This is a genomic window from Mesorhizobium sp. NPDC059054 (genome assembly GCF_042739215.1).
Classification (GTDB): Bacteria; Pseudomonadota; Alphaproteobacteria; order Rhizobiales; family Rhizobiaceae; genus Mesorhizobium.
This window is the reverse complement of the sequence record NZ_JBHYHV010000008.1, coordinates 1-115,343: the sequence shown is the minus strand read 5'-3', so window position 1 is coordinate 115,343 and position 115,343 is coordinate 1. Positions and strand designations below refer to the sequence as shown.

Genomic DNA, 115,343 nt, shown 5'->3' with positions numbered 1-115,343 from the left:
CCTCGCCTGTCTCAGGATCGATGATCTCCGGATAGAAATGATCCTCCCACACATGCAGGCCGTCCTTGGTCTCGACGCATTCATTGGCGACGCCAGGACCGATGACTTCCGACAGGCCGTAGATGTCGACGGCATGCATGTCGAAGTCGTTCTGGATCTCCTCACGCATGGCGTTGGTCCAGGGTTCGGCGCCGAAGATGCCGACCGCCAGCGACGAGGAACGCGGGTCGATGCCGATCCGCCGGTATTCATCCAGAATCGACAGCATATAGGATGGCGTCACCATGATGATGCGCGGCTTGAAATCCTCGATCAGCGACACCTGGCGCTCGGTAATGCCACCGGAGATCGGCACCACCGTACAGCCGAGCTTTTCAGCGCCGTAGTGGGCGCCGAGGCCGCCGGTGAACAAGCCATAGCCATAGGCGACATGGCAGATGTCGCCAGGTCTGCCGCCCGACGCCCGGATCGAGCGCGCGACACAGGTTGCCCACATGTCGATATCGTTCTTGGTGTAACCGACGACGGTCGGCTTACCCGTCGTTCCGGATGAAGCATGGACACGTGCCAGCTTTTCGCGCGGCACCGCGAACATGCCGAACGGATAGGTGTCGCGCAGGTCCTTTTTGACGGTGAACGGGAATTTCGACAGGTCCGACAGCTGCCTCAGATCGTCGGGATGGACGCCGGCCGCATCGAACTTCGCCTTGTAGTGCGGCGAGTTGCGGTAGGCATGGTCGAGCGTTGCCTTCAACCGCTTCAGCTGTAGTGCTGCAATCTCGTCGCGCGAAGCAATCTCGATCGGATCCAGATCACCCGGGCGCGGAGACAGGTCTTCCATTCAATCCTCCCAGATTGTGCGGCAATTCGATGCTGGAGCGCCCTTTGCGCATCCAAAATGAACGCGCGGCGCTCTATGCCGGCAGATGTGTTCCCTTGACTGTACGCGAGTGACCGCGGAATTCCGCGACCCGCTCGCCTTTCTGGTTGGTCACCGCGATATCGTAGATGCCGTTGCGGCCGGCGCGCGAAACCTCGCGGGCACGTGCTGTCAACCGGTCACCGAGGAACGCCGGCGCGACGAAGCTGACGGAGCAATGCTGCGCCACCGCGCGCTGATTGTAGCTGTTGCAAGCGAAGGCAAAGGCCGAGTCCGCCAAGGTGAACATGTAGCCGCCATGGCAGGTGTTGTGGCCATTGGTCATGAGATCGGTCACGGTGAAGGAAATCGTCGCCTCACCTGGCCCGATATGCTCCAATTCCATGCCGAGATGTTGCGAAGCGCGATCGTCCCGCCACATCGCTTCGGCCGAGGCAATCGCGACGGCCTGCGGATCGCTCATATTGATCGTCATTTGCCTTTGAACTCCGGCGCACGCTTCTCCAGAAACGCCGCGACGCCTTCGGCGTAGTCGGCACTGCGGCCCGCCTTGCGCTGCAAGTCCCGTTCGAGGTCGAGCTGCTGGTCAAGCGTGTTGGCGGCACTGGCATGGATAGCCTGCTTGGCCAGGCCGATGCCAAAGGTTGCGCCCGCCGCCAGACGCTTCGCCAACGCGCTTGCCTCAGGCATGAGCTGGTCGTCGTCGACCGCCTTCCAAATCAAACCCCAGTCGGCGGCGGTTTGCGCCGGCAAGGGTTCTGCGGTCAGCACCAGAGCCTTGGCGCGCGCTTCACCGAGAAGGCGCGGCAAGGTCCAGGTGCCGCCTGAATCGGGGATCAGGCCGATCTTCGAGAAAGCCTGGATGAACTTGGCGGACTTGGCGGCAAGCACGATATCGCAGGCCAGCGCAATGTTGGCGCCGGCACCGGCAGCAACACCGTTGACCGCACAGATGACAGGTTTATCCAAAGACCGGATGAGGCGCAGCAGCGGATTGTAGAAGGTCTCGATGGTGTGACCGAGATCGGGCGCCTCGATGGCGTTGCGCGGGTCGCGATCGCCGAGATCCTGGCCGGCGCAGAAGGCGCGGCCGGCGCCGGTCAGCAGAACCGCGCGGATCGCTGCGTCATCATGTGCCCGCTCAAAGGCTGCGCGCAGGGCCTTGTGCAGTTCCGGATTGAAGGAGTTCAGCTTGTCTGGACGGTTGAGCGTCAGCGTCATGACGCCGTCGGCTACCGTTACCAACAGCGTATCGGATTGCGTCACGTCATCTCCTCCGGTCCCGCCAGCTCCTCCTTGGCGAAGGCTTGACAGTTGCATAATCCGACCGGTCGGTCAATAATAAACTGACATTCTGGACCGCGGCTTCGATGCCGTCGAGAGCTCAGGCCAACGAACAACTGGTTCCCTCCGCCGATCCTCAAACATTCGCGATAATCATCACCGCAACGCGGAACCACCAAGCCTTCTAGCAGTTGAATATAGACGAAGCGGTCTATCAGCTTTGCGGACCCAGAGGCGCGAATTGCCATGACTGAACATCAGGCGGACGTCTTCGATCTTTTTTCGGAGATCTATAAGAGTGCGGCGCAAGAGGAAATCAGCATCCAGCAATATCTGCTTGCCTGCCGCGAAGACAAATCCATGTATGCCACCGCCCCGGAACGCATGGTCGAGGCGATCGGTGAGCCAAATCTCATAGACACCAGCAAGGACGAACGGCTCGGGCGGATTTTCTCAAACCGCACCGTCAAGGTGTATCCATCCTTCGCTGACTTCTACGGCATGGAAGACACGATCGAGCGGATAGCAGGCTATTTCCGTTATGCTTCCCAAGGCCTCGAGGAACGCAAGCAGGTCCTCTATCTTCTGGGTCCCGTCGGCGGCGGCAAATCCTCGCTCGCCGAGCGGCTGAAAAAACTGATGGAGCAACGTCCGATCTATACGCTGAAGGTCGGCAACGAAATCAGCCCGATCTTCGAGTCGCCCCTTGGACTTTTCCAGCCCGACCGCATGGGAGATTTGCTGGAGGATAAATACGGGATCGCCCGGCGCAGGCTCAACGGCCTGATCTCACCCTGGGCCGCCAAGCGTCTCGATGAAATGTCCGGTGACATCTCCAAGTTCAGCGTCGTCAAGCTGATGCCGTCGAGACTGCGGCAGATCGCCATTGCCAAGACCGAGCCCGGTGACGAGAACAACCAGGACGTCTCGGCCCTGGTCGGCAAGGTCGACATCAGACAGCTCGAAAACTTCAGCCAATCGGATCCGGATGCCTATTCCTACAGCGGTGGGCTGAACCGCACCACGCAAGGCCTGCTGGAATTCGTCGAGATGTTCAAGGCACCCATCAAGGTCCTGCATCCGCTGCTGACGGCGACCCAGGAGGGCAGCTACAACGGCACGGAGAATTTCGGGGCTTTCCCTTATCAGGGCATCATCGTGGCCCATTCCAACGAGTCGGAGTGGCAGCAGTTCAAGACCAACAGGAACAACGAAGCCTTCCTCGACCGCATTCTGGTGGTCAAGGTGCCTTACTGCCTGAGGGTCACCGAGGAGAGGCAGATCTATGAAAAGCTGCTGCGCGAGAGCGAACTGGCCAGCAGCCCCTGCGCTCCGGAAGTGCTCGATATACTGAGCCGTTTTTCGGTCTCGACCCGGCTCGCCGAGCACGACAATTCCCCTCTCTACACAAAGATGCGCATCTATGACGGGGAAAATCTGAAGGAGATCGACCCGAGAGCGAAATCCGTCCAGGAGTATCGTGATACTGCGGGCGTCGACGAAGGCATGAACGGCGTCTCCACACGCTTCGCCTTCAAGATCCTGTCGCAAACCTTCAATTACGACACCAAGGAAGTGGCGGCCGATCCCGTCCATCTCATGTACATCCTGGAAGAGGCGATCAAGCGGGAGCAGTTCCCGAAGGAGACCGAGGCGTCCTATCTGGAATTCATCAAGTCGGAACTCGCCGCGCGTTACGCGGAATTCATCGGCCACGAAATCCAGAAGGCCTATCTGGAATCCTACAGCGAGTACGGCCAGAACCTGTTCGACCGCTATATCGCCTATGCCGATGCCTGGATCGAAGACCAGGACTACAAGGACCCCGACACCGGCCAGATCCTCGATCGGGAGGTTCTGGACAACGAGCTGTCGCAGGTCGAGAAACCGGCCGGCATCGCCAACCCCAAGGATTTCCGCAACGAGGTGGTGAAGTTCACGCTGCGTGCGCGGGCCCGCAACAACGGCCGCAATCCGTCGTGGACCAGTTATGAGAAGCTGCGTGAAGTGATCGAGAAGCGCATGTTCGGCCAGGTCGAGGATCTCCTGCCGGTCATTAGCTTCGGATCGAAGCAGGATAGCGTTACCGAAAAGCGTCACAACGAGTTCGTGCAGCGGATGGTGGAACGCGGCTACACCCAACGGCAGGTACGCCGGCTGGTCGATTGGTACATGCGGGTCAACAAGGCCGGTTAAGAGCCGGGATGGTTCCATGCCGATCTTCATCGATCGTCGACTGAACCCGAAGGACAGGAGCCTCGCCAATCGCCAGCGCTTCTTGAAACGGGCGCGCGAGGAGCTGAAGCAGAACGTTCGCGACGAAATCCGAAGCCGTCGGATCGCCGAGGTCGATGCCGAGCATACCCTGCCGATACCAAAGAAGGGCACCGGCGAGCCGAACTTCGATGACGCGAAGAACAGCGGTCGCCGCGAGCGCATCCTGGTCGGCAACAAGCAGTTCGCCGTGGGGGATTTGATCCCCAAGCGAGGCCAGGGTGGCTTCGGATCGTCGACGCCGGGTGACACCGCTTCGGAAGACGATTTTCGCTTCGTGCTTTCGCGCGAGGAGTTTCTCGATCTTTTCTTCGAAGACCTCGAACTGCCTGACCTCGTCAAGCTGAGCCTCAAGGAAATCGTCGCATTCAAGCCGCGCCGCGCCGGTTTCACCCAAAGCGGCGCCCCGACCAACATCAATGTCGGGCGCACGATGCGAAACAGCTACGGCCGTCGTATCGCCCTCAAACGCCCCAAGCGCGGAGACATTGAGGCGATCGAACAGGAACTCGCATTTCTGCAGGTTCAGCCATCCAGCGAGGCAATCCTCCAGCGCATCGTGGCCTTGAATGAAGAGCTCGAGCGACTGGAGCGGCGCCGCAGAAAGATTGCCTATGTCGATCCGGTCGATATCCGCTTCAATCGCTTCGAACCGCAGCCTCTGCCCAATGCCAATGCCGTCATGTTCTGCCTGATGGACGTGTCCGGTTCCATGGGAGAGCGTGAGAAGGACCTCGCCAAGCGTTTCTTTGTGCTGCTGCACCTGTTCCTGCAGCGTCGCTACAAACGCACCGAAATCGTCTTCATCCGCCATACCCACGAAGCACATGAAGTGGACGAGGAAACCTTCTTCTACTCCACGCAAAGCGGCGGCACGGTCGTCTCCACGGCGCTCGAAGAGATGCATCACATCATCGCCAAGCGCTATCCGGTGAGCGAGTGGAACATCTATGCGGCGCAGGCTTCGGATGGCGACAACTTCTTTTCCGATTCCGAGCGATGCATTGCTCTGCTCGATGGCGAGTTGATGCGCCTGTGCCAGTATTTCGCCTATATCGAGATCATCGATGAACGCGAAAGCGAGATTTTCGGCGCGACCGAAAATGGAACATCGCTGTGGCAGGCCTACAGCAAGGTCGCCGGCCGCTGGCCGAATTTCCAGATGAGCCGGATCGCCAAGGCAGCCAACATATATCCGGTTTTCCGGAAGCTCTTCACCAAACAGCCGACGATCGGCAAAAGTACCTAGAGCGGAATGCGATCAAGATGAACCGTTACTCCGCTCTATCTCTTTGTTTTATCGCATGATCTTTGTCCGAAAAGTCTGTCAACTTTTCGGGATCATGCTCTAGGAGGTACCATGCCAGCGAGCAAGGCGCGCCTACTCTTTTCCGGTTCCGACTGGGATTTCAGGAAACTGTCGCAGGTTTACGAAGCGATCGAGGAAATCGCCGTCGAGGAACTTCAACTCGATGTCTATCCAACTCAATTGGAGATCATTTCGTCCGAACAGATGCTCGACGCCTACGCATCGGTCGGTATGCCGCTGATGTATCGTCATTGGTCGTTCGGCAAGCATTTCCTCTATCAGGAGTTGCTCTACCGCAAAGGCGGCCGTGGACTGGCCTATGAGCTGGTCATCAATTCCAACCCCTGCATCGTCTATCTCATGGAAGAAAACACGATGGCCCTGCAGGCCCTGGTCACAGCGCATGCCGCTCTCGGCCACAATCATTTCTTCAAGAACAATCATCTGTTCCGCCAGTGGACCGACGCGGCGATGATCCTCAGCTACCTGGACTTTGCGAAGGACTATATTGCTCGCTGCGAAGAGCGTCACGGTCTTGCCGCCGTCGAGGAGATCCTGGATGCAGCGCACGCATTGAAGGAGCAGGGCGTATTCCGCTATCAGCGGCCGCCCAAACTGTCGTCGGAGCAGCAACGCAAGGGACTGCGCGAACGGCTGGAATACGAAGAACGGTCCTACAACGACCTATGGCGTACACTACCGGCGTCGCGGGGAAGCAGCGAAGACCAAAATCAGGCCGAGCGGAAAAAGAACCTCAATCTGCCGGAAGAGAACCTGCTCTATTTCCTGGAAAAGAACAGTCCGACCCTGGAACCCTGGCAGCGCGAGATCATCCGCATCGTGCGGGTCATCGCGCAGTATTTCTACCCGCAGCGGCAAACCCAGGTGATGAACGAAGGCTGCGCCACTTTCGTCCACTATACGCTGATGAACATGCTGTTCGATCGCGGCCGCATCAGCGAGGGCGCCCTGCTCGAAATGCTAAGCAATCACTCGAACGTTGTCTTCCAGCCAGGCTTCGACGATCCCCGTTTTTCCGGCATCAACCCCTATGCGCTCGGGCTGGACATGATGCAGGATATCAAGCGCATCGCGACAGAGCCGACGGAAGAGGATCGCGACTGGTTCCCAGATATCGCCGGTAGTGGCGATTGGCGAAGAATATTGCTCGAAGCCTGGGCCGACCACCGCGACGAGTCCTTCATCCGCCAGTATCTCAGCCCTGCCCTGATCCGAAAATGGCGGTTGTTCCTGTTGGTCGACGGCGCTGACGAACCTCACTACAAGGTGGCCTCGATCCACAACGAACGTGGCTACGAGAAAATACGTTCCGTCCTGGCGCATAGCTACGAGGTCGGTGCAAACAGACCGGACATACAGGTCGTGGATGTCGATCTGCTCGGCGACCGCCACCTGCGGCTGCAGCACGAGGTGAGGAACGGCGTCCTTCTGGAAGACAAAAGCCGCGACGACACGCTGCGTCATATCAGAAGGCTTTGGGGTTACGAGGTCAGCTTGGCGTCCGTGGATGCCGAAACCGGAGCGACGATTGCCGATCGCGCAACCAGCCAGATCGCAGAATGAGCCTCGAAAACCAGCGCTGAATGGACCGCTCTTTCTCGTTAAGCCTCTCGCCACAAGGCCCTGGCCAGCCGTCCCTCACCATTTCATCCCGATTTTTGCGGTTCCTGCGATGTTGTGGACGTTTCGGGAGACCTCGCCCTGGAGCGTTGCCGCGGCGAAGAAGCCGTTGGCGGTTGTGTATTGGACACCGACGTCGATGAGTGCGCTGTAGCGGTCCGGATTGGCCCCTTCGATGCTGAAGCTGGTGCCAGGCAGGGCCTGGAAGCCGGCGACGAAGCCGATTGCGTCGCCGCCATTGATGGCAAGGGCGGCACGGCCCGAGAGCGTCAGCGTTGCATCGTTGTCGAGGCCGATGCCGTGATCCAGCCTGGCGCCGAGCTCGGTGCGGGTGACGGTCGTGGTGTTGCCCTTGTAGGTCAGCCCGAAGCTGCCGGCGCCGGTCTCGGAGTAGCCCGGCATCCGGTAGGCGATGGCCTGGAAGGCGGCATAGGGGGTGAGCGTCGCCAGCGATGTCTCGATGTCGTAGCCGGCCTCGATGCGTCCGGAGAAGGCATGGGCGTTGAAATCGCCCGACAGCACAGTGCCGAGCACGGTGCGGCTGGTCTCGGCATCGTAGAAGCTGTAGGCGGCCGCAGCGGCGACATAGGCGTTGCCGAACTCCTGCCGGCCAAAGGCACCGGCATTGAAGAAGCGCGCGCTGCCGCTGCCGAGCTTGTCGGCAAGATGGAAGTCCGACGAGCCGCCGCCCAGCGCGATGCCGAGCGTGGCGTCGTCCCATTTGCGGGCAATACCGCCGGCCAGTCCAAATGTCTTCAGGTCGGTGTCATGGGAGCCGGCAGCACTGTCGCCACCGATCTCGGAGGTACCGCCATAGGTGGCACCCCAGCTGCGCCAGCGGCTGTCGAAGACCTTTGCGACAGGACCGGCCAGACGATCGGACTTGGCGCCGAGGGCAGCCAAGGCTTTGTCACCGTCTCCTGCTGTCTTCTCGTCGGCAAAGGCAGCCACTGTGCTGCTGGAGGAAGTGCCCTGCCCGCCACGATCCGCCATCGCCTCACCCGACAGCAGGCTCAGGAACTGATCGGTACCCTGGATGCCGGAGCTGATCGCACCGGCCGTCGGCTCGCCGGAGACCAGCGAGAGGCCGGCGCTGTCGAGCGCACCGAACTCCGTCTGGATGCCGCCCTTGGCATCGAAATAGCCGACGATGGCATTAGCCACGGAGCGCTGGTTGCGGTTGAGCGGATCGAAGACCGGCCTGCCGCCAGGATTGCCCGGCTCACGCATGTCGAGATCGAGCGCCAGATAGGCATTGTTGCCGTCATAGGCGAGCTTGTGCGTGAAGCCGGTCGGGGCAGTGCCGGTCAAGCCGGCGAAGGTGGTGCCGCCCAGTCCGCCCTGTGCATTGAGGATGGTGTAGGTCTTCTGGATATAGGTGGCCGCCGCATAGCTGGTGGCGACGGTGCCGCCGGAGAGATTGGCGGTTCCTGTCACATTGGTACGGTCGGCGGAAGCCGGGTCGAGCTCGATCGCATAGGTCGAGCCGGCACCCATCACCAGATTGCCGGCGACGTTGACGGTGCCGATCGAATTGCCCGGAGCCAGCGTGCCGCCATTCATCACCGTCACCGAAGCCAATGTGCCGGTACCGCCGAGCGTGCCGCCTGTTTCGACGGTGATACCCGACGAAGAGGCGATCGAGCCGTTGACCGACAGCGTGCCCTGCTTGACGAAGGTCTGGCCGGTATAGGTGCTGGTTCCCGACAGCATCAGCTTGCCGGAGCCGGACTTGGTGAAGGTGCCGCCGCCGGAGAGAGCGCCGGAGAAGGTCGAGTTGCTGGTCTCGTCGACGGTGAGATTGCCACTTCCCATTGCGACGTCGCCGGCCCCCGACAGCGTGCCGATGACCTGGTCGAGGCTGCCGAGATCAAGCTTGGCGCCGCCCGCCACCGACACCGCGCTGCGAGCCGAGAAGGCATGGGCGACACTGGCGCTCAACGTGCCTTGCGCAACCGTGGTAGCGCCGCTGTAGTCGTTGTGGCCCGACAGCGTCAGGGTTCCCGCCCCCGCCTTGGTCAGGCCGCCGGCACCGGTGATGTCGGCAGCGACGCCTGCCGCGAAGCCATTGCTGTCGAAGGTGCCGCCGCCTGCCTGGAGCGTGACCGCGCGGGTTGCCGCGACATCGAAGGCTGCGTCATAGCGCAGCGCGCCGCCATCGAAGGTGAGCGCGCCGGCGGCATCGCCGAGATTGCCGTCGCTCGAAGCGGCGATCGTGCCCTTGTTGAAGAAGGTGCCGCCCGAATAGCTGTTGGTGCCCGCAAGCACCACCACGCCAGTGCCGTTCTGCGCGACCTGGCCGTGGCTGCCTGCCCTGTCCGAGATGACGCCGAGGAAGGTGTAGGTGTCCGAGCGGTTGAAGGCGAGCGTGCCGCCAAGCTGCACATCGCCCAGGATCGAGCCTGTGGTGCCGCCATTGCCGATCTGCAAGGTGCCGGCTTCAACCACGGTGCCGTCGCCATAGGTGTTGTCATTGGTCAGGATCAGCGTGCCGGCGCCGGCCTTGTGCAGGGTGCCGGGATCGGAGGCATCGGCAATCACGCCGGCAATGGTCATGGTGTGGCCGTTGGTATCGACCGTGCCATAGCTCGGGCTGACCTCGAAACGGTTGGCGAAGGAAAGACCATCCGCGCCCGCCTGGAACAGGCCGGCATCGTTCAACAACACATGGCCACTACCGACCGCATGATCGTTGGTCACGATGAGTTTGGTGCTGCCGGGGGCTCCGAAATACCCCACGGTGGTACCACCGGTGTAGGTGTTGACACCGGTCAAGGTCAGCGTGCCGCCACTCAGCGTGAGCGAACCGCCGGTCGAAGTGTTGAAGCAGTCGGTACCTGTCGCCCCGCAATCGCTGATGATGCCGGAGAAGGTGCCATCCGCATTCACGATGCCGAGGTTCCTGTCGCCGAGATAGACCTGGCCGCTGCCGGTCAGCGCTTTGATCCCCGGCCCGGATCCGGTACTCTGCGCGGAAATGTCGAAGACGCCATTCGCGATGACACCGCTGGAGGCAAACAAGCTGCCATCGCCCGAGAGCTGCAAGGTGCCCCCCTGCTCGATCGTCGTCGAGCCGGTGAACATGTTGACGCCCGAGAACATCTGGGTCGCGCCATTGGCGATCACCACGCTGCCACCGGTGCCGCCGCCGATACCGCCGTCGCGGATCGAGCCGCCGAACAGGGAACCGTCGGTGATGGTGAGGGTCTTCGAACCGAGCGCCACGATGCCATTGCCGGTTGCACTGAACAGGCCGGCGATGCGCGCGCCCGCGGTCGTCTGCGAAATGTCGAGAACCCCGTTGGATACAAAGCCGACATAGGCAGAGCTTGCGATCGATCCGCTCCCCTTCAGCGCCAGCGTGGCACCGGCGTCGATCTGCGTGGCATTGGTGTAGGTGCTGACGCCCGACAATGTCTGCGTGCCGCCGGCGATCTCCACTCCGCCGCTACCCTTGATGAGGCCGGCGAATTCTGTCGAACCGTTGGTTATGACCAATCCCTTGCTGCCGAGCTCGACCGTTCCGATGGAAGTGCCGGCAAGGCTGGTGATCGCTGCGAACGGCAGCGACCGCCCGGAAATGTCGAATGTGCCGTTTTCAATGGCGACGACGCTCGACATACCGATGTTGCCCAGCCCCGACAGCGCCAGCGTGCCGCCCTTGATGGTCGTGGCGCCGGTATAGGTGTTGGCGCCCGAGAGGATCAGCGTGCCGCTGCCGAACTTGTCGAGCCCGATGCCCGCGCCCCCCGTCAGCGCCGAGGCGATCTCGGCTATGGCTCCGCCGTTGACGGTGACAAAGCTCGCCGCGGTGTTGTTCTCGCTGTCACCGCTCAGCGTCAGATCATCGCCTTCGATCTTGTAGCCGTCGCTCGCGAACTGGATGCCTTCGAAATCGACAGGTCCGCTGACTTTCACCAGTCCACCCGTACCCGCAAACACCGCGACAGAACCACGCCATTGATCGTTGAAATCGGCGCTGCCGGGAGCGCCGGTCCAGTTGGTTCCAGCGGCGCTCCACATCCCGGCACCGCCATTGACGATGCCGTTGCCGATGGCGTCGGCACCATCCCAGAACTGGACGATCTGATCGCCATTCTGGATGAACAGGTTCACCTGATGCGGGATAGCGGTCTGGACGCTGGCGTTGATCGGCACGCTCGCATAGTTGCCGGAGACTGTGCCGTCGACATCGAAGAGCCTGTAATAGCCCGACACTGCGCCGGGCGTCAGCAACGTGCCGCCGAGCACAAGATTGCCAGTGACGTAGACGAGGTCATTGGCGGGACCGCCGACAACCCCCGGCGCACCCAGTTCGAAGAGACTGGTCGACGTCGAGCCCAGGACCAGATTGCCGTCGACTGTCAGCTTGCCAGGGCTGCTGCCGGCTGACAGCGTGCCGTTGATGACGGTGCTGCCAAGCGTGCCGTTGCCACCAATCGTTGCACCCGCGTCGACGGTAACACTCGACGACGAAGCAATCGAGCCGTTCACGAGCAACTTGCCGCCACTCACCGTCGTGGCGCCGCTGTAACCGCTGTTGCCGGAAAGCGTCAGCGTCCCGCTGCCGGTCGTGGTCAACCCGCCGGTGCCTGTGATGCCCTGTGAGATCGACGTGGCGAAGCCATTGGTGTCAATTGTACCGCCACCCCCGTTGAAGATGATCTGACGCGTGGCGGCGAGATCGAACGACGCGCCCAGTTTGAGCGCGCCGCCGTCGAAGGTCAGGACGCCGGAGGCATCGCCCAGATTGACGTCCCTCGTCGCCTGCACGGCGCCTCCCAGCAGCGAGGTGCCACCGGTATATGTGTTGTTGCCGGAAAGCGTCAGGACACCGGTGCCGGTCTTGACCAGCGAACCGCCGGTGCCCGTGGGGCCGTCCGCGATCGTACCGCTGACCTCGGTCGACTGATCGTTGGACCCAACCGTCAGCTTCTTGGATCCGAGATAATATGTACCGGCTCCTTCGATCGAACCGACAGTCGTCCCGGCCGAGGTCAGGTCTTTGATATGAAAACTGCCGCCAGCCTTGTTGATAAAGCGTGCAGAACCACCGCTGCTGGTGTCCTGGAATTTGACCGAGCCGCCCGAGTTGATCGTAATGGCCGCGCTTTCCGCCGTGCTGTCACCCGCAAAAACAATGACACCGTCGTTCTCGACCGTCGCGCTGCCAGCCGTGCTGCGGTCGTTGAAATTCATGGCCGACATGTTGCTGATGCGGGCATGGTCAGCCGAACTGTCGCCGTTGAAATTGATCGACTGAAGATTGGAGATCTCGGCGCTTGCCGCCTTGCTGCTGTCGTGGAAGTTGAGAACGCCGCTGCCGTTGTTGATGTTGGCACTACCGCCGGTGGCCGTATCGTGGAAATTCACCGTGCCGGCATTGATCTGGATGGTGCTGCCGCTGCCGCCGGCATTTGCGGCAGCGCGGAAATTGGTGGTGCCGCTGTTGGTGATGGACAGGGCGCTGGCCGCGTCGATGTTGACGATGTCGAAGGTGCCGCTCGCGGCTACCTCGACGGAACCCATGATCTTGCCCGCAACGCCGCCGCCGCCAATCGTGCCGAGCTGCAGCGTGCCGGCATTGACCGCCGTGCCACCGCGATGGCTGCTGGTTCCGGTCAGCGTCAACGTACCGGTGCCGATTTTGCTTAGAGCCAGAGTAGGAAAGCCCGCACCGCCATCCTGGAACGTTCCGTTGAAAACGGTCGAGCTGTCGTCGCGACCGACCGTCAATGTCGCGTCGGAACTGCCGGTATTGGTGACAAGCCCGTCACCGGTCAGCGAGTTGATCTCCTGATCGAACCCGCCGAGATCGATGGTCGCGCCGCCGGCAACAGAGAACGCGCCAATCGACGAAAATGCGTTGGTCGCGCCGCCTTGCAGCGTGCCGCCGGAAACCGCCGTCCGCCCGGCATAGGTGCTGGTGCCCGAAAGCTTCAGCGTGCCATTGCCGAGCTTGACCAGCGAACCGCCGGTACCGCCGATAGTCCCGCTGACCTCGGTCGAGAGGCCGTTCGAACCGACGGTCAACTCGTTGTCGCCTAGCAGATAGGAGCCACCGCCAGCGATCGAGCCGGCGCTGAGCTTCTTGTCGCCGTTGGCGCCAGTCGAACCGGAGAAATCGACGGTGCCGGCAACGTTGTTGATCTCGGCATTGCCGGCATTGCTGTTGAAGAGGAACGCAACATTGGAATTGTTGGTGATTTTGGCACTGCCGGCCGTCGCAGTGGAGCGGAATGTCAGGCTGCCGTTGTTCGTGATCTCGGCGGAGCCCGCCTGGCTCGCATCATAAAAAGTCAGATCCTGATCGTTGGTTATGTCGGCATTGCCCGCAGAGCTGTTTCCATAGAAGGCCAGCGTGCCGCCGTTGGTGATGTGCGCAGCGTCCGCGGAACTGAAATTATCGAAGTTCAGGAAACCACCGTTGTTGTTGGTGATTGCGGCGTTGCCCGCCAGACTGTTCTGATAGAACAGAAGCGTGTTGTTGTTGGTGATGTTGCTTGCGCCGGCCTTGCTGCCGTCGTGAAACTCGACAAAGAAGTTGTTGGTGATCCTGGCGCTGGCGGCGCTGCTGGTGTCGTAGAAATACAGCTCGCCCGTATTCGTGATCGTGGCGCTGCCTGCAGTGGTGTTGTTGTAGAAATTCGTGGTGGCTTTGTTCGTGATGCCTGTGATGGCCGTCGTGTCGGCATTGGTCAGGTTGAATGTGCCACTGTTTACGGTCACCGCCCCACGGATGGAGCCAGCAGTGCCGCTGGTGCCCAGTTGCAGCCCACCGCCACCGCTCACGGTGGTTCCACCGGTGTAGGTGTTGTTGCCGGTGAGAATGACCATGCCGGAAGGACCGGTCTTGACCAGGCCGGCGCTGCCCGCCAGCGTCGCGCCAATCGTGCCCGCCCCCAAGAGGTTGAGATTGTTGGCGGCTTCGATGATACCGGTGCCCGAGATAGTGCCGCCGTTGAAGGTGAGTGTCCCCAGGCTGAGCTTCCGGCCGGCATCGATGGTCAACGTCGCGGTGTCGGAGTTTGTAAACGTGGCCACATTGAACATATCGCCGCCGGTCAGCGACACCTGGCCGTTGCCCAGGTTGTTGATGTTGCTCACCTGCACGTCGACATCGCCGCCGAGAACCTTGATCTGACCGCGATTGTTGACGCTATAGCCAACTCCAGGAGAGAGTGTCGCCGTACCGCCCGGGCCGTTGAAATTGATCGTGCCAGTGGCATTGTTGTTGATGTCGCCATTATCCATCACGACGCCGTCGGTAGCGACATTGATGACGGAATCGTTGTTCAGCGTGTTGCCCGTGCCGAAGAGCCTCGCACCGACGCCGAGCGTGATCCCTCCCGCATTCGCGATCGTCCCGGCCGACAGCATGCTGCCGGCGCCGATCGTTACAGTGCCGAAATTGTTGAGACTGGTGAACCCGGTCGCATCGCCAGCGGCATCGCTCACCGTGAGTGTGGCGCCACCATTCACCTGAAGGACGTTCGAGTATATGCCGGAAACGGTCGTCGTGCCCGCGGCAAGCTCGATCTTGCCGATATTGCTGCCGGCAAGCGCCTGGATGCTGTTCGTCCCGCCGGTGATGGCGATGGCGGAAGTGAGGTTTCCGGTAAGGCCGCCGGCGCCGCCACGCGCGCCGCCCAAAATGGTCCCGCTGTTGATGATCGTCAGGTTCTGGCCGATGATTCCGTAGCCGCCGGCCTGAGGGCGATAGGGCTGGAAGTTCTGGAAATCCGTGCCGCCACCACCTCCTTGGATCGTACCGGAATTGTTGATCGTCAGGCCATTGGTGGCGGTTGCAGTAATGCCGTTGCCGCCCAGCCCTCCCGCGCCATTGCCAGAGGGATCGGCAAATGGGTTGCTGATACCGGGACCGACCACGGATGCCCCACCACCGCCATTGCCGCCGGTTACGGTGCCAGTATTGGTCAGACTGCTCCCCGTCGTGACAATGATGCCGGACCCGCCACCGCCACCACCGCCGCCGCCAGCATAGTTCCAGGATTGTGAATAGTTCGCGGCGCCGGAACCACCGTTGCCGCCGTTACCTCCCTTGATCGTAGCGCTATTGACAATATCAGTCGTCAGCCTGAGACCGGCGCCACCCGCACCGCCACCGCCGCCGCCCGCGCCTAAGCTATATCCCGCTCCCCCGCCGCCGCCGCCGTCCGAGCCACCTCCTGAACCGCCACGATTGCCAGAACCGCCCGTTGCGCCGCCACCGCCACCAGAGCCCGTCGCGCCGCTGCCGTCCCCGGCATTGCCGGCGGCTCCGCCGCCGCCCGGAGTGGAATAGTTCGGCGCTCCTCCACCGTTTGAGCCATTCTGACCAATACTGTCCGGCCATGCCGGTCCCGCGGCGGCGATCAGCGCCAACGGCGCCACTGAGGCAGTCAACAATGCCATACGCATGACAGCCGACCGCAGCGCAGCGCGGTTGGCTTGCGTCAGGTTCTTCTTCCCAGAAATCACGAAAATGCTCCGCATGCTTTGATGTCGGCGGTGGAATTGGAGAGGGGCGGCCGACGCGTCACGCGAGGCAGATGCACCCGAAAAAAGTCAGGCGCGGCAACTGCGGGATATCTGCCGAAGCGGCGTGCAAATCGCGGCTCCAAGCGGTCAACGCCGCCTTCAAAATCCTTGATTTCAAAGTAAGTTCCCCGCACAAGCAGCCCTGCCCTGAAACGGCATCCCGAGCATTTCATCTCATTGAAGGTGCGGAGCCGTCCTGAAGCGGCGTCGAAGACTTTCTGAAGATTTTCTGATATTTGAACGATACGCGGCACTGCTACGGAAGGTGGGGGGGAAGTGCTCCGGTTCGCCGGCTTTGAGCTCGATCAGCGACGTGCGGAGTTGCGGGATGCCGATGGCAGCCCGGTACGGCTGCGTCCGAAAACCTTCGACATGCTGTATCTCTTCGCCGCCAATGCTGGACGGATCGTCAGCAAGCAGGAACTGATGGAGGCAATCTGGCCGAACATCCATGTCGGCGAGGACAGCCTGTTCCAGTGCATCCGCGAAATACGGACAGCGCTCGGTGACGAAGAACGCAGCCTGATCAAGGTCGTCTCCGGGCGTGGCTACATGTTCGATGCCGAAGTGACGGGCGCGCCTGCCGATCTTGTTGTTCAAACGGAGTCTGTATCGACCGCGACAAAGGAGGAGCGGACAACTGCCCCGTCAGCGGAAATGCACGCAGCGCCAGCGGCACGACAGCAATCCTTCCGTGGCTTGCGCGGCTGGGCTGCTATCGTCATGAGTTTCTGCGCGATCCTCGGCTTGGCGGCCGCGGCGCCGGGGATCGCGCCAAACTTGATTTTCTCGCGCAAGCCGCCCGTGGTCATGGTGATGCCGATCGCCGCCGCAAACAGCGATGCGCAATCGGCGTCGATGGCGGGAAACGTGACCGAGCGCCTGAGCGATGGCCTGGCCAGGATCGACACGATCCGCGTGGTCACGTCACGAACAAAACCGGCGACGGCATTGCTGGCCGGTGTGTCAGCCTCCGTCGTCGATGCCGATTTCCTGGTGAATGGCGAGCTGCAGCGAAGCCCCAATGCCTGGACATTGGAAGCGCGCATGACCGACACCGCGACCGGCGAGGTAAAATGGACGACGTCGGTTTCGGTCGGCACAGACGAAATCGAGACGTCCGTTCAGCAATCCAGGCTCGCCGCCGGCCTCGGTCATGAGCTCGCGCTGCGTATCAACGCATCGCTTTATCCCGATGCCAGGGGAATCGCACTTAATTCACCCGCCGACAACGCCAAGGTTGTCGTCGAGCAGGCCGTCGCCTCGATCAACCAGACGACGCGCGAGCGCTTTGCCACGGCACAGGTGATGCTGGAGAATGCGCTGACCGAAGAACCGGACAATGTCGACCTGCAAGTCACGCTCGCAGCGTTGCAGACGCGCGGCATCCAGATGGTCTGGTATGGCCCGGTCGAAATGACTGCGTCGGAAACACGGGCAAGGTCTTTGCTGGAACGCGCGCTGCACGCAAAGCCGCGCTACTTGCCTGGCCTGGAAGCCTATTGCCGTTTCCTGACCGCAACCAACAATTTCGTCGAAAGCCTGGTGGCCTGCGCACGTGTGCTGAACCTCGATCCCTGGAACGGCGGTGCGCTCTACCAGCTTGGCCTCACGCAGCTTCAGCTCGGCCGCACCGAGGATGCACTTGCAACGTTCAAGCAGGCAGATGGCTTCGACACCCCTGCCGTCTCCCGCTGGACCTGGAAGATCGGCATCGGCTGGGCCTATCTCATGCTCGGCCGCAATGACGAGGCGGTGGAATGGATCAAAAAATCCATCGCCATTACGCCTGCCTCGGGGCGCCCCTACCTGTTGCTGGCCGCAGCGCTTCAACGCGCCGGCCACCCGGATGAGGCAAAGGCCGCGCTGGCCAAAGGGATGGCACTGCGCCCAAATTCAACCGCGCTGAACGTGCGGCCACCAGACCGCAACGCCAGCCCGGCCTTTGTCGAAGCGAGCTTGGGCATCGTCCAGACGATGGTCGATGTAGGGCTGCCGCGAAACTAAAGGCCCTCCAGAAATCATTGAGCACGGAGCCACAATGGGGACTCCGCGCTCATCCTGATCGGCCTGCCTTAAAAACTCCCTCTCACGCCAACACCGAAGGTGCGTGGCATGGTCATGCTCGCCTCGACGCCACCGATGCCGCGGTTCTGCTGCATGTAGGTCGGCGCGCGTTCGTCGAAGATGTTCTTGACGTAGCCATAGACCTGCAGGTGCTCGTTGAAGTCGTAGCTCGCACGGGCATCCGCGATCGTATAGGGCTCGATCAGATAACTCGGCGTGTTGGCCGTATCGGAATAATACCTGTCCATGTGGCGGACCTCGCCGGAGAGGTTGAACTTCTCCGTCACGTCCCAGCTGGCGCCGAAGCTCAGCATATAGCCGGGCGACTTGGCGAACTCGTTGCCTTCGTAGCTGACATTGCTGGCGATCCTGTCGATGCGCGTGCGCAGCAAACCTACGCTTGCCTTGAGCGTCAGATTGTCGAGTATCAGGTAATCCGCTCCGACCTCCAGCCCATAGGCATGGGCCTTTTCGGCGTTGATCGTGTAGGACTGCGCAACGCCGGAGGAGATGACGACCGGTATCGTGTACTGGGCGTTCTTGAAATCCATGTAGAACAGATTGCCATTGAGTGTCAGCGTGTCGTCCAGCAGGCTGGCGCGCGTGAACAGCTCATAATTCCAGAGTGTTTCTTCCTCGAAAGGCATCCACTTTCGTGCGTTGAGGTTCAGCGATACGCCGCCCGGATTGTAGCCACGGTTCACCATCGCACCCACGGTGAGGTCAGGCGTCACCGCATAGGCCAACGAGACTTTCGGCAACACCGCGCTGAAGGTGGTGTCGAAATCGACCGGCTGCGGCGCAAAGACCGATTTGCCCTCGCGCTGGATATGATCCTGCTGATAGCGCAGGCCGCCGGTCAGCGTCCAAAAATCGGTCAGCCGGTAGCTCGCCTCGGTGAAAAGGCCGAGATTCTGCTTGGTGTCGTCGAAGGTCGACAAACCGCTGAGATAGAGCACCTCGTCGCTCTTGGTGTGGGCGTAATAGACGCCCGCCACTCCGCTCAAGGCATCGCCCTGCTCGCCGAAGGTCACGCGCGCTTCGTTGGAGGCGTTCTTCTGCTCGACATCGGCATCGCCATTGTTGACGAGCCCGGTGGTTCGGTGAACGGACGATGCCGAATACTGTGCCTGGTTGAAGAATTTGAAGCCGTTGCCGACGTCATAGCTGATGTCGAAAATGCCGGTGTTGGTGTCCTGCTTCCAGGTCGGCATCGTTGTGGTGATGTGTTCGAGGTTCTCGAACGGCATCGACGCAGCTTCCTGCGACGGACGGTTCGACCCATTGTGCGAATAGGTGAATTTCGCTTCCAGGCCGGGGATTTCGGCCGGTTGCCACAACAGCTTGAAGCGGGCATTCAGCGCCTCGAAATCCTGGTCGGTGTCGCCGTGCTGGAATTTGGTGCTGATGTAGTCGATGAAGGTGTCACGGCCGGAATAGTCCACCGCAAGGCGCGCCGCGAGTTCGTTGTCGACGATCGGACCGGACAGCATGAACGAGGCGCGCTTGGAATTGTAGCTGCCGATCTCCGCCTGATAGGCGGCCTCGGGCGTGAAGGTCGGATCCTTGGTGTTGACGATGATCGCGCCGGCGATGGCGTTGGCGCCTTGCGAGGTTGTCTGCGGTCCACGGAATACCTCGATGCTGTCCACATCCCAGGCCGACGCCGCACCGAAATAGAACTCGTTGTAGTTCAGGTAGTGGCCGTCGAGATTGATGGTGGCGCGCGGTACCGTGCCACCCCAGAACGATCCCTGGCCGGTGAGCGGACCCTGCGTGTCCTGTCCACGGATGATCGGCGTGCTGACAGTGTCGGTGAAGACGACATTGGGCACGTCCTGGACCACCTCGGACACGGAAGAATCGCCGGTCTTTTCCTTCGCAATCTGCTTGCCGGTGATGACCGTGACAGACGAGGCCGTGTCCTTGAGGCTGCGTGCGATCTTCTCGCCGGTGATGACGATGCGCTCGAGCAAGGTAGCGCTTTCTGCCGCAGCCGGCGGTTTTTCCTTAGCCGAAGCGGCGGTCGCCGCGAACACCGACAGGATCGAAAGCGCACTGACGCCAAGCTTTAGTGGCGTAATAAGATGAGATGGCATGAAGTCCCCGATCGCCCAGACAAGAAACGCTGGCTAGGAACGGACCGTGGCTCGCGGAAGAATTCCACAATGCATAGCGCATTCCGCATGTCAACATGAGACCGGGCGTCTGAGATGAACCTCGCTGAAACTGTCGCAGGGAAAAAGAGCCCATGAGGAAACCGGGGCAACGGCAAGCCGGAGCGATTGATCGCAGACCCGAAGCACCGTAACGTCACCTCGTCCGTTAGCCGAAACACAGTCGCCGATCTTTATCCTCGCCACTGTCAGCCTTGATCTTGTCCGCATGATTGCCCCAGCCCCCAGGCCCTTGCCGGTCGCCACGGAACAGAACGCGTGAAACCAGACAGGTCCGACGACGAGGAAATCAGCAGCGGCAAACGCTCCACGACCATCCAGTCGGTGTCCATCGCAGCACGCTTCCTGGATATTCTCGCGAGAGCCGACGGCCCACTGGCGCTTGGCGAAGTCGCCCGGCAGGGGCGGACAGGCACCTCGACGGCGCATCGCTACATGCAAAGCCTTGTCCGCGAACGGCTGGTTGCCCAGGACCCGATGACCGGCCGCTACGATCTGGGGCCGGCCGCGCTCAGCATCGGCATCGGCGCGTTGCGGCGCATCGAGCCCATCGAAGTCGCGGCACGCCTGATGAAGACGCTGTCGTCGGAAATCGCGGCCAGCTGCGGCGTCGCGATCTGGACCGATCAGGGACCGACCATCATCCGCTGGTACCGCAGCTCGGATTTCTCGATCAGCACGGTTTCGCTCGGCGATGTCCTGCCGCTTGACAACACCGCCTGCGGCCTGGTGTTCCAGGCCTATCTGCCGCGCGAGACGGTCGCCGCGGCGCGCAAGCGACAACCCGCAACGTTCAGGGGCAGCCCGCCCTCGAAAGAGACGCTCGATGCAGCACGCCAGGCCGCCGGCGTCGAACTCAACGAGCATCTGTTCTCTCTGCTGACCGGCAAGGCAGCACCGGTGTTCAACGCGCAGAACGAGATCGCCTGCGTCGTCACCACCGTCTCCTTCGTCAAGACGGCCGAAGCCACCGGGCACTGGAGCGCTCTGCGCGCCATGGCCACACAGGCCTCGCTCGAATCCGGGGCTTCTCCGCATCGCGGGTGAACAACACCTCACCGGATGCCCAGGTGCCCCCGCAATGTGGAGCTTTCATACTCACCGCGGAACAGGCCGCGCCGCACCAGTTCGGGAACCAGTTCTTCGAAGAAAAGCTTGAGCGAACCCACCGAACCGCCGGGGAGCGCGATGAAGCCGTCGAGTGCACCCGCCTCGAAGCGCTCGACGATGTCGTTCAGGACATCGTCGACTGTGCCGACGGAAACCCAGTGCGCGGAGCCGACGACTTCAGGCCGTGCCAGCACCTCCTCGACAGTCGGGCTGTTCGCAGCAATGAAGCGGCGCAGCAGTTCGGCATGGGTTCGGCTGCGGACGGGATGGTCGGAAGCAGGCAGAAGATCAGGGCTGACGCGGCTGCCCGGGGCAAGCGCGCCGACATCCAGTCCAAGCACGCTCTTCAACGCTTCCACGCGGCGCTCGCGTGTCAGATGTGCGTGCGCGCGTTCGTGCAGTTTCCAGGCTTCCTCGCGCGTCCTGGCAAGGAAGAAATAGAGCCCGGGCAAGACGCGGACGGCATTCGCCGGGCGTCCTTGCCGTTCTGCCCTGTTGCGCAGATCCGCGCGCAGTTCGATGCCGTCGCCGATGTCCGGCATGGCGGCAAAGGTCGCATCCGCGACCGACGCTGCGAAGCTGCGGCCGATTTCGGACGCGCCGGCCTGAAACAACGGCGGCGGGCCGGCCTCATGCCCCGGAACATTGAGAGGTCCCTTCACATGGAAGAACTCGCCGGCATGGTCGATCGTCCGGACCGATGCCGACGACGAAACGCCGGGGTAGCTTGCCCATAGCTGCCGCACGAGATCAGTGAACTCCGCGGCCCTGCGATAGCGGACTTCCGGCGAAGGCATCGGCTCGTTGCCGAAATTCTCGGCACCCTCAATCGAGGTCACGATGTTCCAGCCGGCCCTGCCTTTGCTGATCCAGTGCAGGGACTGGGTCTGGCGGGCAACGACATAGGGCGGATTGAAGGTGGTCGAGGCCGTCGTGACGAGCCCGATCTTCTCGGTCTCCCGCGCGATCGCGGCCAGCATCATCGTCGGGTCGAGCCCGACATGGGTAGGCGAATGCGCCACCATGGCCTGGTTCATGACGAGATAATCCGGCCTGAAGACGAAATCGAGCTTTGCTCTTTCGGCCGCCTGGGCGAGCTCGACATAATACTCGACCGGTCCCATGCCCGCCGAGAGCGCCTCATCCGGATGCGGACGCTGTCCCTTGAGCCAGGTGGGCGTCAGGCTCAATCCGATGTGCAGTTTCCTGTGCGTGGTCATGCCGATTGTTTTCTGCTGTCTGGACCATGGATTGCGGGAACCGGCCGTCCTTTAGGGATGACCAGCGGGGTTGCCGAGACCGGATCGGCGATGATGACCGAAGGCAGGCCGAAAACCGCCTCGACCAGTTGCTCGGTGACGATCTCGACAGCCCTGCCTTCGGCGACGATCGCACCATGCTTCATGGCGATCAGATGGGATGCATAGCGGCAGGCATGGTTGAGATCGTGCAGGACGGCGACGACGGTGTGGCCCTGGTGGTGGAGGTCGGCCAAGAGGTCGAGCAATTCGATCTGGTGCGCGATGTCGAGGAAGGTGGTTGGTTCGTCGAGCAGCAGGATGGGCGTTTGCTGCGCCAGCACCATGGCGATCCACGCCCGCTGCCGCTGACCGCCCGAAAGCTCATCCATCAATCGATCGGACAGATCCGTCATGTGTGTGGCTTCCAGAGCGGCGGCCACGGCTTTTTCATCAGCCTTCGACCATTGCCTGAGGAAGGATTGGTGAGGATAGCGCCCCCGCGCGACCAGGTCCGCGACGGTGATCGCATCGGGAGCGACGGAGCTTTGCGGCAACAGGCCAAGGCGGCGGGCCACTTCCTTCGCCGGAAGCTCGCCGATGCACCTGCCGTCGAGAACCACGCGACCGGCCGAAGGCGGCAGCAGTCGCGACAGCGCACGCAAAAGCGTGGATTTGCCGCAAGCGTTCGGCCCGATGATGACGGTGAAGGACCCATCGGGAATCGCCACCGACAACCCAGTCGAAATCAAACGCTTGTCGTAGCGAAGCGTCACGCCATCGGCATGCAGACGATGCGCCATATTGCCCTTCCTGCCTGACCGTGGCCCTGTGAGAACTGCGACCTCGATATCGCATTACGGAATGCATATTGCATTGCGGGATACAATGCCTATTGTGGAATAAACAAGTCAAGTTTAACACCCCGTGCGATGACGCAAGGTCGCACCACGGCTTCCCTTCAATCCCGACCCGATCCTCAACGATGATGCCGATCCAGAAATTCGTCCTTTCCCTGCTGGCCGTCGCGGCAATCGCGACGATGCCGGACCGCGCGCTTGCGCAGGAGCAGGACTGGCCGAGGACGATCGCGCAGACAGGCGGCACGCTGACGTTGAAATCGAAACCCCAGCGGATCATCTCGACCACGCCCAGCGTCACCGGCATCCTGTTGGCCATCGGTGCGCCGGTGATCGCCACGGCCGCGACGACACCCACGATCCTGACTGACAAAAAGGGCTTCTTCTCGCAATGGGCTGCGGCGGCCGACGAACGCAGCGTCGAAGTCCTCTACCCCAACCTCAACTTCGACATCGAAGCCGTCATCGGACAAAACCCGGATCTGCTGATCGCCTCGGCAACAGGCGCCGACAGCGTGGTACAGCACAGGGCCGAACTTGCCGCGCAAGGCGTCCCGACGATGGTCGTCAACTATTCCAACCGGAGCTGGCAGGAGATCGCCGTCGAACTCGGCAAGGCCACCGGCCTTGAAGCGAAAGCAGGCGATGCCATCAAGCGGTTCGACGACTATGCCGCGCAGGCAGCAGTCTCGATGACACGCCCGAAAGGAAAGGTCAGCATCGTCGGATACAATATCGGCGGCAGTTATTCGATCGGCCGGCCTGAAAGCCCGCAGGCCAGATTGCTGACGGCACTCGGCTTCGACGTGGTGGGACTGCCCAAGGACATCGAAGGCGATGTGACGCGACGCTCGGACTTCGACTTCATATCGCGCGAGAACCTTTCCGCGGCCATCACAGGAGACACCGTCTTCCTGCTGCGCGGCACCGACAAGGATGTCGATGCCTTCGTCGCCGATCCCATGCTCGCCAATCTGCCCGCCATCGCGAACAGGAAGGTCTACGCACTTGGACCGACATCATTCCGCATCGACTATTATTCCGGGCGCCAGATGATCGATGCGGTCGCCGGGCACTTCCGATAATCATGGATCGTGGGGAACAGCGGGAAGTCGAGAGGCCGTCTCGGCTTGTTCAACGGCGAAAGCGCCTCTGGGGTCTCGCCGGTGCGGTCCTGACGCTCGCGGTTGTCAGCCTGCTCAGCCTGGCCGTCGGCTCGCGACCGGTTCCATTCGCCGAGCTGCTGGATACGTTCCGAGCCTATGATCCTCTCGATGACCGGCATCTCGTCATCTGGGAATTGCGGGTGCCACGCACCATCGTGGCGATCCTTGCCGGACTGGCGCTGGGGATCGCCGGAGCCGTCATGCAGGCGATCACCCGAAACCCGCTCGCGGAGCCCGGATTGCTCGGCATCAATGCGGGCGCGGCGACGGCCGTGATCATCGGGATCGCGGCATTCCATCTCACGGCGATGATCCAGTATGTCTGGTTCGCTTTTGTCGGTGCGGGCTTGGCGGGGATTGCCGTTTTCATCCTTGGGCAGGCCCACGAAACAGGCACCAATCCGGTCCGCCTCGTGCTTGCCGGTGCCGGCCTTTCCGTGATGCTGGGTTCGCTGACCGGCATCATCATGCTCAACGCACCGCCGGAGGTGGTCGACGATTTCCGCCACTGGTGGGCTGGCTCCATCGAAGGACGCAGTTTCGATGTCGCTGGCATACTTGCCATCGCGGTCACTGTCGGACTTGCGGTCGCCTTGTTCATCTCGAGGGACCTGAACGCCGTGGCGCTCGGCCGTGATCTTGGCGAAGCGTTGGGCGTCAGACTAGGCAGAACGTGGGTGCTTGCCTGCCTGACCGTCATGCTCCTGGCGGGTGCGGCGACCGCGGCCACCGGACCGATCGGTTTCGTGGGACTTGTCGCGCCCCATGCCGCCCGACTCGCCACCGGTCCCGACTATCGCTGGCTACTGCCCTTCTCGGCGCTGTTCGCTGCGATCCTGCTGTTGTGCGCCGATATCGCCGGGCGCGTTGTCGTCGCCCCTGCGGAGGTCGCGGCGGGCATCGTCGCCCTGCTTGTCGGTGGGCCGTTCTTCGTCGCCGTGGTTCGCAGATACCGATTGGCAAGACTATGAGACCGTCCAGTTCCTTCATTGGTCTCCGGATCGGCGGCCTCTCTCTGCGCCTGCGTGGACGCTCTGTCGCGGTCTGCATCGCACTCGCGCTGACTGGCCTCGCGCTCGGCATCCTGCTGCTCGGAACCGGAACACTGCATCTAACGCCATCCGAAGTGGTCGGCAGCCTGTTCGGGGCAGGCAGCAATCCGACTGCTGAGCGCATCGTCATGCGTATTCGGTTGCCGCGCATGGTAACGGCGATGCTGGTCGGTGCCTCGCTCGGCATGGCCGGCGCGATCTTCCAGTCGCTTTCGCGCAATGCCCTCGGCTCCCCCGACATCATCGGCTTCACCACCGGTGCCGCGACAGGTGCCCTGCTGCAGATCGTGCTCTTCGATGCGGGTCCGCTCGCCGTATCTGTTGCGGCGTTCGCATCCTGCATCGCGACAGCCGTCGCGGTACTTCTGCTATCGATGAAGAACGGTGCAACCGGCGGCTATCGGCTCGTTCTGGTCGGTGTCGGCGTCGGCGCGATCCTGTCCGGCATCAACACCATCCTGCTGGTCAAAGGCGGTCTCGATCAGGCTGCGGCCGCCCAGCTCTGGCTGGCCGGTTCGCTCAACACGCGGACATGGGCGCATGTGATACCGGCGGCAATAGGCTTCGCGGCGCTTGTTCCCGTCATCGTCCTCAATGCCCGCCGGACGACGTTGCTGGAAATGGGCGACGACACGGCAAGCCAGCTCGGCGTCACGCCGGAGCGGACACGGCTGACCATGGTCATGGCGGCCGTCAGCCTGACCGCAATTGCGACCGCTGCCGCCGGCCCGATCGCCTTCGTCGCCCTGGCAGGACCACAGCTTGCCAGGCGCCTGACCTCTTCACCCGACGTGCCATTGGTGAGTGGGGCATTGATGGGGACAGTGCTGCTTCTGCTCGCCGATCTGATCAGCCAACGCGCGCCTCTCCAGGTCAACATGCCTGTCGGCCTCACCACGGGTATGCTGGGCGGTGTCTACCTGCTCTGGTTGCTGACGCGAAAAAGAACGGTCTAGACCGACCCGCGCTCGACCACGGCCACCACCGACACACAATCCCCCGCCTTGACCAGGCCGGGGAAATGCCGGGCCGTCAGCAGGCCGGAAATCTTCGCTCTGATCTCCTGCGGCGCCTGCCCGGTGCGGCCGGTCGAATGGATGCGCGCGACAACGGCGCCGGCATCGATCGGCTCACCGAGATCGACCATCGTCTCGATCATGCCATCCTCCTCGGCAAAGCAGAAGCAGTCGCCGGACGGCATGTCGAGCCAGCGCGTCGGGGACTTCTCGACCGCACCGGCCACGATGCCCTCGTGTCGCAGTACATTCAGGATGCCGCGCCTGGCGATGCGCACCGTTTCGGCCCGCGAGGTGCCGCCGCCGCCGAGCTCGGTGGTGACGAAGACCTTGCCCATCTCCTCGGCCGCAGTGTCGTACATGCCGACCGCATCGATCTCGAGCATCTTCATCGAAAAGGGCGCGGAGAAAGCCTCGACGGCTGCGAAGGCACGCGCCTCCTGCGCTTTGTCCGGCAGGATATGGGCGGCGCAGAACGGCACGAAATCCAGCGTCCGCCCGCCGGAATGGAAGTCGAAGACGACATCTGCGCGCGGCAGCAGTTCACGCTGGAAGTAATCCGCGATCTTCTCCGTGACCGTACCGTCGGGACGGCCAGGAAAGCTGCGGTTCATGTTGCCCTTGTCGACGGGCGAGGTCCGCGTGCCGGCCCGGAAGGCAGGATAGTTCATCGCCGGCACGATGATCACCGTGCCGGAGACTTCCTTCGGGTCGAGCGTGCGGGCGAGTTCGTAGAGCGCCAAGGGCCCCTCATACTCGTCGCCATGATTGCCGCCGGTGAGCAACGCCGTCGGGCCGTTGCCGTTCTTCACCACGCAGATCGGGATCATCACCGAGCCCCAGGCGGAGTCGTCACGGCTGTAAGGCAGGCGCAGGAAGCCGTGCTGGACACCTCCACGATCGAAATCGACCGTGGGAGAAATAGGAGAAGGCCGCGACATCGTCAGTCCTTCACCACCAGCTTGCGCGGCACATTGGCCAGGCATTCGACCCCGGTCTCGGTGATCAGGATCGATTCCGTGATCTCCAATCCCATCGTCTCCAGCCACAGGCCGGTCATGAAATGGAATGTCATGCCGGGCTTGAGCTCGGTGCGGTCGCCGGGGCGCAGGCTCATGGTGCGTTCGCCCCAGTCCGGCGGATAGGAGATGCCGATCGGATAGCCGGTGCGGTTGTCCTTGACGATGCCGTACTTCTTCAAGACAGCGAAGAAGGCATTGGCGATATCCTCGCAGGTGTTGCCAGGCCTCGCTGCCGCCAGGCCGGCCTCCATGCCTTCGAGCGTCGCCTTTTCGGCGTCCAGGAAGGCCTGTGTCGGCTTGCCGAGGAAGACGGTGCGCGAAAGCGGGCAATGGTAGCGGTGGTAGCAGCCTGCAATCTCGAAGAAGGTGCCCTCGCCCACCTTCATCGGCTTGTCGTCCCAGGTGAGGTGCGGCGCCGACGCATCCTCGCCCGACGGCAGCAGCGGCACGATCGCCGGATAATCGCCGCCGAAGCCATCCGTGCCACGGATGCCGGCATCGTAGATTTCGGCAACGAGATCGCATTTGCGCATGCCGACTTCCATTTTGTCGACGATGCGCTGGTGCATCGCTTCCACGATTCGGGCGGCCTTGCGCATGTAGTCGATCTCGGTCGCGCTCTTGACCGCGCGCTGCCAGTTGACCAGCGCGGTGGCATCGACGAAGCGGGCGTTGGGCAAGTGCTGCTGCAGCGACGCGAAGGCCTTGGCCGAGAACCAGTAATTGTCCATCTCGACGCCGATCCGCTTGCCATCCCAGCCGCGCTTGGCAAGCAGTTCGGCGAGATAGTCCATCGGGTGGCGCTCGGTCGACTGCACATAGTGGTCGGCATAGCCGATGATGTTGTCGTGGTTCAGATAGGCGGTACGCTTGGCGCCGTTGGCATCCTGGCCGCGCCCGTACCAGATCGGCTCGCCATGCGGCGGCACGATCACCGCCTGATGCACGTAGAAGGACCAGCCGTCATAGCCCGTCAGCCAGGCCATGTTGGAAGGGTCCGAGCAGATCAGCACATCGACACCCTTGGCTTCCATGGCCGCGCGTGTCTTTGCGAGGCGCTGCGCATACTCCTCGCGCGAAAACTTCAAGTTGGGCTGCATTCTTCCAGTTTCCTCGTTTTGACCCCTTACAGGGCCATCAGCTTTCAAAGATTGTTCCCGCATCCGCCGCCCTCGCCCGGTCCCGCGCGAGCGTGGCGATGGCGGTATCCTGCACACCCGTGCCGGTGAGATCGGCAAGCGTGATGTCGGCCGCGGTGCGGCGGCCATGCCTGCGTCCGGCGATGATCTGGCCGAGTTCGGCGACCTCGGCATCGGCCGCCATCAGACCGGCGTCGATGGCGTGGTGCAGTTCGCCGAGCCGGCGTGTCTGCCGGGCGCTGTCGGCGACATAGAGATCGGCCATGCGGATCACCGCCGGCGCGATCTCGTTCTTGTGCTCGGCGTCGGAACCCATGGCGGTGATATGCTGCCCCGCCGAGACAAAGCCTGCATGGATCAGCGGCTCGGTCGCCGGTGTCGTCGTCACGATCACATCCGCCCCGGCTGCCGCTTCCGCCGCATCGGGCTCGGCGCGCACGTCGATGCCCAGCCTCTCGCGCAATTCGCCGGCAGCCGCCTCCGCCTTTGCGGCATCGCGGGCCCAGATGCGGGCTTCGGTGATCGGCCGCACCAGCTTCAGCGCCTCGAGCTGCAGTTTCGCCTGCATGCCTGCGCCGAAGATGGTAGCTCTTGCGGCATCCGGCCGGGCAAGATGTTTTGCCGCCACAGCACCGGCGGCGGCGGTGCGGATATCGGTGAGATAGCCGTTGTCGATCAGAAGCGCCTCGGTGACACCGGTCGTTGCCGACAAAAGCACCATCAGCCCGTTGGTGCTCGGCAGGCCGAGCGTGGGGTTGTCGAAGAAACCGGGACTGATCTTGATGGCGAAGGCGTCGATGCCGGGCACATAGGCCGTCTTCACATCGACCTCGCCGCGATGCTCGGGAATGTCGAGCCTGAGGATCGGCGGCATCGCCACCTTCTCCGTGGCGAGGGCGCGGAAGGCGTTTTCCACGCAGGCCACGACTTCGAGGTCGAGTTTGACGAGACGGCGCAGGTCCGTCTCGGTGAGGATGGTCATCGGCCTCATGCCGCCAGCTCCTCTTTCCCACAGACGATGTCGCGATGCCGGCCCATGTCGATGTTGCGACCGGAGAGCACCAGCACGACCGGGCCATGCGATTTGATCTTGCCGGCCAGCAGCGCTGCGATGCCGACCGCACCTGCACCTTCGACGATCTCGCGTTCCTGGCTGTAGCCATGGATAATGCCGGCGGCGATCTCCGCTTCGGACAGCAGCACGACATCGTCGAGCAGATCGCGGCACATCGAAAAGGTCAGCCGGTTGTCCAGGCCGATGCCGCCGCCGAGCGAGTCCGCCAGGGTCGGCACTTCCTCGACCTGCACCGGCCGTCCGGCATCGAGGCTGGCCTTCATGGCCGCACCGCGCTGCATCGAAATGCCGATGATCCTCGTGTCCGGCTTGGCGCCTTTCACCGCCGCGGCGATGCCTGCTGCCAACCCACCGCCGGACAGCGGCACCAGCACGGTCGCGACGTCGGCAACGTCGCTCACGATCTCGAGCCCGAGCGTGCCCTGCCCGGCGATCACCGCCGGATGGTCGAAGGGCGGCACCATGACCAGCCCCTCTTCGGCCACCAGCCGATCGACTTCGACCTGGGCATCGTCCTGGCTGTTGCCGACGATGCGGATCTCGGCACCGAGACGCCGGATCTCCTCGACCTTGTTGGCCGGCACCAGCTTCGACATGCAGATGACGGCGCGCATGCCTTCCAGCTTCGCCGCAAAGCTGAGCGCGCGGCCGTGATTGCCGGTCGAAGCGGCGACGACGCCGCGTTTCCTGTCTTCGGCGCCGAGCCACGCGATCGCATTGGAAGCGCCGCGCAGCTTGAAACTACCAGTCGTCTGGCGATGCTCGAGCTTGAGATGCACCGGGACGCCGAAGCGCTCCGATAAGCTGGCCGAAACCACGACCGGCGTCGCGGCGACCTTGCCCACGATATGATCGCGCGCGGCGAGGATGTGCTGGAAGGTGACTGCATCCATGGCTGTCAGCCGCGCGGCAAGGGGCTGGTCATCAGCCGGCCCCATTCGGGATGGGGGGTATCGTCGCCACAGAGCCTGAGGCAATTCCAGGCGCTCGCCTGGTTGGACGTGACGACGGGCCGACCGATGGCCTCTTCGATCGCGACGGCCGCGAGTGCCGAGCGCAGCGCCGTGCACGACACGAACAGTGCTTCCGCATCGGCATGCATGGCCTGGCGCGCCAGCTCGACCAGCGTCGAAGGCGCGATACGCGCCATCTCGCGATCATCGTCGAAGCCGAGGCAGGTGAAGGACGCGATGTTGAAACCGTGACGGACGAAATAATCCGCCATCGGCTGGCTGGTCTCGACTGTGTAGGGCGTGAGCACACTGATGGTCTTGGCGCCCACTGTCCTCAGTCCCCGCATGGCCGCCATCGGTGGCGTCACCACGGCCACGCCGGGCTTGGCGGCTTGTATCGCAGCCTCGATCTCGACATCGCCGATAACGACCGAGGCAGAGGTGCAGGAATAGCAGATGGCGTCGAGCTTCTCGTCCGGCAGGATAAGATCGGCGGCCTCGGTCAAGGCCGGCTGCATCTTGCGCAGGTTTTCCGGCGTGGTCGGGTTGGCGTAGGCGACGCGCGCGACATAGACGCCGATGCGCTCGCTCGCCACCATGCGCCGATAGTCCGGCTCGGTGGTGTGATCGGTCGCCAGGATGATCAGGCCGACGCGCTTTTCCAGCGGACGCGGGTCGAGCGCCGGACGGTCCGGATGCAGGTGGATATCGGGTGCCATGGTTATCTCTCCACCTTGCCGTAGCGCCGTTCCAGCCATCGCAGCAGCACCACCGAGAACAGGCTGATCACCAGGAAGAAGGCGCCAACCAGCGTCATCGGCTCGACATAGCGGTAGTAGGTGTTGGCGACGCTTTTGGCCTGGTTCATCAGTTCCAGCACGGTGATGGCCGAAAGCAGCGGCGTTTCCTTGAACATGGCGATGAAATAGTTGGCCAGCGCTGGGATCATCGGAGGGATCGCCTGCGGCAGGATGATGTGCATCCAGGTCTGGCGGCCGTTGAGGTTGCAGGCCTTGGCCGCTTCCCATTGCCCACGCGGCACGTTGTCGATGCCGGCGCGATAGACCTCGGCCGCATAGGTGCCGTAGTGCAGGCCAAGCCCGATGACGCCCGCCGTCAGCGGCGGCAGCAGCAGACCGAAATCCGGCAGCACGTAGAAGATGAAGTAGAGCTGGACCAGGAGCGGCGTGCCGCGGATGAATTCGGCGAGGAAGCCGACCGTGCGCGAGACGATCCGGTTCTCCGAGCGCCGCAGAAGCGCAATGGCAAGCCCGAGCGCCGCCGCCAGCGCGGAGCCCAGAATGGTCGCCAGGATGGTGATCTTCACGCCCTCGAGGAGGGTCGGCATGATCTCGCGGACGAAGGCCCAATCCCATTCCATCAGACGCGCACTCCGTCGAGACCGCGCGACAGGCGGCGTTCCAGGCGGCGTGTGCCCCAGGAAATCAGCAACGCCAGCACGAAATAGATGATGAGGATGGTGGCGAACGGCACCAGCGTGTTGCCGGTCTGGGCACGGACCACCTGCGCCTGGAAGGTCAGGTCGGCCAGCGAGATCAGCGACACCACCGAAGTGGCCTTGAGCAGCTCGATGGCGTTGTTGCAGAAGGTCGGCAGCATGACCAGGAAGGCCTGCGGCAGGATGACATGGCGCATGCCTTGCCAACGGCCGAGATTGAGCGCCGTGCAGGCCTCATATTGTTCCTTGCCGATGGACTGCACGGCACCGCGCACGACCTCGGCCGCATAGGCGCCGACATTGAGGCCGAGCGCGAGCACACCGGCCTGCAGCGGCGTGAGTTCGAACCCGAGAATGGGCAGGACGAAATAGGCCCAGAACAGCTGGACGAAGATCGAGGTCCCGCGAAAGAACTCGATATAGACCGTGGCCAGCGTCCGAACCGCAAAGAAGCGCGACAACCGGCCGAGCCCGGCCAGGAACGCCATGATGAGCGCCAGCACCGACCCCATCAGCGTCAGCTTGATGGTGACCAGCGCTCCTTGCAAAATCAGGTCGAGATATCCGGACCAGGCGGTCATAGCGTCTTCCGGTTGATGAAAACGGGATCACTGCGCTCTTCTCCCCGTTCACGGGGAGAAGATGCCGGCAGGCAGATGAGGGGCAGCATGAACTTCTCAAAACGGACGCAGCTCCTCATACGGCCCTTCGGGCCACCTTCTCCCCGTGAACGGGGAGAAGGAAGGATGCCAAGTCTCACTTCGCCGCGCAGAGCTTGTCGCGCGTCGTCGACAGTGCTGCCTTGGCCGAGAAGCCGTAGGGCTCGACGATCTTGGCGAACTCGCCGGACTTCTTCATCTTCGCCAGCTCGACGTCGAAGGCATCGCGCAGTGCGGTATCCTTCTTGTTGAAGGCGGCACCATCGCAATAGACGGGCGCGCCCTGCACCGGCGCGATGACCTCGAGGTTCGGATCGTTGGCCTTCTTCATCAAGTCGTTGATGGAAAGCACCGGCAGCGAATAGGCGTCGATGCGGCCGTCCTGCAGCATCTTGATGCCGCTCTGGCCATCCGGCACCACGATGACACGGTCGCGCGGCACGCCGGCGTTCAGCGCCAGCTTCTCCTCGGTGCCGCCGCCCGGCGCGCCGATGGTGGCGGCGGTGTCCTTGGCGACATCCTCGTAGCTCTTGAAGCCCTTGGGATTGCCCTTCTTCACCAGCATGGCCTCGGCGTCGCACAGCACCGGCTCGGAATAGGCGACGGCGGCGCAACGCTCGGGCTTCATGAACAGGCCTGCGGTCACCACATCGAAGCGCCCGGCCTGCAGGCCCGGGATCATCGCGCCATATTCGGAGATCGAAGCGGCGACGTCGGCCACGCCGAGGCGCTTGAATATCTCCCGCGCGACGTCGGGAGCGGCGCCCGAAACCTTGCCGTCTGCAGCGACCGCCGTGTAGGGCGGCTCATTGGCGATCGCCAGGCGAGCAAAACCCTGGCTCTTCAGTTGTTCAAGCTTGCTGTCGTCGGCACGGCTGCCGACGGTCGTGGCGGCCAAAATACCCAGCGCGAAACCGGCGACGGCTACCGTTGTTGTAAATGTTCTCATTGTTCCCAGCTCCATGTTTTTCGGTTTTTGTTGGTGGTCGTGATGCCGCCTGCGCGGCAATCGGTCGCTTCCGCCTGCGGTCAGACGCGATGTCCTGCCGCGATGATCTTCTTCAGGAAGTTCTGTGTGCGCTCCTGCTTGGGATGACGGAAAATGTCGTCGGGCTTGCCCTCTTCCACGATCTTGCCGCGATCGAAGAACAGCACCCGGTCTGCGAAGTCATGGGCAAAACCCATCTCGTGCGTGACCAGCAGCATGGTCATGTCTGTCTCGGCAGCGAGCTTGCGCATGACGTTCAGCACTTCGCCGACCAGTTCCGGATCGAGCGCGGAGGTCACCTCGTCGAAGAGCATGATCTTGGGCGACAGGGCGAGCGCGCGGGCGATCGCCACGCGCTGCTTCTGGCCGCCCGAAAGCTGCGCGGGCATTGCCTTGGCCTTGTCGGCAAGGCCCACCATGTCGAGCAGTTCCATCGCCCGCTTCTCGGCGGCGGCGCGTGGCGTGCCCTTGGTCAGCATCGGCGCAAGGGTGATGTTGTCGAGCACGCATTTGTGCGGAAACAGGTTGAAGAGCTGGAAGACCATGCCGATCTTCTGGCGCATCCTGGCGAGATGCCGTTCGCTCGCCGGCACCAGGGAGCCCTCGCGCTCCATGTGGTAGAGCTGTTCGCCGTCGACCTCGATGTGGCCGCCATCGATGCGCTCGAGCGTCATCAGGATGCGCAGGATCGTGGTCTTGCCGGATCCCGACGGGCCGATGAGCGCCAGCTTCTCGCCGGGCATGACCTGCATCGACAGTCCGTCCAGCACCTTGAAGGCACCGAAGCTCTTCGAAATCGCGTCGACCTTGATGATGGGCGCGGCCAATCGTCTATCCCCGTGTTGGAGAACTCTTGTCGCTAGAGCGTTTCCGTTTTTCACGGAAACGTGGAAACGCTCCAACTTTGTTCTTCCGCAATTCCGGACGCCAAACCGCTGCGCACTTTTGCTGGAATTGCTCTAACGATGGGGAAGCAACAAAATCATGTCAATTACCAAAATAATCTCATGACAATTTTTCCAATTCTGCCCGGATTTCAGGCAAAACGACTAAATCGCCAGCAGGAGATGCTCGGGATCGCCGAGCAGCAGGCGCGTGACGACGCCGAGGCCGGTTCGCAGTTCGCTCTCGGTGGTCGACCCGATCGAGATGCGCACGGCCGGATGCCATGGGGCTTCGGAAATACGGAACGATGCGCCGGGCGCGATCGCCACGCCCTGCAGCCGCGCCTGCGCCACAAACCCCTCTTCCGCACGATCCTCCGGAAGCGGCAGCCACAGGTGCAGCCCGTCGTTATGAGCATGAAACGTCACCCCGGCCAGCGTCTCCGCCGCGATGTCATGGCGCCGGCGCACGGCGGCGCGTTGCCAGCGCACCAGTTCCATGGCGGTGCCGTCCGCCACCCATTTGCTGGCGATCTCGGCCACCATCGGCGTCGCCATCCAGTTCGACACCAGATGCCGGTTGGCCACCGCCGCCACATAGCGGTCGGGTGCGGCAAGGTAGCCGATGCGCAGGCCGGGCACGGTGATCTTGGAGAACGAGGTGACGTAGAGCGTGCGTTCCGGTGCGAAATAGGCGACCGGCGGCGGACGATCCTCCAGCAACGGCCCCAGCACATCGTTTTCGATGATGGCGATGTCGTGCTTGCGCGCCACTTCGGCGATCTGCGAGCGCCGGATGCCGCCCATCAAGGTCGCGGTGGGGTTGATCACCGAAGGCTGCACGAAGACGGCGCGGATGTCGGAAAGCTGGCAGGCCTGATCCAACGCCTCGGGCACGATGCCATGATCGTCGATCGGCAGGCCTTCCAGATGGAAGCCGAGATAACGCGCCAGCGGCACCAGCGTGTGATGGCCGATGGCCTCGGTCACCACTGTGGAGCCGGGCGGCGCCACGCTCATCAGCGCCACCGTCATGCCGGCGGTCGCCCCATTGGTGAGGGTGATGTTCTGCGGCGAAGCCTCCAGACCGCACAGCTTCAGCCATTCCGCCGCCACCGCGCGATGGCGAGGGAACACCATATTCGGCCGGAACGACAGTGCCGAACTCGCGGGCAGCGTCTCGGCCAGCCAGCCGAGCGCCTGCTTCAGCTTCTCCAGATGCATCGGTTCGCAGACAGGCTTCAGGATCGACAGGTCGATCACCTCGCCCGGCCGCTCCGGCAGATAGGGCGGGTCCGGCTCCCGGCGCTGCGTCTGCACGAAACTGCCGCGGCCGATTTCCCCCGCGATGAGCCCACGCCGGATCAACTCCTCATAGGCACGGCTGACCGTCTGCACCGACAGTTTCAGTTCGTCCGCCAGCGCCCGATGCGTCGGCAGCCGCTCGCCATTTGCCAGCCGGCCATCGTGGATGGCGCGCGCGAACTGGTCGGCCAGCGATAGATAGGCAGGACGGCGGATCAATGCCGGATCGGGACGCCACAATGTCATGACTTCATTAGAGATCGAAATCAGTGCAATTGACAATCGGAATCATGCGCCTGCATGGTGTTGGCGACAGGAAAAGCAACGAATATGACCGGACTGAAACTCGACGCGATCGATCTGAAGATCCTCGACGCCATCCAGCGCGACGGGCGCATCACCAAGCTGGCGCTCGCCGAGCAGGTGGGATTGTCGCCGACGCCCTGCTGGATGCGGCTGGCGAAACTGGAAAAGGCCGGCATCGTCTCGGGCTATCACGCCCGGATCGCCATGCGCGCCATCGCCCCCATCGCCACGGTGCTGATGGAAGTGACGCTGGGCGCGCACAGGCAGGCCGATTTCGAGCGCTTCGAGCGCGCCATCCGCGACATTCCCGAGATCGTCGCCTGCTGGTCGGTGGGTGGCGGCGTCGACTACCTGCTCAAGGTGATGACCTCCGACATCGATGCCTACCAGCGTCTGGTCGATGCACTGCTGGAGCGTGAACTCGGCATCGACCGCTACTTCACCTACATCGTCATCAAGACGGTGAAAGACGAGGCCGTGCTGCCACTACCGGAGCTGCTTGCAGGCAACTAGTGGCGGCAACCTGACGCTTGGTACCCGGAGCAGACCACTGCTCTGGGTGTGGAAGTCCACTATTCAGCGTCCTATGCAGCGAGCTCATCATCCGTAGGGGGCTCGAACATCTCGGACCATTTCAACATCATCTCATCAGAGACGCGGAATGTGTCGGCCGCATTCCGAGCGGCGAGCCGGCTTAAAATCTCTTCCATCCTTGTCGGCAGGTAATGGACGACAGTGCTGGCCCCCAATTGCGCGGCACGCCTGCGAAAGTCGTCGCGCTCGAACCTGGACCAGAAACCAAAGTCCAAAATAACATCAACACCTTGCGTGAGAATACGCTCGGCCAGCTCCCAAAGCAGCGCTTCTATCGTATCATGCCTCATGTCGTGCTGGGGATGCTCGATGTCCTGACCGAAAAGGCGAAGATGCCATTCATCCGGCGTTAGCCGAATGGCCGGCAATGCCTCTTCCATCTCTTTCGCTCGCGTCGTCTTGCCGGAGCCCGGCAGTCCAACCATCAGATGCAGCGTGGCCAAAAGAACATCCTTCCGCTTTGGTGGCCACGACTTTGTACCGAGTTCTGGGATGGGTCGACCCCTACCGTTCCTCGCGGGCCGAATGTCCAACCAATCATATTCCGAATTCATGACCTGAGCCGCCGTCGAAACTCTCTCTTCCGCCGCGCCTGAAGAGAGAGTTTCTCTGCCAGCCGCATGCGGAATGGTCTTTCTCTCGCATCAGCGCCCCTAGACTGAAGGCATCCAAGATGGAGACCTCGCCATGTCCGCCCATGCCCATTTCGCCCGCCAGCAGCGCCATGAAGCGCTTGACGGCCTGACCGACCGGCGGCTCTATCGCGAACATGCCTATGTCGACGGCCATTGGACCGCGAGCGATGTCGCCGCCGGCTTCGAGGTGACCGATCCCGCCACCGGCGCAAGCCTCGCCTGGGTGGCCGCACTCGATGCCGCTCAGACAGGCAAGGCGGTCGACGCGGCAGCACGTGCCCTGTCCGGCTGGAAAGCGCTGCTGCCGCAGCAGCGTTCGGCCATCCTGCGCAAATGGTTCGAGCTCATCGTCGCAGCCAAGGCGGATCTCGCTCTGCTGATGACGCTCGAGCAGGGCAAACCGCTGCAGGAATCGCTGGGCGAGATCGACTATGCGGCCTCTTTCGTCGAATGGTACGCCGAGGAAGCGAAGCGGCTGAACGTGGAGACCGTCACCAGCCACCTGCCGGGCGCCGAAATGGCTGTCCGTCGCGAGGCGCTCGGCGTCGTCGGGGTGGTGACGCCGTGGAACTTCCCCTCGGCCATGCTGACGCGCAAGGCCGCTGCCGCACTTGCCGCCGGCTGTACCATCGTTGCCCATCCCTCCTCCGAGACGCCGCTTTCAGCACTGGCTCTGGCCGAACTCGGCGAGCGCGCCGGCCTGCCGGCCGGCGTCTTCAACGTCATCACCGGCGATGCCGCCACCATTGTCGGGCAGATGTGCGCCGATGCACGCGTCCGAGCCATGAGCTTCACAGGCTCGACCGAGATCGGCCGGCTGATCGCCGCGCAGTGCGCACCGACGATGAAACGTTTGATCATGGAACTGGGTGGACATGCGCCGCTGATCGTCTTTGCCGATGCCGATCTCGACAAGGCGGTGAAGATCGCCGTCGACGCCAAGTTCGCTACCTCGGGACAGGACTGTCTCGCCGCCAACCGCATCTATGTCGAACGGCCGCTCTACGACCGTTTCTGCGCGGCCTTCACCGAAAAGGTCTCGGCGCTGAAAGTGGGCGGCGGTCTTGCCGCGGACAGCGACATCGGACCGCTGATGCACGAACGGGCGGTGAAGAAAGTCGACGAACAGGTGAAGGATGCCACCGCCAAGGGTGCGCGCCTGCTCTGCGGCGGCGAACGGCATTCGGCCGGCCCGCTGTTCTACCAGCCGACCGTGCTGGCCGACCTCTCCGACGACGCGCTGATCATGCGCGAGGAAACATTCGGCCCGGTGGCGGCGATCACGCCCTTCGATGCCGAAGACGAAGTCGTCGCCCGCGCCAATGCCTCCGAATACGGCCTCGTCGCCTATGCCGTCACCGAGAACGGCGCGCGCCAGCGCCGCGTGGCGAGCGCACTGGAATACGGCATGGTGGCCGTTAACCGGGTCAAGATCACCGGCGCCCCGATCCCCTTCGGCGGCATCAAACAATCAGGTCTCGGGCGCGAAGGCTCGCGCCACGGCCTGGAAGCCTTCACCGACCTCAAATACATCTGCTTCGATCTGGCGTAAGCCGGCGGCTGAGACGAAAAGGAGAAAAACATGCTGCAGCAATCCAACGAACTCACCGCCTGGGATCGCGACCACTTCTTCCACCCCTCGACCCATATGGGCATGCATGCGCGTGGCGAGATGCCGAACCGCGTCATGGCCGGCGGCGAAGGCGTGACCGTGTGGGATACGACCGGCAAGAAGAGCCTGGATGCCTTTGCCGGGCTCTACTGCGTCAATGTCGGCTACGGCCGCCAGAAGATCGCCGATGCGATCGCCGAGCAGGCCAAGAGCCTTGCCTACTACCATGCCTATGTCGGGCACGGCACCGAGACCTCGATCCGGCTCTCCAAGATGATCATCGACCGCGCGCCGCAAGGCATGTCGCGCGTCTATTTCGGCCTGTCCGGCTCCGATGCCAACGAAACCAACATCAAGCTGATCTGGTACTACAACAACGTCCGCGGCAAGCCGGAGAAGAAGAAGATCATCTCGCGCTGGCGCGGCTATCACGGCTCGGGCGTGATGACCGGTTCGCTGACCGGCCTTGCCGGCTTCCACAACGCTTTCGACCTGCCGCGCGCGCCGATCCTGCACACGGAAGCGCCTTACTATTATCGCCGCGCCGACCGTTCGCAGTCCGAGGAGCAGTTCTCGCAATATTGCGCCGATCAGCTCGAAGCGCTGATCCTGGCGCAAGGCCCGGAAACGATCGCTGCCTTCATCGGCGAGCCGGTGCTGGGCACCGGCGGCATCGTGCCGCCGCCCGCCGGCTACTGGCAGAAGATCCAGGCGGTGCTTGCCAAATATGACATCCTGCTGGTGGCCGACGAGGTGGTGACCGGCTTCGGGCGACTGGGCTCGATGTTCGGCTCCGACCATTACGGCATGAAGCCCGATCTCATCACCATCGCCAAGGGACTGACCTCGGCCTATGCGCCGCTCTCCGGCGTCATCGTGCGCGACACGATGTGGAAGGTGCTGGTGGAGGGCTCCGACAAGCTTGGCCCGATCGGCCATGGCTGGACCTATTCGTCCCATCCGATCTGCGCCGCTGCCGGCGTCGCCAATCTGGAGCTCATCGACGAGATGGATCTGGTGAAGAATGCCGGCGAAACCGGCGCCTATCTCAACCAGCAACTGAGCAAGGCGCTCGGCGACCACAAGAATGTGGGCGAGGTGCGCGGCGAAGGCATGCTGGCGGCGGTGGAATTCGTCAAGGATCGTGACGGGCGCGTCTTCTTCGACGCGTCCGAAAAGATCGGCCCGCAGGTGTCCGCAGCTCTGCTGGAACGCGGCGTCATCGCCCGTGCGATGCCACAGGGCGACATCCTTGGTTTCGCGCCGCCGCTCTGCCTGACCAGGCAGGAAGCCGATACCATCGTCGAGAAAACCGCGGATGCGGTGAAAAGCGTCTTTTCCAAGGTCTGAGAAGCATGAATGCGCCAATAAAGAATACGATGACAAAACCCTTGCCCGACACCATGGCCGCCGTGCTGCTGACTGGCCATGGCGGGCTCGAGAAGCTCGTCTACCGCACCGATGCCCGAGTGCCGAAACCTGCCGCCGGTGAAGTGCTGGTCAAGGTGACGGCATGCGGCATGAACAACACCGACGTGTGGGTGCGCCAAGGCGCCTACGGCACGGAAGAAGATGCGGCAGCCGTTTCGACCTGGCGCCGCCAGGGCAACACACTGACCTTTCCGCGCATTCAGGGCACCGACACGGTCGGCGCGATCGTTGCCGTGGGCGAAGGCGTGTCACCCAGACGGCTCGGCGAACGGGTGATGGTGGATTTCTCCATCTACAACCGCGACGACGATTCATTGGCCGACATCGACTACATGGGCCATGGCCGCGATGGCGGTTACGCCGAATACCAGGTGCTGCCGGCTGAAAACGCGCATGTGGTGGACACCGAACTCACCGACATCGAACTGGCGACCTTCTGCTGCGCCTACCTGACCGGCGAGCAGATGCTGGAACGGGCCGGGCTGAAAGCAGGCGAACGCGTGCTGGTCACCGGCGCTTCGGGCGGTGTCGGCTCGGGCATCGTGCAACTGGCCCGCGCGCGCGGCGCCATCCCCTATGCCGTGGTCGGCAAGGGCAAGGAGCAGGCGCTGCTCGATATCGGCGCGGAAAAGGTCATCACGCGCGGCGTCGTCGATCTACCCAAGGCAGTAGCCGAGGCAACCGATGGCCAGCCGATCGACGTGGTCGCCGACCTCGTCGGCGGACCTGCCTTCAACGACCTGCTGCGCATCCTGCGCCCCGAAGGCCGCTATACCACGGCCGGCGCTATCGCTGGGCCGGTGGTGCAGCTCGATCTCAGGACCATGTATCTGAAGCAGCTTCAGCTGCATGGTTCCTCGCAAGGCACGCGCGCCGATTTCCGCCGCATCGTGCGTTACATCGAGGAAAAGAAGATCAAGCCGCTGGTCGGCGGTGTCTACCGGCTCTCGGATTTCCACAAGGCCCAGACCGACTTCATGGCCAAGGACTTCGTCGGCAAGCTCGTGGTTGTGCCTGATGCGATGTGGACTGAGTAAACCGGGACATCGGCAACGGCATCACCTGGTCCAGGTGATGCCGACCAGGGGATAATCGGGCCGGCGCCCTCAGCCCTTGACGGCACCGGCGGTCAACCCGGCGACGATCTTGCGCTGGAAGAACAGCACCAGGACGATCAAAGGCAAGGTGACCGTGACCGACGCGGCCATGATCGGACCGAACGGATATTCATAACGCGAGTTGCCGGCCAGCAGGCCGATCGCCACAGGCACCGTGCGGCTTCCTTCGGTCAGGGTGAAGGTCAGCGCGAACAGGAACTCATTCCAGGCCAGGATGAAAGCCAGCAGGCCTGTGCTGACGAGCGCCGGTCCCATCAACGGCAGAAGAATGCTGGTGAGGATGCGCCAATGCGAACATCCGTCCATGATCGCCGCCTCTTCCAGCTCGCGCGGGAACTCGCGGATGAAGCTGGTCAGCACCCAGGTGGTGAATGGCAGCGTGAAGATGAGGTAGGCGAAGACCAGCGACCAGACGCGGTTGTAGAGGCCGAACCAGCGGATCAGTTCGAACATGCCAGACAGCACCACCACCTGCGGGAAGATCGAGATCATCAGCACGGTCAAAAGCAGCGAACGCCGCTCCGGGAAATTGAGGCGGCCGAGCGCATAGGCAGCAAGCGTGCCCAGGCCTAGTGACAGTGCGGTGGTCGAGATGGCGACGCAGAGCGAATTGAAGATCGAGGTGGCGAAATTGGCGTCGCGGAACAGTTCCTTGTAGTGCCTGAAATCCAGCGCCGGCAGCAGCACCGAATTGTAGAGCTCCGCACCCTGCTTGGTCGAGGAAACGATCGCCCAATAGTAGGGGAAAAGCACATAGAACAGGACGAGTGCCGTCACGCAGCCAAGCGCGACCCGGCGCACGCGGCGCATGGCCCTGTAGTAAGCGCCCGAGCGCCGTTTCACACGCGTGCTCATCGCTCCGTCGCTCCCGATCGATCAAGCCGCAGCGCGCCGACGATGAAGATCGCCACAAAGGCAATCAGCAGGAAGACCATGGTCGAGGCAGCCGAGCCGATGCCGAGCTCCTGGTTGTTGATCAGGCGATCACGCGCATAGATCGACATCGTCATGGCGTTCACGTTGGCGCCGGCCAGCACGTAGGCAAGGTCGAACATACGCAACGCATCGAGCACGCGAAACAGCACCGCGACGCCGATGGTCGGCGCGAGCAGCGGCAAGGTGATCGACCACAAACGTTTCCACCACGGAATGCCATCGACCTCGGCGGCCTCGAAGATCTCCTCGGGCAGGATCTGCAGGCCGGCGAGGATCAGCAGCACCATAAACGGCGTGGTCATCCAGACGTCGATGAAGATGACGACGCCAAGCAGCAGGGAACCATTCGCGACCCAGGCGACGCCGTGATCGGCAAGCCCCAGCCCGACGATCGCGCGATTGACCACGCCGAACTGGTCGTTGAGCATCCATTCCCAGATCTTGGTGGAAACGACCACCGGCATCGCCCATGGCACCAGGATAGCCGCGCGCACCAATCCGCGTCCGGGGATGGCTCCATGCACCAGAAGCGCGATCGCCAGTCCGAGAACGGTCTCGATGGCGACGGAGATCGCAGTGAAGATTGCCGTGTTGCGAACCGCCCGCCACCAGACAGGGTCGCCAGCGACCTCGACGAAATTATCGAAGCCGACCAGAACGTGGTTGGCGCTGTCGTCGAGGTAGGCATCGGTGAGGGAAAAATAGAGAGTGCGCGCCAGCGGCCAGCCCGCCACCAGGATGAGGACGACGATCAGCGGCGCGACGAACAGCAGCCCCGAAAGATGCTCACGCCGTTCGAGCCTCGTCTTCACGCCCGGCCTCCATTGGCTGCGGCGGAGCGCTCATGGCTCAGCGAATGATCGAGCCGGCGGCCATCCTTGTCGAAGAGGAAGAGATCCTCGAAGCGCCAGTCCAGGCCGATCGATGTGCCGGTCGCGACCTTGCCCAGCGCATTCGACAGCCTCACCGACCAGGCGACATCGGGCGCAATGCGCACATAGGCGAGATGTTCGTGACCGAGGTCTTCCAGCCGCTCCAGCGTGCCGGTGACCTTGCCCTGCCCCTGCGTGGCGATCGACACAGCTTCGGGCCGGATGCCGATTTCCGCGGGCATCCCAGGCCCGGACAGCGTGACATCGAGCGACAGGTTTCCCGGTCCCTGCACGCTGCAATCGGTACCGGAGGCGCTTGCCGAGACGGCCATGAAGTTCATGCGCGGGCTGCCGATGAAACCGGCGACGAAACGGTTCTGCGGCGCATGATAAAGCTGTTGCGGCGTGCCGATCTGCTCGATGCGCCCCTTGTTCAGGACGACGATGCGATCGGCCAGCGTCATCGCCTCGACCTGGTCGTGGGTGACATAGATCATCGTCGCCGCCAGATTGGCATGCAACTTGGCGATCTCCATGCGCATCTCCATGCGCAGGTCGGAATCGAGGTTGGACAGCGGTTCGTCGAACAGGAACACTTCCGGCTGGCGCACCAGGGCGCGACCGATCGCGACCCGCTGGCGCTGCCCACCGGAGAGTTCGCGCGGGCGCCGCGCCAACAGATGGTCGATCTTCAGCGTTGCCGCGACTTCGGCCACCTTGGCGTCGATCTCCTGCCGCGACAGCCCGAGCGTCTCCAGCGCGAAGCCGATGTTGCGTGCGATCGTCATGTGCGGATAGAGCGCGTAGCTCTGGAAGACGAAGGCTATGCCGCGTTTCGAAGCCGGAATATCCGTCACCACCTCACCGTCGATGACGACGTCGCCTGCGCCAACCGGCACCAGCCCGGCAATCAGGCGCAGCAAGGTCGACTTGCCACAACCCGACGGACCGACGAAGACGACCAGTTCACCGTCGGCGATCTCAAGATTGACGTCGGTGATGACCGGAACGTGACCAAACGACTTGGACACTGACCGCAGGGCAACTGATGCCATGGCATCCTCTGGCTAGAGCATGATCCAGAACCGAAGGTCAGCGCAGTAAAAAGTTGCAGACTTTTTCGGACAAGATCATGCGTCAAAAAAGAGCTGGAAAGGCAAGCGGATAGTTCCGGCGCCAGACGACGCCGGAACCAGTCATGGGAGTTAACGGCTTTCCTTCAGCTTCTCCAGCCGGCCGGCAAGATCGGTCAGCGTCTTGTCGGCATCGGCGCCGTCAGCCAGGATCTCGTGGACGGCACGATAGAAGGCCTGTGAGACGCGGTTGTAGCTCGACCCGGTATAGCCTGACGGACGCGCCACCGAACCATCGAAGGCCGCCTGCGCGTCGGCGAGGAACGGCAGTTTCGCCAGAACATCCTTGTCGCTGTAGAGCGATTTCTGCGTCGGGTTGTAAGCGCCTTCGATGGCCCGCATCTTCTGCACCTCGGGTCCGACGAGGTAGCGCAGGAGCTCGGTCGCAAGTTCGGGTTTGGCCGTATATTTCGAGATGCCGAGATACATCGGACCAAGGCAACCGCTCGACTTCTGGCCATCGGCGCCGACGGGCAGAGCCATCATGCCGACCTTGCCGGCAACCTTGGAGCCGTCGGCCTGCGAGGTTCCCCAGACATAGGGCCAATTGCGGTGGAAGACCGCATTGCCGGCCTCGAACACCGCGCGCGAGGTTTCCTCGTCATAGCCGAGTACACCTTCCGGGCTGATCGTCTTGACCCAGCCCTTGGCGCGCGTCAGCGCCTTGGCGGCCGCCGGATTGTTGATCGAAACCTTGCCATCCGGCTCGATGATGGTGCCACCACCGCCGGAAGCGATCCATTCGATGGCGTCGCAGGTCAGGCCTTCATAGCTCTTGCCCTGCCAGGTGAAACCCCAGAGATCCGGACTGCCGGCGGCGCGCTCCTTGTCCTGGATGAACTTGGCCGTTTCGGTCAGCTCATCCCAGGTCTTCGGCGGCTGTTTGCCGTATTTCTCGAGCAGGTCCTTGCGATAGTACATCAGCCCGGTATCCATGTACCAGGGAAGCGCCACCAGCCGACCGTCCTGTGTCGTGGCGGCATCGATGGTCGACTGGAAATGCTGCGCCACTTCCTCGGCCGGAACCAGCGGCTTGAGGTCCAGCATGTTGCGCTGGAGCATGCCGATCCAGATCACGTCGATGAACAGCACGTCGGCATCGGTGGACTGGGCCGCCAGAAGCTGCTGGTAGATCGGGATGGCATCATCCAGAAGCGCCGGCATCTTGGTGATCTTGACGTCGTTGCCGGTCTTTTCCTTGAAGCCGGCAGCCGCCTTGGCGCAAAGCTCATATTCGCTGGCACCGCAGAACATGGAGACGCTGTCCGCCCAGGCGGGCATCGCCGTTGCGGAAAAAAGCATGGCCGCGCCGAGCGCGATGGATCTCATCATCATTGTCTTTGTTCCCTCTGTTGCTTCGGATGATGTCGGTGAAATGGCTATCGCGCGTGTTTCTCCTTCCCGTCTTGAGAGACATGCGCGAGCAGATCGGCTTCGCGCGGCAAGGCGCGACCGCCATAGTCGGTGGTGGACAGCGAACCGCAGACAACGGCGTAGCGGAGCGCCTCCTCGAACGGCGCGCCACGCAGCACGCCATAGATCAGGCCGGCATTGAAAGAATCGCCGGCCCCGGTGGTGTCGACGACCTCGACCTTCGGAGCGGGAACCGCATAGCGGCGCCCGTCATGGATTGCGATGGCGCCGTTCGCACCACACTTGATCACCACGGTGCGAACGTAGCGCGCCAGAATTTCAAGTGCGGCCTCGGCATCCGCTGTTCCCGTAAACTGGACTGCTTCCGTCTCGTTGGGCACGAACATGTCCAGCGCCTGCAGGACATCGACAACGCCTTCGGCTTCGATGCCGAAATCGAGGTGCTGGCATTCGCCGCAGACGAGCACGCCGGCCCGGCGCGCGCCGTTGATGAGGGCAAGCCGTTCGGGGCTCCTGGCAAAACCTTGCAGCATCAGCACAAGCGGCTGCACTGCTTCAACGTCCTCAACCGTCGGATCGCGATCATGCTCATCGACATAGCTGATGAAGCCGCGGTCATGCTGAAAGGAGAAAGCGGCACTGACCCGGCGCAAGGGACCGTCATGCCTTTGGAACAGTCCTTCATCGATGCCTTCGCGCCGTACCTCGTCCAGCACCATGCGGCTGAAGATGTCGGTGCCGAAACCGCACCACCAGCCGGCCTTCAACCCGAGCCGCGTCAGTGCCAGCGCCGTCGTGTAACTGGCGCCCGGCAGGTCGTCGAAGCTCTTCGCCCAGATGTCCGTTCCCAGGCTTGGCAGTGTGGGCAGATCGGTGAAGATCAGGTCGTAGTAGTATTCCCCCACAACCATGACGTCATAACGATTGGCCGGCGCGGGTCCGTTCATCAGCGCCACTCGCCGACATAGGCTGCATGCGCCTTGAGATATTCATCCACCAGAGGCTCGGCACGCGAATAGGACAGCACGAGCGGATGCGCCACCAGCGCCTCCACCGCGACATCGCGGCGCCGTTCACGGATGGCCGCAACCGCCAGCCGTTCGTAATGCTTGACGTTCTGGACAAGCTGGGACTGCGCTTCAGGCATCGCACCGATCCTGGTCGGGCGCACGCCGTCCTTGTCGATGACGCAGCTGACCTCCACCACGTCGTCCGCGCGCAGGCCGTCGATGGCATCGCCGTTTCGGATGTTGAGCCCGCTGTAGCAAGGCACGCCGGTCTGCAAGGCGTCGACGAGATTGAGCGCGACGCCTGCATAACCTTCACCTTCGTGACCGGTCGACTCCTCCGGCAGGCCGGAGGTCTGATCGGCTTCCTCCATGCTCGGTGCATCGCCGCGAGCATAATGCATGTAGGTTGCGTTGCGCCGCTGCTCATAGGCGAAATAGGCCGACAGCGCCTCGTCGGCGTTCCGCGTGACGCCGATCTCCTTCAGCCGGGCCATCAGGGAGCGGTTGAGATCGCGCACTTCCTCGCCGCGCGTCCGCTTGTCGTTCTGCACGGCGGCAACCGCCTTTTCCGCATAATAGTAGTAGTAGAGATATTCGTTGATCCACAGGCGATGCCGGCGCACGACCGATGGCGCGAACATGCGCTGCGAGGTCGAGGCCAGGAAGGCGTCGTCGTCGAGCAGATCCTGCAGGACTTCCTTGCCGTTCACATAGGCCGCCCGCGTGAACGACAGATGGTTCAGGCCAAAGACCTCGGTACGGACATCGTTCTGCGGCACCTGGAAGCGGGATGCGACTGCTTCCTGCGCGCCGTTGGCGCCGTCGCAGATGCCGATGACGCGATCGAAACCGGCATCCTGCAGCGCCTGCGTGACGAGGCCAGCCGGATTGGTGAAGTTGAACAGCCAGGCATTGGGACTGACCCTGCGCAATTGCTTGGCATAATCGAGGATGACGGGAATGCTGCGCAGCGCCATGGCGAAGCCACCGGGGCCGGTCGTCTCCTGTCCGAGCACGCCGTGGGCGAGCGCGATCCGTTCGTCCTTGATCCGGCCTTCCTCGTCGCCGGGACGGACGGTGGTGACGACATAGGACGCACCGTCGAGTGCCCGCTCGGCGTCCGAAGCCGTCGATATGCGCACCCGTGACTGCATGCGCACGGCGAGTTCCGAACTCAGCGCGCCGAAGGTTTCCAGCTTGTCGGAATTGATGTCGTGCAGACAGATTTCCGTCAGCCCGCTTTTCTGGGCACGCCGCAAAGCCGACCCCACGAACAATGGCGCGCGAACGCCTCCGCCACCGATCAAAGTCAGCTTCATCTGTTCCTCATGCAATGCCGTGACAAGGTCATTAGAACTGGATATAACCAGTGATGTCAACGAACATTTGTTGCTTGGATGCAGTTCCGCGTGTCAGAAGATTTTCCGATGCCATCGACCGGTTTTCGCGGTACAGGCATCCGCCCAACCGGAGATCATCGTTGAAGGACGCTCGTCCCACCCAGCCGCTCGACCGCAACGATCCGGCGCCGCTTTACATGCAGGTTCGGCGGCACATCCTGAACCTGATCGAGAACGGACGGCAGCCGCTCAATTCCAAACTGTCCTCGGAACGCGAGCTGGTCGAACTGCTCGGCGTGAGCCGGATCACCGTGCGCCAGGCGCTGAAGGACCTCGAGCATGACGGCTATGTCGCCAGCCATCCCGGCAAGGGCTTCTACGTCACCGGCGGCAAGGCCAAGCCTTTCGAACTCGATCTCCTGAAGAGCTTCACATCGACGGCGATCACCACGAACCGCAAGCCAGGCAGTCGCCTGATCGAAGGCTGGGTCGGCAAGGCCAACCGTGAAATCACCCGGCCGCTGTTCCTGCCCGACGGCGCCGATGTCGTTTATCTCAGACGCCTGCGTTTCCTGGACGATGTACCGGTGACGGTGCAGGAAGACTGGCTGTCGCCAGCCCTCGCCCCCGGCCTGCTCGACCTCGACTGGTCGAGCGGCAACCGCTCGCTCTATGGCGAGCTGCGCGAACGTTATTCGGTCGTGCCGGTGCGCGGGGAGACGATCGTCAGCGCGCGGCTTTTGACCAGTGAAGAGGTAGTACTGCTGCAGGTCGACGCGCCCGCGGCCGCCCTGGTCATCGACCAGATCGCCTATGACAACGACAACCGGCCGGTTAATCTCTCGGTTTCGGTGACACTACATCCACAAGTGCTGTCGCAGGCTTGAGGCGATCTTGCCCCAACATCACCTGCGACGATGATCCGGGAACGCGGCCGCTTCCGGTGCATTGGCCCAGCTCTGCAGGGTCTGGCCACCATCGATCAGCCAGTCCACTCCGGTGATGTGGCGCGCTTCGTCGGCGGCGAGGAACGCGACAGCGGCGGCAACGTCTTCCGGCTGCCCGATGCGGCGCAGCGGAATGCGGTCGGCGAAACGCTGGATGCCTGAAAGATAACCGGCCCTATCGGCTGCGGGCACGCCCAGCGTCGTCTCGATGACCCCGGGGCAGATCGCATTGACCCGGATGCCATAGGGCGCGGCGTCGAGGGCTGCGACGCGCGTCAGGCCGACCACGCCATGCTTGGTTGACGCATAGCCGGCGCCTCCGGAAAGAACGTCCCAACCGGCCATGGAAGACCCCATGTTGACAATCGCTCCCTCGGTGCCCGCCGAGATCATCGAGCGGAGCGAAGCCTGAAGCACGATGAACATGCTGCGCAGGTTGATGCGCACGATGGCATCCCAATCCTCGATCGGCAGTTCGTGGACGGGAGCGACCTTGCCAGAGATACCGGCATTGTTGAACACGACGTCGAGACGGCCAAAAGCCTCTACGGTTTTCGCAACCGCTTCACCGGCTGCAGTCTCGTCCGAAACGTCGGCGGCGATCGCGATCGCCTTGTCTCCGATGGTGGCCGCTATAGCCTTGGCCCGCTGTTCGTCGATGTCGACGATCGCCACGCGGGCGCCTTCCTTTGCGAAACGCAGCGCCGTTGCGCTGCCGATCGCTCCGCCACCTCCGGTAACCAACGCGACCTTGCCTTCGAAACGCTGCATCGTGGACTCCTCAATTCTCGTAGTCGCGCCAGGAATAGCGTGGCGCGAACCCCAGTGTGGCGCGGGCATGCCCATTGTCGATGACGGAGGTGAAGCCCGGCAGAGCCGGCGAAACCGGCGTGGTGGGGAATGCCCTGGCGACAAGTGTTTCGGTCGGCTCTTCCGAATAGGTGTCGGCGGCACTCAGGAACGTGCGCAGGTGCCCGTCTCCCTTCCAGCCCAAAGCCTGCACGAAGGCATCGGCGGCGTCACGCGCGTCAAGATAGCTCCACAGATCCCTCGCAGACTCCTGGAGGCTACGGCGCGGCACGACGGTTTCGAAGAAAGCCTGCGGCGTCTGGATCCACGGCATGCGCAGGCTGACCGCTGAAAACGCACCACGCCGCACAGCCGCCTCGACAATCTCCTCGCCCAGCCATTTCGACAGGCCGTAGGCATCCTGCGCCCCGATCGGATGGTTTTCGTCGATCGGAAGATAGGCCGGAGCCGGAAGGATATCGGCGAACGGATATCCCAGGACACTGAAGGAGGAAGCGTAGATGAAGCGCTTCACCCCGTTCAGTGCCGCCGCCTCAGTGACGTTATAGGCCAAGGCCATGTTGGTTGCGAAAACTTCGGAAGGCGCCTTTCCCGTCGGACGCGGAATGGCGGCGATATGCGCGACGGCATCGCATTCCCGGATCAGTTGCAGCGCGATGCCGAGATCGGTCAGGTCGGCGCCGACATGGACCCAGCCATGATCGGTCTTCGGCGCGATGGCATCGATGCCAAGAACCTCATGGCCGGCCGCAACGAAGGCAGCCGCCACGTGATGGCCAAGGAGCCCGCTGGATCCGGTAACGGTGATCTTCATGCGATGGCCCTCCTCAACGCGTCATAGAACTGCACAAATATCATTGATGGTCAAACAATCGGAGACCTCAATCCGAACGCGTTGTCAATGCCCTTTGCGCAACTCCCGGAAAGCTTCAAAATCCGATAAACGTCGGGTCGCACTGCGCTGATCCGGGCTTGCACCAGAATTAAAGACGCAAGGATTGACTTGGAAAGCGTAGCGGTTTTTTGTATGACCACCAACAATCGGCAGCGCCGGGGAGGATTGGGCATGGCATTGGATAGTTTCTCGTCGCATCGGCAAGAAGGTGGAGTGACGCTCGATCCGGACCGGGCCGCAGTCGTTGTTGTCGACATGGTCAATGACTTCTGCAAACCGGGCGGGGCCATGGTGCTGCCCGGCAGCGAAACCCTGTTTGCACCGCAGTTGCGCCTCATTGAAACGGCCCGCGCGATCGGCGCGCCGGTGATCTGGGTGCATGACGCACATCGCCCCGGCCTGCGCCGGGACCGCGAATTCCTCAAGCGTTCGCCGCATTGTATCGAAGGCACCTGGGGGGTCGACATCGTCGATGAACTCGGCGCCCGGCCAAATGAGATCCACCTCATAAAGCGCCGTTTCTCGGCCTTCTTCCAGACGGATCTCGACCTGACGCTCAAGGACATGCTGGTCGACCAACTGATCGTCTTCGGCGTCGTCACCAATATCTGCGTGCGCTCTACCGTTCATGATGCGTTTTTCAACGGCTATCAGGTCGTCGTGCCGGCCGACTGCTGTGCTGCGACCGGGCCGCGCGAGCAGGAAAGCACGCTTTACGACATTTCGACTCACTTCGGAGTCGTCAGCGATTCCGAAGCTGTCGTTCGGGCGCTCACCGAAGGCGCTTTTGTGGAAAACGCGACCATCGCGGCCTGACACCGGCAACTGCCGGCGTCGGGCGTCCAGCAAGAAGGTAAGGCAGTTCGTGACGATCCTCGACAACAACGCCGAAAAATCCAGTCCATCCAAAGGCGACAAGATCAGTCGGGAAGAAGCGGTGATCCGCTACGCCGAGACCGGCTATGATCTGGACGCGCATCCCGCTCATGTGGTGCGCCGGGCGCACCAGCGTGCAACACTCTGCTTCCAGCAGATCATGGCGGGCGAAGACCTGTCGCCGACGCAGTTCGCTGCCCTGGCCACCATTCTCAAGCACGGCGAAGTCTCGCAGAACCAGCTCGGCCGCATGACGGCAATAGATCCGTCAACGATAAGCCTCGTGGTTCGCAAGTTGCTCAAGCAGGGGCTGATCAGGCGCAGTCCTTCCAAGACGGATCAGCGCCTGGCGATCATCACGCTCACCGATGAAGGGATCCGCTATACACTCGAACGGTTGGAGCGAAGCGTCGAAGTCGGGAGGCGCCTGCTCTCGCCCCTTTCGGCTCCCGAACAGATCACGCTTCTGAGGCTGCTGCTGCGCATCAGCGAGGACGAAAGCCTCGAAGGCAAATGATCCTCTGACCTGACGCCGACCACTCAATTCCGCAGCAATGAGCCGCCGGCTCCGACGGCGGATGCCGTTGCTCGCGCCCGCAACAAGAAACAAGCAGACAGGAGGCCCTTTCATGGCGCATGACCCGCAAAGCAACGCCACTCAAAGCGGCAGAACACTCATCCGCAACATCGGCCTCATGCTCAGCGGGGATATCGGGCAACCGGTGCTGAGCGCAAACGCAATTCTTGTCGAAGACGGATTGATAGCCGGCATCGGGACGGCCGAGGAACTTGGTGCCGGCGGCAACGCGACCGTCATCGACGCGAATGGTTGCGTCGTCACGCCCGGCCTGATCGACAATCACGTCCATCCGGCGGCGGGCGATTGGACCCCGCGCCAGAACCAGATCGGATGGATCGATTCGACCCTGCATGGTGGCGTCACCACGATCATATCCGCCGGCGAGGCCCATTATCCCGGCCGGCCGAAGGACATTGTGGGCGTGAAGGCACTGGGCATCGCCTCGCAGCGCGCCTTTGCGAATTTCAGGCCAGGCGGCATGAAGATCATCGCCGGCGCGCCCGTGCTCGAGCCAGGCATGACGGAAGCCGATTTCAGGGAACTGGCCGACGCCGGCGTGACGTTGATCGGAGAGGTCGGGCTCGGCGGCGTGAAGGATGGCCCCACCGGCCGCCAGATGATCGCCTGGGCACGCAAGTACGGCATGACCTCGATGACTCACACCGGCGGCCCCTCCATCCCCGGTTCCGGCCGTATTGGCGCCGACGTCGTCATTGAAGTGGATGCCGACGTGATCGCTCACGTCAACGGGGGGCCGACCGCATTGCCGGACGACGAGATCCGCCGCATTTGCGAAGAGAGCCCACGTGCCTTGGAAATCGTGCACAACGGCAATTTGCGCACCGGCCTGTTCGTCCTCGACCTCGCCAGGAAACGCGATGAACTTGGTCGTGTCGTCCTCGGCACCGACGGACCGGCCGGTTCGGGGGTACAACCGCTCGGCATCCTGCGCACCATCTGCCATCTTGCTTCGCTGGGCGATGTGCCGACCGAAACGGTATTCTGCTTCGCGACCGGCAACACCGCGCGGATGCGCAATCTTCGGGACCGTGGCCTGATCGAGACCGGTCGAGCCGCCGACCTCGTCTTCATGGATCAGGCCGCGGGCGGCATCGGTGAGGGTTTCCTGGAAAGCCTGGCGCTCGGCAATCTGCCCGGCATCGGCATGATCATGATCGATGGCGTCGTGCGCACGGCGCGCAGCCGCAATACCCCACCCGCGATCCGGGTACCGGAAATGATCGCGTAAGGCGCGATAAGAAAAAGGCGGCCTGGCGGCCGCCTTTTTAGTTTGTCAGTTCACGCCGTCTTCGCCGACGATCTTGTCTTTGCTCAGTCCGCCGACGCGCGGCAAAGGTCGGCCGGAATCGGTAACGGCAATGGCCACCACGATTTCATCGTCTCGTGGCGCATCCGGCACGCGTACTTCCATGCCGTCGAAATGGCTGCGCACCTTGGCCGCGTCCTTGTGGCCCAGCGGGATGTCGAGCGGCATGCCCATGCCGCCGCGCTTCTTGGATGACGGAATGAGGGCGGCGCCCCTGCCAAGCACCTGTCGAAAGGGCGCACCGAGCTTCGGATGCAGGATCGCCGCCGCATGTTCCAGCTCGCCCTCTGCCCCAACGGCTGCGGCCTTGCCAAAACTTTCGATCTCATCGCCGGCAATGCCCAACGCGGCCACTGCCCGGCGCGGCAAAATGTCTCCCAGCGCTTCACCAACGGCGATCAATTCGGAGAGATCGTCGACATACCGGCCGGCGTAAGGATTGTGGATGACCGCGATGGCGGCAGCACGCCTTGTCGGAGGATCGACCGGTCTGGCGCCCTCGGCGCGGACCTCCTCCACGACCGTGATGATCCGGCGGATTCGTGCGCTCATCGCAGGCCGTCCTCGCCCTTGATATCTTGTGCCTGCAGGCCGCCGGCACGCGCGTGTACGCGGGCTCCGGTGGTCATGGCCAGCACCAGAACCATCTCATTGTTTCGCGGAGCGTCGCTGATGCCAGCCTCGATGGCGTCGAAGTGGCTGCGCACATAAGAAGCGTTGATGTGGGTGATCGGGATGTCGATGCGAGCACCGGGCCCACCAACCTTTTTGCTGGAGGGAACAATCGCCTTCGCGCCGCCAAGCAATTCGCGCATCGCGTAGCCGCCGGGGTTGTGCCAGAGCGCACCATGCTCGAGTTCGCCGCCACCGCCAACGACGGCACCCTTGCCATAGCCTTCCACTGCCGAGGCATCGCCACCGAGTGCGTCGACAAGCTTCCGCGCCATCTCCAGCCCCAAGGGTTTCAGATCCTCCATGAAAGGCTGGATGTCCTCGACATAGCGGCCCGCATAAGGATTCGCGATGACCGCAAGCACAACGCCCCGCTTTACCGGATCGCGACGCGCCGGCCCTCCCTCGTGAAATATCTCCTCGACCTGCACGACCATTTTCCTGACGACCACATCTGGCATCGCTGTCCCGATCTCCCGGCTGAAACTTGTTAGAGTATCAACAATTATTGTTCCGCGATCTTTGTCAACCCACGTGACAGAAAGCACCCCTTCTCCGAAGCATGGCAACGATTTCGAGCGCATTCTCGCTGATTGACAGTTCGTCTGACCGCCCATAAAGTCATATGACCACCAACAAGTTTTGGATATCGAAAACCGAACCCGAAGCTTTGAAGGCGGGAGCTTTAATGGGGAGTGAGATGAAAAGCGTATTCCAAAAGTGCCTGATCGCCGGTGTGGCCCTGGCGACCTCGCTTGGCTCGGCCGCCGCCGCCAACGGCAAGGTGTCCGTCGCGGCGATCTCCGGATATTTCGCGCAAGGCTTCGGCGTCTCGATCGTCAACGGTCTCAACAAGGCCAAGGACGAGTTCGGTGTCGACCTCAAACTCGTCGACACCGGCAACCGCGCGCTCGACTATGAGGAGCAGTTCGCCAATCTGGCAAAAGGCGGCCAGTACGATCTGATCTTCGTGATGGGCTGGGAACTGGTCGACGCGCTTCAGAAGGCCAGTGCCGCCTATCCGGACCAGCGCTTTGTCTTCATCGACGGCGTGCTCGACAGCGACAAAATGATCTATGCCAACTTCGCCGAGGAACAGGGTTCCTTCGTCGCAGGGGCGCTTGCAGGCATGATCGAGAACAAGGGCAGCGCCTTCGACAAGATCGGCGATGGCAAGTCCATCGGCTTTGTCGGCGGCCGCGACATCCCGGTCATCCGCAACTTCCTCGGCGGCTATGAGCAGGGCTCGAAATATGCCGCGCCCGACGTGAAGGTGAACTCCGTCTTCGCCGGCACATTCGACGACCCGGCCAAGGGCAGCGAACTGGCGCAGGCGCTCTACGGGCAAGGCACCGACATCGTCTACAACGTCGCCGGCCCGACCGGCGAAGGCGTGATGCAGGCAAGTGCTGCCGTCGACAAATATTCCATCGGCGTTGACGTCGACATGTGCGCCTCGGCGCCGGGCAATGTCCTTGCCTCCATGCTCAAGCGCGGCGATATCGCTGTCTACAGCCTGATCAAGGATGAGGTCGAAGGCCGCAAGGTCACGGCAGGCACCCGTACGTTCGATCTCGCTTCCGGTGGCGTCGAGGTGAAGATCTGCGACGATATCGCACCGTCGATCCCAGCCGACGTGACCGCCAAGCTCGATGAGATCAAGAAGGGCATCGCCGACGGCTCGATCAAGGTCGAGCGTCACAAGTGACGCACTCGGTTTCCGGAGCCGTCCTCGGCGGCTTCCGGAGCGATCTTTTCCCGAAAATCAGGTAGAAATCGATCGGCCCCGCCTCGGGGCTGATCGGCGCAACTTGCGAGGCTCTCGTGTCGGACACGTCGCCAGCCAGAACACAAGAAACGACATCATCGGCCGAAAACGCCGTTGAATTGATCGACATCACCAAGCGCTTCGGTGCTTTCGTTGCCAATGAAAGCGTCGATCTGCGCGTCAAGCGCGGCGAGATCCACGCCATCATCGGCGAAAACGGTGCCGGCAAGACGACGCTGATGAACATCCTGTTCGGGCTGTTGCAGCCCGATGAAGGCAGGATCGTGCTCAACGGCAAGGAGACCGTTGTCACCGATCCCGCCACCGCGATCGATGCCGGCCTCGGCATGGTCCATCAACATTTCAAGCTGGTGCCCTCGCTGTCGGTCGCCGACAACGTCTTCCTCGGCATGGAGATCCGCCGCAACGGCCTGATCGACCACGCAGCCCAGGTTGAGAAGACACGCGAGCTGTCCGAACGCTTCGGGCTCAAGGTCGAACCGCAGGAGCGGGTGTCGCTGCTGTCGGTCGGCATCGAACAGCGCATAGAAATCCTGAAGGTCCTGGCGCGCGGCGCACGCACGATCATCCTCGACGAACCTACGGCCGTCCTGACCCCACAGGAGAGCCGCGAGCTGTTTCAGACGCTGCGCGGTTTCGTCGCCGACGGCATGACCGTCATCTTCATCTCCCACCATCTCGAGGAGGTGATGGAGGTCTCCGATACGGTCACGGTCCTGCGTCACGGCAAGCACGTCGCCACGCGCCCGACAGCCGAACTCACCAAGGACGATCTGGTGCGGATGATGGTCGGGCGCGACGTTTCCTTCGACCGGCGCCAACGCACCAAGACCTCCGGCGAGGTCGTGCTCGACGTCAACAACCTGTGGGCGCGCGACGAACGCCGTCTGCCGGCGCTGCGTGACGCAAGCTTCACCGTGCGAGCCGGCGAGATCGTCGGCATCGCCGGCGTTGCCGGCAATGGTCAGACGGAGCTCGCAGAAGTGCTCGCCGGCTTACGGCCGGCAAGTCATGGATCAGCCATGCTGAAAGGGCGCGATCTCACGGCATTGACGCCGGCTGCCATTCGCCAGGCCGGGCTCGCTCACGTTCCGGGCGATCGCATGGTGCGCGGGGTCGACGGCAGCGCTTCGATCTCGTCGAACCTTCTGATGGGCCGTCAGTTCAAAGCTCCATGGAGCCGCAACGGTGTCCTCGACTGGAAGGGGGTTGCGAAACAGGCCGTCGAGATGATCAAGCGCTTCGATATCCGGGCGCGTGGTCCCGAGGATACGGTCAAGCGGCTGTCGGGCGGCAATATCCAGAAAGTGGTGCTCGCCCGCGAATTCACCAATGACGCGGACTTCCTTCTCATCGATCAACCGACGCGCGGAGTCGACATCGGTGCGCAGGAATCCATCCATGACGAGATCATGCGCCAGCGTGCCGCCGGCCGCGCCGTGCTCGTCATTTCGGTGCAACTCGACGAGCTGCTCACCCTGGCCGATCGCATCCTGGTGATGTTCAACGGCCGGATCATGGGCGAGGTCGAGGGCGATAGCGCCGACAGCGAAAGGATCGGCATGATGATGGCAGGCTTGAACGCCAACTCTGCAGCAAGCGAGGTGGCGGCATGAGTGACAGGTTGCGTGCATTCTATGGGCAGATCATCGCCCTGGCGATCGCCCTTGCCCTGGGTGCCCTGATCATCGTGCTGATCGACGAAAGCCCCATCAATGTCTTCATGACACTGGTCAGGGGCGCGTTCGGCGACCAGTCCAAGATCGCAGGTACGCTGCTGCAGACGACGCCGATCCTTATCTGCGGCATCGCTGCCTGCATCGGCCTGCGCGGCGGCATGTTCAATGTCGGCATCGAGGGTCAGCTCTTCCTCGGCGGCTTCGCCGCCGCCTGGGTCGGCTTTGCCTTGCCGCTGCCGGCCGGCCTGCATGTCGTGGTCGGCATGGTGGCTGCCGTGCTTGCCGGTGCCGCCTGGGTAGCCATCCCGGCCTATTTCCGCGCCCGTTACAACACCAACGAGGTCGTTTCGACGATCCTGTCGAACTATGTCGCGGTGCTGCTCACCTCCTACTTCACGATCTTCCTGTTCAAACGGCCGGGAGGCTGGTCCGAGACACCGCCAATCCTGCCGACGGCATACCTGCCGGAGCTGTTTTCCTTCTCCCGCCTCAACTGGGGGCTGGTCATCGGTCTGGCGCTGGCGCTCTTCGTCGCCTGGTTCTTCCGTCAGACGGCCAAGGGCTATTCCATCTCGATGGTCGGCTCGGCGCCGAAATTCGCCGAATATGGCGGTATCGACGTCAAGCGCCAGGGCTTCCTCGTGCTGCTCGCTTCAGGTGCCGTGGGCGGACTTGCGGGCGGTGTCGAGACACTCGGTGTCCACCACCGTTTCATGGAGGGTTTCGCGCCCGGCTTCGGCTTCGATGGGTTGATCGCCGCCCTGCTCGCCAACGGTTCTCCGATCGTCACCATCTTCACGGCACTGTTTTTCGGCGCGCTGCGCAACGGCTCGCTGTTGCTCGAGACCGACACCAGCGCATCGCGCGAGATCATCACCGTGATCCAGGCGTTGATCATCCTCAGCGTTTCGGCCCAGGTCCTGATGAAGCGCCGCGGCGACAGCACCGCAGGAGAGCGTCGATGGAAGTTCTAGACAAGCTCCTCAACGTCGCCCTGCTGGTTGCAACGCTGCGCACCACCGCGCCGATCCTGCTCGTCGCATTGGGTGGCTCCTTCACCACCAAGGCCGGCATCTTCAACATCGGCCTCGAAGGCCAGATGCTGGTCGGCGCCTTCTTCGCGGTACTCGGGTCGATCTGGTCCGGGTCGGCACTGATCGGCGTTGCCTGCGGCGTCGCTGCCGCACTCGTCTTCGCCCTCGCCTTCGCTGTGCTGGTGGTCTCTTTCCGCGCCAACGAGGTGGTGGTCGGTCTGGCGCTCAACATCCTCGCCGGCGGCATGACGATTTCGCTGATGAAGGCGATCTTCGGCACCCGCGGCTCGATCGTCGGCCAGAAGATCGTCGGACTGCCGAAGGTTCAAATACCGGGTGCCCGCGATCTGCTTGGTTCCTGGGCGCCGCTCGTCTCGGGCTACACGCCCATGGTCTATGTCGCCTTCATCGCCGTCCCGCTTCTGGTGCTGTTCTACAAGCGCACCAGGCTCGGCCTCTATATCCGCGTCGTCGGCGAAAAGCCGGAGGCTGCCGAGGCTCTCGGCATCTCGATCACCCGCGTTCGCTATACGGCCTCGCTGTTGTGCGGCCTGCTCGCCGGCCTTGCCGGCGCGCATCTGTCGCTCGGCTACATCACCATGTTCACCGAGAATATGTCGTCCGGCCGTGGCTTCATGGCCGTCGCCATCCTGATCTTCTCGGCCGGCGATCCACTCAAGGTGCTGGCGGGTTGCCTGCTGTTCGGTTTCGCGGACGCGTTTTCATTGCGTCTGCAGACCTTCGGCTTCCCGTCCTACCTCATCCTGGCGGTGCCGTATCTGGTCGCATTGGTGGCGTTGTTCGCCCTGTCCTACCGCAGCCGGCCCAGGATCATCCGTGAAACCCTGGAGAGCATGAAGAAAATGCTCTCCGTCGAGACCAAGCCGGCTGAAACCGGCAACAACCACCCACGCTGAAGGATCGCATCAAGACAATGGAACGCATAATCCTCGACGTCGATTCCGCCGGCGACGATATTCTTGCCGTGCTCTTCGCCGCCGCAAATCCCGACGTGAAACTTGAGGCGGTGACGACCGTTACCGGTGCTGCCGGTCCCATCGAGCAGGTCACCAATGTGGTGCTCAACACGCTCTCGCTCGCGGGTCGTGACGATGTTCCTGTTCATGCGGGTGCCTGGCGGCCGATCGTCGGTCATTCAAAGGCCGACATGGAAGCGCCGGTGCATTTCGAAAAGACGCTCACGGCACGCTTCGGCGACCGGCTGAAGAAGTTCAACCCGCCTGCGCCGAAGCCAAAGCGCGCTGCAACACCCGGCCACGCCGTCGATTTCATCATCAAGACCGTGATGGCAAACCCCGGCGAGATCACGCTTGTCACCACCGGCCCGTTGACCAACGCTGCCATGGCGTTGCTGCAGGAGCCACGACTTGCGCAGGCGCTCAAGCGCCTCCTGGTGCTTGGTGGTACCTTCACGACGCCCGGCAACATCACGCCGGTAACCGAATACAACATCTGGGCCGATCCCGAGGCATCGCGCATCGTGCTCAACGCCGAGGTCGACAAGATCCTGGTGCCGCTCGACATTTGCGAGGACAACCGTGTCGCCACCTCCATGCTGACGCGCGACGACATCGCTGACATGCAGGCGACCGCAAAGGACAATCCCGTCCTCGACATGATCGCCGACGTGTTCCCGATCTACATCGATATCTGGCGCGAGTTCTTCGGGCTTGTCGGCTTCCCGCTCGATGACGTCATCACCGTCGCATTGGCTTTCGACCCAGGCCTTGCCACGCTCACCGATCCACTCTTCGTGGACGTCCTGATCGACGGGCACGTCTCGCGCGGCCAGACAGTCGCCTATCGCGGCTTCCAGATCCTGCCCGGTGGCGGCCCCAAGACCACGCGCATCGGCACCGATCTCGACGGACGCCGCTTCCTCGAAATGTTCAAGAAAACCATCGCGCGCTACGAGCGGGCGGCCTGATGAGTGCAATGATGAAGCCCACCCCTATTCTTTTCGACTGCGATCCCGGCCACGACGATGCCATCGCGCTGGTCATGGCGCACCGCTCGCCGGCCATCGAACTGCTCGGCGTCACCACCACCTGCGGCAATGCCGAACTGGAGAAGACGACGACCAACGCCCTGCGCATCCTGGAATATATCGGGGCCGGCGACGTGCCGGTCGCGGCCGGCTGCCATCGCCCGCTGGCGCGTCCCCTGGTGCTGGGAACCGCGGACGGCCCAAGCGGCCTCGAAGGTTCGCCCTACCTGCCGCAGGCGACCATCAAGCCGGTAGACCAGCATGCGGTCGACTTCCTGGCCGACAAGCTGATGGCTTCGCCAGAACCGTTGCTTGTCGTGGCGACAGGCCCTCTCTGCAACATCGGCCTGATGATCCTCAAGCACCCCCATGTGTTGCCCAAGATCAAGGAATTGATCTGGATGGGAGGCGTGTTCTACCGCAAGAGCGAGATCATAACGCCGACGGAATTCAACGCCTTCTGCGATCCGGAGGCGCTGAAGATCGTGCTCGATTCCGGTGTCCCGATCACCATGGTCGGCCTTGACGTCACCATGCAGGTGCTGATCGAAGAGCCGCAATATGCCGAGCTTGCCACCATCGATACGCCGCTGGGAAAACTCGTCAACGACTGGCTGCTGTTCTACGAGAAGCTGCATCGCAACTCGATGGGCGTCGGCGGCGCCATGCATGATCCGCTGGCATTGGCGCTGGCGATCGATCCGACCCTGGTCAAGACGCGCCCTGCTCACATTGCGGTGGATCTTCAGGGTAGCCACACATTCGGAGCGACTGTCGCCGACTTCTGGAGTGAGCGTGGCGAGAAGGACAATGCGCGCATTGCCTACGAAGTCGACGCCGACCGCTTTTTCAAGCTGATGTTCGACCTGCTGAGGGACTAGCAACTGCAAAAGGTGAGCGCTGAGCGCTCACCTTTTCAATTTTGGCTGCCATGCTCGACTGCGGCCACGCAGAGGCTGAGCACTATATCGCTCGGTCAGCCATGCGCGACGCTGCTAGTGCATTTTGTAGCCAAGTGGGATCACTTGGCGTTACAAAAATGCGGCGAAAACAAAACTTAGAGCGTTTCCGCGTTTCCGTGAAAAACGGAAACGCTTTAGTGCCGAACCATGCCCGCGTCGACGTTGATCGTCTGGCCGGTTATCCAGCGCGCATCGTCCGAGGCAAGGAACGACACGACGTCGGCGATATGCTCGGGCTGACCCTTGCCTTTCATGGCCTGCAGCATCTCGACGAAACCGAACGCCTCGTTGTGCGGGCTCGCCTTGACGCCGTCGCTTTCGATCAGGCCCGGCGTCACCGCATTGGCGGTGATGTTGTATTTGCCGAGCTCCGTCGCCAGCGCGCGGGTGAAACCGATGACGCCGCCCTTGGCCGCGACATAGGCCGCCATATTGGGCGTGCCGGCGAAGAAGGTGTTGGAGGCGATGCTGATCACGCGCCCGGCCTTGTCTGCCGCCCGCATCTGGTCGGTCGCCGCGCGGCTGACGATGAAGGTACCGGTCAGGTTGACGTCGATGATCTTGCGCCAGTGGTCGAGGTCGACATCGTCCCAGGCGATGAAGGGCACGATGCTGGCGTTGTTGACCAGGATGTCAATGCCGCCGGACAGCGCCTGGATTTCGGCAAACAGCGCCTTCACCGATGCCGGATCTGAGATGTCGGCGGCGATCGCCTTTGCCTTTCCGCCGATCGCGGCGGCGGCGGCCTTAGCGCCCTCGGCGTTGATGTCGCTGACGACAACAGTCGCGCCGTCAGCGGCCAGACGCGCCGCGATGGCCTTGCCGATGCCTTGTGCGGCACCCGTCACCAGGGCCGTCTTTCCCGCAAGCCGTTCAGTCATGAAATTTCTCCCTTATGCCCATTCTTGTGGTCTGTGTTCAGGCGTCGGCGTCGATGACGGCCAGCGCCGCGTCGATGCCTTTGCCGATTGCCAGCTTCTGGCCGGCCGCGTTCATGGCGCCGCCGAGTGCCGTCAGCGCCGCGATGGCGTAGATCGGCTGCGCGGTCGGGCCCATGTGGCCGACGCGCGTCAGCCGGCCCAGCGTTTCGCCGCGCCCCGACGAGAACACCACGCCGTAGCGGGCACGCGCTGCCTGTCGCAGCGCCTTCTCGTCGATGCCTTCAGGCGTGCGCACGGCTGTGGTGGTCGGCGACGCGATCGCCTCGCTAGCCGCCCAGATCGACAGGCCCATCGCGGCGACGCCGGCACGCATGGCCTTTGCCGTCAGCGCATGGCGCGCCCACACCGCTTCCGGTCCCTCGTCGAGATAGAGGTCGAGTGCAGCATCAAGACCGTTGATCTCGGCGACCGACGGCGTGAACGGAAACGGCTGCTCGCACGACCAGGCGTTCTCCCAGTCGACGATGCTCAGCATCGAGGCACGCGGTGCCGCCTGGTTGGCCTTCATCTTTGCCCAGCCGCGCTTGCTGACGCCCATCAGCGTCAGGCCGGGAGGCGCTCCCAGGCACTTGTTCGGGCCGGTGACATAGATGTCGGCCTTGCAGTCTTCCGGATGCGTCTTCATGCCGCCGAAGGACGAAACGGCATCGACGATCAGATAGGCGCCATGCGCCGACACCAGCGCACCGATGGCATCGATCGGGTTGATGGTGCCCGAAGGCGTGTCGTGATGGCAGACCGACACGACGGTGATCTCCGGATGCTTTTTCAGCATGCCGGCAACCGCCTGCGGGTCGATCGCCTCGTTGTAGGGCACTTCGATCTCGAGCAGGTTGGGCGAATAGCGTTTCGCCCAATAGCCGAAGCCCTTGCCGTAGACGCCGGAGGCAAGGTTCAGCACCACGTCGTCGGGCGTGATCAGCGACGCTGCCGCTGCTTCCAGGCCGAGGACCGGCTCGCCGTGCAGGATGACCGGCTTGTTCGACAGCCGCATCGCCTTCTGCGCCTTGCCGACCACTTTCTCGTAGAAGAGCTGGAACGCCGGGTCGTAGTCGTAGAGCACCGTGCGGCCAAGGCCGCGCAGCACCTTTGCATAAGCGTCCACCGGCCCCGCGGTCAGCGTGATCACCGGATCGGCATGTTCGAGATAGCGCATTGTCTTGTCTCCGGATTGGGGCAATTCCAGCAAAAGTGCGCAGCGGTTTTGCGTCCGGAATTGCGTAAAACAAAAGTTAGAGCGTTTCCGCGTTTCCGCGAAAAACGGAAACGCTCTGATGGCGCTCAGCCGTAGAACTGCGTGCCGGTCCTGTAGGTTTTGAAGTTGTCCATGTCGTGCGAGTACATCAGCTCCGCACCATGGTCCTGCGCCAGCTTCTGCACCTTGCGCATCGAATTGACGCCGGCGACCGGGTCGATGTGGAAGGCTGCCTGGCACAGCGTCTCCAGGCTCTTCTGGGTGTAGGCGGCGTCGATCGTGAACATGATCGGCTTGCGCTTGGGAAACTCAACGAGAAGGCTGTAGTGGCCGATCGAATGGCCGGGCGTCGAGATCAGCTTGACGCCCTTGGCGAGTTCGACGTCGCCGTCGATCCCTTCGAAGGTCGAGTTGGCGCGCGTAGTGCCTTCCAGGAGTTGCGCGGTGGCGCCGCGTGCTTCCGCCGCTTCCGCCGAGAAGCTCAGGTCCGAATAGCCGAGATGTTCGAAGGGCTGCGGATTGCAGGCCTGCGGCACCTCCGTGCGGTGACAGATCTTCTTGGCATGCGGGAAATATTTATTGCCGCCGCAATGGTCGAAATGGAAATGCGAATTGACGACGACGTCGATGTCCTTCGGCTCCAGCCCAAGCAGCGCCAGCGCGCCCGGAATGGTCTGGTGCTTTTCCTGGATCGGCTTTTCGAATGGCAGCACCTTCATGACGTGGTCGTAGTCAAAGCCTGTGTCGATAAGGAAGCGGCCCTCGGCATGTTCGATCAGGATCGAATAGACCGGAAAGCGGACTTCGCCGCCCGGGCCGCGGTTCCAGAACACATGATAACCGTCGAGGACGAGCGAGCCGCCGTCGAGCAGGTAGACCTTGGTATCCGACATTCTTGCCTCCTGTGTTGGCGCGGCTCCCATCCGCGCATCCGTTGTCGTCAGCGCGCGCCGCGCTCATAGGGAATTCCGAGTGCCGCCGGCAGGCTCGCCCGCCGCCCGAACAGTACCAGCATGATCATCACCGCCAGGAACGGCAGCATCTGGATGACGTCGGTCGGTATGTTGATGCCCGCCACCTGCATGGCCGTTGTCAGCGACAGGCAAACGCCGAATAAAAGGGCGCCGAACAGCACCCAGACCGGCCGGCCGCGCGCCAGCATGGCCAGCACGATGCCGAGGAAGCCGGCGCCGTTGGTGATGAAGGGGATGAACAGGCCTGCCCCGACATTGGCGAGATAGGCGCCGCCGAGCCCTGCCAGCGCGCCGGTCGACAGCACGGCGATGGTGCGCGTCCTGATGACGTCGATGCCGGCGACATCGAGTGCGGCCGGCTTGTCGCCTGCAGCCTGCAGGTTGAGGCCGAGTTGTGTGCGGCGGTAGAGGTAGCCCATGGCAAACACCAGGGCGACGGCCAGGTAGACGATCAGGTGATGTTTGAAAAAGGCCGGCCCGATCACCGGAATGTCCGCCAACGTCGGAATTACGGTGGGATTCGGAGCCGGCAAACGAGGATAGCTGCGCGAGAACTGGAAGTGATGCAGCAGCGCCGTCAGGCCTTCCAGGCCGAGCGTCAACGCAATGCCGATGACGATCTGGTTCAGGCCGATACGCACGCACAAGAGCGCCATGACCAGCGCCACCGCCACGCCACCGGCGGCACCGGTGAGGAAACCCAGCCACAGCGAACCGGAATAGAAGGCGCCGACGAAGCCGAGATAGGCGCCGGCCAGCATCATGCCTTCGATGCCGATGTTGAGCACGCCTGCCTTTTCCGACATCTGCTCGCCAAGCCCCGCGAGCAGCAGCGGGATAGCCGCGGTGACCGCGCCGAACAGCAGCGCGCTGAGAAAGACTTCGCTGAACAGCCCGGTCATGCGTCAGGCCTTTCTCGACTGGTTGTAGCGGTGGTCGACATATTCGGCGAGCGCGAGCACGATCAGCACGATCGAGACCAGCACCAGCGTGAAATGATTGGGAACGCCGAGTCGCCGCGCCGCGCTTTCGCCGCCGATCGACAGCACCGAAAGCAGGAACACGAAGCCGATGGCCGCAAAACCGTTCATGCGGGCGAGGAACACCGCCGGGATGACCGCCAGCCCGTAGGCGGGGTTCCAGTCGGCGCGGACATTGCCTTGCACGCCGATGATGTCGACAGCGCCGGCAAGCCCCGCCAGCCCGGCTGAAATGGCGAAGACGGCGATGGTCAGGCCAGGTACGCCGAGCCCGGCGTGAACCGCTGCCCGCGGATTTGCGCCGACGACCCTCAGCTTCAGTCCGAAAGCCGTCCGCGTCATCACCAGATGCACGATGACGATCGCAGCCAGGCCGAACAGCAGGCCGCTGGTGATGGTGGTGTCGAACAGGCGCGGCAGCCGGTCCTCCACCGGCAGGGTGCGGGTCTGCGGCACGGTCGTGCCGGGGTCGCGGAACAAAAGCTTGACCAGCACATTGGCGAGCGAGGTGCCGAGGAACGTCATCATCAGCGTGGTGATGATCTCGTTGACGCCTTGATAGGCGCGCAGCAGTGCCGGCACCAGGGACCAGGCCATCGCGACGAGCGTGGCGACGACGAAGGCGCAGAACAGTGCCAGCCAGGCCGGCATGACCTCGACGAAGAACGGCGCGCTGGCCGCTGCCGTCACCGCCCCAAGCAGGAACTGGCCGTCGCCGCCGAGGTTCCACATGCCGGCGCGAAAGGCCACGATCAGGCCGGCGGCAAGGAACAGGAGCGGCGCCATGCGGGTCAGCGTCTGCTGGATGCCGAGCGGCGAGAACAGGCCCTTCTCCAGTACATAGCCGTAATAGGCGAGCGGATCGACGCCGACGGCGAGCAGGATGCAGCCGGCAATGACGAGGGCGACAAGGATCGGGCCAAGCGTCATCAAGAGCCGGCGCAGCACGTCGCGGCGCGTGCCGACGCTGCTGGTGGCATCGAGTGCGGTGGCGCCGGCGGTGGGGGCAGTGTCGATGCTCATGCGGCTAGTCCGATCATCAGGCGGCCGACCCGGGTGCGGGCATCGTCGGCATTGTCGACGGTGCCGACCAGCGACCCGTTGGCCATGACGGCGATGCGGTTGCACATGCTGAGCAGCTCCTCGAGGTCGGTCGAGATCAGCAGCACCGCGAGGCCGCGTTGGGCAGCGTCACGAATGCGCTGGCGCGAGGCCAGCGTGTTGGCGAGATCGAGCCCATAGGTAGGCTTGTTGAAGATCACCACCTTCGCGCCCTCGGCCAGTTCGCGCGCCAGAAGCACCTTCTGGATGTTGCCGCCCGAAAGCCGCGCGACGGGCGTCTTCAGGCTCGGCGTGCGCACGTCGTATTCACGCGCCAGCTCACCAGCGCGCCTGTCGATCTCGGCGCGCTGCTCGACGCCATTGCGCCAGAACGGCGCCGCGCCGACCTGCTTGAGGAAGAAGTTGATCGAGACCGGGAAAGTACCGACCGTGCCCTCGCCCAACCTGTCGTCGGTCAGGTAGCGAAGGCCACGCCGGCTGCGCTCTCCGACGCTCAGCGTCTCGATGGCAGTTCCCTCCAGCCGCACCGAACCGCCGGTCGCCGTGCGCTGACCGGCCAGTGCCTCCGCCAGCTGCTTCTGGCCGTTGCCGTCGATGCCGGCGATGCCGAGGATCTCGCCCGGACGGATGTCGAAGGAGATCGACGACAGGCCGGGCGCATTGTCGGTCGAAGCCACCTCCAGATCGGCAACCTGAAGCAGCGGAGCGGCCTCAGTGTGGACCGAGGCAACGGAACGATCGGCCGCTTCCGGGTCGTCCTTCTGCTTGCCGAACATCAGTTCCACGATTTCGGAGATGATCTCCTGTTCGCCGAGCGCACGAAAACGCTCCGGCGGGATCTCGCCGACCTTGCGGCCGAGCTTCAGCACCGAGATGCGGTCGCCGAAGGCGGCGGCCTCTTTGAGCTTGTGGGTGATGAAGACGATCGCCAGTCCCTGTTCGACGAGGCGGCGCATCAGCGCGCCAAGCTCCTCGATGCCTTGCGGCGTCAGCATCGAGGTGGATTCGTCGAGGATCAGCAGCCTGCTGTTGCGCACCATGGCGCGCACGATCTCGACCTGCTGCTGTTCGCCGAGCGAAAGCTCCGAAACCCTGGCATTGAGCTTGACCACGATGCCGAGGCTCCTGCTGATCTCGGCGACACGCGCCTCGAGCTCCTCGGTCCTGGGGCGTTGCCACCAGGGGCCACCAAGCAGCAGGTTCTCCGCCACGGTCAGTGTCGGCACCAGCATCATGTGCTGGAACACCGTGCCGATGCCGAGCGCCAGCGCCTGGCGCGGCGAGGTGATCGGCGTCGGCTTGCCGTCGACCAGGATGCGTCCTTCATCGGGCTGCTGCAGGCCGGACAGCATGCCGATCAGCGTGGATTTGCCCGCCCCGTTCTCGCCGAGCAGCACATGCACTTCGCCCGGACGGATCGACAGGTCGATGCTGTCATTGGCGACGATACCCGGAAAGCGTTTGGTCACGCCTTCGAGTGCGACGATGTCGCCGACGGGCGACGGAGTGGTATTACTCATCTAAGCCCAGCCCTGAAAAAGGGGAATCGTCCGAAGGGGCGATCCGATCGCCCCTTCGGCAACTGACTTCTCGCCGCCTTACTTGGCGACGCTTGTCATCAGCGCCCTGACGGCGGCGGCGTCATAGACCGGCTCGACCTTGATCTTGCCGGAGATGACGTCCTCGCGCACGGCCTGGATCTCGGACCAGACGTTGTCCGGGATCGCGGCGGTCTTCAGCAGTTTCACGGAATCGTCCTTGAGGCCGATCGTGTAGTGCTTGGTGCCGAACGTGTCGGCCTTGAGGTCGGCGATCATCGCGGCGTAGACCGGCTCGATGTTCCATACCACCGACGACAGCAGGAAGCCCTTGTCGATCGGCGACTTGTCACCGATGACGTCGATGAAATAGACCTTGCCGCCATCGGCGGCCTTGGTCGTCTCAACCGCCTGCAGCATGCCGAAGCTCGAACCGTTGCCCTGGCCGAAGATGATGTCGGCGCCCGAGGCGATCACGCTTTCGGCGACACGCTTGCCACCAGCCGCATCGCTGTAGGCGGCGGGCCCGATCACCGCATAGGTGATCTTAACGTCGGCGTTCTCCGCCTTCACGCCCTGCGCGAAGGCAGCCGATTGCGAGTTCCAGGACGGCGGCTCGCCGGAGACCACGATGCCGACCGACTTCGAGCGCGACATCTTGGCAGCGAGACGGCCGGCGAGGTAAGCGCCCTCGTGGCCGCTCAGCGTGTAGTCGGCGACGAGGCCTTTCTCCAGCCCGGCCGGCGTATCCACGATCGCCACCGGAACCTTCGTTTCCTTGGCGATCTCGGGCGCCGAGGTGTTGTAGCCGCTGGCGTGTGCGATCAGCAGGCTGGCACCGTCGGAGGCGAGTTCCCGCAGCGTGGGACGAACGTCGCCATAGCCGAGCCCCTGGGCCACGACCACTTCGACGCCGGCGGCTTTGCCTGCCGCCTTGGCGGCATCGATGCCCTGCTGGTTCCAGCCATAATCCGTGCCCTCTTCGGGCGTCAGAATGGCGATCGACTTGACTTCGCCAGCGAGAGCGCCACCCATCAAGACGCTTCCCAGTATAACTGCACTTACGCTGCTTTTCAGAAGCTTTAACATGTTACCCTCTTTTTGCTGTCTTCCCATGGATATTGTTATTGTCATTACGAAGAAGAGAGATAGACTTTCGGAATAAATTGTATCCGGAGCCTATTCGAAGTGAAGATCCGTTATGTCCTCCCGTTAGCGCTGGCGTTCATATCCTCTGCCAACGCGGTTGAGTTGCACCATGTCACCGTCCGCACCGGCACCGATGGGCTCGCCATGGTGCCGTTGACGATCTCGAATTCCGGCAAGGACGGCCTGTCCTGCAATGCCGACTTCGCCCACTGGTATTCGGCCGGGATTGCGACGGTCGAACCGGGCAAGAGTGCCCGTGTCGAACTCTGGTTCGACGCCGAGACCGGCGCCTTCACCATCCTCAACGACAAGCACGAAAACCTGCCGGTCGAGCGCCTGTGGTGTGGTCTGTCGGGCCGCGCATATGCGACCCGCGTGCAGATCACGCTCGACCGTGCCGATGCGCAGAAGGGCACGCGCGCCGTGTCCTGCGGCATGGAGCAGGACGGCCTGATCTGCCGGTAGGCGCTCATCGAGCCGTGCCCCTCAAGCATCGCGCCTATTCCTTCGCCAGGAATTTGTCGGTGAAGATATCGTCCGCCGACAGCGCCGCCTTGAGCACGCCCTGATCGCTGAGCGTCTTCAGCGTCTCTTCCCATTGCGTCTTGCTCATCCAGCCGAGGCCGTGTTCCTTGGTTTCGGGGCTGGTGAAGGTCGAGGCGATGTCGGCGTTGATCTGCGCCAGCAGCACGTCCTTCTTGTCGGCATAGCCGGGTGCGGCCTTGGCCGTGATCTCGGCGGCCTCTTCCGGATGGGCGACGACATAGTCGAAGGCTTCGCGGTAGGCCTTGACGAAGCGGCGCACGACATCGGGCTTGTCCTTGATCATCTTCTCCGAGGTGAACAGGCCGGAGCCGTAAGCCTTCCAGCCATGGTCCGCGCCCATCATGATGCTGAGCGAACCCGGCCCGCCTGCCTTGGCTTCCAGTTCGGGCACCTCCGCATCGACATAGCCGACCACCGTCTGGACCCGTCCGAGCAGCAGGTAGCTCTCATAGGGCGGCGATACGCTGTTCAGCGTCATGTCCTTCTCGGTCAGGCCGTTGGCGGCCAGGAACCCCCTGAAGAAGATGTAGGTCGATCCTGCCGGGTGGATGCCGATGGTCAGCCCCTTGAGATCCTCCGGCTTGGTGAGCTTCAACGTCTTGGCCAGCGAAAGGATCGCCAGCGGCGAGCGCTGGTTGACGGCGGCGAGCGCCACGACCGGGACCTTCTGCGACCGCGCGACGGCGAGCGTGGGAAGATCGCCGAAGCCGAAATCCGCGTTCTCATTACCCACCAGCCGCATGGCGTCCGGCGAACCCGAACCCTTGCGGATTTCGGCCAGGTCGATGTCGTTCTTGGCGAAGAAACCCTTTTCCTTGGCCACGAAGAACATGGCGTGGTTGCCGCGCACCACCCAGTCGAGCTGGACGTTGACCGTGTCGGCGGCCAGCGCTGCACCGGAGAAGCCAAGCGCGCCGGCAAACGCCGCAAGCGTGGCTGCCTTGATAAGTGAGCGTCTCAGCATTGTTCGATCCTTCCCTGTCGTTGACTGCCCAAAGCCTTAGGCATGGCTGAATTTCGGTGCCCACGGCACCACGATGCGTTCGAGGATCTCGGCCGCGTAGTAGAAGGCGATGCCGAGCACGGAGACGAGCAGCAGCGCCGCGAAGACCAGTGCGGTGTCGAGCTGGGTCGAGGCGAACTGGATGACGTAGCCCAGTCCGTCCGAGGCGCCGGCGAATTCACCGACGATGGCGCCGATGACGCTCAGCGTCGCGGCGATCTTGGTTCCCGCCATCAGGTTCGGCAGCGAGTGCGGAACCCGGATCCTGAACAGGATCTGCGTGCGGCTGGCGCCGACCGAATTCATCAGCGACAGCAGCGAGCGGTCCACCGATTGCATGCCTGCCAGCATCGACAGCGTCACCGGGAAGAAGGCGATGACCAGGATAAGCCCGATCTTCGGGGCCAGCCCATAGCCGAACCAGAGGATGAAGATCGGCGCCAGTGCCACCTTCGGCACGTTCTGGAACAGCACCACCAGCGGATAGAGCGCCCGGCCCAGCCAGTCGAAACGCACGATGACCAGCGCGATGGCAACGCCGACCACGACCGAGACGACGAAGCCGAGCAGGATCTCCGCGGCGGTGACCAGCGTGGCCTGCATCAGCGTTCCCCATTGCGCGACCAGCGACCGCCCGATCTCCGACGGAGCGGGGATGATGAAGGATGATATGGCGAAGATCCGCACGATCGCTTCCCAGGCCACGATCGTGCCCAGCAGGAGGATGACTGCCGGCAGCCAGCTGCTCGTCGCGGCGGCAAAACTGGAGGCCAACCGAGGTTCGGACGTGATGGGTTGATCGCTCATGACGCGTCTCCCGGTTGATGGCTGGCGCGCAGCATGGTGCGCAACTGCACGACCAGCCGGACGAATTCCGGATCTTCCGTTACCGCCAGGTCGCGCGGATAAGGCAAACCGATGTCGATGCTGCCGGTGATGCGTCCGGGCTTGATGCCCAGCGCGTGGACATGGCGCGACAGGTGGATGGCTTCGTCGATCGAATGGGTAACGAGCACGATCGTCTTGCCGGTGCGCTGCCATATCTCCAGCAGCGACTGACCCATCGAGTCGCGGGTGATGGCGTCGAGCGCACCGAAGGGCTCATCCATCAAAAGCACCGCCGGATCGAGTGCCAGGGCGCGGGCGATGGCCACCCGTTGCCGCATGCCACCGGACAATTCGTTGGGCCGCTTGTGGGCGGCATCGCCAAGCCCCACCAGCTCCAGCATTTCCTGTCCGCGTGCCCGAAGCTCGGCGCGCGAAAGCGACTTGTCGGCGATGGAAAGCAGCATGGAGGCGTTGTCGACGGCATTCTTCCATGGCAGCAGGTTGGCATCCTGGAAGACGACGCCGATCATGCGCTTGCGCGCCGCCTCGACCGGCGAAAGCCCGCCGATCGATACGCTGCCGCTTGTCGGCTCGACCAGCCCGGCCAGCACCTTGAGCAAGGTGCTCTTGCCGCAGCCGGAGGGCCCGATCAGCGAGACGAAGGATCCCTTCGGCACCGAAAGGTCGATGTTCTGGAGCACCAGTTGCCGGGCATAGACCACCGAGACGCCTTTGACGGAGATGAGGTCGTCATGGCGGATGTGGGCAGGCTTGCCGCCGTCTGCCCGGATCGTATCAATGCGCATGGCTTGTACCTCCGTACGTTCCGATCCAGCCGTTTGTTTGCATGGTGCAATCCATCGGCTACTCCCGGCCTTCCAGGATGCGTCGCACCGCGACGAGCTTGCGTGCCCGCTCGGCCTGCAGCGCCTTTATCTGCTCGGGTGTGTAGGAGAACATGCCTTCGCCCGACTTGATGCCGAGCTTCGCGGCGCCGGTCTTCTCCAGCACCATCGGTGCGACATCGCCACGATTGGAAAGGTCGGCGTTCAGGAAGGACGAGACGGACTTGTAGATGTCGAGGCCCGCCATATCGAGCAGCGCCATCGGACCGACGACGGCGATCTTGTAGCCGATGCCCCAGGACACGCAGGTGTCGAGGTCTTCCGGCTCGATGACACCGCGCTCGACGAGATCGACCGCCTCGCGCAGCAGTGCATAAAGCACGCGGTTCTCGACAAAACCCGGGACGTCCTTCTTCACCACAACCGGCAACAGGCCGATCGAACGGATGAGCTCACGAATGGTCGCCACGGTCTGCGGCGCGGTCTTCTCGCCGCCGATCACCTCGATCATCGGAATGATGTGCGGCGGGTTCGACCAGTGCATGCCCACCATGCGCTCTGGGTGCGAGATATGTGCCTGCAGCTGCGTGATCGGGATGCCCGACGTGTCCGACGCCACGATCGTGTCCGACGCGATCAGGCCATCGATGGCGCGATAGACCTCGGCCTTGATCGCGATGTTTTCGGGAACGTTCTCGATGACGAGGTCGGCACCGGATACCGCATCGGCGATATCGTTGGTGAAGCGCACGCTTCCGGCACCTGCCGCCGGTGCCGCAATGCCGAGCGCGTCGAGAACGCCCTCGGCCGTTTCCATCATGGCGCGTGCACGTTCGATGGCGGCCGGGGCGACATCATAGGCGGTCACCTGCAGCCCGCCCCTGGCGAGCCTTGCGGCCATGCCCGGCCCCATCGTGCCCAGACCGATGATGGCGATACGTTGGATCATCACGCTGCCCTGCTTTCCGTTGCTGCTCTCGATGCCGCGATGAGGTCGGCGGCCTTCTCGGCGATCATGATCACCGCCGCATTGATGTTGCCGCAGACAAGGTCGGGCATGACAGAAGCATCCACCACGCGCAGGCCGTCGACGCCGCGGAGGCGCAGTTCCGGGTCGACAACCGATGTCGCATCGACACCCATCCGGCAGGTACCGGCCGGATGATGTACGGTGATGGAGGTCTTGCGGATGTGCTCGTCGATCTCGTCATCGCTCTGGCATTTCGGGCCGGGAAAGAACTCGGCCTCGATGAAGGGCTGCATGGAGGGTTGAGCCGCGAGGTTCCTTGCCACCCGGAAACCGGCGCGCAGCGATTCCCAGTCCTTCGGCGAGGCGAGGAAGTTCTGATGAATCAACGGCGCGGCCGAAGGATCGGCCGAGGCCAGTTTCACGGCCCCCCGGCTTTCCGGTTGCGTCGCCACGATCCGCGTCGCGAAGCCATCGGCGAAAGGTGCCTTGAACGGCTTGAAATATGGCCATGCGGCAAGCGGGGCCGCGGTGAACAGCAACTGCACATCCGGCAGCGGCCGCTCGGGGCCGCTTTTCAGGAATGCCACGACACCACCGGGCACATCGCCCGAGAAACCGCTTCCCGTCAGATAGGTCTTGAGGAAATCGAAGCCGATCCGGTCGGCGCGCATTTTGTGCAGGAACGGGCCCGGGGTCCTGCGCCGGTACATCAGGATGACCGAAACATGATCCTGCAGGTTCTTGCCGACCGAAGGCAGGTCGACCCGCGTCTGGATGCCGTGTGCAGCCAGTTCGTCCGGGGCGCCGATGCCGGACAGCATCAGCAACTGCGGCGTGTTGATCACGCCGCCCGAGAGCAGGACCTCCCCGCGGGCGATGACCGTCCGTTCGGTGCCACGATGCCTTATCGTCACCCCTTTGGCGCGCGTGCCTTCCAGCACGATCTTCGTCGCCATCGCTTCGGTCAGCACTGTCAGGTTGGGCCGCTTCAGGGCCGGCCGCAGATAGGCGGACGCAGCCGAGCTGCGCCGCCCTTTGGCGATCGTCATCTGCAGGCGGCCGAAACCCTCCTGCTGCTCGCCGTTGTAGTCGCTGGTCTGCGCATAGCCGGCCTGCACGCTGGCCTGCGCAAAGGCTTCGATCAGCGTGTCCTTGTAGCGGCAGAACTGCGTGCTGAGCGGGCCGCTGCCGCCCCGGAAGCGGCTGCCGCCCTTTTCCCAGCTTTCCTGTTTCTGGAAATAAGGCAGGACCTTCTCATACGACCAGTCGCTCAGTCCGCTGGCGGCCCAACGATCATAGTCTCCGCGGTTGCCCCGGACATAGGCCATGGCATTGGTCGAGGACGACCCGCCGATGACCTTGCCGCGCGCGCACTCGACACGGCGTCCGCCGACATTGTCTTCCGGTTCGCAGAAATACATCCAGTCATGGCGCCGCTCGGTCAGGATCTTGCCCCATCCGAGCGGGATGTGGATCATCGGGTCACGATCCCAGCCGCCGGCTTCGAGCAGCAGCACCGAACATCGCGGATCGGCACTCAGCCGGTTGGCGAGCACGCAACCGGCCGATCCGGCCCCAACGATGATGTAGTCGTAGCTTTCTGCGTGCGGCATGGTTCTACTGCTTTCGCCTGACGCTCTGGCCCCGGAGAATTTCAGGATCGGGGCCCGCTACCTGGCGGAGACCGAACTCCTTCCAGGGAATGTTCAAAGACCTGCTGGCGCTAGACCAGGCCCTTTTCCTTGAGACGTTGCGACCAGTGATCCCATCCCCGGTCGATCTGTTTGCCGACAAGCGCGCCTGCCGTCTTCACCTCGCCGGGCGTCAGGTACTTGACCTTGCCGATCTGGAGTCCGGTCGTGAGCGCCTTTGCTTCCTGCTCGAGATAGAAAGCACGGAACACGACCTCGCGGACAGAACTGCCGACGTTCACCACGCCATGGCGTGCCATGAGGACCACTGTCTGGTCGCCAAGGCTTTCGGCAATGTCCGCGCAGACGTCGTGGCCGCCACCGAAGAGATCGGTCTCGTCACCCTGCTTGTCGCGGATCTCATACACAGGCACAGCCTCGCCCATGAATGCCCCCATATGCGTGACCGGGCGCAGCGGCGTGTCGGTAAAGCAATAGGGGAGCACGGCCGGCGAATGGCTGTGGAGCACGCACTGAACGTCCGGCCGCGCCTTGTAGATTTCGCTATGAATGTAGCGCTCCAGGTAGGACGGCCGATTGTCGGACGTTTCGCCGTCGAGATTGAAACGCAGGATGTCGCCGGTCGTTATCAGGCTCGGCGCGAGCTTCTGGGCGAGGAAGAAGCTTTGGGGATCCTCCGGGTCACGGGCACTGATGTGCCCGAACGTATCCAGGATGCCTTCGTTCAGCAGGATCTTGGTCGCCGTGACCAGTTCCTGGAAGACCTTCTGGCGCGTGGCGTTGCTGTCTGTCATTCTCGAATTCTCCCATTACACAGCGACCGCGATCGTTCTTGTCATTGTTGTTTTCGATCGCCGGGGTCGCGCTGTTCACCTGTTTTCGTAGATGCCGACGATCCGGTTCTGCTCGATGATGTTGCCGGCATATTTCTGCAGGAACTCCTCCCGGTTGGGCGTCCCTTCGACCTTGGTGTCGAGGGCGTACACCCAGAAATAGTAGTGATGTTCGCCATGGCCAGCGGGCGGCTGCGGTCCGTAGTACTGCATGTGGCCGGCGCCGTTGGGGCCGACGCGGAACTTTTCCTGCGCGTCGGAAAGATCGGTGGTCGACGGATCGATGCCATAGACGACCCAGTGGGTGAAGCCATTGGCCAGCGGCGCATCCGGATCGTGGCAGATGACCGCGAGTTCTTTCGCGCCTGCCGGGACGCCGCTGACGGTCAGCCTGGGCAACACGTTGCCCTTGTCGCCGGCATGCTCGTCGCGCAGCCTGCCGAGCGGATGGAAATCCGCCGAGGTGATCTTCAGGTCCTTGATGTTCAGGGGCATGCAATGTGTCCTTGTTCGGTAGAACTGGAGCAATTCCAGGAAAAGCGTGCAGCGGTTTTCCGTTCGAAATTGCGTGAAAACGCTCTAGACGGTGGCCTCGAGGTCGGCGACGGTTTTGCCGCCGACACGCTGATGCACGCGTGGCCCCGATGCGACGGCGACGCAGATCAGAAGCTCGTCCGGTCGCGGGCCATCCGGCACGGAGAAGGTGACGGCGTCGTAATGGGAACGGATGTAGAGCTCGTCCTTGTGAGCGAGCGGGATGTCGATGGCCGTGCCGGCGGCGGCAACCTTGCTGACCGACGAAATCCAGGCCCTGCCACCGCCCACCTGCTCACGCAGTGGATCTCCGAACAGCGTGGTGATGCAGGCTACGACATGTTCCTGTTCGCCGGCCGTTCCGGCGATGCCGCCCTTGCCATAGCTGTTGACCGGCCGGTCGCCGAGCAGCGCCGCCGCCCGTTCACCGAGCGCATGGCCAATGGCCGCGCTGGGATTCACGATGTCGGACAGGTCGGCAACAAATTTGCCGGCAAAAGGATTGCGAATGACGACGCCCACCGCGACCTTGATGAGCGTGTCGCCGGGTTCCCCGCCGTCATGCCGGATCTCATGGACAGTCGAATACCAGCCTCGCACGTCGTAGTTTTTTTCAACTTCCAATGAATGGTCCATTCTAATCTCCCGAGGAGAGCACAGCTTCTGCCGCACCAATTGATCTGTTGGGCCGGGTCGAAATCATTGCGGCCATGAGAAGACGCGGCGCAGCGGGTCGTAACGCGCTGCTTCCAGGGCTGCCGGCGTGAACATGTTCCCGTTCGAGAGCGAGCGGTTGGCCGCGTACTCACCGGACAGCGCCTGGCAGCGATCGGTGATCGGGCGAATGCGCTTCTCCCATGTGACGAGCGCATCTTCGACCGAAGAACCGGCTTCCATGTCCTGCGACAGGCTGAAGGAATTGACCATCGCGCAACCGGCGCCCTGGGCAAGAGCCGGACACATCGCATGGGCGGCATCACCGACAAGGGCGACCTTGCCTCTCGTCCAGCTATCCAGCTTGGTCGTCTCGTATTTGTCGTAGCGGGCGGTCTTCAGCTTCGCCGCCTCGATCAGGCACGGCTCCAGGAAGGGGAACATCTCGACCCACACTTCGAGGTCGATCGGTACTGCCGATCCGCGCGGATCGGCGGCTGGAGCCATCAGGCCGAGATAGAGCTCATTCTCGTTGCAGGGCGAATAGAGGATGCGCTGGACGCGCGGCCAGAAGTTCCACATGTCGATGGTGTTGTCCCACTCGCCATGGCCGAGTTCCTTCTTCATGCGCGGGACGATCAACCGGATGAGGCCGTCCTTCGATATCCAGCGATCCTGCTTGAAGCCGATGGAGTCCCTGACCTTGGAACCGACGCCGTCGGCGCCGACGATCAGGTCGGCTTCGAGGACCTCACCGGTCTGGAGGGTCAGACGGCCGGCCGGGTCGGCGGCGACCGCCTCTGAATTGGCACGAATGTCGACACCGACCGCGCGGGCGCGGTTGACCAGCGCGTCATGCAGATGGCTCCGGGTCATGATGCGCCAAGGCAGCCCGTTGAACGTCTCCTTGGAGACGGACTTGTTGTGCATCCACGTCTCGTAGGTCGGCGGCGTGTGCGAGCCCTGGAGAACCTCATCGAGCGCGCCCAGTCCTTCGAGGACGCGGAGACCATTGTGCCAGAGATAGATGCCTGCACCGAAGGCCCTGAGCTCGGAGCTCTTTTCGTGCAGCCTGACATCCCAGCCGTTCTGCCGCAGAGCAATGGCAGCCGTCAGGCCGGCGAAGCCGCCGCCGGCGACCTCGGCACGGCGCGTCTTGCCTGGAGTGTTGTTTACATTGGGCATTGCCTTATCCGCTATTTCTGTTCGAGATGAAGATACGGGTCGTCCGGTGCATCCAAACGGCTCGTTACGGCTTCCAGATGATATCGTTGAGGTCGACAGCGTCCGTGAGGATGCCTTCCTTCTTGGCGGCGTCGATCCAGAACTGAATGGACTCCGGCGGCGCATCCTTCTTCCACTCGCCAATATTCATCTTCGACACGACTGACGCGGGTATCTTGGTGTTGGCCGCAATCGTTTCGCGCACGATCGCCGGATCCTGGAAATCATCGATCGCGCGATTGATGGCTCGTACGAACCGCTTCACGATTTCGGGATTCTCCTGGACATAGGGCAACATGGCCGTGACGCCGGACAGAACGATCGGCGATTTCACATCGGTGAAATAATGGCCGATGACGTGTGCGCCCTCTGCTTCACCCAGTGTGACGAACGGTTCGGTTGCGCCGACTGCCGCAATCGTCTTGCTGCGAAGCGCGGCCAGCATGTCTGGAAACGGGATTTCCTTGAAGGTGATGCTGTCGACATCAACCTTCTGCTGGCGCAGCCACTCGCGCATCATGGTCCAGTCGGTGTTGTAGCTCAGATTTGTCGCGACATCCTTGCCAGCCAGATCTGCACCCGACTTGATATTCGGATCCATCGTCAGCACTGCGTGGACGGGATTGTCGGCCGTCTGCTGGAAATTGAACGAGACATAGGTGACGGGGATTCCGCCGTTGCGCGCGTTCAGGACACCCAGAGCATCCGAGATGCCAAATTCGAGGCTGCCCGACTGGAGAGCCGGAATGATCTGACCGCCGCCCGCCATCGGGACCAATTCGATCTCGATGTTCTCCTCTTTGAAATAGCCGGCGTCGCGGGCGCGCCAAAAATAGCTGTAGACGCCGATGGGCAGGTAACCGACGCGAAGCTTGGTCATCTCCTGCGCAAATGCCGGCGATTGGGCAGATATCGCGGCAAGACCAATCGTGGCTGCCAACGCAAAGACAGTAGATCTGACAAATCCCACCTTCGTAGCCCCCTGTATCAGTTGTTGTTCGACTTGGCCTGAGCCCGGATCAGCGTGTAAACCTGATGCCTGAGCTGCAAGAAGTCCGGCGTCTCTTTCGTCGCGAGTTGATCCCTCGGATATGGAAGGTCGACTGTAATCTCCTCGACCACTCGCGCTGGACGGGTTGAGAGAACGACGATGCGGTCGGACATGTAGACTGCTTCTTCGACGTCGTGCGTGACGAGCAGCGTTGAAAGGTTCATCCGGCGCGAAAGGTCGATGACAAGGTCCTGCAGATCGATTCTGGTTTGAGCGTCGACGGATGCGAACGGCTCATCGAGAAGCAGCAGTTCCGGGCGCACGACAATGGATCGCGCCAGCGAGCACCGTTGCTGCATCCCGCCGGAAAGCTGCCACGGATAGAGATCAATCGCGTGCGTTAGATTAACCGCCTGAACTGCAGCCTGAACGCGTTCATCCCTCTCCCGTGAACCGATATGGTGCAGGCCGAAAGCCACGTTTTGACGAACAGTCAGCCAGGGGAACAGCGCGCGGCTGTAGTCCTGGAAGACGATCGAGAGCCAACTGGGCGGTTCGGCAAATGTATTTCCCTTGTGTCGGACCGAACCCGAGTTGGGCTGCATCAAGGAGGCGATGCATCTGAGCAGGGTTGATTTTCCGCATCCGGATGGGCCGACTATGGATAGGAATTCGCCGGGCCTCTGTTCGAATTTCAGGCCATCAAGGACGGGGGCCGATCCATAGCTCTTGGAAATACTCTCGACAGCGAGGATCGAGGGCACCGCGACGTCCTCCGAAGATGACCGGAACGCACGATCAGATCGCATCGGCAGCTCCTCGCCATCCCTTGTACCAGGCCAGGAAGCGCCCCTCGATCGCCAGCATGCACGCGGTCAGGACGAAGCCAATCGCGCCCAGCAACAATACGCCTGCGTACACGTTCGCGGTCTGGAACAGCCTCTGGCTGCGCAGAATGAAGTGGCCAAGACCATCGTTGGCGGCGATCAATTCCGAAATCACCATCATCACGAGCGCAATGCTGAGAGCGATCCGGATGCCGGCAAATATCGCAGGCAGCACCGCCGGCGGGATTACCCTGAAGATGCGCTGAGGGACCGTCAGTCCGTTGACTCTGGCGACATCAATCAGAACCTGATCGACACGGCGGGCTCCATCCATGGCGGCGAGGATGACCGGGAATATCGATCCGAAGGCGATGACAAAGATACGCATTCCATCGGTGGCGCCGAAAAGCAGCAGCGCAGCGGGAAGAATGGCAACCGTTGGCAGGAAGCGCAGATATTCAAGGATGGGGCGAACCCACTCATTCAGGCCGCGCAGATAGCCAAGCGTCAAGCCTATGAAGCTTCCCAGGAGGACGGCGATGCCGAACCCGATCGCAAATCTGTAGAGACTGGGCAGCACAGCCGAAAACAACAGATTGCCGTGAAAGAAATTCAGGAAGCTCGCGAGAACGGTCTGCAGCTTCGGCAGGTAAGGGGCCGGCCACAATGTCGCCGAGACCTGCCAGGCAGCGAGAAGCATGCCTATCAGGCATAGCTGCCATAACAACGCGCTGGTTCCCCATGACCTAGGCATGATGTTCGGCGCTCCACGGAATGAGACGCTTTTCGAGCATCAAGAAGAAGCCGTTCACCAGGTAGCCGACAATTCCAGTCAGAACGATCGCGCTCCACATTTCCGTGACGAGGCCATTCAACCGCACGTTTTCAAGGAAGGAGCCGATCCCCGGACGACCGACCAGCATCTCAACGGTGATCGTAAGGACGAGCGCAATCGCCGACGCCGTCCTGATACCCGTCGCGATATTCGGCAGCGCCGCCGGAAGCACGATGCGCCAAATGCTCGCCAATCGCGACAGGCCGAACACGCGTCCAGTTTCCAATTGTCTGGGGTCGACACCCTCCACGCCGGCCTTAGCGGAAAAGATGACCGACCAGATCGCCGCAAAGACGATCATGAACAATTGCATCGGAAGTCCGATGCCCAGGACAAGGAGCGCGACCGGGATCAGGGCCACCGAGGGAACCGGCCGAAGGAACTCGACGATCGGCCTCGTAACGGTCTCCACGAGCGGAGAGAGCGCCAGCGCCACGCCGACAACAGTTCCCAGGATGGAGGCAATGACCAGCCCCATCGACCAGGTTCGCAGGGTAGCCAGCACCGACGGCATCAGATCGTCCGAAGTTGCGAGGCCGGAGATCATCGACTGCAAGATCGCACCAATGCCGGGCAACGATCTTGAATCGATCGTTCCCGTCGCGCGAACCAGTTCCCAGACTGCAATAGCAGCCAGGAAACCAGCCATACCCTTGATGATCGCGATCGTACGCAAAAGCTCTCTCAGCTGTCGTCAGGCATCGATGAAATTGGTGATGGCTTTCAGCGTGATCTCGGGCGAGACCTCGTTGACGTAATGGTCGGCGTCCGGGACGACGACCACGGGCAGGTCGGGCCGCAGCCGGCTCGTCTTTGCCAGCGCCGCCGCTGAGACCAGCTTGCTTTGTTCGCCGCGGACGATGAGGACGGGTTTCGCCACATCCCGATAGGTCTGCGTCAGGTCTGCCCGCAGCCCCTTGGCGGTCTGGGCCATGGCTGAGGGCGACGCCAACGGACGCAGCCCGCCGTCGACCCGCTGATAGCCGCTTTCGGCCCTGATCCTGATGGCGTCCGCGGGAATGTTGGGATAGCGTGCGGCCAGATAGGCTTCGACGGCTTTGACATCCTCGAAAAGCCGATCTCCCCCATTCACCCTTGCCTCCAGCGCGTCCAGCACCTCGCTCTCGATGTAGGGCGTGAAGTCGATCGCGATGACCGATCGCACCAGGTCCGGATTTCGCGCGGCGACCGTGACGGAATTCCTGGCGCCGAGCGAATGTCCGACGAGGACGGCAGGGCCCTGGTCGAGTGTGCGTATCAGGCTGGCAATATCGTCCGCGTAGTCAGTCGCCTCGTAGCCGCTTTCCGGCTTGTCGCTGAGGCCATGTCCCCGCTGGTCGACAGCGATGGTCGTGAAGCGGTCCGACAGCCGCGCCATCAACGGTTCGAAAACCGCGGAGTTGGAAGTGATGCCGTGGAAGAACAGCATCAACGGGCCGTGACCCATCTCGCGTACATTCAACGCGATGCGGCCCGTATCGATGCGCCGCGAATTCAGCTGATTTGAAAGCATATCCGCCGCCATGTTTATGACCCTTGTTCTTGCGGCCTGTCTTTCTCAAGAGGATCATATTAGCCAAAGGCCGTCAACCAGATTGTCTGACATTCTTGCAATCTTGACAATTGACAATCTGACTATTCCTGCTGTCCAATATGTGCGACGTCGCATATGATGCGTCCGATCGTGACCCTGAGCCCAAGAGACGTAATCAATGTCGGCAGATCTGAATTTGCGGATTTCTCCACGGACAGTTCAGCAGGAGACGGTCGACAAGTTACGGCTCGCCATCCTGTCCGGACTGTTCCAGCCCGGAAGCCGTCTGATCGAGAGCCAGTTGTGCGCGCAGCTCGGCGTCAGCCGCCCCTCGCTGAGGGAGGCACTGCGCAGTCTCGAGGCCGAACGCCTGATCGAGATCGTACCCAACCGCGGACCGGCGATACCCGCACTTTCGTGGGAGGAAGCAACCGCCATCTACGAGGTTCGAGAGCTGCTGGAAGTCGAGGCGGCGGGGCGATGCGCGCTAAGAATTCCCGCGGAACAGCTGCGTGAGCTCGAAAAATCTCTTCTCGCCTTCGAACAGGCCGCAGCCAGCCATGACGGCCTGGCGCAAGTCATGACCGCCGCGGACTTCTATTCGATCATATTGGCGAATTGCGGCAATCCCATCCTGGAGGAGGTCCATCGTGGTCTGGTCGCCAGGATCAGCTTCTTTCGCGGACGGTCGATGTCATTGGATGGGAGAGCGCAAAGCAGCCTGGTGGAGATGAGGGATATTTATGAATCCATTGCCGCCGGCGACGAGAAAGCCGCCCGTAAAGCCTCGAAGAAGCACCTTTTGAAGGCAAAAGCGGCCGCGAAGATATCCATGGAAAACGGGGCCTGAATTCCGGGAAGGGAGAGCTGCCCGCCCGAGGTCCCGAAATCCTTCATCACGTTTCGGAATCCACCGAACGCAGATCAGCGCGCCGGGGCCTTGCTGTCGGCGCCGGACATGCCGGCTACCGAAGCCGGCACGCGCAATGGAGTTGTGATGACCAAGGCGACAATCGAGTGCGAACGGAATGCCGATGTCATCATCGTCGGTGGTGGCTCGGCCGGCGCGTTGCTTGCAGCGCGTTTGAGCGAGCAGCCGGCCCGTCGCGTCCTGCTGATTGAGGCGGGCGAAGAGGCGAACGACCCCGATATCTGGAACCCCGCCGCCTGGCCGGTGCTTCAGGGCCGCAGTTACGATTGGGACTATCGGACGGAGCCACAAGCCGGGACCGCGGACCGGGTACATCACTGGGCGCGCGGGCGGCTGATCGGCGGTTCGAGTTGCCTGCACGCGATGGGCTACATGCGCGGCCATCCTTCGGACTTCCAGGCGTGGGTCGACGCGACCGGCGATCGCCGATGGGGCTGGGACGGACTGCTGCCCGCGTTTCAGGCCATCGAGGATCATCCGCTCGGCGGCAATGGCCTTTACGGCAAGGGCGGACCGATGCCCGTTCATCTGCCGTCGGACGAAGTCAGTCCGGTGGCGCGCGCCTTCATCGAAGCCGGCGCTTCGCTCGGCCTGCCGCGCCTCCAAGGCCACAACAGCGGACAGATGATCGGCGTCACCCCGAACTCGCTGAACATTCGCGACGGGCGGCGGGTCACGGTAGCCGATGCCTGGCTGACGCCGGCTGTCCGAAGCCGCGCAAATCTGACCGTCCTGACGGGAACCCGGGTGCGGCGGCTCGCCCTGGACGGCGGCAATCGAGTACGCAGCCTTGAAGTCGTTGGGCCGCAAGGCACCCTTGAGCAAGTCTTTGCAGATCAGGTAGTTCTGTGCGCCGGCGCGCTGGAAAGCCCGGCTTTGCTGATGCGATCGGGCATCGGTCCGCACGGTGTTCTCGCTGCCGCGGGCGTTGGTTGCCTGGTCGATCTGCCGGAAATCGGCCGCAACCTCCAGGATCACCTGCTGGGAGCCGGGAACCTTTACGCGGCCCGCAAGCCCGTTGCACCGTCACGCCTCCAGCATTCGGAATCGATGGCCTACATGCGGGCCGGCGACTTCACCGCGACCGGGCAACCCGAAATCGTCGTCGGTTGCGGCATCGCGCCGATCGTGTCCGAATGTTTCCAGGCGCCAGCTGCCGGCACGGCCTATTCGCTGCTGTTCGGCATCACTCATCCGACCAGCCGCGGCAGCCTGCGCATAAGCGGGCCGGAGCTCGCAGACCGATTGATCATCGATCCCGCCTATCTGCAGACCGGGCAGGATCGTGACTTGTTCCGCCAGGCTCTCGCGGCGGCAAGAGAGATCGGCCACCACGACGAACTCGCCGAATGGCGCGAGCGTGAGCTCCTGCCAGTGTCCTTCAAGGACAAGGCCGGCATCGATGACTTCATCGCGCAGGCGGTCATCACCCACCATCACCCCTGCGGCACCTGCAGGATGGGTCGGGACGCCAACGCCCCCGTCGATGCAGACCTGCGGCTCAAGGCGCTCGACAATCTTTTCGTCGTCGACGCTTCGGTCATGCCCAGCCTGACCGCAGGACCGATCCATGCCGCCGTTCTGGCGATCGCCGAAACCTTCGCCAAGGGCATGACCGCAGAAGGCTGAGTGCCTTCGGATCGATGCCGGGAACAGGCGCAAACCGAATACGTTGGAGTCACATGCTCTGGGCTGCGCGGGAGCGTGACGCTGTCGTGCCGCCCGAGGCCCAACAAACGGAGCCGGATATGAAGGACACACGCTCGACCACGCGCGCGGTAGCAACTGTCGTCGTTACGAGATCCGAAGCCAAGCCTTTTGATGAAGGCTCGAACCCGGCGTTGTTCGAGATCGCGTTGACGGAGACATTCACCGGAGACATCGAAGCAGAGTCCGAGGTTCGCGCGTTGCAGGTCCTGCGTGACGACAAGTCCGCCAGCATGGTCAGTCTGCAACGGGTTCGCGGAACACTGGGCCGGCGCCGGGGTTCGTTCGTGCTGCAAGGTTCCGAGACCATCAAGGGCGGCAGGATCAAGGCGACCTGGTTCGTCGTTCCCGGCTCGGGAAATGGCGATCTCTCCGGACTGCGCGGCGAAGGCCGCTTTGAAGGTGATTTTGGTAAAGGCTCTGACGCAACCTTGGACTATTGGTTCGTATGATGCCCATGTCGCCGTTAGAAATTTGTGGTTTCGCAAACACCGATAATGGCAAGATCGCCTTGAGTTGACAGTCTACCTACTAGTTGGTAGACACAGCTATGCAAAACTCGCAGACCAAGGCCGATGAAATTCTCAGCTGCGCCCGCTCCCTGATCATCAAGGGCGGCTACAACAGTTTCAGCTATGCCGATATCTCCAGCGTGGTCGGCATCCGCAATGCGAGCATTCACCACCATTTTCCCAGCAAATCGGACCTGGTCCGTAAACTCGTCGCACAGTACCGCGAAGAAGCTGCCGCCGGGATCGCCGAACTGGAACGAAATGTCTCCGATCCGCTCGAACAGCTTCGCGCTTATGTCGGCTATTGGGAGGGCTGCATCGCTGACGCGACCCACCCTTTCTGCGTCTGCGCCTTGCTCGCCAGTGAGATTCCGGTTCTCCCCGAAGCGGTCGTTCTTGAGGTGCGCGCGCATTTTCGAGGACTCTCGGACTGGCTTGCCTCCGTCCTGGAGCGCGGCGCCGCACAAGGCCGCCTCACCCTGACCGGGACTGCAAGGGCGGAAGCTGAAATGTTCATGGCGACCGTGCACGGCGCGATGCTTTCGGCGCGCGCCTATGGCGATGCCAGGACCTTCGGCGCAATAACCCATCCCTTGCTGGGTCGCATCGCTGCCTGAAAATTGGAGGCTTCGCCAAGAACGTATACGCATGACCAAAATACCTACCAACTAGTAGATAGCCGAGCTGTTCTCGCGGATATGTCACCGGCTGTCTGCCTGCTCCCCCTTTGACAAGAAAGGCAATCTCTCATGTTCGGAATTTCTCCGCTCGGCTGGGTCCATACGCTCGGCAGCCTGCCAGCCATTCCCGTGGCGTTTTACATGTTTGCCCGCCACGGCCGGATCGTTCCCAAATCCGCGCCAGGCGCCGTCTATTTCGTCTGCATGCTTATCGGCGCCGCAACGGCCTTCCTCGTGGCACATCAGCCGGTCAGCTACATCATCGGCGCCTTGACCGTCCTGCTCGTGCTTGCAGGTTACGGGGTCGAACGCATCCTGGGTCCGACGCGCATAGCCAGATATGTCGAAACTGTCTGTCTGAGCCTGAGCGCGTTTCTTTTGATGGTGCCGACCGTTACCGAGATCCTGCGCCGCGTTCCGGACGGCCACCCCCTAGTGACCGACCTGAAATCGCCGCTGCTTCTCGGCGCCCAGGGTGGGCTGCTGGCCATTCTCGTGATTGGCCTGACGGCCCAGATCGTCTACCTGGCAAGACAAAGCAAGACTGCTGTAAATCGGCCGTAGTGCCACTGCGAGCGACGCCGGCAGTCACGCAGTTGCGTGGAACAGTCAGACGTCCGGCCCGATCAAGACGTCGTCTTCGGTTGGCACCGAATGGTGCTCGTGGGTAATGATCCAATCGTGGCCGCTCTTGACGAAGCCGACCGTCAGACGAAGGTCAAGCGGCCCAGCTGTGGTGCCATCACAATGGATGTCGCAGAACGCGAATGCCACGGAGTCGCCGGCAGTGACTTCGATCCCATGTGGCTCGAACGTCACAGGTCCCCGCCGAGAATCGTCGAAAAAGTCCCACGTCTTCGCATAGGCATCGATGCCTCGAACCGTGTTGGGAAAGTCGATCATCACGACGTCGCTCGAATGGCCCGCGAGTACGCCCTGACGATCCTGGCGTTCAATGGATTTGGCCCAATCCGTTATCATCGATTTGATGCGTCGTTCGTCCATCATCGAGCGCACGTTCCTTGCTGACTTGGTCATCGTCATCTCCCTGTTCGTAACGCCCCAAGGACGAAACACGGCATAGGATTCCGACAATACCAACGGCGGCCTCACACTGCGCTTTGGCTGAAGGTCCACAACAGCAAGAATCGAGCCTGCGCTGTCCGCTCCCCTTTGGCATTTTTCCGCCTGGCCATGAACGCCACCGGCAGCGATGGCCGCGGACTACCCGGACGGGAGGGCAACACGCACGATCACGGGAGGATATTATGATCAAGACACTGCTTGCTGGCGTCGCGATGGCGTTGGCACTCGCGGAACCAGCCTTCTCGGAAACATTGAAGATCGGTTTCATGGCCTCGCTGACCGGACCAATGGGATCGATCAGCCAGGACGCCCGGGACGGCTTCCTCCTTGCCGTCGAGCAGCGCGGCGGTAAACTGGGCGGGTTGCAGACAGAAGTGATTGTCGAGGACGATTCCCTGAAGCCGGAACTGGCGGTTGGCCATGCGCAAAAATTCGTCGAGAGCGACAAGGTGCATTTCGTGGTTGGAATGATCGCGTCCAACATCCTGCAGGCGGTCTTCCACCAGATTGTAGAAAGCGAGACCTTCATGATCGGTGTCAACGCCGGTACTTCGGTCTATGCCGGCAGCAAATGCAGCCCCTTCTTCTTCTCCACGTCCTCCGAAAACAACCAGATCCCGGAGACCATGGGCAAGCATGCGCAAGACGCAGGCCATAAGCGGATCGTTATGATGGTGCCCAACTATCAGGCTGGCCGCGACGCGGTCGAAGGCTTCCGACGGCACTATCGCGGCGAGGTTCTGGAGGAAATGTTCGTCACGGTCGGCCAGCTCGATTTTGCGTCGGAGCTGTCGCGCATACGCACTTTGAATCCCGATGCGTTGCTGGTCTTCATGCCGGGCAGCATGGGCGTCACCCTGGTACGCCAGTTCAAGCAATCGGGAATGGCTGAAAACCTTCCATTCCTCTCAGTCTGGACTGTCGACGAGACCACGCTGCCGGCCACGCAACAAGCAGCCGCCGGGCTCTATAGCGCCTCGCAATGGGCGCCTGACCTCGACGTCAAAGCGAACCTCGAATTTGTTCGCCTGTTTAAAGCCAGATACGGTCATACCCCGTCCGCCTTCGCCGCACAGGCCTATGATGCCGCGCTGTTGATCGACTCAGCAGTGGCCAAGGCCGGGCTCGCCGACAAAGACAGGCTTCGACAAGCTCTGCAGGCTGCGAACTTCACCTCGACGCGTGGCAACTTCCGCTACAACACCAACCATTTCCCCATCCAGGACTACTACCTTGTGCAGGCGGAGCAGTCGCCGGACGGCTCCTATACGACCGCGATCAAGCAGAAAGTGTTCGAGGACCACGCGGATCAGAAGGCACCCGAGTGTCCGATGACCGCAGAGACGAAAAACTAAGATGCCCTTTCTCCGGCGGCGACGGGATCATTTCCGCCATCACCCAAACGGATCTTATCTGCCGAATGCCGCCCCCGAATTGCGTCGTATGAAGACGTAAGCAACTCCGGCAACGAAGGTCATCAGACCAGCCCAGACCAGCCCGAAAGCCGCCAGCTCTCCTTCTTGGCCGTTTGTGGCCTTGTCGAACATTGCAACTGCAATCGTCTGCGAACGTGGCCCTGATAGCAGAACGGAAATGGCCAGCTCCTTGCCGACGCTGAGGAAGACGAAAAGCCAGGCCGAGACGATGGCTGGCGACAGCAGCGGCACGACGATGCGGCGAATGAGCTGGAGCGGTGAGGCTCCCGAGATGGCCGCCGCCTCCTCGAGCTCGCGATGGATCTGCAGCACGCCGGTATAGGTATAGCGCAGGCTGAACGGCACCGCGCGGATCACAAAGGCAAAGGCCAGCAGCCAGATCGTGCCGTAGATCGCGAACGGCACCTGCAGCCCGATCTGCATGACCGCCGCGCCCATCACGATGCCGGGAAACAGCATCGGCACGGTGCTGAGCTGGTCGAGTATGGTGCTGCCAGGGGCTCGGCGCGCCGTCAGCCACCCGACGATGGTCGTCAGGAAAACCGCTACGCAGGCCGCCACGGCTGCGATGGTGATCGTGTTGGTCGCATATTCGAGATAGGAGGTCTCCTCGAAAACCGCCGAGAAGTTCTTCATCGTCAGCAGCTTCAGGTTCGACCACCGCATTGGCGCCATGAACGGCGTGGCGGCTATCCATATCAGCGCCGCGATCGGCACCAGCAGAACGACGAAAAAATCGATCAGGATGAACGCACCGCCGAGCCAGCGCAGGCGACCCAGATCGATCGGACGTGGCCGGTACCCCTTGCCGGTCACGCTGGCGAACCGGTCGGCATTGCGTGACAGGCGACCATACCAGACCATCAGACATGAGATCGCCAGGATCAGCAATATGGAAAAGGCGCTGGCCTGGTCGAGCCTCGGCGGCACCTCGCGTATAGCGAAATAGATGTCGCTGCTCAGAACGTTGATGTTGCTCGGAACCCCGACGAGGATCGGCACATCGAAAGCTTGGAGCGTGTTGATGAACACAAACATCGCAACCGCTGCCATCGCCGGCCACACCAAGGGTATCGAAACCCGCCAGAACATGGCGAACACCGATGCGCCGCTCATCCGGGCGGCTTCCTCCATTTCTGCGTTCGCGGCGCGAAACGCGGCGGAGAACATCAGGAAGACCAACGGCATCCAGACGAAGGTCTCGATCAACGCCATGCCCCAGATCGTATGGACGTCGAACAGCAGATCGGCTCGGCCGGTCAGGGTCCGATAGAGATCGTTTACCGGCCCTGCCCTTCCGAGCACGTAAAGCCAGGCAGCGGTGTAGAGGATGAACGGCGTGCCCAGCGATATGATGGTGGCAAGGTATGCGAGCCCCTTGAACGGCGCATTGGTCCGCTCGATAAGCCAGGCCAGGAAGGCGCCGATAATCAGCACCATGACTGTCGACAGCCCGGCGAACTGAACCGTGTTCCAGGCGCTGACGTAAAGGTCCGGCTGCGACAAAATGCGGGAATAGTTCTCGAAGGTGAAAGCGCCGCGCGAGCCGTCGGGATTGGCCACCGTCAGGCTGTTGCGCAGCAGGATGAGCAGAGGCGGCAGCATCAGCACCGTCATGACCGCGATCATCATGCTGCTTATAACGGAGATCGGTTTCGCCCGAAGTGGTTTGAGGATGTCGGACAAGTTCCCGGCCGGGGGCTTGCCGAGCGGCCGCGCCGCCATGATGTCATCACTCATCGTCGCGCCTCATCCGAATGCCCGCATCTGCCGTTCCTCGCCAAATCTGGTTACGGAGCCGCTTCCGCGGCTCCGTTGCGATTTCAAGAAGAACTAGCCGGCGACGAACAGCCGCTTGTAGATTTCCAGCCATTTCGGCAGCGAGTCCTGGTTCATCGAAGGCAGGATCGGGACCGCCGTGAAGCCACCCTGTTCGGGTTTCAACTCCGGTACTTTAGCCTGCACGTTCGGATCGGCTGGCAGGTAGTTGGCTTCGCGCAGCACATTCTGCCCTTCCGTCGACAGCAGATAGTCGAAGAGCAATTTCGCGGCGTTCGGATGTGCCGCGCCCTTCACCAGACCCACAGTTTCTGCGGTACTGGCCACGGGTCCGATCTTCAGCCATTTGATCGGCGCTCCCTGGTCGGCACTGATGACGACGTGATGGTTGAGCGCCGTTATCGCCAAGGGGTATTGACCGAGAATGACCTGGTCGAGAGCCTTGCGCGCATTGCCGGGAACGCGGGTGATGTTCTGCTTCGACAATTTTTCGAGATAGGTCATGCCGGCCTCCTCGCCCATCGAGATCAGCCGCGCACCGATGAAGCTCGGAGGACCGGCAAAATTCTCGTTGTTTTGCCAGACCATCTTGTCCTTCCATTTCGGATCGAGCAGGTCTTCATAGCTTTTGGGCTCGTCCTCGGGCTTCACCATGTCGGTGTTGACCGCCACCGTGTAGAAGAACACACAGCACGAGGCCCAGTAATTCTCGGCGTCCTTGTGTTCCGGCCGATATCGGGCCGTTTCCGGAGAGGCATAGGGAACGATCAGATCGGCCTCACGCATGGCCGAGATGGTATCGCCGGCATTGTCGAAAATATCGATGGTCGGCTTGCCGGCGCTTGCCTCGTTGGTCATTCGCAACAGAAGATTGTCGGCATTGGCGATCTCGACGCGGATGCCGTATTTCTTCTCGAAGGCGGCGGCCACCGGCCGGACGGCCTGGTTGACGATGAGGCCGCTCGCCCAGGTAACGGTGCCTTCCGCCTTGGCCGCTTCAATCAGTGCCGGGTCGGATTCGGCCCGCGCACCCCCAGCACATGAAAAAGACAGCGCGGCGATGATTGCCGCCACCCATAATTTCGCCTGCAACATTCCGTTCTCCCATTTTCGACGCGACCTCGCCTTGCGCCGGCGCGTTCGAGACGCGCGGCACTTGCCCACGATCGCAATGCGATGGCCATGCCTGTCCGCCCCTCAAGCGGCAGGGAAAACCCTGATCTTGGGCAGGGAGTCCGTCAAACGACTAAACGAATGGACTGCTTGAGTTCTCCTCAAGCGCGATCAAAGCGAGGAGCTAAGCAGAAAGGCACTGAAGGCACATGTCATCTACCGGATCCCGCCTCACGGGTTCGAAACCAGCATCACGCTTGGGTGACCTGTCCGCTGACCGAAAGCGGTATCCGTATCGCCGGCCACCCACATTCGGCCAAGGTGAGCGACCGGTCTTATCGTGATACGACAATCGCAACTTCTGGCGCCGAGGTAGAACTTCCGTTCAGCTGAGCACCCTGACATGATTCCGATCATCAAGCCCACGATGGATGAGGCCGAGGCCGACGCGGCACGCCGCGTCATCCTGTCCGGCTGGGTCACGCAAGGCCCCGAGGTCGCGGCCTTCGAGACGGAGTTCGCCACCTTCACGGGAGCGCCGCACGCCGTGGCCGTCTCGAACTGCACCACGGCCCTGCACCTGGCCCTGCTGGCAGCCGGGGTGAAGCCCGGCGACGAAGTGGTCACGGTCAGCCACTCCTATATCGCCACGGCCAATTCGGTGGCTTATTGCGGCGCGATCCCGATTTTCGTCGACATCGATCCGGCCACCTACAACATCGACCCGGCCCTGATCGAGCAGGCGCTTTCGGCCAAGACCAGCGCGATCCTGGTCGTCCACCAGATGGGCCTGCCCTGCGACATGGCCGCAGTGGTCGACATTGCCAAGGCCAAGGGCCTGCCCGTGATCGAGGACGCGGCCTGCGCCAGCGGCAGCGAGATCCTCTGGGACGGCCAGTGGGAGAAGGTCGGCAAGGTGCATGGCGACGTGGCGTGCTTCTCCTTCCACCCGCGCAAGATCATGAGCACCGGCGACGGCGGTATGTTGACCACCAGGCACGCCGACTGGGCCGCCAAGTTCAAGCTGCTGCGCCAGCACGGCATGAGCGTGCCCGACACGGTCCGCCATGGCTCGGCCCAGGTGATCTTCGAGACCCACCCGGTTCTCGGCTACAACTATCGGATGACCGACATCCAGGCTGCCGTCGGCCGCGAGCAGCTCAAGCGCCTGCCCGGCATCGTGGCCCGCCGCCGTTCGCTGGCCGCCCGCTACGCCGAATTGCTCGGCGGAGCGCAGTGGCTGGGCCTGGTCCGCGAACCGTCCTACGCGCGCACCAATTGGCAGAGCTTCTGCGTCCGTCTGCCGGATTCCGCCGACCAGCGCACCGTCATGCAGGCCATGCTGGATGCTGGTATCGCCACCCGGCGCGGTATCATGTGCGCCCACCGCGAGGCCGTCTATGCCTCCCAACCCCTGCGCATGTCCCTGCCGGAGTCGGAGGCAGCCCAGGATCATGCCATCGTCCTTCCGCTCTATCCCCAGATGACCGACGAGGATCAACAGAAGGTCGCCTCGACCCTGATCGAAGCCACTCGGTTCAAAATCCACGGCCCAAGACTCCAACTCTGGGATTCAGGGCGAGATATGGTGGCGGTCCCGCACAGGGGCCGGTCTTATCGAAAGTGAGCGATAGGAATGGCGAGCGTTCGACGCGCGGTGGTCGCGGTCTATTTCGAGAAATACGCCACCCTCATCCTCAATTTCACGACGCTCTACGTTTCGTCGCGGCTTTTGGCGCCCGACGAAATCGGCGCTGCCTTCCTTGGCGCCAGCCTCATCGCGCTCGCCGAGGGTCTGCGGGATTTCGGTGTCACCAACTACATCGTTAGCGCCGAAAACCTCTCGAAGCAGGAAATACGCACCTCCTTCACCATGATGCTGGCGGTCGCCATCGTGCTGACGACCGCCTTCGTCGCGACGGCGGGCCTCTACGCCGACTTCGCCCACGAACCGCGTCTGGAGAACTTCGTCCGCACCGTGGCGTTCGGCTATCTGTTCGCCAGCATCGGCTCGCCGATCGTGGCTCTGCTTCGACGCGACCTGAAGTTCTGGAACATCGCGGCCATCAACCTGGGCTCGGCGCTGGTCGGCAACATCACCACCACCGGCCTGGTGATGATGGGCGTCGGCTATATGAGCTTCGCCTGGGGCTCGCTGAGCTATCCGCTCTCCACCTTCGTCTTCGCCATCCTCATGCGCCCGGATCTGTCCATCTTCCGGATCGAGTTCACCAAATGGCGCGAGATTCTGGCCTTCGGCGGCTTCAACACCGCGACCGGCCTCCTGACCGCCCTGGGCGCGGTCATCCCGACCTTCGTGCTAGGCCGGGCCAGCGGCAGCACCGATGTCGGCCTCTACAGCCGAGGCCAGCAGGTCACGGAGATGCCCAGCCGCCTGGTCATATCGGCCATCTCGGCCGTGGCCCTGCCGGGGTTCGCCGCCCATGCGCGCACGGGTCGTCCTCTCAAGGACCCCTATCTCAAGGCCGCCGCCAGCCTGACCGCATTCCACTGGCCGGGCCTGGCGATGGTCATCCTCTTCGCCTATCCCCTGGTGCACACCATGCTGGGGCCGCAATGGGGCACCACCATCCCGTTGGTGCAGGTGATGGCGGCGGCCACCATGCTCTACTTCCCCGTACCCCTGATGTTCCCGGCCCTGGTGGCTGCCGGCGGGATCCGCGACACGGCCAAGGCCTGGATCATCTCCCTGCCGATCACCAGCCTGATCATGATCCTGGCGGCCCAGCATGGCCCCTTCGTCCTGGCGCTCTCGATCTTCGCCACCACGCCGATCCAGGTGGGCGTTGGCCTCTGGTTCCTGATGCATCGGCTGAAACTGAGCGTCGGCGAATATCTGCGCGCGCTGGTGCCCAGCGTTGCCGTCACCCTGGCCACGGCGCTCGGCCCGCTCGTCGTCATCGGGCTAAACGGCTTCGACATGAACATATCGATCTTGCAGGCTTTCCTGGGCGGCGGACTTGGCGGCGTGTTCTGGTTCCTGGCCATGGGCTGGACCCATCATCCCTTCGCCGCCGAACTGGCCTATCTGCTGGGCAGGGCCCAGGCCTTGGCGCCCGCGCGCCTGCACGCCCCCCTCGCCTCCATCCGGCGTTTCCTGGGTGAAGCCACCGAACCGGGACAGGCGCCTGCGCCGGGCCGTGCAGACAGCGAAATCAATACCATGGGCCGTCTGGGTGGCGTGCAATCTGTTTGGTCTGTGGTCAAGGGACGCTCCGGCCGCCTCTTCGAACGATCGCCTGGATGGCCGACAAGCAAGGAAGGCAGGGGAATCGGTGATGAGTCACTCTGATGCCATAGATTCCGCCGGCACAAACGTCGCCGGCTCGGGTTTCGAGCGTGCGCTGGGCCATGTCGCCGCGCCCGCCGTGATCTCCGCTGCCCGCATCGTCACCCGCTTGACGACGCGGGGCGTCCACATCGCCTGGTTCGATGCCTGGAACCCGACCCTCGACCAGGCCCTGGACGCCCTGCCGGCCATTCCCGGCTGCACGCGAGACCTCTATCGTGAGCTCACCCAACCCACGAGCGTCCGAAAGCGCCACGCCCTGGCCACGGAGAACGGCCGACCGACCGCGCTCATCTCCCTGCGCCGCCGCCGCCGATACTGGGAGCCCGTCACCTATCAGGCGCTTCCAGGCGTGATCGCGCCGGCGTCCTCTCCAGCCGCCCTTGGCCGGGCGCTGCACGCATTGGGCGTCGAGGTGCGGGTCGAGGCGGGGCTCGACAAGAGCGTCGTGGATCTCAATCCGCGATGCCACTGGTCCTCGGACAACTACCGCGTCGACCTGCGGGGCGACTATGAGGCGCGCTGGAGCCGCAACCACCGCAAGAATGTACGCAAGGCCTGCAAACGTTGCGATGAGTTCATGCGGCTTCGCGTCGACGACGTGGGCGACCTGGAATGGTCCTGCGCCCAGTGGGAACGCACGTGGGAAGGCGCCGACGCCGGGGAGACCGTCGCCACCGAGGATCGCCTGCGGTTTTGGCGCGCCTTCGTAAAACAGCAGAGTGCCGACAGCCCGATCCAATTCCGCACCCTGCACCTGCTCGACGGCAATCGGCGCTCGGCCGGCGTCGTCCTGATGTGCAAGGACGGCGTCGCGCTCGGCCAATGCATCGTCCGCGACCCCGAGTATGACCGTTTTTGGGTCGGTGTCCGCATCATGGAGGCATCGATCAAATGGGCGGCAAGCGCTGGGCATCGCCAGTTCGATCTCGGTTCCGGGCAAGACTACAAGCAGAGTTGGGGTGAGGCTGTGACCGGGCGGTACGGTGCGATCTTTCGCCCACGCGCCGTCAGCGCACTCTATCGGTTCGGACTTCTATGATTTCGCTGCGTGAAGCTGTTCGAGATGCGGAGTATCGGCTCGGGTATTGATCCATGGCAACGGTTGATCAAAATGCGATCTTCGCCGCCCAGCCCGCCAAGGCGGTCGCCCGGCCAGCGGAAGACCGCATAGCCGGCTTCGACGGCGTTCGTGCGATCGCCGTCCTGATGGTCTTCATCAGCCACAAGACGACCCTGCCGCACCACGATTCCTACGGCTCCGTCGGCGTCTGGCTCTTTCTCGTGCTCAGCGGCATGCTCATCTCCTCGATCCTGTCGGAGATGCGCGGAAAGGTCGAAGCGGGGACCCAGTCCAGCTGGCGGTCGATGGGGGACTTCTATATACGCCGCAGCCTGCGCATCTTCCCGCTTTACTACGCCTGTCTCGGCGTTTTCGCACTGGGGTCGCTGTTCACCTCATTCGTCGGCTTCTCGCGCATGGAAGCGACGATCTATGCCCTCTATGGCACCAACATCTATATCGAGATGACACCGGCTGCGGACCACGGCCATTTCGGTCACCTCTGGTCGCTGGCGGCGGAGGAACAGTTCTACCTACTCTTCGCACCGATCCTGCTGTTCACCCCGCGCAAATACCTGGCTCGGATATGCGTCGGCTTCATGCTCGCCGGTGCGGCCATGCTGGCTTGGCTCGTGTCGGTGAAGGCCCATCCGAACGCCATCCACGTCGATCCGCTGATCGCCTTCGGCATGCTCGGCGTCGGCGGCTTCGTCGCTTCCTTGAAAAACCTCAAGCCACCCGCGTGGCTGGTGAGTGCGCTCGCCCAAGCCGCGGCTGGCCTGGCGCTGATCGCGATCCCGCTGGTCTTCGGATATTTCCGAGCCACATGGAACGTCTGGGGACCGCTAACCTGCATAGTTGCAGGCCTGTTCCTGTTCCAGATCGCCCGCAACCAGCAGACGCCAGTCGTGGCTTTCCTCAACCTGTGGCCTTTGCGCTCACTCGGCCGGGTGAGCTATTCCTTCTACGTCCTGCACCAGTTCATCCATTTCTACGAGGTCCAAGCGGTCTTCCGTAGACTTCACATGGACATCGACGCGCCGCTTGTCGTGCAAGTGGCCCTGGAGCTTTCCATCACCGTCGCGCTGGCGACGCTCTCCTGGCACTTCTTCGAGCGGCCGTTCCTGCGGTTGGGCGCAAGATTGACCGCGCGGGAGGGCGCCGAGGCCAGCAGCGCGACCGCTGCCTTGTCCCCGGGCCGACAAAAGGCCATGCGATAGATGCGGGTAGAACTACGGCCGATACGACTCGACGACGAACGCCGCATCAGGGGTTTCGATGGCCTGCGCGCGATCGCCTTCATCTTCGTATTCATCAGCCACAAGTTCCATCAAGGCACGTATGGATCCCTCGGCGGCGACGGGGTAATGCTCTTCTTCGCGCTCAGCGGCCTCTTGATCACTCGTATCCTGGCTCGCACGCGGGTGGCGATCGAGGCGGGCGAGACGACGACGCTCGCAGGTCTGGGGCGCTTCTATCTTCGGCGCTCGGCCAGGATATTCCCCATCTACTACGCGACGATAGGCTTCTTCCTGATTGCCTCGCTGTTCGTTCACTTCGATGGCTTCGAAGGCGGCGCGCCCCTGGCCATGCTGCTCTACGCCACAAACATCTATGTGATCACGACCGGCCACTGGGTGGGCCATTTCAACCACTTCTGGACGCTGGCGATCGAAGAGCAATTCTATCTGTTGTTTGCACCCTTGCTGCTGTTCACCCCCAGCAAGGCCGCCAGACACATCTGCGTTGCCTTCGTGGTTCTGGGTCTCGTCACTCAGGCGAGCCTCGAATGGGCCGGAGTATCGGCCAAGGTCGTCGGCCTGAATCCCATGACCGGCTTTGGTTATCTCGCCCTGGGCGGTCTGGCAGGACTGAACCTCGACCGGCGGGTGCCGGGATGGCTGGTCTCCACGCCGGCCCAGACCGCTGCCGCGCTCGCCCTTCTCATCGTGCCTCTCACTGTCCTCAAGGACGAGATCGTCTGGCGCATCTATGCGCCGGCAATCGCGGTTACAGCCGCGCTTCTGGTCCTCCAGATCGCGGAGAACCAGGCCTCGCGCTTCGTCGCCTTTCTGGAAACCAGGCCCCTGCGCAGCCTGGGGCGCATCAGCTACGGCTGTTACATCTTCCACGAGTTCGTGCACTTCTATGACATGGAGGCCGTAGTTCGGAAATTTGGCATCACGTTCGCAACGCCGGATTGGATCTCGGCGCCCATCGAGCTTGTCGCGACCGTCGGCCTCGCGACCGTGTCCTGGCGGTTCTTCGAACGACCAATCATGGCCTGGGCTCACCAGGTGACGCAGAAAGTCGCGCCGGTTGCCGCCTGAGCCCGCTCAGCTCTTTGTTTCGCGCAATTCCGAACGCAAAACCGCTACGCACTTTTCCTGGAATTGCTTTAGGCGAACAGCTTTCGCAGCAGGCCAAGGTTGTGGTTCAGGCGCAGGTAATACTCGTGTTCGGGCCGGTCGAGCATCTGGAGCATGGCCAGCATCGGGGTGGCGATGAGCATCTTGATCGCGCGCGCGATCTTCTGGCCCGGCGTTTTCAGGCGCCTCAGTTCCACCTCGCCTTCCTTGCGGGCGCGCTCAGTGAGCCAAGCGCGCGTCAGACGGCCAGCATGGATCTTGTGATCCACTACGAAGGCGTCCGAGTACCAGCAGCGATAGCCGGCCTCAATCAGGTCGGTCATCATCTGGGCCTCTTCCCCGCTGGCCAGGTTCGAGCCGACCCGACCGGTCGTGACGTCGAACCCGCCGTGCGCTTCCAGCATGCTGCGGCGGAACAGCATGTTGGCGCCGACGCCGATGGGATGATCGGTCGTGTCCCGGAAGCCGTCCTCGTCAACCACCGACAACAACAGGCGCGCGCGCGGCCCGAGCTGGCTCGGCGGCATTTCAAGGCTGCCGGCAGCGTCGGGCCAGCGTGGGACCACCCGCCCGGCCAGGATGGCGGTCTGGACGTCACAGCGGGCCGCGTCGGTGATCGCTGCCTCTACCCAGCCGGGGCGCGGTACGGCGTCGTCGTCCAACAGCGCAATCCATTCGCCCTTGCCAGACTCGAAACCCGCGTTGCGGGCCCGGGCAACGCCTGGCTCGTCGAGCCGGACGAAGCTCAATCCCTCGCGCGCTCTCAGGTTCGCCAGCACCTCGGCATGCGCCGGCGCCGAGGCGCTGTCAATGACGATGACCTCCACCGGCTGACCCACACATTGCGGCAGCAGGGCGCCGACGTTCTCCAGGACGTCGAGGCTGCGGTTGTGCGTGGCGATGACGATGCTGATGACGGGAGCGCCGGTCTTCGGCGCGGCCTTGGCGTCCTGCATGCCCATCCGATCCTTAAGCTCCACGCCTGTTCACTCCAGCGCCGTGTCCTCGGCGGCCAGCGGGCGCGCACCCAGGCCGATCGACCATAAGAACGCCGCGCGCAACGGCGTCGGCGTCACGAGCTGCTTTACCGCCCGGAACGGGAACACCAGCAGCGCATGACGCACCGCGAACCGCACGCCCTTCGCATCCCCCTTGGCCGCCCGCTCCACCGCTGCATCGGCGAAATAGGTGTAGAACCCCAAGAGCGTGGCGAAATAGGAATGCAGCCACTCCTTCGGCGAGCGCCACTTGCGCCAGACGGGGATGGCGTGCCGCAGGAACACCTTGCGCGTATAGGGGATTCGCCTCAAGACCAACGCATCGTAGGATCCCGACGGACGCTGGCGGAACAAGACGCAAGGCACCGCCACATGCTCCATGTGCCGCCCGCCGGCGATGCGCAACTGCCAGTCCCAGTCCTGGTCGGCCAGCAGGGTCTCGTCAAAGTAGCCGTAGGCGTCGCGTACCCCGATACGCGTCATCGTGGCGCCGATCTGCGGAAAATAGCCGTCCAGCATCATCTTCAGGTGGTCACCATCGGGGCGGACGTCATCGGGGATGGGGCGCGCGATCGGCCGCAGATCAGGATCAGTCATCACCACCTGACCGAAGACCGCCTCGACCTCAGGATGGCGGTCGAAAAGTTGCAAGTGCAGCCGTATATGTTGCTCGGTCCAGACGTCGTCGTCATCCAGGAAAGCCAGGAACTCCCCCGTGGCCGCCCGCATCGCCGCGTTGCGCGCGGCGCCGGCGCCCGCCGTCGTCACGATGAGGTGCTGCGCGCCGTGGAGCTGCGTCACGGTGCCGGTGGCGTCGTGGTTGGAGCCGTTGTCGCCAACCAGAATCTCGAACGTCAGGTCCGGACCCTCCAGCGCGCGGATGCTCGCCAGCGCCTGGTCCAGGAACCGCGGACGGTCGCAGGTCGGGACGATTACCGAAACGATGCGCGCCTGTCTCATCCCCACTCCTCCCACCGATCGAAGACGCCGGTCAGGGCCGCCGAAAACACCCGCATGTTGTCGAAGCGCGTGATGAAGGTTCGCGCGATGGTGCCAGCCGAACGCGTCTCCTCGGCCTGGGCGTAGATCAGATCATAGCCTGCTGCCTTGGCCTCCCGCATGGCGATCGGCGTCCAGTTGGCCGACTGGCCGAGCGGGATCGCGAACGACGTCGGCGCAAAGCCGAGCCGGGCCTCGATCATAGCGCGCGAGCGGTCCAGTTCCTCGCGGGCGGCGGGGCCGTCCAGCTGTCCAAAATCGGGATGGGTCGCGGAGTGGCTGCCGATTTCGACGCCCTCGGCGGCCAGGCGCTCCAGGTCGCGCCAGCCCAGAATCTCGTCGGTGGTCCAGGGCGAGGCGCCTTCGCTCCAGTCGGTGACCACGAAGAGGCTCCACGGCGCCGCGAAGTCCTTCAGGATCGGTGCGGCCTCGGTCATCACGCTGCGCAGGCCATCGTCGAAGGTTATGGCGAGGTCCATCGGGTAGCCTCCCGTCCGCGCAATCTCCGAGGCCGGGACGAACCGATAGCCCCGCATCGCGGCCCACTCCAGTTGGCGCCGGAACAGCTTCGGTGACACATCGTTATGAGCCATTAGCGGCTGGCCCACAGAATGGTAGGCGAGGATCCGGCCTCCCAAGCGGCGCACGCGTCGTCCAAGAACGGACATGCCTTCACGTTCGAGGACCATGCGTGGGCCGACCAGATGACGCCTTTCGACACCGAACGCGCGGACAGCCCGCTTCAAAAGCTTCGGTGCTCGCGCAAGCCTACCCACTTTCGCCCCTCTGTCTTTTTCAGCATCGAACAGCAAGCCTCATACTAGCTGTGATGTCCGGCGCGCCAACGCCACCATATTGAGCCCGGGGTGCCCATGAGCCTTATCCTTTCGAAGGAAATCGCTCATCAGAGGTAAGGCTCTAACTCAAAAGTATAAATCGCGATGGCTGTCTGAACTGGCGGCCACTTCAGGCGATGGTGGTAACGCAATGGGATGGTGAGGGCGCCGATCGGTCTCTGTTTCAGGCGCCGCAGATGCGGCCGGCTATGCGCGCCCGACCAACCCTGGTTTTGAAACCTCACATTCAGCGGCCGCCCCTCAGCCGGCCCACGAACCGGGGCAGCCATTCGGGCAGCAGGTTGCGCACCGCGTCGCGCGCCCCGTCAAAGGTCCTGGTACGCGCAAGGCGTTGCCAGACGCGGAGCCGTTCCGGCAGCGACATCAGGCGCATGGAACGCTTCAGGATCGCTTCGACGCTGTCGAACTCGCCGAACACCTCGTTGAGCAGGATGTCGGGATAGCCGTCGTAGAACTCCTCGTCCGCGGGCGCGCCCTTCTCGCGCAGCGGCTTGACAGGCGGGATCGCCAGGGCCCTGGCATAGAGTGCTTCCAGGCTCTCGAGCCAATTCGGCGTGGTGTGCAGCCGCTTGACGTCGGCCGCCGTCTCGTCGCCCCGCCGACGCAGCGCCTCGGGCTCGGCCAGCCAGTCCGCCAGGATCCGGTTGTAGTCCGCCGTCGAGGTGGCGAAGCCGATGGTCGGCGCCAGCCCGGGCATATCGGTGCTCATGACGTTCGCATCCGGCGGATAGGGAAACAGCGTCACGCAGGGCGCGCCCAGCCCGCCGGCTTCCAGCATCGAAGTGATCGATACGAAGGGGTATGAATCGAGATAGACATCCGCAGCCTCGAAGGCGAGCGAGGGATCGGGCGTCTCCCGCAGCCCCATGATCCGCCCACCGGTCGCCGCTATGGCCTCCTGCCAGTCGGCCGGCTCCCCCGGACCTACGACCAGCAACCGCGCATCGGGGTGTGCCAGGAGCGTCTCGACATGCATGTCGGCGAACGAAACCCCGCCCACCGTGCGATATTTCACGCCACGGGCCACCGAAACCAGGAGCGGCCCGCCGGCCGGAATGCCGAGCTTCTCCCGCGCCTGGAGCCGGCTGTGCCTGCGCATTGGTGCATCGATCTGGATCGGCAGGATGGCGTGACGCTCCGCCGGAATTCCACGCCGCTCCACCACCAGCCGCTCGCCAGACGCGCGTGAACTGGCGATCAGGTCGCACACGGAGAGCCCGACCCAGAAGGCATGGTCGGCGTGGTTGACCAGCACCACCGGCGGTCGGTTGCGGTCGTCGGCGAAGGCTATGCCCGGCGTCGTCTCCTCGTTACTGACGTGCAGGACGACCAGGTCGAAATCGAGCGACAACTTCCGGAGCGCGGCGGCCCATTCGACAGGTCCGCCGCGCGTCGCGCCGATTATGTGGATCTTGCCACCGCGAGCCTCCACGGCCTGGCGCACCGACGGCGGTGGCTGCCCGGGATGGCGCAACAAGGCCAGGGAGTGATGACAACCCTCGTCGGCAGCGATCCAGCGGCGCATCATCCGCGTCAAGCCGCCGACCTCGTTCAGAACGGTGGCCACGTGCAGCACGCGGCCGATCTTCGTCCGCACCGGTCGTGCGACTTCGGCCTTCGCGGGAAGCGTTCGGCGCGCGATCTCGATCAATATTTGCTCGAGCGGCTCGGACCGGTAGAAGCCGCAGTGCCGCTTCCGTGCAAGCGTGACCGCCGCTTCCACATAGGCCGCCGCGGAGTTGAGGTCGTCTGCCTCCAGGCAGCGTTCAGCCTCACCCCGAAGGCTTTGAAACTCTTCGTAGTTGTGACGCATACGCGCCACCTCGGCTGCGGGCGGCTCGGTATCAGATGGCTCCGGCATCCTTCCCCTCACGGTCGCAGCCTGCCCTAATCTTGTTATCCCGAGTGGCCAAAGCTTGCTAAGCGACAAGGCAAGCTACATAAAACTGTGACCGACCGACAGACGGCTCTAAGGGGGAAGCGATGCCGATTTCGGACAGTGTGGTGCTGCATGGCGAGGTCGTCATCCACCACCCCGATCTGGTGAACCTCTACGGCTGCGAGGTCGGCGACGGCTCGCGCATCGGTGCTTTCGTCGAGATTCAGAAGAATTCCTACATCGGCGAGCGCTGCAAGATCTCCTCGCACACCTTCATCTGCGAGGGCGTGACCATCGAGGACGAGGTCTTCATCGGCCACGGGGTGATGTTCACCAACGACCGCCTTCCCCGAGCCACCAACCTGGACGGAAGCGCCCAGAGTGAAGCCGACTGGAAGGTCGAGCCGACCCTGGTCAAGAAGGGCGCCTCCATCGGCTCCAACGTCACCATCACCCCGGGCGTAACCATCGGCGAGCGGGCACTGATCGGTGCCGGCGCCGTCGTCACCCGTGACATCCCCGACTTCGCCATCGCTACCGGCGTGCCGGCCCGTGTGGTCGGAGACGCAAGGACCGCAAAGACCGGCTGACTCCCCGTCGGCACGGTTTCGTAAGCCGAATTGCAACCCCTGGGGTAGATCGTTTGAGGTAGTTCCAGCGCCTGCCCTCGTCTGCCTGGATGACCCTGGTTGGGTCCTGATGACCCAACGGCCAAAGTGACTTCGCGGCTTCAAACTAACAACTTGAAGAGGTCGAGATGGCTTGAAGAGGTCGAGATGGCACGACATTTGACGATCAGCGGGCGCTTTCCCTCTCAGCCAGGCGTCCGACAGGACCTCCAGGACTCCAGCGAGCGAGGAGCGGGGGAGGAGCAGGCCAAAATCATCAATATCGGCATCATCGGTTACGGCTACTGGGGGCCGAACCTTCTGCGCAACTTCATGGAGCTTCCCAATGCCCGGGTCCGCATAGTCGCCGACCTGGACCCCAAGAAGCGCGAGTTGGTGGAGCGCCGCTATCCGGGTGTCCAGACCACCGGCGACGTCCAGGCCCTGTTCCAGGATCCCGAGATCGACGCTATCGCCGTGGCGACGCCGGTCAACAGCCACTTCGAACTGGGCATGTCGGCGCTGAAGGCCGGCAAGCATCTCTGGCTCGAAAAGCCGATGACCGAAACCTCGCTACAGGCCAGGATGCTGGTCAATGAGGCCGACAGGCGCGGATTGACCCTGATTGTCGATCACACCTTCATCTATACCGGCGCAGTCCGGAAGATGCGCGAGATCGTCGCCGCCGGCGACCTCGGCCAGATTTATTATTACGACGCCACCCGGGTGAACCTGGGTCTTTTCCAGAAGGACGTGAACGTCATCTCCGATCTGGCGGTCCACGACTTCGCGATCATCGACCATCTGTTCGAAGAGCATCCGAACGCGGTTTCGGCCAGCGGTATCAACCATTTCCCCGGCACCCCGGAAAATCTGGCCTACATCTCGCTGTTTTACGACTCCGGCATGATCGCGCACATCAATGTGAGCTGGCTGGCGCCGGTGAAGGTGCGTAACATCCTGGTCGGTGGCTCCAACAAGATGATCACCTATGACGATCTGGAGCCTTCCGAGAAGGTCAAGGTCTACGACAAGGGCGTCTCCTTCACCGACGACCCGGCCAAGATCCACGAGATGCGCGTCGGCTACCGGACAGGCGACATGTGGGCGCCCAAGCTCGACTCCGCGGAGGCCCTGCGCATCGCCGGCCAGGAGTGGATCGACTGCATCATCGAAAAGAGGGTTCCGACCGCGGATGGCCAGCTTGGCCTGCGCGTGGTGGAGATCATCGAAGCCGCCACCAGCTCCATGCGCGGGCGTGGCGAAACCATTCACCTGCGACGCAAAGGGGCTGCGTAACATATGATCCCGTTCGTCGATCTGAAAACCCAATACGCCTCCATCAAGCCCGAGGTAGATGCCGCCATCCAGCGCACGCTGGAGACCTGTCTGTTCACTCTGGGCGCCGAAGTTACTGAATTCGAAAAGGAATTCGCCGCCTATTCACAAGCGACCTTCGGCGTCGGCGTCAACACCGGCACCAGCGCCCTGCACCTGGGCCTGCTGGCCGCCGGGATTGGGCCGGGCGACGAGGTGATCACCTCCCCCTTCACCTTCGTGGCGACGGTGGCGGCCATTTACTACACGGGCGCAACCCCCGTGCTCGTCGATATCGATCCTGCGACCTACACCATCGACCCGGCCCAGATCGAAGCCGCGGTCACGCCGGCCACCAAGGCGATCATCCCGATCCACCTCTACGGCCAGCCGGCCGATATGGACCCGATCCTGGCCATCGCCCGGAAGCACGGCCTCGTGGTGCTGGAAGATGCCTGCCAGGCGCACGGTGCGGAATACAAGGGCAAGCGCGTCGGCGCCATCGGCGACATGGCGGCTTTCAGTTTCTATCCCGGCAAGAACCTCGGCGCCTATGGCGAAGGTGGAATGCTGACCACCGACAATGCCGACCACAACCGCGCGGTCCGCATGCTGCGCGACTGGGGCGCCGAGCGGAAGTATCACCACGAACTCAAGGGCTACAACTACCGCCTGGAAGGCCTTCAGGGCTCCGTCCTGCGCGTGAAGCTCAAGTATCTGGATCGATGGACCGAACAGCGCCGTGCCACGGCCGCCCGCTATGACGCCATGTTCGCCGGTACCGGCCTGCCGACCCCTTTCGTCCGCGCCGATGTGCGCCACGTCTACCATATCTACGCCGTCCGCACGCCCGACCGCGCCCGCTGGCAGGAGGCGCTGGACGCTCAGGGAATCCAGTCGGGTATCCACTATCCCATTCCGGTGCACCTGCTGCCCGCCTATGCCGACCTCGGCTACAAGCGGGGCCAGTTCCCGCACGCCGAAAAGGCCGCCGCCGAGGTTCTGTCCCTACCCATGTTCCCGGAATTCACGGAGCAGCAGCAGGACGTGGTCGTGGCCGCGGTCAAGGAATTGCAAGCAAGCGTTTGACGAGCAGGGTCTCGCTCAAGCTGAAACAGGCCCGCCGAGGCCATCTCCAACCGACAAGGGGGAAACACGATGAAACTTGAGGGCTCTCGCATCCTGGTGACCGGCGGCTGCGGTCTGATCGGCTCGACCACCATCGACTTGCTGCTGAAGGATCACGCACCTGAAAAGATCGTGATCCTCGACAACCTGGTCCGCGGCAGCCTGCACAACGTCAAGGACGCCCTGCAGGACCCGCGCGTCCAACTCGTCGAAGGCGACATTCGCGACGTGGAGGCTGTCCACAGGGCCACCGACGGCATGGACGCCGTGATCCACATGGCAACCCTGAGGGTCATCGCCTGCGCCGCCGAGCCTCGCGAGGCCCTCGGTGTCATGTGCGACGGCACCTACAACGTCTTTGAGGCCGCCCAGGCCAAGGGCGTGAAGAAGATCTGCGCGGCTTCCTCGGCCTCGATCTACGGCCTGGCCGACCTCTTCCCGACCCAAGAGAGCCACCACCCGTACAACAACCGCACCTGGTACGGCGCCAGCAAGGTCATGCTGGAAGGCCTGTTGCGCTCGTTCAACGACATGTACGGCCTGCCCTACGTGGCCCTGCGCTATTTCAACGTATACGGCCCGCGCATGGACGTGCACGGCAAGTATACCGAGGTTCTGATCCGCTGGATGGAACGCATCGCCGCCGGCCAGCCGCCACTGATCCTGGGCGACGGGTCCACGACCATGGACTTCGTCTATATCGAGGACGTCGCCCGAGCCAATATCCTGTCCCTGCTGTCGGACGTGGAGGACGACGTGTTCAACGTCGCCAGCGGCGTGGAGACGAGCCTGAACGACCTGGCCGCCTCGCTCCTGCGCGTGATGGGCTCCAACCTCCAGCCGGAATACGGACCCGAGCGCAAGGTGAACCCCGTCTCGCGGCGCCTGGCCGACACGTCCAAGGCGGAGAAGATGCTGGGCTTCAAGGCGACCGTCGACCTCGACGAGGGCCTCACCCGCCTGGTCGAGTGGTGGCGCGCCAATCGCGATCAGGTGGGCGAACATCCCGCTCGGGCGGCGGCGTAGCTCTCCCGATAGGCCTCGCACGCAACCGAGCTCTCAGGTGCCGCGGTATTGGCAGGAGCCGTCGAGGATGAGGCTCGCCACACCGAGATGTAGGCGCCATGGTGCGCGGGTGTTAAATTCCAGCCGAGCTTCGTGTCTGAGGTCTGGATGGTAGATGCTGTGATAGCCCAGTCGATCGACATTGCAACGCCTCTTCAGGAGGTGTGGAGCGTCCTTATTGATCGCAACAAAGGGCTCATCTGGCGCAGCGCTGACTTCGACACGGATTGGCTGCCAGGATCGACGATCGGCATCACCGCCTATATCGGACACAAAAGCTACAAGGACAAAGGCAGGGTTCTCGAGGTCACGCAGCCCTCAGTGCTTGCCTATGAATTCTTGCCGCGTGTCTCCGGATTGCCCGACGTTCCCGAAAGCTATTCTCGTGTCACGTTCCGGCTCACGCCGATCGCATCGGGAACGAGGTTGAATGTCGAACACACCGTGCCTCCTTCACCCGTCCGGCGCGGCAAGGGCTTCGAGATCGGCCCCGAGTCGGGTGAAAAGCACGTCGCGTTCTACTGGCGCAGCACACTGCCGCTTCTCCGCGATCTGATCGAGGAGCGGCTCAGTCCTGCTCTCCAAATGACCATTGCCGCTGAAACGTCGGCTCGCGGTTCATAACGTTTTGGCAGCAAAGCCGCGGGTCAGGAGCCTAGGTGTGACGTAGCGCACGCCATGCACCTGCCGCAGATAGAAAAGCCTGCGGGCCTAGGTGTGCTTTGGTGCCTCTAAGTGCCGGCCGGTGCCAGACCCCAAATCATTCCCACTCGATTGTTCAAATACCTTCTAACCATCTGATTTCATTGTCAAATTCTTTCTCGTCAGCGTAGAACACCGACGCTGATACCGTCAAAATCCTACGCTTTTGATTTTGCAGGGATTTTTCGCCGGAAATTTTTTGGCGGTTCCGGGGTCTATCGGGACCAATCGGCCCTCGGGACCGAATTTTTCGGTCAGCATCAACCCGGCCGCTGACCCAAAAACTACCGTCACCACCCCATTTAGCAGATCGGACACTGTGAATCGAGATGGTCAGGCGGCTGATCCACCGGCAGCCCAAGCCGCCCCTTGCATGTCAGAAAACGATGCCTTATTTTCCGACACATGAAGATGATCGCCGCCTCAGTTCCCGATCGGGTCATGAAGCGTGTCCGCGCCAGCGGACGCGGCAGCGTCTTCACGCCCACCGACTTCCTGGCCGTTGCGGCCCGCGCAGCGGTCGACCAGGCCCTCTCCCGGCTGGTCAAGGGCGGGCAGCTTCGCCGGCTCGCGCGCGGGCTGTATGATTTCCCCAAGCTGCATCCGAAGCTCGGGCCTCTCTCTCCCGCTCCCGACGATGTCGCCCAAGCTCTCGCCCGGGAGACCGGCTCGCAGGTGCAGATTGCTGGCGCACGGGCCGCGAACGCCCTCGGCCTCTCGACGCAGGTTCCTGCTCAGAGCACCTATTTGACCGATGGTCCTTCGCGTCGCGTGGTGCTCGGAAAGCGCGTCGTCGATCTTCGCCATGCCTCGCCTAAGCATCTGATCGCGCCAGGCAGTCCCGCCGGCACGGTCGTTCAGGCACTTCGCCACGTCGGCCCTGTGCGCGCCGCCGACGTGGCGCAGGTTGCCGCGCGTCGGCTTTCGGCCAACGATAAGAAGAAGTTGGCCTCGACCGCCATTCAAGCGCCTGCCTGGATGCGACCGACGCTCGTCTCGATCGCCAATGCGGCGGCGGCCGACGTCGGTGGATAAGGTCGCCCATCTCCCTGTCGCAGATCGCGCCGCTCTCTTCGGGGAGACGGGTGTCGGGCGGGGCGTTGCCGACACGATCATCGAAAAAGTTCTGGGTCTGCTGGAGCCTAAAGCGCCTGTTCGGTCTCCCGAAAGGCACCGCAGCGAGCCTCGTTTTCAAAGGTGGCACGTCGCTTTCCAAAGCGTTCGGCGCCATTCGCCGGTTCTCCGAGGATGTCGATCTGTCGTTCGCCCGCGCCGAACTCGGATACACCGGCGATCGTGATCCCGAAAAGGAAGGGATCAGCAAGAAGCAGGCAGCCCGGCAGATCGGCGATCTGGTCGGCGACGTCGAGCGCCACATCGCCGAGAAACTTCTCCCGGCGCTGCGCACTGCGATCGTCGAACAACTCGGCGAGCCCGCGAACGGCGAGTGGTCGCTCGAGATCGACGCTGACGACGCTCAGACGGTCAACTTCCATTATCCGACAGCGCTGCCTGCAGCCGAATATGACGGCATGGCCTACATCACGCCACGCGTGAAGCTGGAGCTTGGCGCGCGGGGCGATCCTTGGCCGATCGAGGAGAAGATCATCCGGCCCTATGCGGCCGATGACTATCCCGGCTTCTTCGAAGAACCCGAAACAAGCGTGACTGTGTTGTCAGCGCGTCGCACCTTCTGGGAAAAGGCGACCGCTCTCCATGCGGAAGCGCATCGCCCGATCGAGTCACCGACGCCGCAATATTTCTCGCGGCATTATTATGATCTCGCCATGCTCCTCGCCACGGATGAGGGCCAGGCCGCCGCTGGAGATTTCGAGCTGCTGGCGCAAGTGGCGAAGCACAAGGCAACCTTCTTCCGTTCGGGCTGGGCGAGCTAAGGCACCGCCCGGCCTGGAACGCTGCTACTGACGCCGAATCCCGCGACAAAGCTTCCCCGAGACGGCCTGCAAATCCTGCGCCATGATCATGGCGCTCCCCGGGCCCTCTACGAGACGACGGATAGCCCAAAGAAGATCATCTATAAACACGTATCGTAAGCGACACAGAAGCATAATGGGCCGCAAAATCTGTAAAGTACCGGTATGCTGATAGGGATGATGCCTGCAAAAGGAGACGTCCGCCTGAAGGCCAGCCGGATTGTTGTGGCTGTGATGTCGAGGACAATAACTTCCTTGAAATCAAGCACCTGCCTCACAAGCGGGTACGCTGCCTTATAGACGGCCTCCTTCGCCGAGAAGATCAGCGTCAGGAAGGCATCGTACGGCATTTCCACCGGCTGGAACTCAATATCGCCGTCGCAACACGCGAGTTCTCGAACCGCTTGCAGCTGTTCCTGCGAGATGAGCTTTTCGACATCCACTCCCAACAAGCGATAGAGCCCAGTGCTGGCTGCGATGGCGACCGCATGATCTGCCGTATGGCTGATCGAACCAAGCGTTCCTTTTGGCCATGCAGGGCTTCGATCCGCCATTATGGGAATGTCGTGGCTTCGCCCTGTCAGTTCTTTGATCGCAAGTGACGCGCAGATGCGCCCGGCGAAATAATCCGCCCTGCGCCTGGTCACGGCCAATGCGAGCGTCGGCGGCAAATCCAACCAGGCGCTCCCACGGCTTCCCGGCGCGGACAGATCGAACACGCCTTGCTTTGCCGCGTCCCAACCTTGGTCGAAATGCCTGACCGACGCGAGTTGCTCAGACGGGAGATAACTGTAGTCACACCGCCGGCACACCACACCTTCGAGGCGGAATGGCAGGCTGTTGCTCGCGCCCGCGATAATCATGCAGTCCGCTTGCAAGAAGACATGGAAATGCGGCGAGCGTCAAAAGTCGCTGCTGATGTGCCGCCCCACCAGAATGTTTGCCAGGGCCTTGACCGTCTCCGCGATTTTCCGCCCGCAACTAACGCGCCGCGCGGCGAAGTCAGCGGGCAAAGGTGGCGTCGGACGGCACGCAACCCACCTGCTGCCGCCACAATGGAATTGAGCATTTGAGGCACCGTTTTCGTTGCCATTCCTCGCGACGGATAGCCGTTTTGGCAATCTGATTGCAGAGCGACTTCATACATGCATGCTGCTTCAAACGAGACCCCAGCTACTATGGCTGGCACCAAACCGGAACCGCGGACGTAGCAGCCTTTGGCGCCATCCAGCCCAGCAGCAGGTCTGGTGATGGAAATGAAGGAAAATACCATGGCTGAAACGGGGAATATTGGACAAACTACATACACGCCCTCGGCGAACATTGCCCATGCTGTTAACCACTGACTGAAATGGCAACCACAAAAACGTTTGGTGTAGCGCCTATGGACATTTGCCTGGCATTCGACAGCAATTACGTCGTCCCCGCACAAGTCTCTATGGAGACAATACTTAAAAGCAATCATTCCAACCGCGACAAGATAAAATTCTGGCTGATATCTTCAAACCTCTCGGAAGAAGAGACAGATCGAATACGACGACAACTCGCCACGCGGGTCGAATTCAAAATAATAACGAACCTCGAGATGAACATCTCATTCGAAAACGTCTACGTTCCCATTTTCGAACGCCTGACACCAATCTCCCTGGCGCGTATCTATTTGGATACCGTAATACCGAAAAATATCGAGAGGATCGTTTATATAGACTGCGATACAATATGCCTTGGCGACATTGAACACCTGTTCAGATTGGAACTCGGCGACAATATCGTAGCTGCCGTCAAGGATATGTACCTACATACATTGGGAGAGGCCGACATTCCGGGCCTATCGTCCTATCCAGACCTCGATTTACAGCATCCGTATTTCAATTCCGGCATGATGGTCATCGATACGCGGAACTGGAGAAAACACGGAGTTAGGGAGCGAGCAGAATCCTATTTAAAGGCAAACATAAATGAGCTTGGCCTTCCGGATCAGGATGCTCTGAATATCGCCCTTTACAACAAATGGCTCCAAATTTCGGATAAATGGAACTTTATGAAAGTGTGCGAAGAAACTTCGCCACCAACAATAGACATTGCTGATATCAAAATAGCACATTTCATTTCGAGCAAAAAAGTTTGGAACGACGATTATCCAAAAAGCGCATTGAAAGAAATGTACTTCAGAATTCGCGATGAGGTAGCGAAGTAATATTTCAATTTAGCACTGGTGCCCGGCGAGCCGGAAATCTGGAATTTCGGGCTCGCAGCAGTAGGGGGCGCTCAAAACAGGAGACTGGCGCAGGGCGCTGCTAAACACGCTCTAGGACCCGACTTGCATCCAGACCAGCTGGGCGATGCGCGGGCCCTGCGTACGGCATCATTCGCTCGATGAGTTCCACCCCCGCTATAGGCTTTGCTTGAGTTCGGAAAACCTTCTGCATTCTCAGCACGGCATCTTTCACTTCACTGCGGTCGAGTTGATCAAGCAGTCTTGCAATTTCTGTTTCGTCTATCGTGGCGATATCCCCACAAATACCCAGACCGTGATACCTGACCCGTGCAGCATTGCCGAACTGATCAAACCAGCAAGGAAATGTCAGCATCGGGACGCCAAAATACAATGCTTCCATGACGGAGCCATGCCCCGCCTGTGTCACGAACACATCGGCCTTCTCTAGTATTTCCAGTTGCGGTGCAAACTTGACGACGCGGATCCGGCCTGGCAGCTCCCCGAAGTCCGAAACCTCGGCTGCGGAGCCGACCTGAACGATCGCCTGAATATCATCCCTTGCCTTAACCGCATTGATGACGGCGAGGAAAAGTCTCTTGGCGTGGCGATATTCGTGACTGTAAGTCCCCAATGAGCAGTATATCAGCTTTTTTTCAGCGTCGTATCCATCCCAGCAGAAGTCACCGTCCGATCGCCTCAGATCGACGCTGCTGCCGAGATACGTCCTTGATGCGTCAACCTCCGAATGGGGAAAGTCGAACGTCCGCGGAGACGTGACAAGCTCAGGTACGGCAATATGTGGCCCGTATTCGTTCCAGCGAATTGTCCCTCCCAATCGGCGAACTTCAGCCCAAAACGGGTCTCTTCCAAGCCCCATGACGATTTGCATTCCGGCCGATGCGGCCTGCTTGCGCCAGGCAGCGAACAGGCACCGGCTCCATGCGAAGGAATTACGAAGCTTCCAACCAAACGTACGGACAGCCGGAGGCATCAGCGAACTGAAAACCGGCGGTGTATCTCTGGTCCCGCTCGATGCCAACGTCGAATTGAGCGCGATCATCGGGATTTTGAGCTTCAAGGCAGGTATGACGCCAATTTTTGCCGAGGGATCTGTGATGATGAGATCGGTTTGGTCGGCAATCAGCGCAGTCTCGCAGCGGATGTCGGACGCCCTTATTTGCACGAGCAGATGCCACATCTGGAGCTGTGCAGCACGCCATCGGCCCAGGGTCGCGCGAAATCCTCGTCCGCGTGATCGTTCTGCCTGTGGGATTGGCATATCCAAGGAACGGTATTCAAAGCCTTGCCCTGCCACACGCGAACTGTACCTAGCTGGCCCATGATAGATGATGCGATGGCCCGACCCCTTGAGTGCACGCGCCAGATTGTAACTTGCGTTAAACGCACTTGTTTCGGGGAACAGAATGAACGCTATCGTTTTTCCAGGATGTTCATGAGCGGTGGTAAACGGCTTTGTGTTACCGGAGGTCAGCGCTCGCGCAATTGACGCGCCCAATGGATTGCACAGCGGGATTTCCATCATGGACAGATGATCTCCCTCCATCTTCTCAACAGTAAGACGATTGCCCACCAGCAGTCGCCAACTGTTGGCAAGCTCGCTCTCGCTCGATGTCCGGGCGAGGAAGAGATGGATGGCCACGCTGCTGGGCAATGGGACGTATCGTTCGGCTGCAGAGACCAGATGCCGCCAGACTTTCGTTCGCCTCAACACATCCTGGGCTGTCAATCCGTCGTCAAAGTACCCAGCCCGTCGGCATTCGTTGATCAGATGCTCTGCCGTGCGCGGTCCTCGTCGCCAACCCGTCAGCTCGCCAATTTGAAACGCCGGAACAAGTTCCTTCAGGCGCAGCAAAAGGTCGTCAATATCGCTCTTGTATCGCGGTGCCGCGTAGCCCACTGCGTGGTTGTTGGCACAATCAATCAAACCGAGGAACTCGACGTTCTCGTGTGCGTTTGCAAGTTGCCTCGCCATCTCATAGGCGATCACGCCTCCGAGCGACCAGGCGGCCAGACGATAGGGCCCCGTGGGCTGGACTTTGCGGATACGGGATAAATATTCTTCAGCGATCTGTTCTACCGTCTCCGCGCGTAGCAGGTCGTCGCGCAAGCCGGCTGCTTCCAGGCCGAAAACAGGGATATCCTTACCGATCGCCAAAGCGAGTGCAGGATAGGCACCGACCTCTCCCGATGACGGATGGACAATGAACAGGGGACGCTGCGAGCCCGCTGAATTCAGTTCGACAACTCCCTCTACCGTGTTTGGCCTGATCTGCAGTTTTCGGATTGCTGAAGCGATACCTTCAATCGTTGGCTGCACCAGAACATCCTGAATCGTAACGACCTTGCCAAGCTCCTGGCGAATTCGGGCGACCAATCGGACAACCAGCAGCGAATGGCCTCCGAGGATGAAGAAGCTGTCGCGGCGCCCGATGCGTTCGACGCCCAGCAACTCGCTCCACAGGCCGGCCAGCATCGTC

100 protein-coding genes (1 of these 100 running past the window's edge) are annotated in these 115,343 nt (G+C 62.4%); 42 read left to right on the top strand and 58 right to left on the bottom strand.

The genetic code is table 11. The annotated features are described in order from the left end of the window. The 3 genes from paaK to paaG all read right to left on the bottom strand — a co-directional run. Nucleotides 1-841 carry the 5' portion of a phenylacetate--CoA ligase PaaK gene (gene paaK / locus ACFWXH_RS28810; RefSeq protein WP_379124865.1) on the bottom strand. 470 nt of this gene lie to the left of the window's left edge, so 841 of the gene's 1,311 nt are visible here — the first part of the coding sequence; its start codon is at nucleotides 839-841; the stop codon falls past the left edge of the window. Between the two features lie 73 nt (nucleotides 842-914). Continuing rightward, a complete protein-coding gene (gene paaI / locus ACFWXH_RS28805) occupies nucleotides 915-1,355 on the bottom strand; it encodes a hydroxyphenylacetyl-CoA thioesterase PaaI (protein ID WP_379124864.1) in 441 nt (146 codons plus the stop codon). Continuing rightward, nucleotides 1,352-2,146: a 2-(1,2-epoxy-1,2-dihydrophenyl)acetyl-CoA isomerase PaaG gene (gene paaG / locus ACFWXH_RS28800; RefSeq protein WP_379124863.1), complete on the bottom strand. Its 795-nt coding sequence runs from the start codon at nucleotides 2,144-2,146 to the stop codon at nucleotides 1,352-1,354. Before paaG ends, paaI begins: the two co-directional genes overlap by 4 nt. A gap of 264 nt (nucleotides 2,147-2,410) precedes the next feature. Here paaG and ACFWXH_RS28795 point away from each other — a divergent pair, with 264 nt between their 5' ends. The 3 genes from ACFWXH_RS28795 (at nucleotide 2,411) to ACFWXH_RS28785 (ending at nucleotide 7,331) form a co-directional block, all read left to right on the top strand. Further along, entirely contained in the window at nucleotides 2,411-4,360 is a 1,950-nt protein-coding gene (locus tag ACFWXH_RS28795; protein ID WP_054313495.1) for a PrkA family serine protein kinase, read from the top strand. Nucleotides 4,361-4,376: 16 nt separating this feature from the next. Continuing rightward, nucleotides 4,377-5,687, top strand: a complete 1,311-nt coding sequence (locus ACFWXH_RS28790) for a YeaH/YhbH family protein (protein WP_379124862.1) — start codon at nucleotides 4,377-4,379, stop codon at nucleotides 5,685-5,687. Nucleotides 5,688-5,798: 111 nt separating this feature from the next. Further along, nucleotides 5,799-7,331: a SpoVR family protein gene (locus ACFWXH_RS28785; RefSeq protein ID WP_379124861.1), complete on the top strand. Its 1,533-nt coding sequence runs from the start codon at nucleotides 5,799-5,801 to the stop codon at nucleotides 7,329-7,331. Between the two features lie 75 nt (nucleotides 7,332-7,406). Here ACFWXH_RS28785 and ACFWXH_RS28780 read toward each other — a convergent pair whose 3' ends face one another. After that, nucleotides 7,407-15,869, bottom strand: coding sequence for an autotransporter-associated beta strand repeat-containing protein (locus tag ACFWXH_RS28780; RefSeq protein WP_379124860.1), 8,463 nt, complete (start codon nucleotides 15,867-15,869; stop codon nucleotides 7,407-7,409). A 336-nt stretch (nucleotides 15,870-16,205) separates the two neighbouring features. On the opposite strand from ACFWXH_RS28780, the gene ACFWXH_RS28775 reads away from it, so the two are divergent. Next, nucleotides 16,206-17,936: a winged helix-turn-helix domain-containing protein gene (locus tag ACFWXH_RS28775; protein WP_379124859.1), complete on the top strand. Its 1,731-nt coding sequence runs from the start codon at nucleotides 16,206-16,208 to the stop codon at nucleotides 17,934-17,936. A 68-nt stretch (nucleotides 17,937-18,004) separates the two neighbouring features. On the opposite strand, the gene ACFWXH_RS28770 is transcribed toward ACFWXH_RS28775, so the two are convergent. After that, complete coding sequence (locus ACFWXH_RS28770) at nucleotides 18,005-20,095, bottom strand: TonB-dependent receptor (protein WP_379124858.1); 2,091 nt, start codon at nucleotides 20,093-20,095, stop codon at nucleotides 18,005-18,007. Nucleotides 20,096-20,431: 336 nt separating this feature from the next. Here ACFWXH_RS28770 and ACFWXH_RS28765 point away from each other — a divergent pair, with 336 nt between their 5' ends. Then, on the top strand, nucleotides 20,432-21,220 hold the full coding sequence (locus tag ACFWXH_RS28765; RefSeq protein ID WP_054313490.1) for an IclR family transcriptional regulator: 789 nt from the start codon (nucleotides 20,432-20,434) through the stop codon (nucleotides 21,218-21,220). 8 nt (nucleotides 21,221-21,228) lie between these two features. On the opposite strand, the gene ACFWXH_RS28760 is transcribed toward ACFWXH_RS28765, so the two are convergent. Together ACFWXH_RS28760 and ACFWXH_RS28755 are read right to left on the bottom strand one after the other, a co-directional pair. Continuing rightward, nucleotides 21,229-22,503: an NtaA/DmoA family FMN-dependent monooxygenase gene (locus ACFWXH_RS28760; protein ID WP_379124857.1), complete on the bottom strand. Its 1,275-nt coding sequence runs from the start codon at nucleotides 22,501-22,503 to the stop codon at nucleotides 21,229-21,231. After that, nucleotides 22,500-23,324, bottom strand: a complete 825-nt coding sequence (locus ACFWXH_RS28755) for an ABC transporter ATP-binding protein (protein WP_379124856.1) — start codon at nucleotides 23,322-23,324, stop codon at nucleotides 22,500-22,502. Before ACFWXH_RS28755 ends, ACFWXH_RS28760 begins: the two co-directional genes overlap by 4 nt. 182 nt (nucleotides 23,325-23,506) lie before the next feature. On the opposite strand from ACFWXH_RS28755, the gene fepB reads away from it, so the two are divergent. Genes fepB through ACFWXH_RS28740 form a run of 3 tightly spaced genes read left to right on the top strand, consistent with a single transcriptional unit; the run spans nucleotide 23,507 to nucleotide 26,555 of the window. Next, nucleotides 23,507-24,466: a Fe2+-enterobactin ABC transporter substrate-binding protein gene (gene fepB, locus ACFWXH_RS28750; RefSeq protein WP_379124855.1), complete on the top strand. Its 960-nt coding sequence runs from the start codon at nucleotides 23,507-23,509 to the stop codon at nucleotides 24,464-24,466. Nucleotides 24,467-24,468: 2 nt separating this feature from the next. Further along, on the top strand, nucleotides 24,469-25,518 hold the full coding sequence (locus ACFWXH_RS28745; protein WP_379124854.1) for a FecCD family ABC transporter permease: 1,050 nt from the start codon (nucleotides 24,469-24,471) through the stop codon (nucleotides 25,516-25,518). Continuing rightward, nucleotides 25,515-26,555, top strand: a complete 1,041-nt coding sequence (locus tag ACFWXH_RS28740) for a FecCD family ABC transporter permease (RefSeq protein WP_379124853.1) — start codon at nucleotides 25,515-25,517, stop codon at nucleotides 26,553-26,555. Before ACFWXH_RS28745 ends, ACFWXH_RS28740 begins: the two co-directional genes overlap by 4 nt. On the opposite strand, the gene doeB is transcribed toward ACFWXH_RS28740, so the two are convergent. From doeB to ACFWXH_RS28690, 10 genes are all read right to left on the bottom strand, one after another. Next, nucleotides 26,552-27,556 carry a N(2)-acetyl-L-2,4-diaminobutanoate deacetylase DoeB gene (doeB, locus tag ACFWXH_RS28735; RefSeq protein WP_379124852.1) on the bottom strand — a complete coding sequence of 335 codons (1,005 nt, stop codon included), beginning with the start codon at nucleotides 27,554-27,556 and terminating at the stop codon, nucleotides 26,552-26,554. The genes ACFWXH_RS28740 and doeB overlap by 4 nt on opposite strands. 2 nt (nucleotides 27,557-27,558) lie before the next feature. Then, complete coding sequence (doeA, locus tag ACFWXH_RS28730; protein ID WP_379124851.1) at nucleotides 27,559-28,737, bottom strand: ectoine hydrolase DoeA; 1,179 nt, start codon at nucleotides 28,735-28,737, stop codon at nucleotides 27,559-27,561. Between the two features lie 37 nt (nucleotides 28,738-28,774). Next, nucleotides 28,775-29,767: a cyclodeaminase gene (locus tag ACFWXH_RS28725; RefSeq protein WP_379124850.1), complete on the bottom strand. Its 993-nt coding sequence runs from the start codon at nucleotides 29,765-29,767 to the stop codon at nucleotides 28,775-28,777. Further along, nucleotides 29,764-30,744: a hydroxyectoine utilization dehydratase EutB gene (eutB, locus tag ACFWXH_RS28720; RefSeq protein ID WP_379124849.1), complete on the bottom strand. Its 981-nt coding sequence runs from the start codon at nucleotides 30,742-30,744 to the stop codon at nucleotides 29,764-29,766. Before eutB ends, ACFWXH_RS28725 begins: the two co-directional genes overlap by 4 nt. 5 nt (nucleotides 30,745-30,749) lie before the next feature. Further along, nucleotides 30,750-31,523: an ectoine utilization protein EutA gene (gene eutA, locus ACFWXH_RS28715; protein WP_379124848.1), complete on the bottom strand. Its 774-nt coding sequence runs from the start codon at nucleotides 31,521-31,523 to the stop codon at nucleotides 30,750-30,752. Between the two features lie 2 nt (nucleotides 31,524-31,525). Continuing rightward, on the bottom strand, nucleotides 31,526-32,185 hold the full coding sequence (ehuD, locus tag ACFWXH_RS28710) for an ectoine/hydroxyectoine ABC transporter permease subunit EhuD (RefSeq protein ID WP_379124847.1): 660 nt from the start codon (nucleotides 32,183-32,185) through the stop codon (nucleotides 31,526-31,528). Then, complete coding sequence (ehuC, locus tag ACFWXH_RS28705; RefSeq protein ID WP_379124845.1) at nucleotides 32,185-32,844, bottom strand: ectoine/hydroxyectoine ABC transporter permease subunit EhuC; 660 nt, start codon at nucleotides 32,842-32,844, stop codon at nucleotides 32,185-32,187. Before ehuC ends, ehuD begins: the two co-directional genes overlap by 1 nt. A gap of 175 nt (nucleotides 32,845-33,019) precedes the next feature. After that, nucleotides 33,020-33,871, bottom strand: coding sequence for an ectoine/hydroxyectoine ABC transporter substrate-binding protein EhuB (gene ehuB, locus ACFWXH_RS28700; protein ID WP_054313478.1), 852 nt, complete (start codon nucleotides 33,869-33,871; stop codon nucleotides 33,020-33,022). A gap of 80 nt (nucleotides 33,872-33,951) precedes the next feature. After that, nucleotides 33,952-34,737 carry an ectoine/hydroxyectoine ABC transporter ATP-binding protein EhuA gene (gene ehuA, locus ACFWXH_RS28695; protein ID WP_379124844.1) on the bottom strand — a complete coding sequence of 262 codons (786 nt, stop codon included), beginning with the start codon at nucleotides 34,735-34,737 and terminating at the stop codon, nucleotides 33,952-33,954. Between the two features lie 222 nt (nucleotides 34,738-34,959). Continuing rightward, nucleotides 34,960-36,345, bottom strand: coding sequence for a PLP-dependent aminotransferase family protein (locus tag ACFWXH_RS28690; protein WP_379124843.1), 1,386 nt, complete (start codon nucleotides 36,343-36,345; stop codon nucleotides 34,960-34,962). A gap of 84 nt (nucleotides 36,346-36,429) precedes the next feature. Here ACFWXH_RS28690 and ACFWXH_RS28685 point away from each other — a divergent pair, with 84 nt between their 5' ends. Beyond that, complete coding sequence (locus ACFWXH_RS28685) at nucleotides 36,430-36,918, top strand: Lrp/AsnC family transcriptional regulator (RefSeq protein ID WP_379124842.1); 489 nt, start codon at nucleotides 36,430-36,432, stop codon at nucleotides 36,916-36,918. Between the two features lie 71 nt (nucleotides 36,919-36,989). On the opposite strand, the gene ACFWXH_RS28680 is transcribed toward ACFWXH_RS28685, so the two are convergent. Continuing rightward, on the bottom strand, nucleotides 36,990-37,442 hold the full coding sequence (locus tag ACFWXH_RS28680) for an AAA family ATPase (RefSeq protein WP_379124841.1): 453 nt from the start codon (nucleotides 37,440-37,442) through the stop codon (nucleotides 36,990-36,992). Nucleotides 37,443-37,686: 244 nt separating this feature from the next. Here ACFWXH_RS28680 and ACFWXH_RS28675 point away from each other — a divergent pair, with 244 nt between their 5' ends. From ACFWXH_RS28675 to ACFWXH_RS28665, 3 genes are read left to right on the top strand one after another with little or no spacing between them, the layout of a single operon-like run. Next, entirely contained in the window at nucleotides 37,687-39,186 is a 1,500-nt protein-coding gene (locus ACFWXH_RS28675; protein WP_379124840.1) for an NAD-dependent succinate-semialdehyde dehydrogenase, read from the top strand. Between the two features lie 30 nt (nucleotides 39,187-39,216). Further along, a complete protein-coding gene (locus ACFWXH_RS28670; RefSeq protein WP_379124839.1) occupies nucleotides 39,217-40,596 on the top strand; it encodes an aspartate aminotransferase family protein in 1,380 nt (459 codons plus the stop codon). Nucleotides 40,597-40,625: 29 nt separating this feature from the next. Beyond that, on the top strand, nucleotides 40,626-41,714 hold the full coding sequence (locus ACFWXH_RS28665; RefSeq protein ID WP_379124838.1) for an alcohol dehydrogenase family protein: 1,089 nt from the start codon (nucleotides 40,626-40,628) through the stop codon (nucleotides 41,712-41,714). A 69-nt stretch (nucleotides 41,715-41,783) separates the two neighbouring features. Here the strand turns inward: ACFWXH_RS28665 and ACFWXH_RS28660 are convergent, their stop codons facing one another. The 6 genes from ACFWXH_RS28660 to ACFWXH_RS28635 form a co-directional block, all read right to left on the bottom strand. Beyond that, nucleotides 41,784-42,650, bottom strand: a complete 867-nt coding sequence (locus ACFWXH_RS28660) for a carbohydrate ABC transporter permease (protein ID WP_379124837.1) — start codon at nucleotides 42,648-42,650, stop codon at nucleotides 41,784-41,786. Further along, nucleotides 42,647-43,543, bottom strand: coding sequence for a carbohydrate ABC transporter permease (locus ACFWXH_RS28655; RefSeq protein ID WP_054313471.1), 897 nt, complete (start codon nucleotides 43,541-43,543; stop codon nucleotides 42,647-42,649). The genes ACFWXH_RS28660 and ACFWXH_RS28655 overlap by 4 nt, the downstream gene beginning before the upstream one ends. Next, complete coding sequence (locus tag ACFWXH_RS28650) at nucleotides 43,540-44,658, bottom strand: ABC transporter ATP-binding protein (RefSeq protein WP_379124836.1); 1,119 nt, start codon at nucleotides 44,656-44,658, stop codon at nucleotides 43,540-43,542. Before ACFWXH_RS28650 ends, ACFWXH_RS28655 begins: the two co-directional genes overlap by 4 nt. A 150-nt stretch (nucleotides 44,659-44,808) precedes the next feature. Beyond that, nucleotides 44,809-46,068 carry an ABC transporter substrate-binding protein gene (locus ACFWXH_RS28645; protein ID WP_379124948.1) on the bottom strand — a complete coding sequence of 420 codons (1,260 nt, stop codon included), beginning with the start codon at nucleotides 46,066-46,068 and terminating at the stop codon, nucleotides 44,809-44,811. 47 nt (nucleotides 46,069-46,115) lie between these two features. Then, nucleotides 46,116-47,057 (bottom strand): carbohydrate kinase family protein, encoded by a 942-nt coding sequence (locus ACFWXH_RS28640; protein WP_379124835.1) that lies wholly within the window; start codon nucleotides 47,055-47,057, stop codon nucleotides 46,116-46,118. After that, complete coding sequence (locus ACFWXH_RS28635) at nucleotides 47,057-48,439, bottom strand: 6-phospho-beta-glucosidase (RefSeq protein WP_379124834.1); 1,383 nt, start codon at nucleotides 48,437-48,439, stop codon at nucleotides 47,057-47,059. Before ACFWXH_RS28635 ends, ACFWXH_RS28640 begins: the two co-directional genes overlap by 1 nt. Before the next feature lie 161 nt (nucleotides 48,440-48,600). On the opposite strand from ACFWXH_RS28635, the gene ACFWXH_RS28630 reads away from it, so the two are divergent. Next, on the top strand, nucleotides 48,601-49,347 hold the full coding sequence (locus ACFWXH_RS28630) for a GntR family transcriptional regulator (RefSeq protein ID WP_379124833.1): 747 nt from the start codon (nucleotides 48,601-48,603) through the stop codon (nucleotides 49,345-49,347). 18 nt (nucleotides 49,348-49,365) lie between these two features. Here ACFWXH_RS28630 and ACFWXH_RS28625 read toward each other — a convergent pair whose 3' ends face one another. Further along, a complete protein-coding gene (locus tag ACFWXH_RS28625) occupies nucleotides 49,366-50,178 on the bottom strand; it encodes an SDR family NAD(P)-dependent oxidoreductase (protein ID WP_379124832.1) in 813 nt (270 codons plus the stop codon). 10 nt (nucleotides 50,179-50,188) lie between these two features. Continuing rightward, the gene (locus tag ACFWXH_RS28620) at nucleotides 50,189-51,031 is read right to left on the bottom strand and encodes an NAD-dependent epimerase/dehydratase family protein (protein WP_379124831.1); all 843 of its coding nucleotides are present in this window, start codon (nucleotides 51,029-51,031) and stop codon (nucleotides 50,189-50,191) included. A gap of 252 nt (nucleotides 51,032-51,283) precedes the next feature. Between ACFWXH_RS28620 and ACFWXH_RS28615 the strand changes: the two genes are divergently transcribed. The 3 genes from ACFWXH_RS28615 to ACFWXH_RS28605 all read left to right on the top strand — a co-directional run bounded on the left by ACFWXH_RS28615 (nucleotide 51,284) and on the right by ACFWXH_RS28605 (nucleotide 53,817). Further along, complete coding sequence (locus ACFWXH_RS28615; RefSeq protein WP_379124947.1) at nucleotides 51,284-51,928, top strand: cysteine hydrolase family protein; 645 nt, start codon at nucleotides 51,284-51,286, stop codon at nucleotides 51,926-51,928. 49 nt (nucleotides 51,929-51,977) lie between these two features. Continuing rightward, entirely contained in the window at nucleotides 51,978-52,505 is a 528-nt protein-coding gene (locus tag ACFWXH_RS28610) for a MarR family winged helix-turn-helix transcriptional regulator (RefSeq protein WP_379124830.1), read from the top strand. 112 nt (nucleotides 52,506-52,617) lie between these two features. Then, on the top strand, nucleotides 52,618-53,817 hold the full coding sequence (locus ACFWXH_RS28605) for an amidohydrolase family protein (protein ID WP_379124829.1): 1,200 nt from the start codon (nucleotides 52,618-52,620) through the stop codon (nucleotides 53,815-53,817). A gap of 45 nt (nucleotides 53,818-53,862) precedes the next feature. On the opposite strand, the gene ACFWXH_RS28600 is transcribed toward ACFWXH_RS28605, so the two are convergent. Both ACFWXH_RS28600 and ACFWXH_RS28595 read right to left on the bottom strand, forming a co-directional pair. Continuing rightward, the gene (locus ACFWXH_RS28600) at nucleotides 53,863-54,447 is read right to left on the bottom strand and encodes an amino acid synthesis family protein (RefSeq protein ID WP_379124828.1); all 585 of its coding nucleotides are present in this window, start codon (nucleotides 54,445-54,447) and stop codon (nucleotides 53,863-53,865) included. Then, entirely contained in the window at nucleotides 54,444-55,028 is a 585-nt protein-coding gene (locus ACFWXH_RS28595) for an amino acid synthesis family protein (protein ID WP_054313461.1), read from the bottom strand. The genes ACFWXH_RS28600 and ACFWXH_RS28595 overlap by 4 nt, the downstream gene beginning before the upstream one ends. 239 nt (nucleotides 55,029-55,267) lie before the next feature. Between ACFWXH_RS28595 and ACFWXH_RS28590 the strand changes: the two genes are divergently transcribed. The 6 genes from ACFWXH_RS28590 to ACFWXH_RS28565 all read left to right on the top strand — a co-directional run bounded on the left by ACFWXH_RS28590 (nucleotide 55,268) and on the right by ACFWXH_RS28565 (nucleotide 61,958). Continuing rightward, on the top strand, nucleotides 55,268-56,275 hold the full coding sequence (locus ACFWXH_RS28590) for a BMP family protein (RefSeq protein WP_379124827.1): 1,008 nt from the start codon (nucleotides 55,268-55,270) through the stop codon (nucleotides 56,273-56,275). Nucleotides 56,276-56,391: 116 nt separating this feature from the next. Further along, the gene (locus tag ACFWXH_RS28585; protein WP_379124826.1) at nucleotides 56,392-57,972 is read left to right on the top strand and encodes an ABC transporter ATP-binding protein; all 1,581 of its coding nucleotides are present in this window, start codon (nucleotides 56,392-56,394) and stop codon (nucleotides 57,970-57,972) included. Further along, complete coding sequence (locus ACFWXH_RS28580; protein WP_054313458.1) at nucleotides 57,969-59,009, top strand: ABC transporter permease; 1,041 nt, start codon at nucleotides 57,969-57,971, stop codon at nucleotides 59,007-59,009. Before ACFWXH_RS28585 ends, ACFWXH_RS28580 begins: the two co-directional genes overlap by 4 nt. Continuing rightward, complete coding sequence (locus ACFWXH_RS28575; RefSeq protein ID WP_379124825.1) at nucleotides 58,997-59,986, top strand: ABC transporter permease; 990 nt, start codon at nucleotides 58,997-58,999, stop codon at nucleotides 59,984-59,986. Before ACFWXH_RS28580 ends, ACFWXH_RS28575 begins: the two co-directional genes overlap by 13 nt. Before the next feature lie 17 nt (nucleotides 59,987-60,003). Continuing rightward, the gene (locus tag ACFWXH_RS28570; protein ID WP_379124824.1) at nucleotides 60,004-61,017 is read left to right on the top strand and encodes a nucleoside hydrolase; all 1,014 of its coding nucleotides are present in this window, start codon (nucleotides 60,004-60,006) and stop codon (nucleotides 61,015-61,017) included. Next, a complete protein-coding gene (locus tag ACFWXH_RS28565) occupies nucleotides 61,017-61,958 on the top strand; it encodes a nucleoside hydrolase (RefSeq protein WP_379124823.1) in 942 nt (313 codons plus the stop codon). Before ACFWXH_RS28570 ends, ACFWXH_RS28565 begins: the two co-directional genes overlap by 1 nt. 215 nt (nucleotides 61,959-62,173) lie before the next feature. On the opposite strand, the gene ACFWXH_RS28560 is transcribed toward ACFWXH_RS28565, so the two are convergent. From ACFWXH_RS28560 to ACFWXH_RS28530, 7 genes are all read right to left on the bottom strand, one after another. After that, a complete protein-coding gene (locus tag ACFWXH_RS28560; RefSeq protein WP_379124822.1) occupies nucleotides 62,174-62,920 on the bottom strand; it encodes an SDR family NAD(P)-dependent oxidoreductase in 747 nt (248 codons plus the stop codon). Nucleotides 62,921-62,957: 37 nt separating this feature from the next. After that, on the bottom strand, nucleotides 62,958-64,136 hold the full coding sequence (gene ppaT, locus ACFWXH_RS28555) for a pyridoxamine--pyruvate transaminase (RefSeq protein ID WP_379124821.1): 1,179 nt from the start codon (nucleotides 64,134-64,136) through the stop codon (nucleotides 62,958-62,960). 125 nt (nucleotides 64,137-64,261) lie between these two features. Further along, nucleotides 64,262-65,068 (bottom strand): 4-pyridoxolactonase, encoded by an 807-nt coding sequence (locus ACFWXH_RS28550; protein ID WP_379124820.1) that lies wholly within the window; start codon nucleotides 65,066-65,068, stop codon nucleotides 64,262-64,264. 47 nt (nucleotides 65,069-65,115) lie between these two features. Further along, nucleotides 65,116-66,051: an ABC transporter permease gene (locus tag ACFWXH_RS28545; RefSeq protein ID WP_326895324.1), complete on the bottom strand. Its 936-nt coding sequence runs from the start codon at nucleotides 66,049-66,051 to the stop codon at nucleotides 65,116-65,118. Nucleotides 66,052-66,054: 3 nt separating this feature from the next. Next, nucleotides 66,055-67,152 carry an ABC transporter permease gene (locus ACFWXH_RS28540; protein WP_379124819.1) on the bottom strand — a complete coding sequence of 366 codons (1,098 nt, stop codon included), beginning with the start codon at nucleotides 67,150-67,152 and terminating at the stop codon, nucleotides 66,055-66,057. After that, complete coding sequence (locus ACFWXH_RS28535; protein ID WP_379124818.1) at nucleotides 67,149-68,711, bottom strand: ABC transporter ATP-binding protein; 1,563 nt, start codon at nucleotides 68,709-68,711, stop codon at nucleotides 67,149-67,151. Before ACFWXH_RS28535 ends, ACFWXH_RS28540 begins: the two co-directional genes overlap by 4 nt. A 78-nt stretch (nucleotides 68,712-68,789) precedes the next feature. Then, nucleotides 68,790-69,764: a BMP family protein gene (locus tag ACFWXH_RS28530; protein WP_244483537.1), complete on the bottom strand. Its 975-nt coding sequence runs from the start codon at nucleotides 69,762-69,764 to the stop codon at nucleotides 68,790-68,792. A gap of 153 nt (nucleotides 69,765-69,917) precedes the next feature. On the opposite strand from ACFWXH_RS28530, the gene ACFWXH_RS28525 reads away from it, so the two are divergent. Continuing rightward, nucleotides 69,918-70,343 (top strand): hypothetical protein, encoded by a 426-nt coding sequence (locus tag ACFWXH_RS28525; RefSeq protein WP_379124816.1) that lies wholly within the window; start codon nucleotides 69,918-69,920, stop codon nucleotides 70,341-70,343. A 34-nt stretch (nucleotides 70,344-70,377) separates the two neighbouring features. Here ACFWXH_RS28525 and ACFWXH_RS28520 read toward each other — a convergent pair whose 3' ends face one another. The 14 genes from ACFWXH_RS28520 to ACFWXH_RS28455 all read right to left on the bottom strand — a co-directional run bounded on the left by ACFWXH_RS28520 (nucleotide 70,378) and on the right by ACFWXH_RS28455 (nucleotide 83,151). Continuing rightward, nucleotides 70,378-71,388, bottom strand: a complete 1,011-nt coding sequence (locus ACFWXH_RS28520) for an ABC transporter substrate-binding protein (protein WP_379124814.1) — start codon at nucleotides 71,386-71,388, stop codon at nucleotides 70,378-70,380. 36 nt (nucleotides 71,389-71,424) lie between these two features. Next, on the bottom strand, nucleotides 71,425-72,234 hold the full coding sequence (locus tag ACFWXH_RS28515; protein WP_054313445.1) for an ABC transporter permease: 810 nt from the start codon (nucleotides 72,232-72,234) through the stop codon (nucleotides 71,425-71,427). Then, on the bottom strand, nucleotides 72,231-73,061 hold the full coding sequence (locus tag ACFWXH_RS28510; protein WP_054313444.1) for an ABC transporter ATP-binding protein: 831 nt from the start codon (nucleotides 73,059-73,061) through the stop codon (nucleotides 72,231-72,233). The genes ACFWXH_RS28515 and ACFWXH_RS28510 overlap by 4 nt, the downstream gene beginning before the upstream one ends. A 58-nt stretch (nucleotides 73,062-73,119) precedes the next feature. After that, entirely contained in the window at nucleotides 73,120-74,049 is a 930-nt protein-coding gene (gene fhmpcd1, locus ACFWXH_RS28505; RefSeq protein WP_379124813.1) for a 5-formyl-3-hydroxy-2-methylpyridine 4-carboxylate 5-dehydrogenase, read from the bottom strand. Continuing rightward, on the bottom strand, nucleotides 74,049-75,683 hold the full coding sequence (locus tag ACFWXH_RS28500; protein ID WP_379124812.1) for a GMC family oxidoreductase: 1,635 nt from the start codon (nucleotides 75,681-75,683) through the stop codon (nucleotides 74,049-74,051). The genes fhmpcd1 and ACFWXH_RS28500 overlap by 1 nt, the downstream gene beginning before the upstream one ends. Nucleotides 75,684-75,793: 110 nt before the next feature. After that, nucleotides 75,794-76,516, bottom strand: coding sequence for a class II aldolase/adducin family protein (locus ACFWXH_RS28495; RefSeq protein ID WP_129411165.1), 723 nt, complete (start codon nucleotides 76,514-76,516; stop codon nucleotides 75,794-75,796). Between the two features lie 75 nt (nucleotides 76,517-76,591). Continuing rightward, the gene (locus ACFWXH_RS28490) at nucleotides 76,592-77,050 is read right to left on the bottom strand and encodes a YbhB/YbcL family Raf kinase inhibitor-like protein (protein ID WP_129411166.1); all 459 of its coding nucleotides are present in this window, start codon (nucleotides 77,048-77,050) and stop codon (nucleotides 76,592-76,594) included. Nucleotides 77,051-77,134: 84 nt separating this feature from the next. Next, nucleotides 77,135-77,725 (bottom strand): amino acid synthesis family protein, encoded by a 591-nt coding sequence (locus ACFWXH_RS28485; RefSeq protein ID WP_379124811.1) that lies wholly within the window; start codon nucleotides 77,723-77,725, stop codon nucleotides 77,135-77,137. 63 nt (nucleotides 77,726-77,788) lie between these two features. Continuing rightward, a complete protein-coding gene (locus ACFWXH_RS28480; RefSeq protein ID WP_379124810.1) occupies nucleotides 77,789-78,928 on the bottom strand; it encodes an FAD-dependent oxidoreductase in 1,140 nt (379 codons plus the stop codon). 64 nt (nucleotides 78,929-78,992) lie between these two features. Then, nucleotides 78,993-79,847 (bottom strand): ABC transporter substrate-binding protein, encoded by an 855-nt coding sequence (locus tag ACFWXH_RS28475; protein ID WP_379124809.1) that lies wholly within the window; start codon nucleotides 79,845-79,847, stop codon nucleotides 78,993-78,995. Between the two features lie 107 nt (nucleotides 79,848-79,954). Further along, nucleotides 79,955-80,722 (bottom strand): ABC transporter ATP-binding protein, encoded by a 768-nt coding sequence (locus ACFWXH_RS28470; protein WP_379124807.1) that lies wholly within the window; start codon nucleotides 80,720-80,722, stop codon nucleotides 79,955-79,957. A 34-nt stretch (nucleotides 80,723-80,756) separates the two neighbouring features. After that, nucleotides 80,757-81,485: an ABC transporter permease gene (locus ACFWXH_RS28465; protein WP_379124805.1), complete on the bottom strand. Its 729-nt coding sequence runs from the start codon at nucleotides 81,483-81,485 to the stop codon at nucleotides 80,757-80,759. 46 nt (nucleotides 81,486-81,531) lie between these two features. Further along, the gene (locus ACFWXH_RS28460; protein WP_379124804.1) at nucleotides 81,532-82,296 is read right to left on the bottom strand and encodes an ABC transporter permease; all 765 of its coding nucleotides are present in this window, start codon (nucleotides 82,294-82,296) and stop codon (nucleotides 81,532-81,534) included. 18 nt (nucleotides 82,297-82,314) lie between these two features. After that, nucleotides 82,315-83,151: an alpha/beta fold hydrolase gene (locus ACFWXH_RS28455; protein WP_054313433.1), complete on the bottom strand. Its 837-nt coding sequence runs from the start codon at nucleotides 83,149-83,151 to the stop codon at nucleotides 82,315-82,317. Nucleotides 83,152-83,332: 181 nt separating this feature from the next. On the opposite strand from ACFWXH_RS28455, the gene ACFWXH_RS28450 reads away from it, so the two are divergent. The 5 genes from ACFWXH_RS28450 (at nucleotide 83,333) to ACFWXH_RS28430 (ending at nucleotide 87,548) form a co-directional block, all read left to right on the top strand. Continuing rightward, a complete protein-coding gene (locus ACFWXH_RS28450; protein WP_379124803.1) occupies nucleotides 83,333-84,004 on the top strand; it encodes a GntR family transcriptional regulator in 672 nt (223 codons plus the stop codon). Between the two features lie 147 nt (nucleotides 84,005-84,151). Then, complete coding sequence (locus ACFWXH_RS28445; RefSeq protein ID WP_379124802.1) at nucleotides 84,152-85,714, top strand: GMC family oxidoreductase; 1,563 nt, start codon at nucleotides 84,152-84,154, stop codon at nucleotides 85,712-85,714. 53 nt (nucleotides 85,715-85,767) lie between these two features. After that, nucleotides 85,768-86,244 (top strand): DUF3224 domain-containing protein, encoded by a 477-nt coding sequence (locus ACFWXH_RS28440; RefSeq protein ID WP_379124799.1) that lies wholly within the window; start codon nucleotides 85,768-85,770, stop codon nucleotides 86,242-86,244. 98 nt (nucleotides 86,245-86,342) lie between these two features. Further along, entirely contained in the window at nucleotides 86,343-86,921 is a 579-nt protein-coding gene (locus ACFWXH_RS28435; RefSeq protein ID WP_379124798.1) for a TetR/AcrR family transcriptional regulator, read from the top strand. A gap of 132 nt (nucleotides 86,922-87,053) precedes the next feature. Then, complete coding sequence (locus ACFWXH_RS28430; RefSeq protein WP_379124796.1) at nucleotides 87,054-87,548, top strand: hypothetical protein; 495 nt, start codon at nucleotides 87,054-87,056, stop codon at nucleotides 87,546-87,548. Between the two features lie 45 nt (nucleotides 87,549-87,593). Here ACFWXH_RS28430 and ACFWXH_RS28425 read toward each other — a convergent pair whose 3' ends face one another. Beyond that, on the bottom strand, nucleotides 87,594-88,028 hold the full coding sequence (locus ACFWXH_RS28425; RefSeq protein ID WP_379124795.1) for a YybH family protein: 435 nt from the start codon (nucleotides 88,026-88,028) through the stop codon (nucleotides 87,594-87,596). A gap of 77 nt (nucleotides 88,029-88,105) precedes the next feature. Here ACFWXH_RS28425 and ACFWXH_RS28420 point away from each other — a divergent pair, with 77 nt between their 5' ends. Next, the gene (locus ACFWXH_RS28420; protein ID WP_379124794.1) at nucleotides 88,106-89,425 is read left to right on the top strand and encodes an ABC transporter substrate-binding protein; all 1,320 of its coding nucleotides are present in this window, start codon (nucleotides 88,106-88,108) and stop codon (nucleotides 89,423-89,425) included. 54 nt (nucleotides 89,426-89,479) lie between these two features. Here ACFWXH_RS28420 and ACFWXH_RS28415 read toward each other — a convergent pair whose 3' ends face one another. Further along, nucleotides 89,480-91,246: an ABC transporter permease gene (locus tag ACFWXH_RS28415; RefSeq protein WP_379124793.1), complete on the bottom strand. Its 1,767-nt coding sequence runs from the start codon at nucleotides 91,244-91,246 to the stop codon at nucleotides 89,480-89,482. 93 nt (nucleotides 91,247-91,339) lie between these two features. Beyond that, on the bottom strand, nucleotides 91,340-92,380 hold the full coding sequence (locus tag ACFWXH_RS28410; RefSeq protein WP_379124792.1) for an ABC transporter substrate-binding protein: 1,041 nt from the start codon (nucleotides 92,378-92,380) through the stop codon (nucleotides 91,340-91,342). Between the two features lie 421 nt (nucleotides 92,381-92,801). Here ACFWXH_RS28410 and ACFWXH_RS28405 point away from each other — a divergent pair, with 421 nt between their 5' ends. The 5 genes from ACFWXH_RS28405 to ACFWXH_RS28385 are packed head-to-tail and all read left to right on the top strand — an operon-like array spanning nucleotide 92,802 to nucleotide 99,101. Then, nucleotides 92,802-94,025, top strand: coding sequence for a DegT/DnrJ/EryC1/StrS family aminotransferase (locus ACFWXH_RS28405; protein WP_379124791.1), 1,224 nt, complete (start codon nucleotides 92,802-92,804; stop codon nucleotides 94,023-94,025). Between the two features lie 9 nt (nucleotides 94,026-94,034). Continuing rightward, entirely contained in the window at nucleotides 94,035-95,711 is a 1,677-nt protein-coding gene (locus ACFWXH_RS28400) for an oligosaccharide flippase family protein (protein WP_379124790.1), read from the top strand. Next, nucleotides 95,698-96,750 (top strand): GNAT family N-acetyltransferase, encoded by a 1,053-nt coding sequence (locus ACFWXH_RS28395; protein ID WP_379124789.1) that lies wholly within the window; start codon nucleotides 95,698-95,700, stop codon nucleotides 96,748-96,750. Before ACFWXH_RS28400 ends, ACFWXH_RS28395 begins: the two co-directional genes overlap by 14 nt. A gap of 53 nt (nucleotides 96,751-96,803) precedes the next feature. After that, nucleotides 96,804-97,991 (top strand): acyltransferase family protein, encoded by a 1,188-nt coding sequence (locus ACFWXH_RS28390; protein WP_379124788.1) that lies wholly within the window; start codon nucleotides 96,804-96,806, stop codon nucleotides 97,989-97,991. Then, entirely contained in the window at nucleotides 97,992-99,101 is a 1,110-nt protein-coding gene (locus ACFWXH_RS28385; protein ID WP_379124787.1) for an acyltransferase family protein, read from the top strand. A gap of 68 nt (nucleotides 99,102-99,169) precedes the next feature. Here ACFWXH_RS28385 and ACFWXH_RS28380 read toward each other — a convergent pair whose 3' ends face one another. From ACFWXH_RS28380 to ACFWXH_RS28365, 4 genes are all read right to left on the bottom strand, one after another. After that, on the bottom strand, nucleotides 99,170-100,096 hold the full coding sequence (locus tag ACFWXH_RS28380) for a glycosyltransferase family 2 protein (RefSeq protein ID WP_379124786.1): 927 nt from the start codon (nucleotides 100,094-100,096) through the stop codon (nucleotides 99,170-99,172). Between the two features lie 30 nt (nucleotides 100,097-100,126). Then, a complete protein-coding gene (locus tag ACFWXH_RS28375; protein ID WP_379124785.1) occupies nucleotides 100,127-101,098 on the bottom strand; it encodes a glycosyltransferase family 2 protein in 972 nt (323 codons plus the stop codon). Beyond that, nucleotides 101,095-101,616: a polysaccharide deacetylase family protein gene (locus ACFWXH_RS28370; RefSeq protein WP_379124784.1), complete on the bottom strand. Its 522-nt coding sequence runs from the start codon at nucleotides 101,614-101,616 to the stop codon at nucleotides 101,095-101,097. The genes ACFWXH_RS28375 and ACFWXH_RS28370 overlap by 4 nt, the downstream gene beginning before the upstream one ends. Before the next feature lie 604 nt (nucleotides 101,617-102,220). Next, nucleotides 102,221-103,807: a glycosyl transferase family 1 gene (locus ACFWXH_RS28365; protein WP_379124783.1), complete on the bottom strand. Its 1,587-nt coding sequence runs from the start codon at nucleotides 103,805-103,807 to the stop codon at nucleotides 102,221-102,223. A gap of 170 nt (nucleotides 103,808-103,977) precedes the next feature. Here ACFWXH_RS28365 and ACFWXH_RS28360 point away from each other — a divergent pair, with 170 nt between their 5' ends. The 7 genes from ACFWXH_RS28360 to ACFWXH_RS28330 all read left to right on the top strand — a co-directional run bounded on the left by ACFWXH_RS28360 (nucleotide 103,978) and on the right by ACFWXH_RS28330 (nucleotide 110,588). Next, entirely contained in the window at nucleotides 103,978-104,463 is a 486-nt protein-coding gene (locus ACFWXH_RS28360; RefSeq protein ID WP_379124782.1) for an acyltransferase, read from the top strand. A gap of 291 nt (nucleotides 104,464-104,754) precedes the next feature. After that, the gene (locus ACFWXH_RS28355; RefSeq protein WP_379124946.1) at nucleotides 104,755-105,780 is read left to right on the top strand and encodes a Gfo/Idh/MocA family protein; all 1,026 of its coding nucleotides are present in this window, start codon (nucleotides 104,755-104,757) and stop codon (nucleotides 105,778-105,780) included. A 3-nt stretch (nucleotides 105,781-105,783) separates the two neighbouring features. Continuing rightward, nucleotides 105,784-106,887, top strand: coding sequence for a DegT/DnrJ/EryC1/StrS family aminotransferase (locus ACFWXH_RS28350; protein WP_379124781.1), 1,104 nt, complete (start codon nucleotides 105,784-105,786; stop codon nucleotides 106,885-106,887). Nucleotides 106,888-106,956: 69 nt separating this feature from the next. After that, nucleotides 106,957-107,952 (top strand): NAD-dependent epimerase/dehydratase family protein, encoded by a 996-nt coding sequence (locus ACFWXH_RS28345; RefSeq protein ID WP_379124780.1) that lies wholly within the window; start codon nucleotides 106,957-106,959, stop codon nucleotides 107,950-107,952. A gap of 132 nt (nucleotides 107,953-108,084) precedes the next feature. Then, nucleotides 108,085-108,615 carry an SRPBCC domain-containing protein gene (locus ACFWXH_RS28340; protein WP_379124779.1) on the top strand — a complete coding sequence of 177 codons (531 nt, stop codon included), beginning with the start codon at nucleotides 108,085-108,087 and terminating at the stop codon, nucleotides 108,613-108,615. 519 nt (nucleotides 108,616-109,134) lie between these two features. Beyond that, nucleotides 109,135-109,728, top strand: a complete 594-nt coding sequence (locus ACFWXH_RS28335; protein WP_379124778.1) for a DUF6088 family protein — start codon at nucleotides 109,135-109,137, stop codon at nucleotides 109,726-109,728. A gap of 65 nt (nucleotides 109,729-109,793) precedes the next feature. Continuing rightward, complete coding sequence (locus ACFWXH_RS28330; protein WP_379124777.1) at nucleotides 109,794-110,588, top strand: nucleotidyl transferase AbiEii/AbiGii toxin family protein; 795 nt, start codon at nucleotides 109,794-109,796, stop codon at nucleotides 110,586-110,588. Between the two features lie 140 nt (nucleotides 110,589-110,728). On the opposite strand, the gene ACFWXH_RS28325 is transcribed toward ACFWXH_RS28330, so the two are convergent. Beyond that, nucleotides 110,729-111,490: a 4'-phosphopantetheinyl transferase gene (locus tag ACFWXH_RS28325; RefSeq protein WP_379124776.1), complete on the bottom strand. Its 762-nt coding sequence runs from the start codon at nucleotides 111,488-111,490 to the stop codon at nucleotides 110,729-110,731. 488 nt (nucleotides 111,491-111,978) lie between these two features. Here ACFWXH_RS28325 and ACFWXH_RS28320 point away from each other — a divergent pair, with 488 nt between their 5' ends. Then, nucleotides 111,979-112,824 carry a glycosyltransferase family 8 protein gene (locus tag ACFWXH_RS28320; protein ID WP_379124775.1) on the top strand — a complete coding sequence of 282 codons (846 nt, stop codon included), beginning with the start codon at nucleotides 111,979-111,981 and terminating at the stop codon, nucleotides 112,822-112,824. A 100-nt stretch (nucleotides 112,825-112,924) separates the two neighbouring features. On the opposite strand, the gene ACFWXH_RS28315 is transcribed toward ACFWXH_RS28320, so the two are convergent. Continuing rightward, a partial coding sequence (locus tag ACFWXH_RS28315) for a thioesterase domain-containing protein (protein ID WP_379124774.1) occupies nucleotides 112,925-115,343 on the bottom strand: 2,419 nt, incomplete at its 5' end.

Coding starts and splice junctions, on each gene's coding strand:
- paaI (WP_379124864.1), bottom strand. CDS start 1,355: ATGACGATCAATATGAGCGATCCGCAGGCCGTCGCGATTGCCTCGGCC.
- ACFWXH_RS28795 (WP_054313495.1), top strand. CDS start 2,411: ATGACTGAACATCAGGCGGACGTCTTCGATCTTTTTTCGGAGATCTAT.
- ACFWXH_RS28790 (WP_379124862.1), top strand. CDS start 4,377: ATGCCGATCTTCATCGATCGTCGACTGAACCCGAAGGACAGGAGCCTC.
- ACFWXH_RS28785 (WP_379124861.1), top strand. CDS start 5,799: ATGCCAGCGAGCAAGGCGCGCCTACTCTTTTCCGGTTCCGACTGGGAT.
- ACFWXH_RS28770 (WP_379124858.1), bottom strand. CDS start 20,095: ATGCCATCTCATCTTATTACGCCACTAAAGCTTGGCGTCAGTGCGCTT.
- ACFWXH_RS28760 (WP_379124857.1), bottom strand. CDS start 22,503: ATGACCACGCACAGGAAACTGCACATCGGATTGAGCCTGACGCCCACC.
- ACFWXH_RS28755 (WP_379124856.1), bottom strand. CDS start 23,324: ATGGCGCATCGTCTGCATGCCGATGGCGTGACGCTTCGCTACGACAAG.
- fepB (WP_379124855.1), top strand. CDS start 23,507: ATGATGCCGATCCAGAAATTCGTCCTTTCCCTGCTGGCCGTCGCGGCA.
- ACFWXH_RS28745 (WP_379124854.1), top strand. CDS start 24,469: ATGGATCGTGGGGAACAGCGGGAAGTCGAGAGGCCGTCTCGGCTTGTT.
- ACFWXH_RS28740 (WP_379124853.1), top strand. CDS start 25,515: ATGAGACCGTCCAGTTCCTTCATTGGTCTCCGGATCGGCGGCCTCTCT.
- doeB (WP_379124852.1), bottom strand. CDS start 27,556: ATGTCGCGGCCTTCTCCTATTTCTCCCACGGTCGATTTCGATCGTGGA.
- doeA (WP_379124851.1), bottom strand. CDS start 28,737: ATGCAGCCCAACTTGAAGTTTTCGCGCGAGGAGTATGCGCAGCGCCTC.
- ACFWXH_RS28725 (WP_379124850.1), bottom strand. CDS start 29,767: ATGAGGCCGATGACCATCCTCACCGAGACGGACCTGCGCCGTCTCGTC.
- eutB (WP_379124849.1), bottom strand. CDS start 30,744: ATGGATGCAGTCACCTTCCAGCACATCCTCGCCGCGCGCGATCATATC.
- eutA (WP_379124848.1), bottom strand. CDS start 31,523: ATGGCACCCGATATCCACCTGCATCCGGACCGTCCGGCGCTCGACCCG.
- ehuD (WP_379124847.1), bottom strand. CDS start 32,185: ATGGAATGGGATTGGGCCTTCGTCCGCGAGATCATGCCGACCCTCCTC.
- ehuC (WP_379124845.1), bottom strand. CDS start 32,844: ATGACCGCCTGGTCCGGATATCTCGACCTGATTTTGCAAGGAGCGCTG.
- ehuB (WP_054313478.1), bottom strand. CDS start 33,871: ATGAGAACATTTACAACAACGGTAGCCGTCGCCGGTTTCGCGCTGGGT.
- ACFWXH_RS28690 (WP_379124843.1), bottom strand. CDS start 36,345: ATGACATTGTGGCGTCCCGATCCGGCATTGATCCGCCGTCCTGCCTAT.
- ACFWXH_RS28685 (WP_379124842.1), top strand. CDS start 36,430: ATGACCGGACTGAAACTCGACGCGATCGATCTGAAGATCCTCGACGCC.
- ACFWXH_RS28675 (WP_379124840.1), top strand. CDS start 37,687: ATGTCCGCCCATGCCCATTTCGCCCGCCAGCAGCGCCATGAAGCGCTT.
- ACFWXH_RS28670 (WP_379124839.1), top strand. CDS start 39,217: ATGCTGCAGCAATCCAACGAACTCACCGCCTGGGATCGCGACCACTTC.
- ACFWXH_RS28665 (WP_379124838.1), top strand. CDS start 40,626: ATGACAAAACCCTTGCCCGACACCATGGCCGCCGTGCTGCTGACTGGC.
- ACFWXH_RS28660 (WP_379124837.1), bottom strand. CDS start 42,650: ATGAGCACGCGTGTGAAACGGCGCTCGGGCGCTTACTACAGGGCCATG.
- ACFWXH_RS28650 (WP_379124836.1), bottom strand. CDS start 44,658: ATGGCATCAGTTGCCCTGCGGTCAGTGTCCAAGTCGTTTGGTCACGTT.
- ACFWXH_RS28645 (WP_379124948.1), bottom strand. CDS start 46,068: ATGATGAGATCCATCGCGCTCGGCGCGGCCATGCTTTTTTCCGCAACG.
- ACFWXH_RS28640 (WP_379124835.1), bottom strand. CDS start 47,057: ATGAACGGACCCGCGCCGGCCAATCGTTATGACGTCATGGTTGTGGGG.
- ACFWXH_RS28635 (WP_379124834.1), bottom strand. CDS start 48,439: ATGAAGCTGACTTTGATCGGTGGCGGAGGCGTTCGCGCGCCATTGTTC.
- ACFWXH_RS28625 (WP_379124832.1), bottom strand. CDS start 50,178: ATGCAGCGTTTCGAAGGCAAGGTCGCGTTGGTTACCGGAGGTGGCGGA.
- ACFWXH_RS28620 (WP_379124831.1), bottom strand. CDS start 51,031: ATGAAGATCACCGTTACCGGATCCAGCGGGCTCCTTGGCCATCACGTG.
- ACFWXH_RS28615 (WP_379124947.1), top strand. CDS start 51,284: ATGGCATTGGATAGTTTCTCGTCGCATCGGCAAGAAGGTGGAGTGACG.
- ACFWXH_RS28605 (WP_379124829.1), top strand. CDS start 52,618: ATGGCGCATGACCCGCAAAGCAACGCCACTCAAAGCGGCAGAACACTC.
- ACFWXH_RS28600 (WP_379124828.1), bottom strand. CDS start 54,447: ATGAGCGCACGAATCCGCCGGATCATCACGGTCGTGGAGGAGGTCCGC.
- ACFWXH_RS28595 (WP_054313461.1), bottom strand. CDS start 55,028: ATGCCAGATGTGGTCGTCAGGAAAATGGTCGTGCAGGTCGAGGAGATA.
- ACFWXH_RS28590 (WP_379124827.1), top strand. CDS start 55,268: ATGAAAAGCGTATTCCAAAAGTGCCTGATCGCCGGTGTGGCCCTGGCG.
- ACFWXH_RS28580 (WP_054313458.1), top strand. CDS start 57,969: ATGAGTGACAGGTTGCGTGCATTCTATGGGCAGATCATCGCCCTGGCG.
- ACFWXH_RS28575 (WP_379124825.1), top strand. CDS start 58,997: ATGGAAGTTCTAGACAAGCTCCTCAACGTCGCCCTGCTGGTTGCAACG.
- ACFWXH_RS28570 (WP_379124824.1), top strand. CDS start 60,004: ATGGAACGCATAATCCTCGACGTCGATTCCGCCGGCGACGATATTCTT.
- ACFWXH_RS28565 (WP_379124823.1), top strand. CDS start 61,017: ATGAGTGCAATGATGAAGCCCACCCCTATTCTTTTCGACTGCGATCCC.
- ACFWXH_RS28560 (WP_379124822.1), bottom strand. CDS start 62,920: ATGACTGAACGGCTTGCGGGAAAGACGGCCCTGGTGACGGGTGCCGCA.
- ppaT (WP_379124821.1), bottom strand. CDS start 64,136: ATGCGCTATCTCGAACATGCCGATCCGGTGATCACGCTGACCGCGGGG.
- ACFWXH_RS28550 (WP_379124820.1), bottom strand. CDS start 65,068: ATGTCGGATACCAAGGTCTACCTGCTCGACGGCGGCTCGCTCGTCCTC.
- ACFWXH_RS28545 (WP_326895324.1), bottom strand. CDS start 66,051: ATGACCGGGCTGTTCAGCGAAGTCTTTCTCAGCGCGCTGCTGTTCGGC.
- ACFWXH_RS28540 (WP_379124819.1), bottom strand. CDS start 67,152: ATGAGCATCGACACTGCCCCCACCGCCGGCGCCACCGCACTCGATGCC.
- ACFWXH_RS28535 (WP_379124818.1), bottom strand. CDS start 68,711: ATGAGTAATACCACTCCGTCGCCCGTCGGCGACATCGTCGCACTCGAA.
- ACFWXH_RS28530 (WP_244483537.1), bottom strand. CDS start 69,764: ATGGGTGGCGCTCTCGCTGGCGAAGTCAAGTCGATCGCCATTCTGACG.
- ACFWXH_RS28520 (WP_379124814.1), bottom strand. CDS start 71,388: ATGCTGAGACGCTCACTTATCAAGGCAGCCACGCTTGCGGCGTTTGCC.
- ACFWXH_RS28515 (WP_054313445.1), bottom strand. CDS start 72,234: ATGAGCGATCAACCCATCACGTCCGAACCTCGGTTGGCCTCCAGTTTT.
- ACFWXH_RS28510 (WP_054313444.1), bottom strand. CDS start 73,061: ATGCGCATTGATACGATCCGGGCAGACGGCGGCAAGCCTGCCCACATC.
- fhmpcd1 (WP_379124813.1), bottom strand. CDS start 74,049: ATGATCCAACGTATCGCCATCATCGGTCTGGGCACGATGGGGCCGGGC.
- ACFWXH_RS28500 (WP_379124812.1), bottom strand. CDS start 75,683: ATGCCGCACGCAGAAAGCTACGACTACATCATCGTTGGGGCCGGATCG.
- ACFWXH_RS28495 (WP_129411165.1), bottom strand. CDS start 76,516: ATGACAGACAGCAACGCCACGCGCCAGAAGGTCTTCCAGGAACTGGTC.
- ACFWXH_RS28490 (WP_129411166.1), bottom strand. CDS start 77,050: ATGCCCCTGAACATCAAGGACCTGAAGATCACCTCGGCGGATTTCCAT.
- ACFWXH_RS28485 (WP_379124811.1), bottom strand. CDS start 77,725: ATGGACCATTCATTGGAAGTTGAAAAAAACTACGACGTGCGAGGCTGG.
- ACFWXH_RS28480 (WP_379124810.1), bottom strand. CDS start 78,928: ATGCCCAATGTAAACAACACTCCAGGCAAGACGCGCCGTGCCGAGGTC.
- ACFWXH_RS28475 (WP_379124809.1), bottom strand. CDS start 79,847: ATGACCAAGCTTCGCGTCGGTTACCTGCCCATCGGCGTCTACAGCTAT.
- ACFWXH_RS28465 (WP_379124805.1), bottom strand. CDS start 81,485: ATGCTTCTCGCTGCCTGGCAGGTCTCGGCGACATTGTGGCCGGCCCCT.
- ACFWXH_RS28450 (WP_379124803.1), top strand. CDS start 83,333: ATGTCGGCAGATCTGAATTTGCGGATTTCTCCACGGACAGTTCAGCAG.
- ACFWXH_RS28445 (WP_379124802.1), top strand. CDS start 84,152: ATGACCAAGGCGACAATCGAGTGCGAACGGAATGCCGATGTCATCATC.
- ACFWXH_RS28440 (WP_379124799.1), top strand. CDS start 85,768: ATGCTCTGGGCTGCGCGGGAGCGTGACGCTGTCGTGCCGCCCGAGGCC.
- ACFWXH_RS28435 (WP_379124798.1), top strand. CDS start 86,343: ATGCAAAACTCGCAGACCAAGGCCGATGAAATTCTCAGCTGCGCCCGC.
- ACFWXH_RS28430 (WP_379124796.1), top strand. CDS start 87,054: ATGTTCGGAATTTCTCCGCTCGGCTGGGTCCATACGCTCGGCAGCCTG.
- ACFWXH_RS28425 (WP_379124795.1), bottom strand. CDS start 88,028: ATGACGATGACCAAGTCAGCAAGGAACGTGCGCTCGATGATGGACGAA.
- ACFWXH_RS28415 (WP_379124793.1), bottom strand. CDS start 91,246: ATGAGTGATGACATCATGGCGGCGCGGCCGCTCGGCAAGCCCCCGGCC.
- ACFWXH_RS28410 (WP_379124792.1), bottom strand. CDS start 92,380: ATGTTGCAGGCGAAATTATGGGTGGCGGCAATCATCGCCGCGCTGTCT.
- ACFWXH_RS28405 (WP_379124791.1), top strand. CDS start 92,802: ATGATTCCGATCATCAAGCCCACGATGGATGAGGCCGAGGCCGACGCG.
- ACFWXH_RS28400 (WP_379124790.1), top strand. CDS start 94,035: ATGGCGAGCGTTCGACGCGCGGTGGTCGCGGTCTATTTCGAGAAATAC.
- ACFWXH_RS28395 (WP_379124789.1), top strand. CDS start 95,698: ATGAGTCACTCTGATGCCATAGATTCCGCCGGCACAAACGTCGCCGGC.
- ACFWXH_RS28390 (WP_379124788.1), top strand. CDS start 96,804: ATGGCAACGGTTGATCAAAATGCGATCTTCGCCGCCCAGCCCGCCAAG.
- ACFWXH_RS28385 (WP_379124787.1), top strand. CDS start 97,992: ATGCGGGTAGAACTACGGCCGATACGACTCGACGACGAACGCCGCATC.
- ACFWXH_RS28380 (WP_379124786.1), bottom strand. CDS start 100,096: ATGCAGGACGCCAAGGCCGCGCCGAAGACCGGCGCTCCCGTCATCAGC.
- ACFWXH_RS28375 (WP_379124785.1), bottom strand. CDS start 101,098: ATGAGACAGGCGCGCATCGTTTCGGTAATCGTCCCGACCTGCGACCGT.
- ACFWXH_RS28370 (WP_379124784.1), bottom strand. CDS start 101,616: ATGGACCTCGCCATAACCTTCGACGATGGCCTGCGCAGCGTGATGACC.
- ACFWXH_RS28365 (WP_379124783.1), bottom strand. CDS start 103,807: ATGCGTCACAACTACGAAGAGTTTCAAAGCCTTCGGGGTGAGGCTGAA.
- ACFWXH_RS28360 (WP_379124782.1), top strand. CDS start 103,978: ATGCCGATTTCGGACAGTGTGGTGCTGCATGGCGAGGTCGTCATCCAC.
- ACFWXH_RS28350 (WP_379124781.1), top strand. CDS start 105,784: ATGATCCCGTTCGTCGATCTGAAAACCCAATACGCCTCCATCAAGCCC.
- ACFWXH_RS28345 (WP_379124780.1), top strand. CDS start 106,957: ATGAAACTTGAGGGCTCTCGCATCCTGGTGACCGGCGGCTGCGGTCTG.
- ACFWXH_RS28335 (WP_379124778.1), top strand. CDS start 109,135: ATGAAGCGTGTCCGCGCCAGCGGACGCGGCAGCGTCTTCACGCCCACC.
- ACFWXH_RS28325 (WP_379124776.1), bottom strand. CDS start 111,490: ATGATTATCGCGGGCGCGAGCAACAGCCTGCCATTCCGCCTCGAAGGT.
- ACFWXH_RS28320 (WP_379124775.1), top strand. CDS start 111,979: ATGGCAACCACAAAAACGTTTGGTGTAGCGCCTATGGACATTTGCCTG.